Source organism: Sorangium sp. So ce362 (assembly GCF_051519845.1).
In the GTDB taxonomy this organism is placed as follows: domain Bacteria; phylum Myxococcota_A; class Polyangia; order Polyangiales; family Polyangiaceae; genus Sorangium.
Window position 1 is genome coordinate 11,556,837 of sequence record NZ_CP150332.1, and the last position, 113,361, is coordinate 11,670,197.

The window sequence follows — 113,361 nt, forward strand, 5'->3', positions numbered from 1 at the left end:
GCGCGCTCCGCCGCTCGATTCAGCTGACCGATGAGTGACTCGACAAGCGAGCGCTCATGCGCCACCACCTCGGAGCCCCCGAGCCTCCGGACGCCGCGCTGAAGCCAGAGTTCTTTGAGGGTCGCAAAAAAAGTGCTGGACAAGTACATGCCATGCCCTCGTGGTGCGAGTTCCACCATAGATATCAGAGGGCTGGACGGTGAGCGACCCCGCTGTTCCAGGAGGGAGCGGATCGCGTAACGAATCTCGTGTCGCTTCGGGTTTGGGGCGGCGGCGCACCGAGGACGACCCGGCGTTTGGCGCGCGGCTCTTCGCCTTGCAGCACCCCAAGCTGCGCCGTCGCCCTCGGGAATGACGTGGCGGGCCGGCCGGATCGCTCACGATGCGATCGGTCGGCCTCCAGCCACGCTACTGGGCGGGTTTGACCTGCGGATCCGAGCCGCGCACCAGGCGGAAAGCGTCGTCGGTCGCCTGCGTGTTCTGCGTCGTCACGATCTGGAGCTTGTCCCCCTCGCGCCGCGCGACGTGCACAAGGATGCCTTGCATGTCGGGCGCCGGTTGGCCGTCGGGCCGGAGGGCGCCTGTCAGCACCCATGCCCAGCGGACCACCGCGACGTCCGGCGCGACGAAGCGCGTCTCGACACGCACGCTCTCGAGGCGGCTCTGCCGGAAGACGGTCTTGTGAATGCCAACATGGCTGTCCCGGATGGCCGCGCGCCCGTGCCACCACATCCCGAAGATGTTCACGAAGTCCGCGTCCTCGGCATTCAGGGCAGCGAACGCATCCATGTCGTGCCGGTTCCAGGCGTCGTTGAACGCAGCCACGAGCTGCTCCCCCAGCGCCTGCTGCGCGCGCGCATCGGGCGCCGCCGCGGCGGCCGGCGTCGCGGGCGTCACCGGCGCGGGAGTCACAGGCGCGGCAGGCGGCGGCGAGGCCGGGGCGCAGGCGAGCAAGAGGAGCGGCAGCGCAGCGGTGGCGAGGAAGCGATGCATCGGGTGCCATTACCTCCAGGCGGCGCGGGACTCAATCAGCGCTGCGTCTCGCTGACCGGGTGCTCGGGGCCGGGCCGCCCTTCCGCCAGCGTGTCCCCGAGGCGCTCCTGCGTCAGCCCCGGGCTGCTCGACAGCCGGGTCTCCGCGTGCGGGTCGTCCGATCGGGCGACCGACTCGGTGTGCGCCGTCGCGGGGCGCGCCTCGCTCAGGGGGTGATGGCTGCCGGGCCTTCCTGAAGCGAGCGTCGAGCCCTGACCGACGTCGGGCGGCGGCGCTGCGTGCAGCGGCCGCGGCGGGGGCGCTCCGGCCGCGCGCGGCGTGAAGAGGTCCGCCAGGTCCGGCAGGTGCCGCTGGAGCCGCAGGCGCTCGGCCTCGGGCAGCGCCTCGCCGATCACCTGGCACACGGCCTGGGCGTGCTCCATGCCGAAGCTGCGTGGCGCGCCCTCGCGACGGGCAACGCGGTCGTAGAGCTCATCGCGATCGAAGTCGCCCTGGTACGCCACGCCGCGCACCGCGGCCGCGACCGGCCCCGGCAGCCCGCCCGCGACCGCGGCCGCCTCGTGCTCCAGCAGCCTCTCGCCCAGCGTCCGTGCGGTCGCCACGATCGCGCGCTCGACCTCGTCACGGCCCTCCAAACCGGCGCGGCGCTGCACCTCCTCGACGAAGCGCTCGTATTCCATGATGCACCTCCTTGCTGAGCGCGATCTTGCGACGCCCGGGCCACGGCGGAACCCGGCGAGCCGTCGAACACGCGACGCAAGCCGCCGTCGTGATGAGCCCCTGGGCGTTCCGCCGACCTGCAGGTCGCGCCTGCCGGGTCCGGACCCCCCGCGCGCGAGCCTCTATGCGGCGCGCCGCACGAGGGCGCGGCGGCCGCGGCCGGTCAGGGCGAAGTGGCCGTCGACGAGGCCCTCGGCGACGAGCTCGCGCGCCCAGCGCCAGGGCGGCTCGCTGCCCGGGCGCTCGAACCAGGCGCGCAGGGCGTCGAGCGCCTCGGCGGGCAGCTCGAAGTGCTCGCGGAAGGGCGGGAGCGTGCCGACCCGGAGCACCGTGCCCTCCGGATCGGCCGCGAGATCGAGGCCGAGGCGCCGATCGTAGACGGCGCCGTCGACCTCGATGTGCACGTCGCCGGCCTTCTCGCGCGCGACGGCCTCGGATCCAATCTCGGATAGGCCGCGGAAGACCAGCGGTGACACCGGCGGCGGCTCGTTCGGCGCCGGGCCGCGCCAGTGCAGGTGATCGCGCCAGGCTTGCCGGAGCGCCTCGTCGGCGATCGCCTCGGTGAGCTCGCGCTCGAAGCGGCCCTCGATCTCGAGCATGCGCGCCTCGAGCTTGCGCCGGATGGACTCGGCGGTCGCCCGCTGGTGCTCGTTGTGAACGTGGTTGTGCTCGTGGACGATCGCCAGCAGCTCGTCGCGGCTGGGCGGTGGCTTGATCATGGGTGCCTCCGCTCCCTCCCTGGGGCCGGCGATCGCCCTCCGCGAGGGATGGATGCGTGAGGGCAGGGATGAAGGCTTCAGCCTCCATCGAAGGGAGCGACCCGACCGAGGTTGGGGTAGCCCCCCCCGTACAGCGAGCTCGGCCCCGCACAGGAAGCAGGGCCTGCCGCTCGCCGAGTCGATCATGGATCTTCGGGGGCTCGGGAAAGATGAGCTCTGTCACGACGTCGAAGTCGATCGCGGCGTCTTCCTGGTTGAGCTCACCGCCCCTTACGAGACAATTGCGTTTGTCAATGATGGGCGTGGGCGCCAGGCCGCAGAGGAACGGCACGCAATCCTTCTCGTGGTAATCCTCGTGGTAATCGATGTCGCCAGGTCGGGTCGCGGCTCGCCGCCGGTGCCCGCGAGCGCGCTCCGCGTCGCGCGCCGTCATGAAGCGGCTTCGCGCTTGACGATCGAACGCGGCTTCGGTGAGATTGTGCAATCTTCGCCACAGGAGCCCTCATGCGCCACCGTTTCTCAATCGTCGCCGCTTTGATCGTTGCTTCGCTCTCGCTCGGTGCGAGCGCCCGCGCCGATGACGGGCAGGACGAAGTCACGCTCAAGAGCGGCGGCACGATCCGGGGCACCGTCGTCTCGTCCGAACCTGGGGCGAGCGTGAAGATCATCGAGCTGGGCGACAAGGAGGTGCGCGTCATCCCGTGGTCCCAGGTGTCGGACGTCGAGCGCGGGAAGTTCGCGCCGAAGAGCGCCACGCAGCCGGGGTCCGCGGGGCCGGGCTACGGCGCCGCACCGCCGCCGCAGCCGCTCCCGGCCCCGGCACCGACGCTCGGCGCGCCCGGCGTGGTGAGGCTGCATGTCGAGAGCCCGAAGCCCGTGCGGGTGATCGAGGAACGCTCCACGACGGTCGGCGCTTACGGCGGCTACGGCTTTGCCGTCAAGCAGTTCCGGCCCGTCTGCGCCTCGCCGTGCGACAAGGTGATCGACGGCAGCGACGGGCGCCGGTTCTCGCTCTCGCCGGAGGATATGCCGCCGCCGGACCCGTTCACGGTCTCGCAGATGACGGGCGACGTCACGCTCCACGTCGCGCCCGGCAGCTACGGGCGCCACAGCGCGGGGTTCTGGCTGACGATCCTGGGTACCACCGCTGCGGTCTTGGGAGGCACCTTCCTTCTCGTGGACGCCACGAGCCCATCGTACGAGTACGACGACGCGGGCAACGAGATCCCCGACGAGGGTGGGGTCTCGACCCCGGGCCTCGTCACGCTCATCGGCGGCGGCGTGGCGCTCGTCGGCGGCATCGTGCTGCTCGCGACCTCGGGCACGTCGGTCACGCTCGAGCAGCGCGATGGGAAGCCGCCTGCCAAGGCGGCGCAGGTCAAGCCGCGCTACTGGCTGGGCGAGTTCTGATGCGTCCGCGCCGGCTCCACGGGCTCCTCGCGCTCTCGCTCGGCGCGGGCTGCGGCCCCGGCGCGGCGCCCGCCGGCCCTCCGCGCAGCCCCGAACAGTCTGCTGCGCCGGCGCCGCAGGCGAGGTTCACGCTCGGCGATCGCGCCATCGAGGAGGTCGTGCGCGCGGTGAGCACAGCGCGGCAGCTGTCGCCGAGGAGACCGGTCGTCGTCGAGCGGCTCGACCACGAGCGCTTCGTGGAGCGCCTGTTCGCCGGCCGCGACGCGGAGCCTTCGCCCGAGGGGGCGCTCAGCGCCGAGGCCGCGTTTCTGCTCGGCTTCAACTTCCTCCCGCAGCCCGGAGAGCGCGGCGGGCTCTCCACCGTCGACGAGGTGCTGAAAGAGCAGGTCGTCGGCTTCTACAGCCGCGCGACAGACAAGGTAGTCATCCCCGACGTGGCGCTCGCGTCCGAGGACGAGCTGCTCGAGCAACGGGCGGTGCTCGCGCACGAGGTGCAGCACGCGCTCCAGGCGCAGGTCTTTCCGCGCCCGCCCGAGGCGAGGAGCGCGGACGAGGCCATCGCGCAGCTCGCGCTCATCGAGGGCGACGCGATGGTGGCGATGGGCGCGTGGCTCGGCGCCGAGGCCGGCGCGCCGGTGGGGCGCACGCTGCGGCGGATCGTGGAGGTGACGAAGCGCGTCCCGCTCGCGAGCGTCACGCGCGGCGAGGCGGACACAAAGCTCGACAAGGCGCTCGACCTGACGAGGAAGCGCCTCGAGTTCCCCTACCGCAGCGGGATGCTCCTGGTCACCGACGTGTATCGCGCGGGCGGCTTCCCGCTCGTCGACAGGATGTACACGCGCTTCCCGCGCAGCACCGAGCAGGTGTTGCACCCCGAGAAGTACCTCGCGGGCGAGCCCCCGCGACCGTTCGCCGATCCCCGGCCGCCGCCGGGTTACGCGCTGTCCGCCGCCGACACGCTCGGCGAGCTCGACACGCGCATCCTCCTCGAGCGCTGCGTCGACGCCGAGATCGCCGAGCGCGCGGCCGCGGGCTGGGCGGGCGATCGCTTCGGCGTGTTCGCCGGGCCGGAGCGGCGCCTCGCGACGGCGTGGATCAGCGGGTGGGACACCGAGAAGGACGCGGAGGAGCTCGAGGCGACGCTCGGCCAGAGCGCGGCCTGCTGGCAGAAGAACGCGCTCGGGCTCGAGCAGGGCGACTACACGATCGCCGCCAGCATCGCCGTCCGCCGGCAGGGCAAGCTCGTCGCGTTCGTGCGCGGCTTTCCCGAGGGCGCCGGCGCCGCGCTCGCGTCGCAGCTCTTCACGCTCGCCGGCCCGGAGCCGAAGCCCACGCCGCTCACCGATCTCCCGATCCCGCCGCGCGTCCGCCTCCCCGAGCCCGAGCCGGGCCGCATCGAAGGCGACGTGTACCGCAACGGCTGGCTCGATGTCGTCGGCCGCGTGCCGCCGGGCATGCTTGGCCATGTGGGCGGCGACGTCGACTTCGTTGTCGAGCGGCCCGGCACGCTCGTGCGCGGCGGCATGTCGGTGTCCACGCGCATCACCAGCGATGCCGAGAACGAGAAGACGTTCGGCGAGGTGCAGGAGTCGTTCGTCCGCGATATCGCCGCGCTCTCCATGCGCGTCGAGGCGCTCGGCGGCGGCCCGGTGACGACGGCGCTCGGCGCGGGCGTCGCGCGGACGTGGCGGGTCGCCGGCACGCCGGTGGAGCTCCGGCTCGTGCTCGTCCCGATCTGCGCCGGTACCGGGTCGATCGTGTTCGTCCAGGCCTATGGCGATCCCTATGCGCGCGGCGTGCTCGACGGATGGATGGACAGCTTCCGCTGGACCGACGGGCGCAACCTCACCGCGTGTGACTTTCTCGATCCGAAGTAGCCTCCGCGTGACCGCGGCGACCCCGTGAGGCGCCGCGATCCAGCGCGGATCCGGGCGCCTCAGTCGTTCGGAACGGGTGGATGGCTTCAGCTCACGGGCGTCGAGCCCGGCGTCACGTCGAGGAACGAGCAGCCGGGGCAGGTCACATGGCAGCCTTCAGGCGATTGGAATCCTTCCAATAGATTGGCGTGAAATCCAGCCTACGGGCGGCGCTGCTGCACGTTCCTCTCCGGATGCGCCGGGCCGGAGGCGCCGAGCGCGGCGGAGCAGGGTTCAACGAGCGGCTGGAGCGCCACGTGAAAGCGTTCCAGCAGGGCGCGGCGGCAGCGCGCGAGGGAGGAGAGAGCATGGCATCGAGACCGAAGAGGATCCTGGTCATCGGCAAGAGGGCCGATATTCTCGAGCGGGGCGTGGCAGTGCTGAAAAAGCAGGGGCACGCGGCGGCCGGCACGGTGAGCGAGTCACCGGACACGGAGTTCCACGCCGGCGACTTCGACCTCATCACCCTCGGCGGCGGCGTGGACGCCGCCACCCGGGAGCGCCTCCACGCGCGCTTCAAGGAGCAGAACAAGGACGTGATGGTGCTCGACGTGTACGCCCCGATCGCCGCCCAGCAGATCGCCTGGGCGCTCGGGAGATCTTCCGTCGAGGGAGAGCTCGGGAGCGCCTTCTCGGTGGCGGAGGGGGATGACGCGATCGTCGCGCGGGCGACGATCGAGCGCGCCTGTACGCTGCGCCTCGACATCTACAGCTACCCCGGCTCCGCCCTGGAGCCGGAGGTCGCGCGCATCGTCGACACCTCCGTCACCCCGGGAACACACGAGTTCAGGTTCGAGAGCGAGCGGGCGCGTGACGGGTTCATGGCGGTGCTGACGTTGAACGGCGAGGAGCACCACCTGCACCGCCTGCGATAGCGCCCGGGATGAGCGGGGCCCGCCGAGTACGACGTCCTCGAGCTTCAGCGGCACCCACCGCCCGCCCTCGAGTCGGACCCTCTCGAGCGTCCTCCGCAAAGCATGGCGGGCGAGCTCTGCTTGCGGCCTGTGGTTCCTCGCGATGTGCCAGATGGCCCCCCGACATCACCCCCGAGGCGCCGCTCGCGGCGCAGGCCGATCCGGTCAGGCCGTGCTTCCGCCGTGCTCCGTGGCCGCGTCCGGCTCGGCGTAGGCGGCCCGCCACGCGTCCCGCAGCTGCCGGAGGAGGGTCGGGTACACGAAGAAGCGGCGGAACGGCTCGATCAGCGCCATGTACGCGGAGGTCCACCGCGATACCGGCTTGACGTAGACAGCCCAGTACAGACGGTGCCCCTCGGCCGTCGGCCTGATCGCCATGCAGGAGAACGCGTGGACGGTCGCGTTGCGGATCTCGCTCACGGCCTCGCCCTGGAGCACGTACAGCGCGCGGAACGGCCCCTCGCGCGTGCCGGGCTGCACGGACGACCGTCTCGCCAGCTCGGACGGAACCTGGTGCACATAGGACTCGGGGGGCAGGCCCTCCTCGACGGGATCCCAGCCAAAGAGCTTGCCGAGCGCGCCGCGGAGCCAGAACAGCGCGCGGACCAGCGCGCTCGAGGAGCTGCTCTCCGGAGGCCGCAAGCGCGCGCGGACGTCCTCGATCGTCCGCGCCGCGCCGCCGCCCGGCAGGTCGACCACGGACACGTCGTTCAGCGGAACGCCGCGAAGGACCTTGTGCACCTCGAGGTCGAGATCGATGAACTCCTGTGGTGAGAGCCGCATGGAAGCCTCCGTTGAGCGGCGCCTCACGCCGCCGGTCATCGCCCGGCGGCATCGCCCGGCAGCGCCGCGCTGGCGACGGAGCGGACGTAGGGCCGGGGTGCACGCGAATCCAGGGCCGCGCCGCCCAGCATCAACCACAATCTGCAAGGTCCACGGGGGGATTGTACCGCGTGGCTCGGAGGCTGCCCAGGCGCGCTTTTCCATCGGCATCGGCGAGGAGATGCGGCGATGACGGACGGTCGCGCGGCCGGCGTAGAGGCCGTCGTCGACGCCGCGGGCGAGCAGGCGTGTCTCGCGGACGCGGCTGTGGCTGTCGAGCGCGGCGATCCAGAGCTCCTCGTGGACGAGGAGGGAGGCGAGCCTCGGGCCGAAGTAACGCGCCACACGCGGGCGGCGCCGGTGAGGAGCGCTCCTCGGCGCGCGCGGGCGGCGTGGTAGCGGCGGCCGAGCTCGAAGGCGGCGGCGAGCCGGGTGGCGTCGAAGAGCGCGATCTGGGTGCGCTCGGCGAGGGCCGCGGGAGAGAGGCGACCGAGGGAGGGGAGGGCGGCCGTGCCGAGGATGCGGGGGCCGACGCCGGGGAGGCCGAGCACCATCTCGAGGAGGGCGGCCTCGGTCGCGGTCGGAAGCTCGGCCGCCGTCTCGGTGGGGGGCGTCGACGGGGGCGCGGCTCATCGGGGCCACCTCTGAGGACGGGTGACGGAGCGGGCGAAGAGGGGGCGAGGCGCTCCTCCCGAGCCGGGGCTGAGAACGCCGCGAGGCGGTGAGGATAGACCGGGGGTGCCTCATGCTGGCGGTACGCCTCATCCTGGTCGTATGCGGGACGGCCGGTTTCGCTATGGCGAGCTCCTCGCCGATGCGGACAACAGCCTCCATCAGGTTATCATCGCCGCCATGGCGCGCACCGCACCGGTCCCGAACATCCCCGCGATTCCTGGCATGAACCCCGGTGTGTGGATCATGGGCGGCGGCGGCGCGGGCGGAGGAGGGAACGGACGGGGAGGCAACGGACAGGCCGGTGGACAAGGGGCCAACGGGCAGAGCGGCGGCAACGAGGCCAATGGCGGAGGCAAGAACGCCAGCGGCTGTGGCCAAGGCAAAGGTGCCGGTTGCTCCAACCCCGTGCATGGCGGGGGCGGCGGCGCTGCCGCGGGCGACCCCGTCGACATCGTTACCGGGCGCGTCTACACCGAGCCCGTCGTCGATCTCGCGCTGCCTGGCCCTCTGCCGCTGATCATCTCCCGCGCGTACTCGTCGACAGCACGTAGCCGCGATGTCGGCCTCGGCTTCGGGTGGACACATTCACTCGCGTGGGAGGTCGAGGTGCGGCGCCTCTCGGTTCGTGTGTGGCGACCCGAAGGAACTTTCCTCTCTTCTCGTCGCCTCGAGGTCGGAGACGCCGCCGTGCTCGAGGAAGGGGCCCTGCTTCTCCACCACGCAACGGGCTACGCCCTCATCACCTCGGACGGCCGACGACATGAATTCCTCGGCACTCCGAGCCCGGGCCAGCGCCTGCTACTGAGCCGCATCATCGATCGCAACGGAAACACGATCAAGCTCAACTACCGGGATAGTATACTCGAGTCCGTCATCGATAGTGTGCAGCGCGTCGTCCGTGTACGCCGTCATCAGGACGGCCACATCGCGGCATTCGAGGTGAAGAACAGCCCGTCGCAGGGCCGGTGGATCGCCTACCGGACGTACACCTTCGATGCAGCTGGGGACCTCACCTGTGCGACGGACGCAGAGGGGCATGCATCGAGATTTTCATATTCCGAGCACCTCATGACGTCTCACACGTATCCGGCGGGCCTGCGCGTGGTGTATCGTTACGATGCACAGGGGCGGTGCGTCGAGACGTGGGGGGAGTACCCGGGCGCGCGCGATCCGAGCCTCGCAGAGGACGTACCGGCATTCCTGGCAGACAGGACGACGGAGGCGAGGGGAGTCTACCATTGTAAGCTCGACTACGGCGACGACGGGTACACCGAGGTCATTGACTCACGACAGGTGCGCCGCTACTTCGGGAATAGATTTGGCAAAATCGATAAGGCTGCCTGGGGCGTGGGTGTACACACGTCTTCCTACGATCAGGCCGGCAACCTGACTTCCTATACGGATGCGCTTGGCTCAACCTGGCGCTGGGAACGAGACGAGCACGGAAACATCGTCCGCGCCGTCGACCCCATGGGCGCCACGACCGAGTATCGTTACGACGAGGCCAGGAACCTGGTCGAGATCATCGACCCGCACGGCGTCTGGACGCGCTACGAGCACGACGCACGCGGGAATCTCCTCGCGGTCCGAGACGCGTCAGGCGACGTGATCCGGTACGCGTACGATGATCGCGGTCTGCTCGTGGAGGCCATGCTCCCCAACGGCGGTGTGACGAGGATCCGCCGGGATGTGCACGGCAATCCAGCCGAGATCGTCGAGCCTGGCGGGGAGATCAAGCGCATACGCTACGATTACCTGGGGTGCGTGCACGCCATGACGGACGAGCGCGGGTATGAGCGCCGGTATGTCTACAGCGCCCGGCGCGAGGTCGTCGCCGTCCACCTTCCGGACGGTGGCCAGTACTCGTTCGCCTACGATGCTGATGGCCGGGTCGAGCGCATCATGGACCCCGTCGGGCGCGTCCACGAGCTCCGCTGGGCCGGCCTCGGCGCGGTGCATGAGCTCCGAAAGCCGGATGGATCGCGCATCCGCTACCGCTATGATCGCGAGGGGGCGCTCACGCTCGTCATCAATGAGACAGGGGAGAGCCACCGGATCGTCCGCAACCCGGCGGGCTGGATCACCGAGGAGCATACCTTCGATGGTCGACACGTTCGCTACCAGATGGACGTCGCCGGGAGAATCACCCTGATCGGGAGCGACAGCCATGACAAGACAGAGTTCGTCTACGACGCCTGCGGACGCATCGTCGAGCGTATCTACGCGGATGCAACGAAGGACCACTTCGCATACGATGCCTGTGGCCGGCTGATCTCCGCCGCGAACACGGCCGTCGAGTGCGAGTTCGCTTACGATGACCGCGGACGGATGACGCGCGAGACGCAGATTTTCGAAGGAGCAAAGAACGTCATCAGCAGCGCCTACGACGCGCTCGGCAAGCGCCGGATGAAGCACACGTCCCTCGGGTACCTCGAGGCGGTCGAGCACGACGTCATGGGTCAGCCGGCGCGCCTGCTCCTCGGCGGAGTCGATCCCATCGAATTCCGCTGGGACGCGCAGGGATTCGAGATCGAGCGCGTGCTTCCGGGCGGCGGTGCGGTCCAGACGAAAGTGGACCCTCTCGGACGCGTCGAGCGGCGCCGCGTGGTCAAGCCGTCCGCCGGTCCCGTGGTCGGCCCCGGGCAGCCCGAATGGGTCGGCCCGGTTCCGCTGAACGTCACGAGTGAACGTGCCTATCGGTACTCGCCAGCTGGCGACCTCCTCGAGGAGTGGGATCGCTCCAAGGGGCGCGTCGTCTACACGTACGATCCAGCCGGGCAGATCCTCTCCAAGCTCCCCGAGCAGGCGCGCGCCGAGGTCTATGCTTACGATGAGGCAGGAAACCTTTTCGAGCAGGGGGCGAGCGCTCAGCCGAGAGCTTACGAACTCGGAGGAAAACTCGTGCGGCGCGGGCGCTCGGAGCTCCTCTACGACCGTGATGGACGCCTCGTCGAGAGGCGCGTCACCGAGCCTGACGGCCAGCGACGCGTGTGGAGATATCACTGGGACGCGCGCGGGCTTCTCTCGACTGTCGTGACCCCGGACGCCCAGAGCATCGCGTTCGTGTACGATCCATTCGCACGCCGGGTCGCCAAGCGCATAGTCGCCAGCGGCCGCGTCGCGTCGCAGACCCGCTTCGTCTGGGATGCCGACGTGCTCGTGCACGAGATCCGCGAATCGGCCAGGGCGACCGGCGCTCCCCTCGTGGAGCAACGGACCTACTGCTTCCGGCCGGGGACGGTCTTCCCGTTGGCCCATGTTGACGCCGTGCCTGATGGCTCGCGCAGCCTGGCGACCGAATGGGTTCATTACGTCAACGATCGCACGGAACGGCCCTCCGCCCTCGTCCGCGGCGACGGCGAAATCCTCGCGCGGCTCGAGACCCGGGTGTGGGGCGGCGTCGAGCCGCAGGAGGGCGCCCTGGCCACCACGCCGCTGCGCTACCCGGGCCAGTACGAGGACGAGGAAACGGGGCTGTCTTATAACCGCTTTCGGTACTACGACTCCGAGAGCGGGCGGTACATCAGCGCCGATCCGATCGGCCTCCAAGGCGGCCTGCGGCCCTTCGGCTACGCGAACAACCAGCCGTTGCTCGTGATCGACCCCGATGGGCTCGACCCGGTGCTCTCGACGGTGAGCGGCAGCTCCGGCTCCTTCACGAGAGGTAGCCAGGAGTCTCCGGCAGAGATCGGGGGCGGGAGGAACCCGGAACTACACGATATTGTCAAGCAGTCGCTCCCGCCTACCGTGAACGGCAAATATCCCGGCGGTCCAGACCCGACGTCGTGCGCGGAGCCCCGTGCGCTCACGGCTTACATCAAGCAGTGGGAAAAGGACAACCGAGACGGCAAGCCGCTCGATCCGAAGAACCCGGAAGACCACGCAGAGATCCGGAAGTGCCTCGGCTCAGTCACAAGCGTCAGCGCCCGGAACCCGCCGAACGGGAGCCAGGAGGCCGTCCCGCGTGCCCCCTGCCCCAATTGCAGTCAGCTCCTCGCCAATCTGCACTCGAAGTGGGGTGGGCCTGCACCAGAGACGATCCAGGAGGGCTATCCTGCGCTGACCGGGAAGAAGGGAGCGAAGACGGGGATCGGCGCGCCCTCAAACTTTTCGAGCCCGAAGGATCCGGGCTGGCTCCAGGGCCCGGTCGACTCGGGCGCGAGCTACCAGCGTCACGAAAACTACGGAAGACCGGTGTGATATGAGCATGCAGCCAGCGGAGGCGCTGAACGCAATCCTGGAGAAGCTGTCCGAGCACGCGCGTCGTACGCTGATTGCCGGGGGCGCGCGTATCGAAGAGGCCGGCCGCGTGGACGAAGCGGCGCTCCGGGCCGTCCTGCGCGGCAAGGGGCTCCCGGAGCTCGACTCCGCGCTCCAGTTCCACCGCGATGTCGGCGGCCTCTCCGTGCTCGCGCTCTCGCTCACCTTCTCGTCAGCGCGCCAGATAGCGCACTGGCCGGCCAGGCGGACGCCCGACGGAGAAGTTGCCGTCCCCATCGGCCGCAGCGTGGGAGCCGTGTACTTCATCGATGCCCGCGGCGTGCTCTACCGGATGCGCGATGCGCCGCGAGACAAGGAGCTCACCCCGGTCGCCACGAGCCCCTGGACGCTGCTCGAGAAGCTCGCCCTCCTCGCCGGCGTCGAGCCGCTCGCGAAAGGGGCGCTGCGCTTGCGACTCCGGCCGTACGTGGGCGCGGCGCTCGCGGGAGCGCTCGGAGCGGAGCCTGTCGTCGAGGCCACGGACGCCTTTCACCGCTTCTTCCGCCGCGGCTCGGTCGTCATCGCAGACGGACACCCGCTCCGGGACGAGGGCGAGAGCGACACGCTCGTGTGGACTCCGGTCCTGGAGGACGCGGTCGCCGCGCTGCGCGCCGCGGGCTCGGCGTGCAAAGCGATCGGCACGGAGCTCACGACAGCCGCCCCCGAGCTGCAGATCGACCCGCCGAGGTGCGCGCCGGTGGCGCCGTCACCCGAGGCGCTCCGCGAAGGCGGCGCGCTCGCGCTCCTCGCGGGCGCTGGGGAGGAGGGCACCTCCGGCCATGTGTGGGCGCCGCCAGGGCCTCCGCGTCTGGAGCAGACGCGGTTCTTCGCGGGCACGCTGCTGTCTTGGGAGACGGTCGACGACCGGGGTGCACGCATCCGTGATTTCACCGGCGCCGAGGACACGCTGCGCCTGCTGCTCACGCCCCGCGCCGTCCGCGGGCTCCTGCGGCTCGGCGCGCGCGTCGACCCTCGGCGCAAAGGCGCGCGCGCGTCGCTCGAGCACCTGCTCTCCTGCTGGGAGCTCCCGGCGCACGAGGCGGCTCTCGACTTCGAAGCGCGCCTGGGCGGCCTCCGCTTCGCCAACATGCAGTGGGGGCCGTTTGGCATCATCGGCGCGTGGCCGGACCGGCCAGCGGCGAGGGAGGCCGCGAGCGTGAACGAGAGCCAGCTCGTCCCGATCGGCGCCGAGATCCTGGGTAGTGTGAGCTACGCCGTCGACGCCGAGGGCACGGTGCACCTGGAGGACGAGCACCTTGAGCCCACGCCGATGGCCGTGTCCTGGCCGGTGTGCCTCGAGCGCCTCGGCGCTGCCAGCTCAGACGAGGGCGAGCTCCCGTGCTCCTGCCGGATCCAGGCGCGTGTCGGCCTGGCTGTTGCGGCTGCGCTGGGCGCCGTGGCGGTGCCGGAGGGCACGGACCAGCACGCCTCGATGTGGTACCGCGATGGCGTCTCGGTGCTCGACGTCGCGGCGGACCCCTATGACGGCAAACCGCGAACGAAGGTGGCCGCGCGCGCTGAGGGGGACCTGGTGCTCGCCATCCAGGTGGCGCTCCAGGCTGCACCCGATACCGCAGTCTCGGTGTCCGGTGTGAAGGGAGATCCGTCACCGCCCGCGCCGGAGGAGCCCGTCGTGGTGCGTGCGCGGCTCTGGGGCGACACGTGGGACAAGACGGAGCGCGAGCTGTGCATCTGCGGTGGGCCCGAGCGCTACCGCTTCGTTTCACGCTGAAGCTCAAGATCCGCAGCGCTGGGGACCCAGATGTCTTAACATCTCGGCGAGCCAGTCCATGGCGCCGATGCGGTGAAGGTAGAGCAAGGGCGAGCTGTTGTTGATCGCCTCAGCCAACGGCGGCCTCCAGCGAACGGAGCTCGGCGTCGAGAGGGAGGACCTTGTAGCGGCCCAGGCTCAACAGAGATTCTACCCGCACCATGCCGGCGAGCTCCGCGGCGCGGCCGGACGAGAGGCGCCCCAGATCGTACAGCTTGACCGCAGCGAGCATGCGGAGCTCCCGGGCGAACTCAGCTTCGTCCATCTTCTCCGTGAGGAGCACCTTCTCGGGCACATCAATCACAATCTGTCGAGTTGCCATCGTTCCGTCCTCGGGTGCTGGGGTCGGTCGGGAAGTCTGCTGTTAGCACGAAACAGGATCCGTACGCGGTCGCGTGAAATCGCATCACCCTGGTAAGGGCTGCCGGACGTTCCGGAACACGGTGTCGGGCCTGCCGGAGCCCGAGATGGTCCTGAGAGCGTCCGACATGGCCTCACTTCGTCCAGATCGCCGCCCTCTCGAGGAGGGCGCCCTCGGTCGCGGTCGGAAGCTCGGCCGCCGTCTTGGCGGGGGGCGTTGACGGGGGCGCGGCTCATCGGGGCCACCTCCGAAAGCGAGTGAGGTGTTCTCGATATGCCTCCGGAGCACCCGACATCGCCTCGGAGGCCGCTCCAGGCACCGCCTTGGCGAGCGTGGGAGAGATCGGCGACGCCGAGCCGCCGCTGGCCGTCCGAGGTGCCCGCGATCCGAGCGCGACGATCAGCTTCGTCTCCGTTCGTCGAGCGTCGCGCGAAGCACCAGGAGCATCACCTGATCCTTGGGACGGGTGAGCTTCTCCTTGATCGCGATGAGCCGTTCGAGCGTGATGACGCGTATCGGAATCCCGCCGAGATCCAGCTCCTCGCTATCGGTCAAGAGCTCCTCATACGACGTCTCTTCCTCGATCGTCCCCAGGAGATCGAGCGTTCCCCTGTTGGTCGCCAGCAATTGATGCCCAGAGGAGACGAGATGAGACGCGGTTGGCGGAAGCCGCCTCTCGAGGTCTGTCCGGTAGAACGCATCGAGCTCACGTTACGCACCGAGCAGCCGTTCGATGTTGTCCGGCGTGCGAGCGTGCACCACGTCCATATCGAACGTATTGACCGGCGCTCCGTGAATCACGGCGGCGACGCCACCGACGACAATGAAGTCGACTCGATGCCGGGCGAGCACCCCGAGCAGATCAACGATCTTCGTCGACGCGGGCATGCGGCTCTCGCGCTCGCCTGCTCTCTCGGGCGAGCGTGACGAAGTCGATGTGGGCCTGGAGGGTGGCGATCCGTTCTGCTGGAGTGAGGCTCAGCATCCAGCGGATGAGCGTGAGGTCGACACCGTCCTCGTTGTAGACCGGAGGTGTCGCTTCAGGATCGACCATGATGGATGGATCGTACCATGCTTTGCTGCGATGGACGAGCCCCGGCCTCGCGGCGAACCGCTGCGCACCAACTCGTCATCTCGGCCAGATCGCCGCCAGGTCGAGCTCCACCGCGTTGAAGAGCTCGGCCCTCACCTTCCCTTGTCGGGCCGCGGGCCGACGTGGAGCTCCGGCTGATCCATGAGCACCGAGCACGAGCACCGAGCTGCCGGGCCGCCGTCGCCGACGGTCGTGCGTCGGGCTCACGCTACCGGGCGCTCGGTGAGAGGGCGCCGGCGCGCCGGAGGTCGCTGGAGGCGGCGCGCGGGGGGCGGGTCGACCGGGGGCGCGGTGCCCTGGGTCGGGGCACGCGGTGGGGCTCCACGTGCTTCGGAGCCCGTGCCGCGCCGGAGGGGTCGGAGCTGCCGGCCGGGGCGGTGCGCTGGAGGCTGGCGGCTGGATGCGCAGGGGCGCAGCGCCCCGTCGCAAAAGCGCTGCGCCCCGCGATGGGCTACTCGTGGACGGCGGCGTAGCGGCCGCTGGGGGTGACGATGACGTGGGCGGTGAGCGGGACGTGCAGCTCCGCGGAGAGGTGGCGCAGCTCCAGGGTCATCGCTTCGTCCTCGCGGGTGGGCGTGGGGTCGCCGCTGGGGTGGTTATGGGCGAGGACGAAGCTGAGGGCGGCCATGTCCAGCGCGGTGCGCAGGACGGTCGCGGTGTCGATGGTGAGGACGTCGGCGCCGCCGCGGGCGAGCAGGCGCGTCTCGCGGACGCGGCCGTGGCTGTCGAGCGCGGCGATCCAGAGCTCCTCGTGGACGAGGGAAGCGAGCCTCGGGCCGAAGTAACGCGCCACGCGGGCGGCGTCGGTGAGGAGCGCTCCTCGGCGCGCGCGGGCGGCGTGGTAGCGGCGGCCGAGCTCGAAGGCGGCGGCGAGCCGGGTGGCGTCGAAGAGCGCGATCTGGGTGCGCTCGGCGAGGGCCGCGGGAGAGAGGCGACCGAGGGAGGGGAGGGCGGCGGTGCCGAGGATGCGCGGGCCGACGCCGGGCAGGCCGAGCACCATCTCGAGGAGGGCGGCCTCGGTCGCGGTCGGCAGCTCGGCCGCCGTCTCGGCGGGGGCGTCGACGGGGGCGCGGCTCATCGGGGCCACCTCCGAAAGCGGGTGAGGGCGCGGGCGAAGAGGCGGCGCGCGAGGCGGAGGCGGGTGGCGACCGTGGGGCGCGGCAGCGAGAGGGAGGCGGCGATCTCGTGCAGGGAGAGGCCGGTGGCGGCGAGCGACAGGATCTCGCGAAGCTCAGGGCGGAGACGGTGGAAGGCGCGGAGGAGGCCGCGCGCGACGAGGCGGGCCTCTGGAGAGGGGGCGGTGAAGGCGGAGAGGCGGTCAGGGTCGATCGCGGGGAGTTCGTGGCGGCGGTGGGCCTTGTCGCGGTAGTGCAAGGCCTGCCGCGAGGCGATGCCGGCGAGCCAGGGGCGGAGGGCGTCGGCGGGAGGAAGAGCGGGGGACGGGCGGAAGCGGCCGGCGCGCATGCTGCGCCAGGCGCCGAGGACGGTGTCCTGCGTGAGGTCGTCGAGATCGGCGGGGAGAACGCTGCGGGCGCGGAGGGTGCGGCGGATCAAGGGGGTTTGATCGACGATCGCGCTGATGTCCAAGTAGACGGCGGGATGCGTGGCGGGAGACCCGCGCTTGCCAAGCCATTGCCCGAGCGGGCGTGGAACGCCGGAGCGGGCGCGGCGGCGAGAGGGCGGATCGAACTCTTGGCCCTGTTCAGGCCGTGAACGTACTGTTCCCATGTCGGACCTCGTGTCTGCGGGGTTCGGCCACGCCGCCCGGGGTGTCACCAGCACCCGCGGGCGGCACTATTCGTGGTCCTGCAACCCTACGGGCTGCCTGCAGGAAGCGTCAAGAAAAAGCACGGTCGGGCCGCGTTATTCTGGACCAGGCAACGGTGTACGGCGACCTGGTGCGAACGCTCGCCCTGGACACCGTTCTGGTCTACATCGCCGCGAACCTTCGGCGTCTGCGCCAGAAGCGCGGCATGACCCAGGAGAGCCTCGCGGAGGCTGCCGAGCTCGATCTCCGGACGTTGCAGGACATCGAAGGCATGCGGCAGAGCGTGAGCCTGGGCGCGCTCGTTCGGCTCGCGAACGCGCTCGACGTGTCGCCTGGGGTTCTCCTCCGGCCTGCAGAGATGCCGGAGATCAAGCGCGGCCGACCGCGCAAGCGTCCCGCCGGCGCTTGAGAGTCATTCCGCAGTCTCCGCATCTCGACAGCCCGCGGCCATCCGCGCGCTTGGCTCGGACTTGACGGTCCGGCGTGTCGCCCGCACGCCCCTGCGCTGGTCTCCTTGACAAGGCGGGGTAGCCGTCGGCTACGCTACCTTTTCACGATGAGTGCGGGCGGCACGACGGGGTGGGGTCGGAGTTCAAGGCGCGCCACGCGGAGCCGGCGGTCAGCGGCCCTCGGGGCTGACGACGCCGAGATGCCCGCGGTCGATGATGTGGGTGCAGATCATCGTGGTGCGCACATCCTTGTGGCCGAGCATTGTCAGAATCGTCCGGATAGCGGTGCCCGCCTCGAGCAGGTGAAGCGCGAAGCTGTGACGGACGGTAGGACATGTCGCGCGTTTGGTGATCCAGGTTACGCATCCGGCATCGTGCACGGCCCTTTGGGCTGGGGATTCATGCAGGTGGTGGGGGACCTGTTGACCAACCGCTGGATCGATGCAAGGACGAGAGGCGGGGAAGAGGTACTGCCACGCGAGGCTGGTGACTGCTCCTGGCATCTTCCCTCGCAGAGCGTAGGGCAGGTCGACCTCGCCGCGGCCAGTCGCGAGTTGCTTCTTGTGCCGCCGCGCCACCGAGTCGAGCTGGGCGTGCAGCTCGTCGCGCGCTCGAGCAGGGATCAAAGCCGGCCGATCATGCTGTCCTTTCTCGCGGGGAGCCATATTTTTTCGTCGATCGCGGTCGATATCCTTGACGCGAATCGAAAGTTCTTTGAAGAGGCGGAGTCCGCTTCCGCAGAGGAACTCTCCAATGAGTCGAAAAGACGGGACGAGGTGTCGAGCAAGGTGAGCGTGCCCTGCCGCGAGAGGACCGTGGGGAGATGCGCTGGCCGGCGAGCGCGTTCAAGCGCTTCGAGCCGGGATATCTGCAGGTCCAGGACCCGCTTGCAAAGGAAGCGGAGCGCGCACAGCGCCTGGTTCTGCGTGGACGTCGCGATAGCACACGCCGAAGCGGAGATCGCAGCGCTCAGGCGCGACGAATCAGATGCGCATCGCATCCCGCAACTCACGTCCGAGGGCAATCATGAAGAGGCTGGCTAACAATCGGGCGGATCCGACGGCACATCGCGCTACGGCTCATTCGTGCGTTAGGCGGATGTTTGGGACGTTCGGATCGCGAGGCACACGCGATTGCACGTAGGGCTCCCACCCCACAACTCGGAAAAGAAGAAGATTGCGCGCGGCCCAGCATTTCTAGGCTGAGAAATCGAGGACGACGATGGCCGAGGTTTCCCCCACAGAAGCAATAAATAGTCTCATTCGACGCGCGGCCTCGCTGTCCGGGCAGCCGCTCAATGAGGCTGCTACGCGCCTCCTCTTCATTAACGAGGTGCTTGCCTACGTCCTAGACTGGCCGATCGAAGAGTTTAACCCTGAAGAGTACGTGAAGGCCTGGGCCCCCACTGACACCAAATCCCGCGAATGGCTAGACTACCATGTTCACAAGGGTGAAACAATCCGGATGGTCGTCGAAGCCAAGCGTGCAGGCAAGACGTTTCAGCTTCCGTCGTCAAAGAAGGTGCGGAAGTTACCGTTAAAGCAGCTTCGAGAGCACCACGGGAAAATACTGAGCGACGCCATCTCGCAAGCGCAGAAGTACTGCGTCGGCGTTGGCACCCAGGCATTTGTAGTTACCAATGGAACTCAGTGGATCGCCTCTCTAGCATGGGCGCACAACATAAACGCCGAAGACCTTCAAGCTATCGTCTACTACGACCTCGACGACATCAGCACAAATCTTCAAGAATTCGTCGACTATCTATCACCTGGCGGCATAGCAGATCAGAATCTAATGTCGACTGCGATTAGCGGGAGAAGCCTAGTACCGGCGTTTGCGAAGCGCCTAAACGAGTCTTTGAGTCCTGGCGCACCCACGGGGAAGAACTATCTGGTCGCGCCGCTCACGGTGCTGATGGGGATCTGCTTCGGCGACTTGACAAGCGCAGACCACGCCGAGATGCTTGAGCGGTGCTATGTTTCAAGCGAGGCGACCGATGAACACTTGAAACGACTGGAGTCCTTCGTCGGGTACACACTTCCCCACGACTTGGAGCCGACCGCGACAAAGCTTAGACGAACCGATGACTCGTCAGCGCCATTCGGTGACTCGGAACGACGTGGTCTTGGTGCGTCGCTGCTCGTGATTGGTCGGGCTGGCAGCGGAAAGTCGACCTTCCTAGCGATTACCCGAAGGCGCTTGTCAGCGCATCACAAGGACAACAGTCGCGTATTGCTTCACGTTGATTTGGAACCAAGGACTCAGACGCACGCAGAGGCATTCAATCACGATCGACTTGTTGATGAGGTATGCGCCGACATCCTCGTTCAGGCCGATGAAACATATGTCGAGCTGAGTCCGTTTGAGCACAACTTGCTCCGAGAGATATTTGCGGGGGAAATTCGGCGGATGCGAGCATCCCTGCCAGTAAGTCTTCGCGACACAGCTGAAGAGGATGTTCGCGCTGACTCATTGATTCAAGATCATCTCAAGAAACCGGCGAACCATCTTAAAGCATATCTAGGATACCTTGACAAGCGCGACCTGACAGCAACGGTACTTCTCGATAATGTTGATCGCGGCACGCCAGAATTTGAGAAGGTCGTTTTTCAACTCGCGCAAACGCTTGCCCGAAACACTAACGCCACCATTGTGACCTCTCTTCGTGAGACCACATATGAAAGCGGCAAAACTGGTGGATTTCTAGATGTTGGGCGCCACACCGTGCTCACAATTAGTCCGCCTCCTTTCGTTGAGGTTGCGAGGCGTCGCTTTGAGTACGCGAAAAAGCAACTGAGGACGGATGGGCGCCTAGCAAGAAGATTTGAACGAGCGCTAGCGGGGGCGCCTTCAGATCGCGTCCTGGATTTTGCTGACATTCTTTCGGAAATGGTTCTCGGGGAGGGGCGGGGCATTCAGGAGTGTATACAAGCGCTTGCTGGCACGAATGTGCGCCGTGCGCTGGAGTTTCTCGAGGATTTTGCCGTCAGCCCTAACACCGAACTAGACCGCCTATTTAGGGAATTTCGTCATGGCGAGAAGCACCAGCGAGCAGACGTTGGGGCGCCGCTAGAGGCATTCCTTCGGTCGGTTATGCGCATGGGTTCTTTGCGGTACAGCGAAGGTCTGTCCAAGATCATCAACATCTTCCAGGTGGCGACAATGGTAGTCGTAAGCCACTTTACGGCGCTACGGATCTTGCAGTTGCTATCGTGGCAGGCGCGTCAACCCGGAGGCACCGCCGACATGGCTGTAAAATCCGTTACAGAGCGACTCGGCGCCATTGGTCATGCTTCGGGCCACGTCGCAAGCACGTTGGACCGCCTTGGGAGGTATGGCCTCATCAACTCTCTTTCAAAGCCAGAGCCCCCCTGGCGAGCGACGGACACTGTGCGACTTGGAGCTGCCGGTCGATATTACCTCGACGTCCTAATCTTCAATCGTGAGTACATTCGCGGACTAACCGACGATACAATCGTGTACGACGTCGATGTGTTTTCTTCGCTTGAGCTCATGCATCGAGATCAAAATCGAACGTGGCTTGAACGCTACGAGGAGAAGACACGCACGCTCCTGATTTATCTCGCGCGACGCGAAAGAAACGAGCTGAATCGGCTCGGAGCACCAGGTAAGCGTCCGGCGTGGCTAAGTCCGCTCGTAGAGGCAATTGGACAGCGATTTTTCGGAGGAGCGTTTCTACAGGGCCTTTCTCGGAAATAGGCAGATGCCCTCCAATTCACGTCAAAATTCAAAGTTCTACTGACGGTCGGGCTCCGCGGCTCCTCGAATGACGACGAAGGAGAAGCGCTCCAAGCCCACCAGGAAGCCGAGCAGCGGCAGGCCGGCCGGGTCGCCGAGCAGCCGTGAGGTGGCCGACACGCTGGACATGGCGCTCTCGCCGCCGCTCAAGCCGGAGCAGGCCGCGCGGCTGCGCAAGGCGCTGCCCGGCTATGCGGGTATCCTGGACGACGCGGCGTTGCTCGCGGAGGACGCGGGCGCGCGCAACCTGCCGAACGTTACGCTCGCGGCGCAGGCCGAGCAGAAGTACCTTGCCGTGCGCGAGGCGGTCGCGCACGCCGTTTACCAGAGCCTGACAAAACCCGCAACCGAGGGCGGGGAGTCTCGTTCCTCCGGAGCTGTATCGACCCGTCGAGGTTGTCGTGAACAGGCAGTTTGCGCAGATGGTGAGCGGGCGGGTGCCACGCCTCCTTCCGGGGCGGTCGGTCATCGCACACGAATTTTGGATGCTAGTCCCACGTGGAATGGACAGTGAGCAAGGGCAGTTCACGATCCAGTGACCGTGTACTTCGACAACGTACGGCCGCGCAGTGGGAAAATTAATCTCGTGGTTCCTGATGAAGAGCGCTGACATCTCGACCACGTCGTTCAGCTCGATACCTCGAAGAGGGCGCTCGCATTACGTGTGGCGTCGGTTGCCGAGATGGCCAACGAACTGAGCTGGGTTGCCTCGCGCGTCGCAAGCTGGGGCGGCCCAGCAAGCGACTGCATCCAACGGAGCGCCCAGCCTCGCTTCGCTCGGCAGGGTGCCCCGCAGCTGACCCGTGGATCATTAGACGGAAGATGCGACGCAGGAAGAATCCGAGGAAACATATGGCAAGAACCGATGCGGAACTCCCCGAGGTAATGGCCTTCTACGATGACGTGCTGAAGAACATCAGCTCCTACAGGCTTTTTCCGCAAGAAAACTTCACTCACTACATATTGGGGGTTCTCGCGACATCCTCAGTGGATGCGCATGGCGACGTGATGGCCGAAGAAGCGCTCACAGATATGGTCCTTCGTGTTCAAGATGGCCCCCTCTGGTCTCTTGCCGAGCACAACCCCATCGTCCAACCGATCGGACGAGTAATCGCCGCCAAGAAGTTCTACTCTCCTGCCGACGCAAAACATGTTGTTGTGGGCGTGGTCGGCACCTATGATCTGAGCCAACTTCCCACCTTCGCCGATGTGGGCCTGACGGACGACGGTCCCTCTGATCATTTACCAACCGATTCGGATCCTTCTGACACAGATCATTTCTTCCAACTCGGCCTCACGCGTCACGATCTATCACCCGATATGGTCGCTGATTTGCTTGCATCCGCTCCTTCGCTTGTGAGCCGCGACGTAGACCGTCGTGTGCGCAAGACTCTAAATGTCGAAACCGTCATAAGTATTCTTCTTCCCTCGTATCTTCTCCTCAAGACCCCGTTTTTGCAGAAATTCGGAGAACGGCTCGGGGACAAGGCCGCTGATTCCGTGCTGGAATCTCTCACTTGGGTCAAGACAAAGCTAGCGAGAGCTGTCGACGCGCACTCGAAGCGTGAAGTTCTTTACGAGCTGACCATACGAAATCAGGATTGTACTATACAGTTCCTGATTGATACGAAGGATCTCGTGATCGTCGAAGAGGCGATTGAGAAGCTGCCCGAGGCCGTCCAGCGTGCAGGCCGACTCCTGGTAAACGGTGCGCACTTGGAAATGGACAAGCTCGTGTACCTCTACGATCGGCGCGAAGGAAAGCGGTGGATTCCACTCCACGCAGCATCCAGGAAGCGCGGGGTTATTTCGGATCGCCCATACCTTGTTTCCCTCGACAGTTTCAAGGGTTTCAGTGTTGAAGGCAGCGTCGTGGAGCAACTGCTCCCCCCAAAGGGAGAGGCCGAAGAATAATTGCGCTTCGCCAGGCCGGAAGACAATCGATTGCACGTGCGGCGCGTCACCCCCACGGAACTGCGGCCAAGACGGCAGATCGGGGCGGTTCGGATCCCCCGTGCGCGCGAACTGGGACCAGGTCGCGATCATCTGCTGCGACAGCCGCTGCTGCTCGGGCGCGAGCCCGGACGCCTCCCCGACGAAATCCAGCAGGTACACGACGTCCGAGGCGTGAAGCGCTCCGAGGGAAAGCCCGGCGGCGCGCCGACGGCCGCAGAAGCATCACGGTCGGCGAATTCAAAGGCGAACACCGGCGTGTGCGCTGCCAGTGATCGGTTCTGCTCCTGCGTGGCGCGCCACCAGACGCGATCGGTGATCACGGCCGCCCACGCGAGGGCCGGCGAGTCGTACGCCTCGACCGGGTAGCGCGCCTCGACCTGCTCAGCCGCCTCGCCGAACGCCTCGACCAGCAGCTCACCGTAACGCTGCGGCGTCACCGGCGCGCCCGCGAACTCGTAGAACAGCGGGACGAACAGCCGGCCCTCGTCCTGCGTGGCGCCCGAGAGCACCGGCACGCGATGGAATCGACCCGCCCGCAGCGCATCGGCCGGGCTCTCGGGCTGCACGGGGTCACCGAACGCCGGCATGACGAAGCGCGCCGTGTGCGGCAGCAGCTCGTCCATCGGCACGCGGCGCACACCGGCAGGCGGCGCAAGCGCTCGAGCGCGACGGCCGTCTCGCTCGCCGGTTCGACCCACCCCTGCTCGGCCGCGAGCGCCTCCCCCGTCGCTTGCAGGTCGGCGAGCGGCGACCAGAACGGCGGGAGCGCGGGCAGGCCCGGATAGAACGTGCCCGCCGGATAGTCCGCCAGCGCGAACCGCTCTGCAGCGCGACGCGATGGAATAACTCAGCCGCCGCCGCTGAGGTGAGCTGCGCGCTCGCGGCGAAGGCACCCCACGACTCGCCGAAAAGGGTGACGTTGCCCGGATCGCCGCCGAACGCCGCGATATTGCGCTGCACCCATTGCAGCGCCGCCTGCTGATCCTGCAGACCGAAGGTCCCTGAGCCGTCGAGTCCGGGGTATCCGAAGAACCCGAAGATGCCGAGTCGGAAGTTGATCGTCACGACGACGACGTCGCCGCCGACGGCGAGCCGACAGGCATCGAAGACGCTGCCCGCGCCGGTGGCTCAGGAGCCGGTCGTCGCGAGCAGCTCCCTGGCGTCGCTGACGGCGGCAGCGCGGCGGATCCAGCGGTCCAGCTCGGCCACGTCAGTGCTCGCGAGGACGCGCTCCCGGACCTCGGCAGGGACCTCTAGCCCGCGGGCATCGAGGACGGCGAGCACGGCCTGCGCCTTGGCTTCGAGGCGCCCCTTCTCCACGCCCTTGGCCACGTAGCTGCGCGCGAAGTCACTCTGAAACTCGTATCCGCTCTTCATCATCGCCTCCAACATCCGCCTCGCCGCACCGTTCAGCGAGGATAGCACCAGGTCCCCGTACACGGCGCGGCGCTCCTCATCGAGCCCGGCTGCCGCCGCCAGGAACGCCACGCCGATCGCCTCCGCCGCCTCCCCCCGCCCGTGCGCCATGGCCGAGAGCACGACGACCTCGGGCGCCGCCTTCGCCAGCTCGGCATCGGTGACGATCGGGACGCCCGCGGGCCCGAGCACCAGCGGCGTCAGCGTCAAGCCGGGGTGGCCCGTCTCGATCGGCCGCGAGCACCACCGCGCGATACCGGCGTCGATCGTCACGACCAGCAGCCGGGTCGGCAGCGGTGCCGGGCCCTGGTCTGGGTGACGTAAACCGGCCAGACGTACGGCTTGTCCGGGTCCACGCCGAGCTGGACCTCGACGACGATGGCCATCGCGGGCCGCTGCTGCTCGCCGACCAGCAGCACGACGATGACGTCCGCTCGGCGGTCGGGGGGCATGATCTCCGTCAGGTAGGAGCACTCGACGCGCGCCTCCGTGAAGGCCGGCACCGGCTGGCCGAGCGCGTCCTGGAGCATCTCGGCGGCCAGCGTCGGCCGGTTCTTGGCGTGTCGTTCGTGGCTATCCGCCCGACAGGGCCCCCGCCAGCCGCTCCGCCAGGTCGCCCCTCGGCTCCACCCGCACGCGCTCCAGCCCCAGCCACGCGGCCATGGTCCGCAGCTCGCCCGCCAGCCGTTCCGGCGTCTGCGCGCCGGCCCAGGGCTCGGCGTGGCTCGCCTGCACGACCAGCACGCCCGCCTTGCGATCGGCCTTCAGGTCCACCCGCGCGGTGATCGCATCGCCCTCGAGGAACGGCAGCACGTAGTAGCCGTGGGTCCGCTTCTCCGCGGGGGTGTAGATCTCGAGCCGCACCCGCACGCCGAACATCCGCTCGGTGCGCTCGCGGAACCAGATCAGGTTGTCGAAGGGCGAGAGGAGGGCGCAGGCCTCGATCCGCCGCGGCCGCCGGGCGGCGGGATCGAGGAAGGCCGGCTCCCGCCAGCCCTTCACGCCCACCGGGATCAGCTCACCGGCTTCGACGAGCTCGGTGACCCGCGCCTTCGTCTCGGCGACCCCCATGCGGAAATAGTCCCGCAGATCCCGCTCGGTCGCCACGCCCAGGGCCCGGGCGGCCATGCGGATCAGCGCGCGCTGGGCGTCCTCGCGCGCGGGCGTCGGCGCCTCGATCACCGCCCTGGGCAGCACCCTCTCCGGCAGGCCATACACCCTCTCGAAGGTCCCCCGCCGGGTGGCGGTCGTCAGCTCGCCGATCCAGAACAGGCACTCGGCCGCCCGCTTGGCGTCGCTCCAGCCCCACCAGCCGCCCGGCCCCTTCATGCCGATCTCGAGCTCGGAGGCGGCCAGCAACCCGCGCTCGCGGATCTGTTCCAGCGCCCGGTCCACCACCGGCCGGTGCTCGCGCAGGAAGCGCGCCACACCCTTCCAGACGCCCACCCCGTCGTGCGCGTCGGCCATCCGCCAGCGCAGCAGCGGCTGGGTGGTGAGCGGCAGCAGCGAGGCCTCGTGCGCCCAGTACTCGAACAGCGGTCGCTTCCTCGCCCACGCGAGCTCCTCCAGCATCGGCCGCGGATAGGCCCCCAGCCGCGAGAAGGCCGGCAGGTAATGGGTGCGCGAGACGACGTTGACGCTGTCGATCTGCACCACGCCCAGCCGCTCGATCAGCCGGGTCAGCTGCTGCTTCGTCGTCGCCGTCCCGGGTCGCTCCGCCCGGAAGCCCTGCGCCGCCAGCGCGATGCGCCGGGCCTCCGCCGCCGACAGGGTGTCCTTCATCCGCGCCTTCTGTCCGTTGGGGCCCGCACCCTAGAACCTGGAGCCCGAACAAAGAAAGAACAATATTGCGGCGCCACCTCACCACGCCCCGTCGCGATGATGCTGAATCCGTGCGGGAGGATGAATACCCCAGCGCCCGAACCCCATCGGCAGATCCGCGACGCGAACAGGCGGCGCGCGAGGCGGAGCCGCGTGGCGTCCAGGTCGCGAACAGCTCAAGATGCCACACAAGGTGCGACCGACGGAGCGTTGGTGCTGACCCCGCCTGCGGCGCGGCAGCGGCTTGGATCGAAGCCGAGGGATCGTGTGAGGGCGACGTGTGGAGCCGCATCGAGCTCGTCGGAGCGACCCGACCGAGGTTGGGGTAGTCAACCCCGAGCGAGCGCGGGCAGGCCCGATGAGCCGACAGGCATCGACGACGCTGCCCGCGCCGGTGGCTCAGGAGCCCGTCGTCGCGAGCAGCTCCCTGGCGTCGCCGACGGATGCAGCGTGGCGGATCCAGCGGTCCAGCTCGGCGAGGTCGGTGCTCGCGAGGACGCGCTCCCGGACCTCGGCAGGGACCTCCTGCCCGCGGGCCTCGAGGAAGGCGAGCACGGCCTGCGCCTTGGCTTCGAGGAGCCCCTGCTGCCGGCCCTCCTTCCGGCCCTTCTCCACGCCCTCTTCCACGCCCTTCGCCACGTAGCTGCGCGCGAAGTCACTCTGAAACTCGTATCCGCTCTTCATCATCGCCTCCAACGTCCGCCTCGCCGCACCGTTCAACGAGGATAGCACCAGGTCCCCGTACACGGCGCGGCGCTCCTCATCGAGCCCGGCTGCCGCCGCCAGGAACGCCACGCCGATCGCCTCCGCCGCCTCCCCCCGCCCGTGCGCCATGGCCGAGAGCACGACCACCTCGGGCGCCGCCTTCGCCTGCTCGGCGTCGGTGACGACCGGGACGCCCTCGGGCCCGAGCACCAGCGGCGTCAGCGTCAAGCCGGGGTGGCCCGCGTCGATCGGCCGCGCGCGAGCGCCTGGAGCATGAACGTCATGAAGTCCGTCGACAGGAGCTTCGCCGCGCAGTGCCCCTTCAGCCCCGACGCGAGGACCAGCACCGCCATGGCAAGCCCGAGATCCTCGGAGGGCTCTCCGGGTGGGAACACGAACGTTCGCGCCGAGCTCTCGGGCGACCAGACGAGGAAATCTGCCTCCTCAGAAAAATTTGTGGGTGAGCCATTCGGGCTCCGGCAGGTTCCCGAGCGCGTGGTAGAGGGCGATCTCCGCGTGTTCGTAGGTCCGAAACCCATACGCTTTTCTGGTCGTGATCCTCGCTTTATTGTTCTCCGGTCGAACGCCGGGTCAATATGCCACTTTGGCCGCGGGGCGAGGGGGCTGGAGCGCGCCGGATGAGGGGCGGCGGTTCATTGCCTGCTGGCCGCCCTGCGTGGATTCGGACATACGGATCGCGAGCTCGACACACGCCGGACGATGAGCGCGCCGGCCGCCGTCGACGAGGCGAGAGCCGTCACCGCCAGCCAGCCCCACTGGGCGAAGAGCACGCCGCCCAGCGCGGCACCGAACGCCATGCCGACGAACATGCCGACGAAGAGCCGGTTTGTTGTGAACCGCTCCCGACCACCTGACCCGGGGTGAGCCATCACGGCCGCGCCCCGCGGTCAAAAACAAGGTTCCTTACCCGCCTCGATCCTGGGAAAGTGACGCTGTGGGCGCCTGGGGTCGATCAGGTACTCGCGCTCGCGATACTCGAAGTAGTCGAAATCGGCTGGGCGCGCGGTGCCCGACATGTCCTGGCACGCCATGCCGACGAACGCACCGGTGAAGTTCGGAAGGCCGGGCGCGGAGGCCTCATCCGAGAGGATGCTGGCGTCCAGGTGCTCGGGGAACCAGCTCCAGTCCGTACCGTTGAGGCTGTAGGCGAAGTAGAGCCGGTCGTGGTCGAGCTCGGCGCGCAGGTGCACGGGCGCGGTGTCCGGGATGGGGACGGGTGCGCTGAAGGCGTCCGCCATGACCCCATCCGGAATCGCCGACATGATCCGGATATAGCGCCCGACCGTCTCATCGTGCGAGATGTGCAGGTAATGGAACTTGCTCGCGTTGTAATAGCAGATGAGACCGGCCATCTGCTGATAATGCTCGGGCGCGAAGTCGACCGATGTGACCGCGGTGTAGCAGTGCGCCTGCTGGCGGCGTGCGACGAGCGACTGGCGGAACAGGCTGCCGAGCGTCTCGCGGCCGTAGAGCCGGAGATGACCGGGACGTGCGGTGAGGCTGAACAACTCGTCGGGGTAGGGCGAGCGCAGCCATTGGAGGTCGATCGGCAACCGCGGTGAATCGAAGTCCTCGCGCGCGGCTGGGGCGGGGAAGGGATGCGCGGGCAGGCCGGGGGCTGGGACCTCGACGCGCGGAATGTTTTCACCATCGGCCGTGCGAAGCCAGCCGTCGTCCGACCAGACCATCTTTTGGATCGCGGTCTCGCGGCCGAGCGTCGAGCGCCCGCGGTTCGGGATGGGACGGCTGCACAGGTGGACCATGTACACGTCGCCCGACTGCGTATCGCAAAGGTCAGCGTGGCCCGCGCGCTGCAGCTCTACGTCGGCGCGAGTGCGCGAGGTCAGGATGTACGTCTCGGGGTGCAGCTCGTACGGGCCGGTGAGGTCACGGGAGCGCGCCATGGTGACGGCGTGGCCCTGGTACGTGCCGCCCTCGGCGGTGATCAGGTAGTAGTAGCCGCCGCGCTTGTAGATGTGCGAACCTTCGGTGTAGCCGATCGGCGTGCCTTTGAAGATGTTCGTGACAGGCCCGATGAGCTTGCGCTCGGCGTGCGAGTACTCCTGGAGCACGATGCCGGCAAAGCGATTGTGGCCGGGCCGGTGGTCCCACAGCATGTTGCTCAGATACTTGCGGCCGTCGTCATCGTGGAACAGCGAGGGGTCGAAGCCACTCGAGTTGAGATAAACAGGATCCGACCACTCGCCGTCGATGGTGGGGCTGGTCACCAGGTAGTTGTGGAAGTCGCGCATCGACGCGCCGGATGCGCCGCCGACGCTGGTCCGGCCGTAGCGCTTCACGTCGGTGTAGATCAACCAGAACAGGCCATCCGCATACGTCAGGCACGGCGCCCAGACGCCGCACGAATCGCCGTCGCCAAGCAGGTTCAACTGGCTCGCGCGGTCGAGCGGACGCGAGAGCAGACGCCAGTGCACGAGGTCGCGCGAGTGGTGGATCTGCACGCCGGGGTACCACTCGAAGGTCGAGGTCGCGACGTAGTAGTCATCGCCGACGCGGACGATGGATGGATCGGGGTTGAAGCCCGGCAGGATCGGATTACGGATGACGGTATCAGGCATGGATGACTGGCTCACCGACGATGGTCCAGAGGACGTTCGCGCCGAGGATATCGAGAAACGGGGGGAAGGAAAAGTGAAACGATTCGAGGATGTCACGGGCGAATCGGCGCGCCCACTCCAGGTGACAGCGGGGTCCTTGCGCGATCCGCCTCCGTGCTGGAAAAGCGACGCTGCGAGCGGCTCGCTGCCGACGAGCGCGGTCTTCACGCCGGCGAGGTCGTCGGCCCTGGGCGCCTGCACCCTCGAGCGGCGCCGCCGGCTCGCCGGGACACCAACGGGAGCGGCGTGTGTACCTGATAGAGATCGATGCTGTTGCGGCCGAGGCGCGCAAGACTCGCGTCGAGCGAGGTGAGCAGGTTCCCGCTCCGCACTCCGCACCGTGAGAGGGCTGGGCGACCACCTCGTCGCGAAGACGACGTTGAGGGCAGCCGCAGTTCTCGATGGGTCATTGGTTGAGTTGGACATCGGGTCACCTGTCGCTGTTACAGGTGCGGTTGAAGCTGCTCGGCCGAGGGGCGGGAAGGCGCCTCCCTCGACTTGAGGTCTCGCCACCAAGGTGTCGGGGCATCGAGCTGCGAGGGTTCGATGACCTGGCCAAGGCTCGGTGTGACGACCCGTAGGCTCTGTTCGGCAGCGAGCCGCACGAGCGTCTCCGCAGGCTCATCCCATGCGTGGAGCGCAAGATCGAAGGTGCCCCAGTGCACCGGCAGCAAGGTCCCGCCGCCCAGCAGTTGGAACACCTTGAGCGCGTTCTCGGGGCCCAAGTGGATGGCCTCGAAGCCGGGGTGGAACGCGCCGATCTCGAGCATGACGAGGTCAAACGGCCCGTACGTCTCACCCGTCTCGCGGAACTGTTCGGTCAGCCCCGTGTCGCCCGAGAAGAAGACCTTGTGCCGATCTGACTGGATGATCCACGACGACCAGAGGGTCGTGTCCCGATCGTTCAGGCTGCGACCTGAGTAGTGCTGGCTCGGGGTCGCGATGAGGCGCAACCCGCGAACGTCGCATGATTCATCCCAGTCGAGCTCGTGAATGCGCTCTGGCGCAATTCCCAGCCGCTCGAGGTGCGCGCCCACCCCGAGCGACGTGACGATCGGGATCGCCGGCATGCGCGCGAGACCGGCGATCGTGGTCGCGCACAGGTGGTCGTAGTGGTCATGGGAGAGCACCACCGCATCGAGCGGCGGTACCTCCCCGAGCCCTGCCGGCACGGGGTGAAAGCGCCTCGGGCCCGCGAAGGAGACCGGGGATGCCCGCTCGCCGAAGACGGGATCGGTCAGGACTCGATAGCCGTCGATCTCGATGAGCACGGTGCTGTGGCCGAGCCACGTCGTGCGGAGCCCGGAGCTGACCGGACGCCCCCATGCTTCGTGGGGGCGCGTCGTCGGCAAGGAGGCCTTGGGCCGACGCTTGGCACCACCGGAGAGAAGCTCGGGAAGCACACGAAGGACGTCGCCTGTCCCCGCCCTCCACCGCCCCGCCGGATTGCGGAAACGGTCTCCATCGAACTGCTTCGAGGCGCGGACTCGTTCCAGCCGGAGACCACGAAAGTTCATGCCCCGTCTCCCGCTAGTCGAGCTGGGAATTGCGTCCGCACCATGCCCGGTCGGAGCAGTTGGCGAGCGCCGTCGTGCCCTCCAGCCGTCGCTGGAGTTCCTTCGTGAAGAGGATGTTCGCGAGTTTGGAGGTCGGACGACCTCGGCGCCTCGCCGCGCCGAGGGAGCGCGATCTCGGCGCCGATGCTGCGGGCCGCGCCGGTGACGAGCGCGGACTTACCGGCGAGCGGCAGCGGAGTCGTGGCGCTCATTTGCTCTGCTCGGGCAAGTGGGGACGCAGAGCAGCGGCAAAGAGGAGGTCGAGTATCCAGTCAGGCAGGATGCGCACCAAAGGGAGCAGCGCGGCCTCGCGGCCGATGGTGTAGCGAGTGCGCGGCTTGCGCGCCGTCACTGCCTTGGCGATCACCTTGGCCGCGGCGTCAGCGGGCAGGCCCGACTTGGTGTAAAACGCGGTCTGCGCGGTGATGGCTTGCACCAGCCCGCCGTAGCGCTGGCTTTGCTCGGGCGTCATGGCCGACGCGATCTCATTGGCGGTGGCGATCGCCCGGCCGGGCATCTCCGTGCGCACCGCGCCCGGTTCGACCACGACCACCTGGACGCCGAGCGGGGCGACTTCGCGTCGCAAGGAGTCACTGACGGCTTCGAGCGCGAACTTTGTACTTGCGTAAGGACCATAGGTGGCCCCGGCGATCTTGCCGCCCACGGAGCTGATGTTGACCACGCGACCCTTGCTGCGGATCAGGGCCGGCAGGAGTGTCTGGGTCACGACGATGTGGCCGAAGAGGTTCACCTCGAACAGGCGTCGCCACTCGTCGATCGCGAAGACCTCGACCGGCGCGTTGACGCCGATGGCGGCGTTGTTCACGAGCGCCCGCACTGCCCGGCGCTGCGGGTCTTCGCGCACCCGAGCAGCGAGCGCCTGGATGTGGTCCGGGCTGGTGATGTCGAGGATCAGCGGCTCGATACCCGGCCCCCGGATTGCGTCGGCATCGCGGTCGCGCCGGACACCCGCGAGGACGTGGAACCCCCGCCGGGCCAGTTCGCGTGCCGTGGCCGCGCCGATGCCGGTAGACGCACCGGTTATTATGGCGATCTCCTGGATTTCAGGTGACGCTGTCATGACCGCGCTCCTTTCTTCGACGAGCGAGGCGCGAAGCGCGCTGCGAGGAGCTGCGTCCGCTGCTCCAGCACCTCCACCGACGGTCGGCCCGCGAACAACCCGTCGAGCGCGAGGAGGAAGACCTCGGCGCTCGCCTCATCGCCCAGGATGGCGGCCACGCACTCGAGCGCGACCTTGCGATAAAGCGCCTCGCTCTCGGGATCGATTCGCTCGCACGCCTCGAGGAACTCGCTCCCCATCGGCGCCCCGACCATCTCGGCCCAGGGCTCGAGCGCCATCAGACGGCAGACGCTGAGCAAGCGCTCATAGGCGCTGCCCGGGCCGTTCGCCGCCTCCTTCGCGGCGGGGTGCCGAGAGACCAGCCAGTCCACGAAGACGGCCCGGTAGATGTCTTCTTTGTCCTTGAAGATCCGGTAGAGCAGCGTGCGCGAGAGGCCGGCGCGCCTGGCGATGTCCTCGAAGGCCGTCTTCGCGAAGCCGAAGTTGAGGAAGCACCAGCGCGCGGCGGTCAGGATCCTCGCGCGGCGGGCGGCTGCCTCGTCGTCTGTCATCGTCGCTGTCATGAAGACATTGTGACAATGAGAGCATATTTTGTCAAGATGTTCCAGGTGGCCCCAAGACTGGGCGGTCGGGGAGGTCTGTGTGCCGGCTGCCGGCCTCGCCTGTGCCTCGACGAGGGCGGCGTGCGCTCGCCATGACGGGGGCGGGTGGTGTGCCCAGCTACGCGGCGTCGACGCCGAACGCCATCGGTTCGCACGTTGGGTCGCGTGCGGGTGCTGCCGTTCGCGGGTGCGTGGGGAGGTTGAAATGATCGAGGATGCGGCGCACCGCCTCTGGGGACGGGCTCCGCCACCGCTTCAGCGACCAAGGCCCTGAGATCGTGGGCAGAGTTCGTGATCGGGGTCCGCAAAGAGATGTTCGAGGCGGATTCATGCGCCGTCGACCCGAGCGGGGACGCTATTCCGGATCGCGATCGGTGATACGATGATCGAGGTCGTCACCGGCCGCTCTCGCGACCCGAACCGGGCCGGGTCGGGTCGCCCTGGAGGCCCCGGGGTGCCCCCTCACCGGCGCGCAGCGCACCGGCCGGGATAAGCCACCGACACGCCCGCCGCGCTCGCGGCGCACGCGTTGCCGTACGTCTTGCCGTCACAGCCGCAGACCGGGACGAACTCCTTCGTGCACGCCTTCGGGATGGGCGCGCAGATGCCCGTCTGATCGGCGGCGCCGCACATCGCCTTGGGCTCGTACTCACAGAACAGACCGTGCTCGCAGTCGAGGCCGGCAATGCCGCCGCAGGCGCTCCCCTCGCCCCCGCCGCCCACCTTGAGCTCCTCCGCCCCGGACTCTATCGACTCGGAGGCGCCGTCGGTCGCCTCCACCTGACAGCCGGCGCCGAGCGGGACCAGCGAGAGCGCGAGCCAGAGGACGGATGCCATACGATGGTTCTTGATACGATCCTGAGCGTTCATGATGTTCCTTCCAGAATGCCTCACCGATCCTGGCGAGGCGATAGTCATGCACGAGCCGCTCCACCGGAGCGGAAAACGGCGCCCCGCGGCGACGTCCGGCGCGGCGGAGGCGTGATCCCCTTGGCAGGAGTCGGACCATGCGAGCCCTTCGGCTCGCGCGCTCGGCCGCGGCGTCTGGGCTGTCCGGATCGAGCGAGGGCTCGCTCAGGTGAGCGAGCCCTCGCTCGATCTGCGCGGGGCCCCGCGCAGAGCACAGCGCGAGCGCGTCGGTGCCGAGCACGAGGTGCGCGGGTGGGTTCTCTTCGCCGAGGATCGCGAGCATCGCCCGGCCGGCCTTCGCGGGATCGCCGACCTGATTTCCGTGCCTCGCTCGTCGCGTCGCGCGGATCGGGTCCATCACCGCGTCGTAGTCCTTGATGCGACGCTCGGAGCGCACCAGCGAGCGCCCCGCCCAGTCGGTGCGGAAGCCGCCCGGCTCGATGCACGTGACGCCCGCGCCCTCGTGGCCGTAGCCCGCGTTGTTTACCAGCACGTCGATGCGTCCGAAGTCGCGCTGCACCTCGGAGACGAACGGGGTGATGGCCTCCGTGCTCGTCATCTCCAGGATGCGCCCGTGCGCGCGGCCTTTCGCCAGCGCCTCGAACGAAGCGCGCGCCTCCTCGGTGCGCACGGTGCCGATGACCTGATGCCCTTCCGCGAGCGCGGCCTCGGTGAAGGCGCGCCGGAGCCCGGTGCTGACGCCCGTGACGACGACTACCGCATCGCTCGACTTGCCCATGGTTCGTGCTCCTCGTGGTTGAAGACGCACCATCCATGCGACGCGAAGCAGGCAAAGAGAACAGCGAAGGCGCTACGAGGACTTTGAAGCTATAACTTCACAATCATGGGCGTCCCCGGACTTGACGGTGTCGAGCAGTTCCTCCTGGTCGCGGAGCTGGGCTCCTTCTCCGCCGCCGCGCGCAGGCTCGCCGTCTCGCCATCGGCGGTGAGCCTGGCCGTGCGGCACCCGGAACAGCGCCTCGGGACGGCGGCCGAGCCCCCGCGAGGTGGCCGGCAGCTGGGCGTGACGCTCTGTCAACCCAGGGCAGGTCCCGCAGTTGGGGCTTGACGCCTCCGAAGCGCTTTGACTTGCTCAGGCGCCAAACCCCGCAGCCGAAGGATTCCACCGTGTCGATCAAGGACCACCTCTCCCTCTCGCCCAAGGTCAGGAAAGCGCTCGCCGACGGCCGGCCGGTGGTGGCGCTGGAATCGACCATCATCACGCACGGCATGCCTTATCCGCAGAACCTCGAGATGGCGCAGCGCGTGGAGGCGGTGATCCGCTCGAACGGGGCCGTGCCGGCGACGATCGCCATCATGGACGGCAAGCTCAAGGTGGGCGTGAAGGCCGAAGATCTCGAGCGGCTGGCCAAGGCGGGCGGCAAGGCGGCGAAGGCCTCGCGGCGCGACGTGGCGGCGCTCCTGGTCTCGGGCGCGATGGCCGGAACGACGGTGGCGACCACGATGATGACGGCGGCCTGGGCCGGTATCCGGGTGTTCGCCACGGGCGGCATCGGCGGCGTGCATCGCGGGGCGGAGACGACCTTCGACATCTCCGCCGACCTCGAGGAGCTGCGTCAGACGCAGGTGGCGGTGGTCTGCGCGGGGGCCAAGTCGATCCTCGACATCCCCAAGACGCTGGAGACGCTGGAGACCCATGGCGTGCCGGTCCTGGGCTACAAGACCGAGGATTTCCCGGCCTTCTGGGCGCGGCAGAGCGGGCAGAAGGTGGACCACAGGGTCGAGAGCGCCAAGGAAGCGGCCAGGGTCATCGCGCTGCAGTTCGAGCTCGGCATGGGTGGGGTCCTGGTGGCCAACCCGATCCCCGAAAGCCATGCCATGGACGCCAGGGCGATGGAGGCGCGGATCGAGGAGGCGATCAAGGGCGCCGAGGCAGAGGGCGTGAGCCGCAAGGACCTGACGCCGTTCCTCTTGAAGCGCATCTTCGAGCTCACCGAGGGCAAGAGCCTCATCGCCAATATCGCTCTGGTCGAGAACAACGCGGCAGCGGCGGCGGACATCGCGGTGGCGATGAGCAAGCTCGGGGCCAAGCCGAGGGCAAAGCCGAAGGCCACGGCATGAGCGAGGCCGACCGCGTGCTCCAGCCATTCATCGCAGGTTAGCTCTCGCTGACGGTCTGACGGATCGTTCGCCGACCTGGGTTCTCGGTGACGCGGGCCGAACGTCCTCGTGGTAACGTCGCCGGAGGGCGCCCTGAGACTACCCGAGCGCCTGAACCTCACCGGCCGATCCGCGACGCGAAAGTCCGGCGATGATCCAGGCGCGGAGAGGATCCGGCCGGCCCGGACGGGGTTGACTCCTGCCCCGGCCCGGCGACGATGCTGGCATTGCGCTCCACCTGGTCACCACCTGATTCGAGAGGAATGATGAAGCAACATGAACGCCTGGGCCCCCGCTTTGCTGCTATGGCGTGCTTGGCCACGGCTCCGGTGCTGGCTTGCTCCAGCACGACAGAAGGCGGAATGGCCCACGTCGCCAGTCCGCCGGCCGCCTCCCCGGCTCAAGTCGCCTCATCGACGGCCGATAGATCCGTCTGTGCTGCGCCGCTTCGAGTGCTTCTCTTCCCCTACGTCCCTTCATGCAAACCCAACGATTCGTTTGTTCACATGCGACTCCGCATGGAGCGCGAGTTCTTCGAGACGACGAAGCGCTGCGTGAGCATCACGGTGGCCGACCCGAACGACGCCCTCTACTCGCCGGATGTCCTGGCCAAGTACATGGGGACCAGCGAACCGCGCTTCGACGTCGTTGAGCTGGACACCCTTGTCCTTGGTGAAGTCAAGGACCGCGACGTCATCAAAGCCTGGCCCGCGGATGTCGATACAGGGGACTGGCTCGCGCCGGCGAGGGAAGCTTCTACCGTTGATTCGCAGATGTACGGGGTGCCCCACCTGATGTGCAGCGAGTTCATCCTCTCTCGAAGCAGGCAAGTCCTCGAGGCAAAGACGGCGGGCGATCTCGTGAAGGCCCTCAAGGCCTCTGGCGGCGCAGCGCCTTCATTGGTCGGCGATGCGGCTGGAAGCTGGACGTTGCCCAGCCTCTACCTCGACGCATGGCGGGACACATATCCCCAGAGAGATGTGGCGAACGCGATCTCCGCAACTCTGGACATGTCTGTCATCGGGTCCCTGAAGAGCACGCTCGGTCAATGCGAGGCCACCGGCTCCAACGTGTGCATCACCGCGGACGGCAAGTACGACGACACCACCAAAGCTGCCGAGGAATTCGGCCAAGGCCAGGTCGCGGCGACCTTCGGTTACTCGGAGCGTCTTCACGCTGCGCTCCGAGTCGCCAAGGACCCGGAGCGCATCGGCATCGCGCCGGCGCCCTTCGGCGATGGTCGTAATCTTCTGCTGTTCACGGACGCATTCGTGGTTCGAAAGGGTTGCGACGACGAGTGCATGGCCGCCGCGCGAAATTTCGTGAAATACATCAATAGTCCTTCTACCATGAAATGGTATTTGTTCGCGGAGGAGTGTCCCGACAAGGTCCCTCCGCGGTACCTCATTCCTGCGACGAGGTCGGCCTTCGAGCTGCCGGAGGTGAAGGGTGACAGGCACTACGCTTCGATTCGAGGTGCTATCGAGGCCGGTGCGCCCTTTCCAAACCGTGGTCTCTACGCGGTCAGGAAGAAGATGCGAGACGACATCCTGAAGCAACTGAACGTCTCATCACCGCCCTGATGAGAAAGACCATGGGATGGCTCTCCTCCTCGGGTCGGGAGGACTGCGCGAGAAGCCGAGCCGCGCCGGGCCGGCCAGGCCGCCGCGCACCCGCGGGGTGGCCGACCTGCTACGATGGCAACCCGATGTGGAGTGCTGGACGAGGAGGCATGAGCGCGGCGCCGCGATCGCGCTCCGTTCACTGGCTCGATCACGCGGCCGCCGTCCTGTCGCGCCGCCGCCGGCTGTTCGCGGGCGGCTGGGGAGACGAGGGGGTGCTCGGCCGGCTGCCGGCCGTCGCGCGGTTCGCGGCGCCGCCGCGCGCGGCGGACGTCACCTGGGGTAGGGGGCGGCGGGCAGGGCCCCTCGAGGTGACCGACGGCTGGTTCGCGGCTGCGTGCCCCGGGCTGCCGCCCTGCGCGAGCACGGCGTTCGTGCGCCGCATCGCGCCGGCGGCGCCCGCGAAAGGTCGCCGGCGGCCGGTCTACGTGGCGCTGGCGGCGTCCGGCGAGGAGGGCTTCGCGGCCCGGACGCGGCTGTGGCGGCCGCTCGCCGCGCGCGAGGGCATCGAGGTGATCCTGCTGGAGAACGCCATGTACGGGCTGCGCCGGCCCGCGGGGCAGCGCGGCACGGCCATCCGCACGGTGGCCGAGCATCTGCTGATGAACCTCGCGACGGTGGAGGAGACGCGGGCGCTCGTGGAGCATCTCGCCTGCGAGGGGTACGAGCGCATCGGCGTCGTCGGCTTCAGCATGGGCGGGGTCTCGGCCGCGCTGGCGGCGGCGGTGACGGCGCGGCCGCTCGCGGTGGCGGTCCTCGGCGCGGGGCGCAGCGTCGTGCCGGTGTTCACCGAGGGGATGCTGTCGGTCAGCGTCGAGTTCGAGGCGCTGGGCGGGGCGTCGGCGGCGCGGGCTCGGCTCGGAGCGCTGTTCGGCGCCGCGGATCTCGACCGCCACCCGGCGCCGCGGCGGTCCGATGCCGTGGTCATCGTGGGCGGGCGCCACGACGGGTACGTGTTCCCCGAGCAGGTCGAGGAGCTCCACGCGCTCTGGAGGGCGAGCGAGCTCCGGTGGCTCGACACCGGGCACGCGGGCGCGGTCGTCTATCAAGGGGAGGCGCTCCGGCGCGCGGCGGTCGACGCGATGGAGCGGCTGGGGCCGTAGCGACAGCGCGACAGCGCGAGCCGACCCAGGTTGGGCCGCGCCGCCCCGTCGCGCAGCCCACGCCGGCCGCCGCTCAGCGCCGGTAGACGCGCACGTAGTCGACGAGCATCCGCTGCGGGAAGGACGTGGACCCGTTCGGCGATCCCGGCCAGTTGCCGCCGGCCGCCACGGGAATACCCGGGACCGTGCAGGCTGCCGTGGAGCGTCGACGGCTCGTGGCCGACGTTCTCCATGATATCGATCTCGCCGCAGCTCGGCCTATTGATCGGCGCCCTGCGGCGTCGCGGAAATCACCATCGCCCCGCTCTCCTGGCGAACGTTCTCGAGCCGGTTCGTGTAGTGCTGCAGCTCGCTGTTGCCCCAGCCGTGGCCGCCGGTCTCGGCCGACCACTTCGAGCCGTCGATCGCCGACCCGCTCGGCCCGTTGAACTCGTCCGAGAAGACGAGGCGCCAGCCACGGAGATCACCCCCGAGGGATCGCGGGCGGCGCGTGCCCGGAGGCCACGCCGCGGCCGCTACGCCTAGGCGCGGCGGGGCGAGCGATCGCCTCGAGCGCCCTCCGGGCCTGCGCGGAGCGGACCCGCGCCGTGAAGAGCACGGACAGGGGCTCCGGGCTATGCTGCCGCGCCGCCAGCACGAGAGCGCATGACCCACCCCACGACAGCCTCAGCACCGATGGGCCCCGGCGCGCCCGCCCTGCGCCCGTACCAGCGCGCCGCCGTCGACGCCGTGCTCGCGGCCCGCAGACGCGGCGTCCGGCGCATGGTCGTGTGCCTCCCCACCGGCGCTGGCAAGACGGTCATCTTCTCCCATCTCGCCCGCCTCGCCAGGCGGCAGGTCCTCGTCCTCGCCCACCGCGAAGAGCTGCTCTTCCAGGCCAAGGACAAGATCGAGCGCGCCCTCGGCGGACAGGCCACGGTCGCCGTCGAGCAGGGCGATCTCCGCGCCTCGTCGGACGCGCGCGTCATCGTCTGTTCCATCCGCTCCCTCCACGAGAAGCGGCTGGAGCAGGTCACCGGCGGCCGCGATATCGGCCTCGTGATCTACGACGAATGCCACCACGCCCCCGCCGAGGACAACCGCCGCGTCCTCCGCCAGCTCGGCGCCTTCGACCCCGCGTGGACAGGCACCCTCCTCGGGTTCACCGCCACGACGGCCCGCGGCGACGGCAAGGGCCTCGACGAGGTCTTCGAGGCGATCGTCTACAGCCGCACCCTCCCCGAGATGATCGCGGACGGCTACCTCGCCCCCCTCACCGGCTACCGCGTCGCCACCGCCACCGACCTCTCCCGCCTCGACGCCGGCGGCCTCGACTTCGCCACGGACGAGCTCGAGGACGCCGTCGACATGGAGGAGCGCAACGCGCTCGTCGCCCGCTCCATTCAAGAGCTCGCCCGCGATCGCCGCACCATCGCCTTCTGCGTCACGGTCGCGCACGCCAGGAACCTCTCGAAGGCGCTCAACCACCTCGGCGTCCGAGCCGCCTATGTCCACGGCGACATGCCTTCCGACCTCCGCGGCCGGGTCCTCGCCGATTTCCGGGAAGAGCGCGTCCAGGTCCTCACCAACGTCGCTGTCCTCACCGAGGGCTTCGACGACCCTGGCGTCTCCTGCATCGCGATGGCCCGCCCCACCCGCTCGGATGGGCTCTACGCCCAGTGCGTCGGGCGCGGCACCCGCCTCCATCCAGGCAAGAAGGATTGCCTCATCCTCGATTTCGTCGACCTCTCCTCGCTCCAGCTGTGCACGCTCCCCTCGCTCTTCGGTATGCCCCGCGACCTCGATCTCGAGGGCAGGGACGCCGCGGAGGCGGGCCGCTTCTATCGGCAGGTGGCCTTCGACTACCCCGGGTTCGAGGTCGAGGCGGGCCGCATCACGCTGCGCGAGATCCAGGAGCGCGCCGCGCACTTCGATCCCGTGAGCCTCCGCGTCGACCCCGAGGTGCTGGCCATCTCGCGCAATGCGTGGGCCTCTCTCGGCCGCTTCGGCCTCACGCTTCATTTCGAGAGGAAGCCTGGAGCGATCAGCGAGGTCGTCGTCCTTGCCCGCGGGGGTCGCGGGAAGCGGTGGCACGTCCTGCTGGATGGCAAGCTGGTCGAGCGCTTCTCCACCCTCGAGGAGGCGGTGGCCGCCGTCGATTACGAGGTCGCGCGCCGCGGCCCCGCGGCCGGCGCTTCGGCGCGCCACGAAGCGCCGTGGCGCAGGGGAAAGCCCCCCGTGACCCTGCCGGCCGAGCCCCCGAGGGGCCATGCCCCGCCGAGCACCCTGGAACAGGCCATGATCCTCGCGGTGTGGGCGAGGGTCACCGCGCCGCGCGAGGAGCGATGAGCCGGACACCCCGGCGGCGCTCGATCTGCCCGCGGAAATGCGCCTGCCGGGTCGCTCCGCGGCGAGCGCCCGTGTAGGCTGCAGCGCCCGGTGGGCCGCGTGGCCCGCAGGCCGCGGAGGACCGCCATGATCACCCTCTACCAGGGCCCCGCCGCGTGGGGCATCCCGAACATCAGCCCGTTCTGCGTCAAGCTCGAGACCTGGCTGCGCATGGCCGGCCTCCCGTACGAGGTGCGCGCCGGCGAGGTGCGCGGCGCGCCGAAGGGCAAGATCCCGCACGTCGAGATCGACGGCCGCAGGATGGGCGACTCGCAGCTCATCATCGAGCACCTGGAGCGCGTCCACGGCGACAGGCTCGACGCCCACCTTGCCCCCGAGGCGCGCGCGCGCGGCCACGTGATCCGGCGCATGCTCGACGAGGCGTTCTACTGGGTGGTGGTGTACGCGCGCTGGGTCGAGCCCGACGCGTGGGCGGTCTACCGCCCCATCATCCTGTCGCTCATGCCCCCGGTCATCGGCGGTCCGATCGTCGAGCTCATCCGCAGGAGGATAAAGAGCATGCTCCGCGCGCAGGGCACCGGGCTCCACAGCCGCGAGGAGGTTTACGAGATGGGCAAGGCGGACCTCACCGCGCTCGCCGCCCTGCTCGGCGACCAGCCCTTCATGCTCGGGGCCGAGCCGAGCTCCGTGGACGCGACCGTGTACGCGTTCCTCGTCAGCGTGCTGCGCTTCCCCGCCGACTCGCCGGTGAAGCGCCACGCCGAGGCCCAGCCGCACCTCGTCGCCTACTGCGAGCGTATGCGGCAGCGCTACTATGCCGACTGGAAGCCGGGCGCTTCGCGCGGAGAGTAGAGTAAGAGATAGGAGCTCATCCTCCGTGGAACATTGGACTGCTTTGATCCCGGGCGCGAGCATCGCCGGTCCCGCCCTCGTCTTGAGGCTCGCGCGCTACGGATTCCGGCCCGTCGTCGTGGAACGTGCCGACGCGCTCCGGCTTGGCGGGCAGAACATCGACGTCCGGGGCGCGGCGCGGAAGGTCGTCCGTGACAGCAGATCTCTGCTGAAACGAGAGGACCGGATCATGCGTCGTCTCGGTGATGGTCGGGGGCGCTCCGCGGCTTCTGTCTCGTCGTCGCTCTCGGCGCGGGGTTCTGGCTCCTGCGCCGTGGCGATCGCATAGACGTCGCCGGCATTCGCCTCGTGCGGCAAGGCACGAAGGTGGTCTGCCATCTCTTGCTTGCTGCGCCAGCGCTCGAACGTCAGCTGCTGGCTCTCGCCCAGCGCGATGTCGAAGCGGTGCGCGCCGAGGGTCGCGAGGTAGTCCAGACAGCGGTAGCTCACGTCACGCTGAATCGTGGTGAACTCGAAGGAGAGCGCCGGCAGCTGCCGGGTCAGGCCGGCGAGCACTTGGTCTTCGAAGCCCTCGACGTCGATCTTGATGAAGACCGGCGCGCCGTGCGTCGCGATCAGCTCGTCGAGCGTCGTCACGAGAACGTCGATCTGCCGGTCCCACACCTGTCCCTCCCAGCCGGGCTGACCGGCGGCCGCTGCGATGAAGGCGGGCGAGGCGGTGGTCACCGTGGGGTTCGCCGTGTTGACGTGCATGACGAGGCGGCCGGGCGCGGCGCCGCAGGCGGCTTCGACCAGGGTGACGTCGGGATCCGCGCCGTAGAGCGCGCGAAGGGCGCGCGCGCAGAGGGGCTGCGGCTCCAGCGCGACGACGCGCGCGCCGAGGCGGCGGAACGACGCGACGCGGTCGCCGACGTGCGCGCCGATGTCGAACGCGAGGTCGCCGGGCTTGAGAAAGCGCGCGTAGAGGCGATCCATCGCGGCGTCGCGGGCCGGGTCGCCGTAACCGATCGCGAGCGAGCGGCCGAGCGGGAGGAAGGCCGGATCTGTGCGGAGATCGGCAGGGCTGGGCACGGCTGGGCCTCCGGGGGGTGATTGTAGGGTTTGGGCCCGCGCCCGCAAGCGGGCCACGCGGGTTGTGTCGAGAGCCGCGGCGGCGGCGCACCCTGCGCTCCGGCTCGTCGACCGCCGCCTCAGCGCGACTTCCCGGAGGTCCCGGGGAAATCCTTGCGCTTGATCTTGGCGCGCCGGCCGTCGGGGTGGTGGAACACGATCCCCTCGGCGAGGTGGCCCGGGGAGAAGCGGCTCTCCAGGTGCGAGAACAGGCTGTGGAGGCCCTCATAGGTCCTCGCGACCTCGTCGTAGACGGGGATCTCGAGGTTGAACGGCACGCAGAGGTGCCTTGTCAGCCCGAGCGGGTTGCCCTGAATGCTCGGTCCGAGCGCCTCGGCCGAGTGCTCGCCGTCCGGCCAGCGCTGGAAGTCGGTCTCGCGGACCGCCTCGAAGATCCACTTGTCTTCCGGTCCGTGCTCGTCCGCGTCGACGTACCAGCCGTCGATGATTCCCTGCTGCTTCTGGAGCTTGCTCGGGTTCCTGCGCTTCTCGACCCGGACCACATGGCCCGAGCGAAGGGTCAGCCGCACGTTCGTGCCGTCGAGCTTCTCGGTGGGGCGGCCCTCGCCCGCAAAGACCCACTCGCAGCCCTGGCGCGGCCGCGGGAGCACCTTGAAGTCGTCGCCACGATCGAAGATCGTCGGAATCTTTTCCATGACCTGAATGCCCTTTCTCACGTGGCCGAGTAGCTCTTCCGGTGTGATGACGCCCCCGGCGAGGCCGCTCGCCAGGGCGCGCACGAGATCCGCGACAGAGGTGCTCGCCTCGAGCGCCACGCGCTTCAGCGCTTTCCGCTCCTCCGGCGAGACCCACGCAACCAGGCGTGACCAGCCGTCGGGCGGGACCCATGTCGAGAGCCGCTCTGGATCTTTCCTCGGTCTGCCGCGCGGACGGCCTGGTGCTGCTGTCACGGAGGGCAGGATGAGGCGGAATTTCTGTTGTGTCAATTGGCAAAACAGAAAATGGACGCGGCGCTCAGGTGCTTGCGGCGATGGGGGAGCCCCGCCTAGATTCGCGCTCGCCTGCGCGCTTCTCCGTCACTGGGCCTCATCACGCGAAGCGCTCGTCGCGGTCGCTCTCCATCACCCGCATCACCCGCTTCTCCGGACGGGCATCACAGGTCAGTTGAGGATCCCTTGATTTCGTTCATCGCCGCCTTCGACCTGCCGGACGCGAACGACCGCGACCCTGCCGCGTTTCTTCGCCGTACGGCGCTGCTCATCGGCGAGCGGATGCCGTCGGTGGGGCCGGAGCCCCGGATCACGCTGACGGTCCTGCCGGAGGTGGGCGGCGGGTGGGCGCTCCTCGTGCCGGAGCCGCGGCCGCGGCTCACCCTGATCGAGCAGGTGGTCACCGACACGCACGCTGTGCTGTTGTTCGGCGACCTCCAGGGCGAATCCAGGGCGTCGCCCGCGAGCGCCGTCCTCCGCGCCTGGACGTCGGGCGGCGGGGCCTCCGTGGCTGCGCTCGACGGCAACTTCTCCGCCATCATCGTCGACCGCGCGGAGCGCACGGTCGCGGTGATCTCGGATCTGCTCGGCCGCCGGGCGCTGCGCACCCTGCACGCGGGCGGGGTCCTCTACGTCTCTCCGCACGACGTCGCGCTCGCGGCGACCGGGGCGTGCCCTGTCGAGATCGATCGCGCCTCGGCGTGCTCGATCCTCGCGGCCGACTGGTCCATCGGCGGGCGGCCGCTGCTCGCGGGCGTCGAGCCGTGCGATCCTGCGCACTGGCTGCGCTTCCGGGGCGGCCGCCTGGAGCGGCTCGCCGCGCCGCTCGGGCTGTTCGAGCGCCGCGTCGATGCGCGTGACGCGGCCGCGGTCAGGGAGCGGACCGACCAGATCGTCGACACCATGCGCGAGAACACGCGCTTCGCCGCGGCGGGCTGCGACACGGTCCAGGCCGACCTGACCGCGGGCATCGACAGCCGCGCGGCCTTCGCGCTGCTCGCGTCGGTCGTGCCGGCGGAGCGCATCGTCGCCAGGACCACCGGCGCGGCCGACAGCCTCGACGTGCGCGTGGCCAGGCGCATCGCCGCCCTCTCGGGCGTGCGCCACGCGCACCGCGAGCTGGACATGCCCATCCACGATGATTTCAGCCGTCACGCGGATCTCATCGCGTTTCACATGAACGGCGACTCCAGCGCCAAGCGCGCCATCGACAGCTATCCGAGCTGGGACGACGAGCGCCCCCTGAACTTCGAGGGGGGCGGAGGCGAGGTCTTCCGTGGCTATTACTACGCTCGCCCCGGCCAGTACCGGCGGGTGGCCAGCGCCAGCGCCGGCGACGTCGCGGCGTTCTTCGTCCGGAAGTGGCGCCGCCTGACCGCGCTGGGCTATCGCTCACCCGATATTCCGGCCGCCGTCCGCGAGCGCACGCTGGCGGTGGTCGAGGCGATGTTCCGGCGCTCGCCCGACCTGCACGACGTGCTCGATCAATTCTACCTCTTCGAGCGGTATGGCCGCTGGGGCGCGCTCACGTCGCGCTTCCTCTGGTGGAGGACCTTCACCCCGTACGCGAGCCCATCCGTCGTGCGGCTGGCGTTCAGCTTGCCCTCCCCGATAAGCACGCACGCGGCCCTCCACGACGCCATCGTGCGTCGCTTCTTGCCGTCCGCGCGCAGCATCCTCGTGAACAGCAACTCCCTGCTTCCGCTCCAGGGGGCCGGGCTCACGCGCCGGCTCGCGCGGGATCTGCTCTATGTCACCGGCGAGATCTGGCGAGCGGCGGCGGCGTGGCGCGGCCGCTCGGTCAAGGAGCGCCGCTCGGCGGACGCCACGCGCGCCGACGCGATCGCGGGGCCGCTCCACGCCTACGCGCGCGACGTGCTCCTCTCGCGAGACAGCATCGCCGTGGATCTGCTCGGGCACGGGCCCGTCGCGCGCTTGCTGGACGAGCACAGGGCGCGCCGGCAGCACCTGGAGAGCCTGTGCAACCTCCTCGGCATCGAGCATTTCCGGCGCCTCGTCGTGTCCACCGCCGCGGCCGCATCCAGGCGCTGACGCCGGGGCCTCCGTCGGCGGCGTCTCCCACCCGCTGCCGGACGCGAGCACCGACCCGTACCCATGTGCGCGATCTCTCGGCGCCGGATGCCCTCGTGTCGCTCGCGCCCTCAGCGAGCCCCGCGGCAGGGCCGCGTGCTAGAGCTCCGCCATGGAAGCGCTGGATCTCCGCGCGGACCAGCTCGCCTCGGCGGTCGGCGCGCGGCCTCTTCTGCTGCTCGCGCTGCTCCTGGCCGGGACGGTGGGGGTGCTCCTCGGGCTCGTCGCGGTCGCCCGCCTCTCCGAGCGCCACGCGCGGGTGCTGTGGGCGCGGGCCGCCCGGGCCTACAGCGCGGCGGCCGAGCACCCGGTCACGCAGCGGCTCTCGATCCGGTTCCCTGCGGTCGCGCGCGTGCTGCGCGAGCTCTCCGCGGCCGAGTACCTCGTGATCCACCTCGCCCTCGGCCTCGTGCTCACCCTGGCCGCGCTCGTGTTCGTCGCGCTCGCGGAGGCGGTGAGCGGCGGCGCGTCGATCGTTCAGGTCGATCTCGCGCTGGCGCGCGCGCTCCACGCGTCGTCGAGCAGCGCCGGCGTGACGGCGCTCCGCGCCTTCACGTACCTCGGCAGCGGCTGGGCGCTCACGGTGCTGGCGATCGTCGTGGCCGCGGTGCTGCTGAAGCGGCGGCAGCGCGTCCTCGCGGTCGGCTGGCTGATCGCCCTCGCCGGGAGCGGGCTCCTCAACCGGGCGCTCAAGGCCCTGTTCGCGCGGCCGCGGCCGCTGTTCGACGAGCCGCTCGCGGTCGCCATGGGGTGGAGCTTCCCGAGCGGACACTCCATGGGCACGTTCGTGACGTTCGGCATGCTCTCGTACCTCGCGATCCTGTTCCTCCGGACGCTCCGCGCTCGCGTGGCGTTCGTCGCGTTCGCGCTCGGCTGGACCGTGGCGATGGGCTTCAGCCGGATATACCTCGGCGTGCACTACCTGAGCGACGTGCTCGCGGGGTTCGCCGCGGGCGGCGTGTGGCTGGCCGTCTGCGTCTCGGGGATCGAGGTCGCGCGGCGCCGGCCGAGCAGGATCGACGGCCGACCGCCCGCCGGCTGAACGGCCGCGGCGCCCGCCGCCGCGGCTCACCGCTCCACAAGCACGAACCGCGTCTTCCCCTCCCGCCACGCCAGGAGCAGCACCGGCTGCTTCCCCGTCGCGTCGACCTCCTGCTTCAGCTGCTCGGGGCTCGTCACCGGCTTCCGGTTCGCCTCCAGGACGATGTCCCCCGGCATCAGCCCGGCCCGCGCGGCAGGGCTGCCCGGGCTCAGCCCCAGGACGAGCGCGCCCTTCACGTCGGCCGGGATCTCGAACCGCCGCCGCAGCTCGTCCGAGGGCGCGGCGATCTCGATCCCGAGCGCGCCCGTCGACGTCGGCGCCGGCGTGGGCGCCTCCGGCTTCGGCTCCGGCAGCTCGTCGAGGGTCGCGGTGAGCTCGAGGTTCCGCCCGTCGCGGAGCACGCGCATCTCCACCGGGGTGCCCGGCTTCGTCTCGGCGATGCGCATCCGCAGCTCGCGGCCGTCGGTCAGGTGCTCTCCGCGCAGCGCGACGATCACGTCGCCGCGCCGGAGGCCGGCCTTGTCGGCGGCGCTCCCGCCGGACACGTCGCTGACCACCGCGCCGCGCGTGTCCGGCGGGAGCCCGAGCGCCTCGGCGAGCGAGGGCGACACGTCCTGGATCGCGACGCCGAGCGCGCCGCGGATCACGCGGCCGTGCTCCACGATCTGCTCCATCACCGCGCGGGCGAGCTTCGAGGGTACGGCGAACCCGATCCCCTGGTTGCCCTGCGCGCCGCGCGCGAGGATGGCCGTGTTGATCCCGATCAGCTCGCCCGCCATGTTGATGAGCGCGCCCCCCGAGTTGCCCGGGTTGATGGCCGCGTCGGTCTGGAGGAAGTCCTCGTAATCGACGATCCCCATGTTGCCGCGGCCGACGGCGCTGATGATCCCCTGGGTGACGGTCTGGCCGATGCCGAACGGGTTGCCGATCGCGAGCGCGAAGTCCCCCACGCGCACCGCGTCCGAGTCGCCGAACGGCGCGAACGCGAACTCGCCCCCGTCGAGCTTCAGCACCGCGACGTCGGTCTTCGCGTCCACGCCGACGACCGTCGCCTTCATCTCCGGCCTGCCCGGCAGGGCGACGCGCACCTGACTGGCGTCCTGGACCACGTGCGCGTTGGTGATCACGTGGCCCTCGCGCGACACGATCACGCCCGACCCGACGCTCTGCTCGCGCTGCACGCGAGGGCTCGGCGGCTGGCCCTCCGGTCCGCGCTGGGCGTCTCCGTCCATCCCGAAGAACTCGCGGAAGTACGGGTTCGAGAAGAACGGGATGCGCTCGGGGACCGGCGGGCGCACGAACCGCACCGAGGAGACGTTCACGACCGCGGGGCTCACGCGCGACACGATCGGGGCGAACCCCTCCTGGAGCGAGACCGCCTCGCGGGCGGAGGGCGGCACGTCGAGCGGCCCCGGCGCAGGCGGGGTCGCCTCGGCCATCTGCTCGACCCGGCGCTCCCCCCGGTCCAGGCAGCCGAGCGGAAGCGCGGTGATCACGGCGAGAGAAAGAGCCCAGCGTGCATGCATGCCGGCGCCGCATTCATCTCCCGTGCCCCCGCCCGCCGCGTCCGGCCGCCGTCACGGCGCCTCCGGCCTTCGCGGCCGCACCGTGGTCTCCCCCGGCGGCTTCTCCAGGAGGGGCGGCCCGCCGACCGGCAGCCAGACCTCGAAGACCGCGCCCCCCTTCTGGGCCTTGCGGTAGCTGATCTCCCCGCCGTGCTCGAACACGATCCGCTGCGCGATCGCGAGCCCCAGCCCCGTCCCCTTCTCCTTGCTTGTCGCGTACGGCTCGAACAGGCGCGGCACCATGTCCTCGGCCACGCCCGGCCCGTTGTCGCGCACCACGATCCGTACGCGGTCGTTCGGCAGCGGGCCGATCGTCACCGAGACGCGCGGATCGCGCCGGATCGCGCCCGCCGCGTCCAGCCCGTTCTGGACCAGGTTCGTGAGCACCTGGATCATCTGGTCCCGGTCCGCGGACACCCTCGGGATCGGGTCGGCCACGAGCTCCACGCGCGCCGCCGCCGCGCCGCCCGTCCCGCGCGTCTCGGTGACCATCGCCTCGCCCGCCGGCGCGGCGTGCAGCGTGACCACCCCGCGCGCGACCGCCACGAGGTCGACCGGCTCCAGGTGGGGCGCGGGCAGCCGGGCGAACCGGGTGAACTCGGTCACGATGTTCGCGATCCGGTGCACCTCGTTCAGCACCGTCGACGTCGCCTCCTCGAAGTAGTCGTCGAACGCCGGATCCTCGCGCTGCCGCAGCCGCCGCAGCGTCTCCACCGCCGCGCGGATGGGCGCCAGCGGGTTCTTGATCTCGTGGGCGATCTGGCGCGCGACCTCGCGCCGCGCCGCGATCCGCTCGGTCGCCGCCAGGCGCTTGCGCATCGCGGCGAGCTCGTCGATCGTCGCGTTGAACGCCGCCGCGAGATCCGCGATCTCCCGCCCCCCGCGCCCCTCCACCCGCCGCGGCGCGCCGCTCATCACCTCGCGCGTCTCGTGGGCCAGCGCCGCGATCGGCCGCGACAGGCTGCGCGCCAGCACCACCGCGATCCCGAGCGCGATCGCCAGCACCGTGGCGCCGGTCAGGGCGATCGCGCGATCGAGCCGGGCCAGCGCCTGCTTCAGCGGCTCGCGCGACACCGAGGCGACCACGTCGAGGCCCGGGATCTCCGTGAAGTCGAGGACGCGCACCACCTCGGCCTCGCTGCTCCGGGGGGCGGGCCGCCCCTCGGTCGCCGCCGTGAGCCGCACGTGGTACGCGTCGCCGATCCGCGCGAGCACGGGGCCGATCCGCCGCGCCCCCACGAGGCCGATCGTCACCCCGTGGCGCGACAGGGCGCAGTGGACCTCCAGCGACGGCTCGCCCCCCGCCTTCGCCGGCCGGAGCCGCGGCGCGCCCCCGGGGGCCTTGATCAGCTCCGCGAGCCGCGGGTCGCGGGCGCCGATGCGCGAGGCGTCCTCGGCCGCGAGGACGCTCCCGTTGCTCGCCACGAGCGACAGCTCGTCGAGGCGCAGCGCCTTGGCCTGGCTCGGGACCTGCCGGCGCAGCGCGATGCGGCTGCCCGGGTCCATCGCGTCCGGGTCGCCCTTGCCCCGCTCCAGCTCGACGTGGGCCTTGTCGACGAACGTGTCGTGCTGGCAGAGCGGCGGCAAGAGATCGCGCAGCGCCTCGGCCTCCCACGCGAGCTGCTGCCGGACGCCGGCGTGCGCCGCGGCGATCCGATCGGCGAAGCCGCTCTCGATGATCTCGCGCGACGCCTCGCGCAGGGTCAGGCCGACGAAGGCGGTCGCGATGATCGCGACGAGCCCGAAGGCGAGCAGGAGGCGAGCGGCGAGGGGCATGGCGGGGCGGCCGCGGCCGCATGGCCACCCCGGCGGCCAGGACGGCCGGGCGGCCGCCGCGGTCTGCGGCGGTGTTCAGGGGTCGGGCGTGGGGGGGACGGCGCCCGTGCCGAGCCCCCGCGGCGCGAACCTTCTCCGCCGCATCTCCGTGCATACGCGATCGGGTCGAGATCGTCCAAGTTCATCGCGACTTCCCCACACGCCGGGGCCTTACAGTGCGGCCCGACCCTGCGCCTCTGCCCAGGAGCGCTCGGTCCGCTGCTCGCCCGCCGCCGGCGGCTCGCCGCGCTTCTGCCGCGCGCTCTCCTTGCACCGGGGGGCACTCGCCTCTTACGCTCGGTCGTCCTCGGGGTCGTCGGGTGCACGTTGGGCCACGCAAGCGCCGCTGCTCGATCGCGCTGGAACGCACGAAATGAACTCCAAGCTCGCCATCGCCATCGCCGTAATCCTCGCGTTTGCCGGCATCGGGTTGAGTCTCGCGTCGAAGTGGCTGACGGAGATCTCGAGCCAGCTGTTCATGCTGTTCGGCATCTTCGCGGGGGGAGCGGTGATCTACGCGAGCTTCGCGGGCAAGGGCGGCGTCCCCCTCGGGGGCCTGCGCGAAGCGCTCCGCGCGGCCGCGCGGGGCAAGCGCCCCAAGCTGCCCGAGGGCGCCCCCGCCGACGTCGCCGAGACCTACGAGCAGATCGCCGAGATCGCCGGCCGGCAGGTCGAGCTCGCGGAGGAGCGCCACGCGCTCGCGGAGGAGCGCGACAAGCTCGCGCGCGAGCGCGACGGCCTGAGCCGCGAGCGCGACGGGGTCGAGCGGCAGCGCGACGTCCTCGAGCGGGAGCGGGACACCCTGAGCCGCGAGCGCGACGGGCTCGTGAAGGAGCGCGACACCCTCGAGCGGGAGTGCGCGACGCTCACCCGCAAGGTGAACGACCTCGCGCAGCGGGGCCCCGACATCGACGTCGACGCGCTCGTCGACGCCGTGCTGCGCGCCACCGCCGGCGAGCGGGTGCGCGTCCCTCCGGGCGCGCCGCCCGAGCTCTCGCGCCTCTACACGGAGCTCACCGGCATCGCGGAGCGGATCACCCAGGCCGAGCTGCGCGACAAGCAGCGCCGGACGGAGCTGGCCCAGGCCACCGTGCTCCTCGACGAGCTCCTGCCCAAGCTCAGCGACGGCGTGAGCAGCGTCATGCACGCGAGCGAGCAGGCCACCGTCTACATCCGCGAGATGACGACCGCCCTCGCCAACATCGCCCAGTCGGTCGAGTCGCTCGCGTCGAGCGCCGAGGAGTCGAGCTCGAGCATCCTCGAGATGACGGCCACGAACGAGGAGGTCGCCGAGAACGTCGGCGAGCTCGGGTCGAGCGTGCGCGAGACGGTCTCGTCGATCGAGGAGATGGCGTACTCGATCCGCGAGGTCGCGAAGAACGTCGACGCCCTGGCGCTGACGGCCGAGGAGACGAGCTCCTCGATGAACCAGATGGACGTCTCGATCGACCAGGTCCAGTCGAACGCGAACGAGACGGCCCGGCTCTCGGAGGAGGTGGCGACCGACGCCGAGAAGGGCGCCGAGGCCATCCTGAAGACGATCGGCGAGATCTACCGCATCAAGGAGTCGAGCCAGGAGGCCGTGGCCGTCATCTCGAACCTCGGCTTCCGCATCGAGGCGATCGGGCAGATCCTGGCCGTCATCGACGACGTCGCCGAGCAGACGAACCTGCTCGCGCTGAACGCCGCGATCATCGCCGCCCAGGCCGGCGAGCACGGCAAGGGCTTCGCCGTCGTCGCCGACGAGATCAAGGACCTCGCCGAGCGCGCCGGCGGCAGCACGAAGGAGATCGCGGAGCTCATCAAGACGATCCAGTCCGAGTCGAAGAACGCGATCGCCGCCGTGGAGCGCGGCGCGCACAACGTCGACCGCGGCGTCGAGGTGTCGAACGAGGCCGAGCGGGCCCTGAAGAAGATCCTCGAGAGCTCGCAGAAGTCGACCAACATGGTGCGCGCCATCGCCCGCGCCACGGTCGAGCAGGCCAAGGGGTCGAAGCAGGTCACGGACGCGATCGGCCGCATCGCCGAGACGGTGCAGCAGATCGCCGCGGCCACGGCGGAGCAGGCGCGCGGCTCGGAGCTCATCATGAAGAGCGCGGAGAAGATGCGGACCATCACGCAGCACGTGGAGCGGTCGAGCCAGGAGCAGGCGCGCGGCGGGCGCCAGATCACGAGCGCGATCGAGCAGATCTCGAACATGGTCCACAGCCTCAACGCCTCGCACCGGAGCCAGACGCGCGGCGGCGAGCAGCTGGTCGAGGCCGGCAAGCGCATCGAGGAGGCGGCGCGGCAGCAGGATCAGGCGGTGCGGCAGCTCGTCAGCGCCGCCGAGCGGATGCGTCGCACGGCGGCGATTTGACCCCTCGCCGCCCTTCCGCGCAGAGGCAGCGTCGATGGCGTTGACGATCGTGGTGCTGGCGCCCGCCGGAGCGGGGAGGGAGGGCGGGGGCGAGCTCTCCCTGACCCTGGACGCGCCCCGCATCATCCTCGGCCGCGCGGAGGGCTGCGAGGTCCGCCTCCCCGACGCGACCGTGAGCCCCCGGCACGCGTCGATCCGGCAGCGCGGCGCCACCTACCTGCTCCTCGACGAGGGCAGCGACAACGGCACCTACCTCGGCAAGACGCGCATCGCCCCGCGCACGGCCATGCCGCTGCGCACCGGCGACCGCATCCGCATCGGGCGCGTGTGGCTCGCGCTCCGGATCGAGGCGGCGGTCCCGCAGGGAGCCCCGGCCGCGGCCGCCAGGGAGCTCGCCCTCGAGCTCGTCGCCCGCGGCCTGGCGGCTCAGGACGAGGATCCCACGCCGCGCGTCCTCGTCGTCGACGGCCCGGACCAGGGCCGCGTCCTGCGCCTTCCGGAGTCGGCGCGACCCTACTTCGTCGGGCGCGCCAAGGACACCGATCTTGGGCTCGACGACCCGGACGTATCCCGCCGTCATGTGGCCATTACGCGCAGGGGCGATCAATTCTCAGTTCAGGATCTCGGATCGCGCTCCGGCGCCTTGCTCGACGGCGTTCCGGTGCCTCAGTTCGATACGATCTGGCGTCCTGGACAGGTGCTCGCGATCTCGGCCGATCGGCTCGTATTCGAGCATCCGGCCGCCGAGGCGCTCGCGGAAATCGAGCGCAGCCCGTGCGAGCCGCTCCGTCCAGACGCGGTGTTCGACCCCCCTTTGACGGAAGAGCCCGCTGCGCCTTCCACGCCGACGCCTCCGCCTGCCTCCGCGAGCACGTTATCGCCGAACTCGCAGCCTGCAGCGGTGGCTCCTCGCCTCGCCCAGGGCGGCGGGTGGGGGTTCACGGAGGCGCTCATTGCGTTGCTCGCGCTGGGTGTGCTGGGTCTCAGCATTGCAGGACTCATGTGGATGCTTGGACGCGGTTAGCGTCTTGACGTCGCGCGCGCGCAGAGGTCGAAGAGCGCAGTCCCGGAGGGTGCGCATGCGTGCGATCCGAATGAGCGCTGAAGGCGAGATCGAGTACACCGAGGCGGAGCTGCAGGCGGAAGGGATCGGGTGCGGCGCGTTCGACCCGGGCGCAGCCGCGCTGGCCTTGCAGCGCATCCATGCGGAGCGTGGATGGACGGATCACGAGGAGGTCCGCCGCGACACGAGCAATCCTCGCGACGAGGCGGAGAGCGCGCGGGAGGCGGACGAGCATTGTCATCTCGGCGACGAGGTGCGGCTGTTCGTCGAGGGGCACGGCCTTTACGACATCCGCTGCACGGACGACGAGTGGCTGCGGATCTGGGTCGGCGCGGGAGATCTCGTGGTCGTGCCGGCGCGGCGTTACCACCGCTTCGTGGCGAGCAAGGCCGCGGCGCTCCGCTACCTGCAGCCGTTCGGCGGCCGTCACCTGCTCATGCAGCTCTACCGCGTGTCCGACGATCGGACGCGCGCCTTCTGATCTGGAGGCCCCGATGGCGCACCCTTACCGTCTCGTCACGTCCGCGACTCGGATCCCTGTCCCCGGCGGCAAGCTGATCGAGGAGCTCTTCGGCCGGGTGAACACCCGCACGGACGGCTTCAGCCTGGCGCACATGGTGGCCCCGCCGGGGTGGAGCGAGCCGGCGCAGACGCCCTCGTTCGGCGAGCTGACGCTCATGATCCGCGGCCGCATGCGGGTCGAGATCGCGGGCGAGACGGTCGACCTCGCTGCCGGCCAGGCCATCTGGACGGAGCCCGAACAGCGCGTCCGCTACAGCAACCCGTTCGACGAGGAGAGCGAGTACTTCGCCCTCTGCATACCGGCCTTCGCGCCGGACCTCGCGCGGCGCGACGCCGGATGAGCTCCGCCCCGCGGCGCGAGGGCGCGAGCGGCGCAGATCCTGGATCCCCGGTGCGCGCCGAGCGCGTACTATGTCCTATGCTCTTCGATCCCGCCGAGTTCCGGAAGGTGCTGGGCCAGTTTGCGACCGGGGTCACGCTCGTGACCACGGTGCAGGACGGCACGCCGCAGGCGATGACGGTGAACTCGTTCAGCGCCGTCTCGCTCGACCCGCCGCTCGTGCTGTTCTGCGCGGACCGGCGGTCGCGCACGAGCGCGGCCATCGAGGCGTCGGGCGTCTTCGCGGTGAACATCCTGCGGGAGCAGCAGCGGGACATCTCGGACCTGTTCGCCGGCAAGGGCACGGACATCGATCGGCAGGCGGTGCTCACCGAGGCGCACGTGGCCGACTCCGGCTGCCCGATCCTCAAGGACGTGCTCGCCTTCATCGACTGCAAGGTGGAGCACGCGTACGACGGGGGCGATCACATCATCTATGTCGGCCGCGCGCTCTCGTCAGGGCGGGGCGAGGCGGGCGCGCCGCTCCTGTATTACCGGGGCACGTACCAGGCGCTCGACGACGTCTGGCGGTGGCGTGACCGGTATGCCGCGAAGGAGCAGGCGACCCCGTTCCACGAGCTTGTCGACTTCTTCGATCGCATGCAGGCGGAGGGCCCTTATGCGACGCTCGTCGACGAGCTCGTCACGCTGCTCGACCCGGGCGTGGAGGATCGGTGTCTCGACCTCGGCTGCGGCACGGGCCGCCTGACGCGCGAGATGGGGCGCCGGTGCCACGAGGCGGTCGGGATCGACGCGACGGCGGCGATGGTGGAGCGCGCTGCGCAGCGGGCGAAGGCGCTCGGCCTGGACAACGTGACCTTTCGGGAGGCGCTCGCGACGCGGCTCCCGTTCCCCGACGCCTCGTTCGACGCGGTGACCTCGTCGAACCTGCTCCTGCACGTGCCCGAGCCCGGCCCGGTGCTGGCCGAGGCGGCGCGCGTGCTCCGCCCGGGCGGCCGCGTCGCGCTCCTGGAGCCTGCGCCGGGGATGAGCCGCGTCGCGATGGCCGGCTACCTGCGCAGCCACCGGTACAACCCGTCGACGGCCCACGCGATGCTCGCGTGGGCCGACGCGGCGGAGGCCACCTACCGCCACACCGAGGACCGGCTCAGCGCCGATCTGAGCGGCGCGGGCTTCGAGGTCGATCGCCGCGAGCGCAGGATGAACGGCCTCGCGCTGCTCTGGATCGCGCACAAGGCGTGAGCCAACGCCCGCAGGGGCTCACGCCGCCCGCCGGAGCCCCGCGTCCTCGACCAGCCGGGGCACCCAGTCCTCCGCGCCGATGGAGCGCATGTGGATGCCCGAGAGCCCCGGGATGTCGCGGAGCCCCCGGACGAGCTCCAGCGTGATCCGGTAGCTCTCCCCCTCGGCGTCGCCGCTCTGGCGCACGCGCTCGATCAGGTGCTCCGGGACCACGAGGCCCGGCACCTTCTGCAGGAAGCTCAGCCGATCCACGCCGGCGAACGGGAAGATCGCCGCGATGAAGTGCGCGCGCTCGTGGAGCCCGCGCTCGACCACCGCCGCCATCCAGCGGCGCATCGGCGCGAGCTCGAACACCGCCTGCACCTGGATGAAGCTCGCGCCCGCGTCGATCTTCGCGCTGAGCCGGTCCATCGCCCCGGCGATCGCCTGCTCCGCGCACGGGAAATCGATGGTCCCCACGTGGAAGTAAGGCGCCGGCGAGATGACGTCTCCGTTGAAGAGCTTCCCCTCGCGCGTCAGCCGGCGGGTCAGCTCGATCGCCGCGAAGCTGTCGACATCGCTCACCTCCTTGGCGTCGGGATCCGAGCCGATGGCGCACGGATAGCCGCCCAGGACGATGATGTTCGAGAGCCCGAGCGCCGCCATCCCGAGGAGGTCGCCCTGGAGGGCGATCTTGTTCTTGTGGCGGAGCGAGAACTGGAGCACCGGCTCGAGCCCCTCCTGCTTGACGAAATGGCCGACGGCCATGTTGGCGCAGCGCGCCTGGGAGAGCAGGTGATCATTGATCTGTACCACGTCGACATGCCCGGCCATGTTTCGGGCGTGCTTCAGCAGTTTTTCCAGGTCGTGGTGACGCGGTGGCGTCAGCTCGGCGGACACGAGGAACTGGCGCTCGCTGAGGAGGCGCTCCATCTTCGATTTCGACACCATAGGCTGCTCCTTCCGTCACTCGACGAACCTGAGGACCCGGACCTTGGCCCCGCTCTGGCCGCGGAATCGCGCGGCCGCGCTCGCGATGCGCGCCGCCTCCGCCCGCGCCAGGCTGCAGGGGAACCCGTACTTCTTGAAGACCCGCTCGCTCGCGAGTTCGAGCGCCTTCCGGCAACGCGACACGAAATCGTCGATTGTGTAGCTCTCCCCGACGTCGATGTGCTCTTTCACGACGAGCGACGGAGAGTAACAGACCTGGTGCTCGCCGCTCGGCCACTCGATCACGAAGCGCATCTCCGGCATACGTCGCTCTAGCTCCGGCGGGATCCCAGGAACTCGCGGTAGACGCCGGCCGCGATGCGCGCCGAGCGTTCCCACGTGTACCGCGCCGCGGCCTCGATGGCCGCGGCGCGCAGGCGCCGCCTCACGCCTTCCTCCAGGATAGCCTCCATGGCGCGCGCGAGATCCTCTGTTCTCGAGGGATCGACGAGCAGCGCGCTCTCGCCGTCTCGGAGGAACTCGGTGAAGGGAGGTTGAGCAGAGCTCACCACCGGCGCGCCCGAGGCCATCGCCTCGAGCAGGACGAGCCCGAACCCCTCGCGGACGGACGGGAAGACGAACGCGTCGGCCAGGCGGTAGAGCGGCGGGATCAGCGCGTCGGGGAGCACGCCCGCGAGGACGAGCGGCGGCGGCGGCGCGCCCGCCGGCGACGCGCCCGCCGGCCACACGCCGTGCTCCCGCGCGAGCGCCTCGAACTCGCGCTGGTAGGGCGCGTAATCGAACAGCGTCTCTCCGCCCGCGATGATCAGCTGGGCTCCGGGCAGCCGCCTCCGCACCGACAGGAACGCCTTGAGCAGGCCGATCGAGTTCTTGCGCGGCTCGACGCCGCCCACGGTCACGTAGAGCGGCGACCCCGTGGCGTTGAGCCGCGCCCGGAGCTCCGCGTCCCGTCCGTCCGGCGCCGGCGAGTAGCGCCGCAGGCTCACGCCGTTCGGGAGGATCGCCGCGTCGACGCCGAGATCGGCCCGGAGCGTCCTCCGCCACGCCTCGCTGACGACGAGGCACGCGTCCGCCTCGAGCACGGAGCGCTCCTGGCAGGCGCGCAGGTAGGGGCTGTCGTAGTCGTCGAGGTGGTGCACCGTCCGGAGGAAGTGGGGGACGCGCCCCTCGGCGCGCAGCGCCGCGAGCGCGTTCGCGCTGATGCAGTCCTGGGAGTGCCAGATGTCGTGCCGCGCCCCGAGGCGGCGCAGCCCGACCTCGAGCTCCGCGATGCGCTGCCTCACGACCGCGTCGATCCCCGTCGGCGGGGGCGCGGCGGGCACGAGGACGGCGGGGCAGCGCGGCGGCCTGTAGAAGCCGCCCTGGTCCTTGTTCAGCGCGTAGATGCAGACCTTGACGCCGAGGTCGTGGAGCGCCTCGGCGAGCTCCACCGTGTGCACGACGCCGCCGCGCGGCTTCGTCGAGTAGGTGAGGAGCGCGACCGAGAGCGGCGCGCCGGTGGCGGCGCCGGCGCTCGTCGCGCCGTCTGTCGCGCCGGCGCTCATCGCGCGCCCTCGCCCGCGAACCCGGTGAGCGGCTCGGCGGCGAGGTCCCAGAGCGTCTGCCGCTCGCCGGCGGCCTCCAGGGTGAGCCGCCGCGAGCCGTCGACGGCGCCGACCGCCGCGCTCGCGATGCCCCGCCGCGCGAACGCCGAGAGCACGTCGCCGGCGGCGTCGGGGCGCACGCTGAGCAGGAAGCCGTAGCTCGGGAACGCGAGCAGCCAGCTCGACAGATCGCGCACGTCGCGCGGCCGCGGGACGGCGGCGAGGTCGAGCACCGCGCCGGCGCCGGACGTCTCCAGGAGCATGAGCAGCGTCCCCGCGACGCCGCCCATGCTGATGTCCTTGCCCGCGTCGCACAGGCCCGCCTCGGCGAGGGCGGGCAGGACCTCGAGATCGCCGCGGAGCCGCGCCGGGTCCGTTCCCGTCGAGGCGTCCCAGAAGGGGTGCTCCGCGTGCATCTCGCCGCGCAGGTCGATCGCCGCGACGAGCACGTCGCCGGGGCGCGCCGCGAAGCTCGTGATGAGCCGCCGCGCGCGCCCCGCGATGGCCACGGCGAGGGCGTTGTAGGGGCTGCGCGCGCTCGTATGGCCTCCGACGATCGGCACCCCGTAGGCGCGCGACGCGGCGACCATGCCTTCCCAGACCGGCTCCAGCGCGCCGGCCGAGGTCCCCCAGACGACGTCGACCACGGCGATGGGGCGGCCGCCCATCGCGTAGATGTCGCTGATGTTGACCATCACGGCGCTGTAGCCCGCGAACCGCGGATCGCCTTCGAGGAACGCCGGCCAGATCCCCTCGGCGGCGAGGAGCAGGTAGCCGTCTCCGTCGGGGATGGCCGCGCAGTCGTCGCCGAGCGCCGCGGGCCGGTCGGCCGCGCTGCCCGCGCCCGGCTCGCCGGACAGGTACCGCGCCGGGATCTGCACGTCCCGCTTCGCGAGGATGCCGAGCGCGCCCCGCAGCTGGGCCGCGATGCCGGCGAGCGTCAGCGGAACCTCTGCCCGGGCAGCGGGCGGGGCTCGTCGCCCGGCGGGTAGCTCGCGAGGTCGGCCTCCATCAGGTGGTGCGGGCGTTCGCGGTACGCCCGCTCCTCGAGCGAGCGCCAGCTCTGGCTCTCGAAGAACGGGACGTTGGCCGCCTGGACGAGCGCGAGGAACCGGTGGCACCCCCAGCCGTGGGCGGTGGTGACCGCCTTCTGCACGAGGCCGCGGCCGACCACGCCCTGCTTGCGGTGGGCGCGCTCGACGGCCAGCCGGCCGCCGTACCACAGGCCGGGCTCCGCCTCGTAGATGCGCACCGTGCCGACGACCGCCTCGCCGCCCGGCGCCCCGTGCTGCACGGCGGCGATGGGGAACGCGGAGGCGTCCCAGTCGTCCTCGTCGGTCGTCTTAAACAGCCCTTGCTCGTCGCAGAAGATGGCCCGGCGCAAGCGGAGGTACGCCAGATACGTGTCCCTGCTCTGCACAAGCTCGAAGCTGTAATGTGGCGTCATCGGAGCTCTCCGAGGTTGATGTCCATGCCGCGCCGGCCGCCGGCGGCGCCGCGGCCGGGCCTTCTGCCTCGAAGCCCGAGAGCCCCGAGCAGGCGCCGCAGCGGGCGCAGCCCGCCTTCACGTCGGTCGAGCGCAACCCCGACCGCGCCAGCAGCGGGCCGATGTGCGCGTAGAGCGCCCGCATGAAGTCCCCCGAGGGCGGCGCGCGATCGGCCGCGGGCGTCCCCGGGATGGACACGAGCGGGACGAGGAACGGATAGACCCCCATCGCGATGAGCCGCTCGCTCGCGTCGAGCAGCGAAGACAGCGAGTCGCCGAGCCCCGCGATGAGGTAGGTCGACACCTGCCCGCGCCCGAACACGCGCACGGCCGCCTCGAACGCCTCGAAGTACCGGGCCACGCTCACCTCGGCCTTGCCCGGCATCGCGGCCGCGCGCACCGCGTCCTCGACCGCCTCGAGGTGCATGCCCAGGCTGTCGACGCCGGCCGCGCGCATCCGGCCGAACCAGGCGAAATCGTCGGGCGGCTCGCACTGCGCCTGCACCGGCAGGTCGACGCGCGCCTTGATGCCGCGCGCGCAGTCGGCGAGGTGCGCCGCCCCGCGATCGGCCGACCGCGGCGTGCCCGTGGTCAGCGTCACGTGCCGCACCCCGTCGAGCCGCGCCGCCGCCTCGGCGACCTCGCCGAGCTGCTCCGGCGTCTTCTTCGCGGTGGTGCGCCCGGCCGCGAGCGACTGCCCGATCGCGCAGAACGCGCAGGCCGTCTCGCGCTCCGTGTACCGGATGCACGTCTGGAGCACCGTCGAGGCGAGCACGTCCGCCCCGTGCAACAGCGCGATCTTGGGGTAGGGGATGCCGTCCTCGGTCGAGAGGGCATAGAAGCGCGGCGCCTTCACGAGGGCGATCGGCGCGAGCTCCCTGCCGTCCCGCTCGACGGTCCCTGCCCCGTCGCGCCCGATCCGCGCCACGAACGGCGACGCCGCAGCCTGGTCGGTGTGGATCGGGATCATCACCGTGGCGCCGCGGAGCGTCGCCGCCACGTGCTGGGTCGGCCCCGCCCCGCCGCGGCGCGAGGTCCACGCCGCGCGGCGGCTTTCGCCCTCGCCGGACGCGGGCTCCTGCTGTGTCGCGGCGCCCGCGCCGGGGGCGCCCTCGGGGGCTTCAGCCAGCCTCAGGCCGAACGACTGGAGCTCGGTGATCAGCGTCTGGGTATCCATGGTCCACCGCCGCAGGATCGAGGGAGGAGGCCTTGGGGCTGCCCGGGCCGAGCGTTATCGAGCGCTCCGCCGTATCCATCCAAAGCCGCAGCAAGTCGGGTCGGGCGTAATGCCCTGCCGCATCCATCATCCGCTTTCGCTTCGTGATCAGGGCGAAGTCGAGGTCCGCGACGGCCATCCCCTCGCCGTCGGTCACCGGCGGGCACGCGTGCGCGCCCTCCGGCGTCACGATCGCCGTCATGCACCCGCCGCGCAGCGCGCCCTGCATCTGCTCGTTCGGCGCGACCTCCCCGACCTGCTCCGGCGTCAGGAAGGCCGTGGCGTTCACCACGAAGCAGCCCGACTCCAGCGCGTGGTGCCGGAGGGTCACTTCCATCTGCTCGGCGAAGATGGGCCCGACAAGGGAGCCGGGGAACTGGCTGCAATGGATCTGCTCGTGCTGCGCGATGAGCGCGAACCGCGCGAGCGGGTTGTAGTGCTCCCAGCAGGCGAGCGCGCCGAGCCGCCCGACCGCGGTGTCCACGGTCCTGAGCCCCGAGCCGTCGCCTTGCCCCCAGATCATCCGCTCGTGGTAGGTCGGCGTGATCTTGCGCCGGTGGAGCACCAGGGCGCCGTCCCTGTCGAAGACGAGCTGCGCGTTGTACAGCGTCCCGTGATCGCGCTCGTTCACGCCGAGCACCACGACCACCCCGTGCGCGCGCGCGGCGGCCGCCACGGCCCGCGTCACCGGGCCGGGGACGGTGACCGCCTCGTCGTAAAGGCGCATGTGCTCCTTCCCCATGGCGGGCGGCGGGAGCACGAAGGAGAAGTAGGGATAATACGGGACGACCGCCTCGGGGAAGACGCAGAGCTCGGCGCCCTCCTTCGCTGCCCTGGCGATCGCGGCGACGACTCGCTCGGTCGTCCCGTCCCGGCTGCCGAGGACGGGACTGAGCTGCACCGCGGCCGCCCGGACTTTGCGGTTGTACTCCATGGACGGCGCTCGGGTCAGAGCGTCCAGGAGTGGACAACGAACGCGTTGTCCCGGCGGTGGATCAGCTGGATGTCGAGCACGTCGAGCGGGCTGATGGGCTTGATGCCCGGGATCAGCGCGTGCTCGCCGTGGCCGTAGAGCGCCTGCAGCGCGAACCGGCACGCGTAGACCTTGCCGCCCTCCTCCATGAACCGGCCGATCTGCTGGTTCACGGCGAGGTGCCCGGAGAACGCCTCGCTGCCGAGCTTGGGAAAGCCGCGCTGCAGCCCCAGCGTGACGCCCGGCCCATACAGCAAGATGGATGTCTCAAACCCCTTACGCTGAAGGCGGATCGCCGTCAGCACGTTGACGAGGCCGATCGAGCCCTCGAAGGCCACGGTGTGAAAGGTAACCAGCGCCTTCTCTCCCGGCTTCGCCTTGACGTCTTCGAAGACCTTCTCCTCGTAATCGACCAGGAAGTCACCAGCGTTGTAGGCGGGATACGTCGGCTTCGGCATTGGTTACCTCTCTCCTAGAATGAGATAGTTGAGACCATAGCGGTTTTCTGGACGCAAGAAAAATGCAGGCGCCTTCCCCCTTTTTGAGCGGGTGTCCGCCGCGGAAGAGGTGCGATTGTGGGACATCGCGTCGATGCGAGCCTCGATTGTTTCGAGGGCTCGTCTCGGCGATTTCGAGGAGGTTTCGCGCGCGTGAACGTGGCTTGAGAGGTGTTTGGCGCTCGTGTGTCCGAGCGGCAAAGGCCGGCGGGGAATGCCGGTGGAGAGTCGCGCCCTCGGGCGCCCTGCTACCGCTGCTTCTTTCGCACCTTGGCGCTCTTGCCGCCCTTGGCGCTCTTGCTGCCCTTGGCGCTCTTGCTGCCCTTGGCGCTCTTGCTGCCCTTGGCGCTCTTGCTGGTCGTCATGCCCTTGGCGGGCATCGTGCGCTTGCTGGTCTTGACACGACGAGTTGGCCGTGCGTCCGCCGCCTCGCGCCGCGCGCGGCGCGGCTTCGCCTCGTCCGACGCCGCGCCTCCGGCGAGCCGCCGCCCGTAGATGGTGCGCCGGAGGATGGCCACGTCCTCGATCTGCACGAGCATCGCGTCGCCGATGGCGATCCGGTCCCCCGACCGGCGGCCGAGGACGCGCAGCCCCTCGTCGTCGATCTCGTACTGATCCGGGCCGAGCGACTCCATGCGAACGAGCACGTCGACGAACGGATCCTCGATGTTGACGTAGACGCCCGTCCCCACGATGGCCGTGACGGTGCCCTCGAAGGTGTCCCCGAGCCGGGAGCGCATGAGGAGCGCGCGGTGCAGGTCGACCACCTCGCGCTCCACCTCCATCGCCTTGCGCTCGCGCTCCGACGACGTGATGGCCGCCTCGCGCAGCCGCTCGATGGCCTCATCGCTCCTGTCGACGCTCTCGCCGCGCAGCACCGCGCGGATCGCCCGGTGCGCCGTGATGTCCGGGTATCGCCGGATGGGCGAGGTGAAGTGCAGGTAAGCGCTCGAGGCCAGACCGAAGTGGCCCACGTTGGCCACGTCGTACACCGCCTGCTTCATCGCGCGGAGCAGGAGCATGTGCAGCACCTGCTTCTGCGGGTGCGCGTCGAGCTTCTTCAGGAACACCGACAGCCGCTTCGGGTCGGTCGCGTCCTCCGGGTCGAACGCGAGCCCGAGCTCCCCGCACATCGTCGCGAAGCGCTCGAGCTTCGCCTGGTCCGGGGGCGCGTGGTACCGGAAGACGGTGGGGATGCGCTGGTCGACCACGAACTGCGCGCAGGTCTCGTTCGCCAGGAGCATCATCTCCTCGATGAGCTGATAGGCCTTCGCCACCCCGGGGTCGTGGCTGCGCTTCTGCACGTCGACGGGCGCGCCCGTCTCCGGGTCGAGCACCACCTTCGCCTCGGGCAGGTCGAGATCGAGCGCGCCGCGCCGCATCCGCTTGCCGCGGAGCAGCCGGGCGAGGTCCCACATCACCTGGAGGTCGGTCCTGAGCGCCTCGGCCTCCGGGCTGCGCGGCGGCTCGGGCGTGAAGCCGAGCGCGCGCGCCACGCCGGGGTAGGTGAGCTTCGCGATCGAGCGGATGTACCCCTCGATGACGCGGGCGCTCCGCACCGTCGCCGCCGCGTCGAGCTCGACCTCCACGCACAGGCAGAGCCGGATCACGCCCGGCAGCAGGGAGCACAGGTTCGACGACAGCGCCCGCGGCAGCATCGGGATCGCGCGATCGGGCAGGTAGATCGAGTTGCCCCGCCCGAGCGCCGTCTGGTCGAGCGCGCTGCCCGGCTGCACGTAGTGCGACACGTCGGCGATCGCGATCCAGACCCGGTAATAGCCGTTCTCCTCGCGGATCACCCAGACCGCGTCGTCGTGGTCGCGGGCGTCCTCCGGGTCGATCGTCGGCATGGGCAGGTGGGTGAGGTCCGTGCGCCCCTCGAGCGCCTCGGCCGGCACCTCGCCCCCGAACGCCTCGGCCTCGGCGATCGCCTCCGGCGCGTGCTCCTCCTCGATCCCCTCGCGCATCAGGATCTTGGCGACCTCCACGTTCGGGTCGCCCGGCGCCCCGAGCACGGCCTCGATCACGCCCTCCGGGTTCTCGTCGGGCAGGTCCGGGAAGCGGACGATCGACGCGACCGCCGCCGCGCCGTCCTCGGCGTCGGGCGGCAGGAGCGGCCCGCCCGGCTCGCGGGGCACGATCACGATCGGCCCGCGGACGCGCCCGTCATCCGGCTCGATCCAGGCGCTCCTGCCTCGCCGCCGCAGCACGCCCGCCACGCGCGCGTGACGCCGCTTGATGACGCGGACGATCTCCCCCTCCACGCCCCGGCGCGAGCGCGTCGCGATGCGCACCGCGACGGTGTCGCCGTGGAGCGCGCCGCCCATCGCCTCGGGCGAGATGTAGATGTCCTCGGCCGCCCCGCCGAGCGCCACGAAGCCGAAGCCGCGCGGGTTCACGGTCAGCGTCCCCTCCTGCTCGGCGCCGCGGGCCTCGACCTGCTGGCGGCTCGTGCGGAACCGCTGGCCGGGGAGGGCGACGATGCTGCCCTCCAGCGACAGCTCCTCGAGCAGCCGCTGCAGCTTCGTGTACCGGCTCGGATCGACCCCGAGGCGCTCGGCGATCTCGTTCGCGTGCAGGGCGCGCTTGAAGGAGGACAAGAGGTCGACCACGGCGACAACAGCCTCCCGGCGACGCGCGCCGGAGCCGGTGGTCGCGGAATCTCCGCGAGATGAGGAACCCATGAAACTCGACTAGCACGAGTCTCCTCTCGCTGGCTGTCTCCGCCCGGGTCCGGTATGCCTCGAGCCCACTTCTCTCGATCCGCCACGACCGATGCTGCTGAACTCGATCGCCCTGCTCCTCGCGCTGATGGTCCTCGTCTTCCTCGCCGGGAGGGGCAACGTCTTCGCGGTGCGTCCGGCCCGCGACAGACAGGCCGCGAGTGAATCCTTGGACGCTCCTCGGGCGGGCCCCGAGGCGCCTGCGCCCTCGGCCGAGCAGCGGCAGGCCGGATGCGTCCGGTTCTTCGTCACGCTCTTCCGCCTCGCGCTGTTCGTCGCCATCGCGGCGAGCGCGGCGCTCGTGGTCGAGTACCAGAACGCTGGCGACCCTGCGTTCTGCGGCGTCAGCTCGGGCTGCTTCGCCGTCCGGATCTCGCCGTACAGCCGGCTGTTCGGGGTCCCGCTGCCGAACCTCGGGCTCGCCGCCTACACCACGCTGCTCGCCGCCTCGCTGCTCGCGCGCGAGCGCTGGCACCACGTCGCGCTCGCGGCCGCGTCGGCCGCCGGGGGCCTCGGCGCCACGGTGCTCCTCGGGCTGCAGGCCTTCGCGCTCGGCGCGTTCTGCGCGTGGTGCGTCGCGGTCGATCTCGCCGCCGTCGCGGCCGCGGTCACGTCCGCCCTCGTCGCCTGGCAGGCGTGGCGCATGCCGCGCGCGGCGTTCGAGCGCGCCGCGCAGGGCGGGCTGCGGCGCACCACGGCGTGGGGCGCGGCCGCCGTGGCGGCGATCGGCCTGCCGTTCCTCTGGGGCAACCACCCGGTCATCCCGCCGCTCCCGCCGGAGCTCGCGGCGCTGCAGGAGCCCGGCAAGATCACGGTCGTCGCGTTCACCGACTTCGAGTGCCCCTTCTGTCGCAGGCTGCACCCCGAGATGACCAAGATGGAGGAGCCCTACGGCGACCGCCTGCGCCACGTGCGCAAGATGGTGCCGCTCCCCAGCCACCCCGGCGCGCTCCCCGCGGCGAAGGCCTACGTCTGCACGCCCGCGGAGAAGCGCGAGCAGGCCGCGGCGCTGCTCTACAGCGCGTCGTCCGGCAGGCTCACCGACGCGCGCGTCGCGTCCGTCCTCGCGCCGCTCGGGCTCTCCGTCACCGAGCTCCAGGCCTGCCTCGCCGCGCCGGAGACGCAGGCCGCCATCGACGCGGACGTCGCGCTCTATGGGCGGATGGAGGCGCGTGGTCTCCCCGCGACCTACGTCGGTCGGCGGCTCGTGGTGGGTTACAACCCCGATCGCCTCCGCGATGCGCTGCGCCGTGAGGCCGCCGGGGATCCGCTCAGCCTGCCGCTCCCGTGGCTCTTCGTCGCGCTCTTCGGGGTCTCCGCGGTCGCCGTGGTCGTCGGCGGCAGGGATCGCTCGGCGGGCCAGGGCAGCGCGCCGCCCTCGCCGCCCGAGCGATCGTGAGCCGCGCCGTGCCCGCTGCTGCCTTTCGCGGCTGGTCGGCGGGTGACAGAATAGCTCATGAGTGATCATCCAGAGCTAACCGCCAGGCTGCCGCTGGAGTTCTTCCGCCAGCTACCCAAGACCGATCTGCACGTCCACCTCGACGGCTCCCTGCGCCTCGAGACGATCATCGAGCTCGCCCGCAGCCACCGCGTCGAGCTCCCGACGTACGAGCCGCCCGAGCTGCGCAAGGTGATGAACCTGGGCCAGAACTGCGGCTCGCTCGTCGAGTACCTCAAGGCGTTCGACATCACGCTGCGCGTCCTGCAGACCGAGGAGGCGCTCTACCGCGTCGCCTACGAGCTCGCGGAGGACGCCGCGCGCGAGAACGTCCGTTACATGGAGGTCCGCTACTCGCCGATGCTGCACACCCGCCTCGGCCTGCGCCTCACGAGCGTGGTCGAGGCGGTGCTCTCCGGGCTCAGGGCGGCGCGCGACGCGCTGGGCATCGAGAGCAACGTCATCGTCTGCGGCATCCGCAACATCTCGCCGGAGTCGTCGCTCGAGATGGCGGAGCTCGCGGTGGCCTACAAGAGCCGCGGCGTGGTCGGGTTCGACCTCGCCGGGGCCGAGTACGACCACCCGGCGAAGCACCACAAGGCGGCGTTCCAGCTCGTGCGCCAGAACAACATCAACTGCACCATCCACGCCGGCGAGGCCTACGGCCCCGAGTCGATCGCGCAGGCGCTGCACGTCTGCGGCGCGCACCGGATCGGCCACGGCTGCCGCCTGCGCGAGGACGGCGGCCTGCTCCACTACATCAACGATCACCGGATCCCGCTCGAGTGCTGCCCGTCCTCGAACGTGCAGACCGGCGCGGTGCGCGACCTCGCCTCGCACCCGCTGAAGCTCTACCAGAGCCTCGGGTTGCGCGTGACGGTCAACACCGACAACCGGCTCGTCACCGACACGACGGTGTCGCACGAGCTCTGGCACTGCCACACGAAGATGGGATTCGGCCTGAAGGAGATCAAGTCGACCATCGTGGCCGGCTTCAAGAGCGCCTTCTTGCCGTTCCACATCAAGCAGGCGTACCTCCGCCGCGTCACCGACGAGCTCGAGCGCTTCTCCGCCGACGGCTCGATCCGCGCCGCCCCGCCCCAGGCGGCCCCTGGCTACGAGGTCCACGAGGTCCACGAGGTCGCCTCGCCCGACGGGAAGGACGGCAGGCAGGGGGCCCATGCGTCCGTGGAGAAGGCCGCCAACTGACGCGCCGCCGCCGCGCGGGCGGGGCTCAGCCGCCCTTCCACTCGGTCCGCTGCACCACGGGCAGCTGCAGCGCGCGCTCCCGGTCGAGATCGAGCGATCCGAGGTGAATCGCGATCGGGGACTGCACCCACTTGAAGATCGATCTCGAGAACAGGGTCGCGAACTTCTCGGCCCACGCCCCCAGCGCGGCGGGGTCCTTGTCGGGGAACAGGCTGGGGAGCGCGGTCGCCAGCTCGTCGGCGGCGAGCTTCTCCGCGCCGTAGAGGTAGAGGCACGCGTCGAGGACCTCGAACGGCATGAGCTCGGCTTCCCCGGACTGGTTCTCGGCGAGCTCGGGCCCCGCGGTCGTGGCGAGCGTCTGCTGGATGCCCTTGAAGCCGAAGCGCTGCGAGAGCCGCTCGAGCAGCGCGACGACCACGGTCTTCGGGACGTTGGCGATGACGCTGAACGCCCCCTCGAGATCGCCGCCCACCGTGGTGTAGCCGAGCGCCTTCTCGCTCATGTTGCCCGTCTGCAGGAACAGCGCGCCGCTCGTGTTCGCCCAGTTCCACATGCGCCCGCCGCGGATGCGCGCCTGCACGTTCTGCCTCGTGAGCTCGGTGAGCTGCCGGCCCTCGCCGACCATCGCCTGGGCGGCCTCGAGCTCCCGGGGGAACGCGTCCTCGATCGGGATCACCGCGAACGACGCCCCGAGCTCGTCGGCGATCTGCGCGGCGGCCCGGTGCGTCGCGTCGCTGGAGTAGCGCGAGGGCATGAAGAACGCGTGGAGCGACGTCTTCATCCGCTCGCGCAGCGCCTCCCCCTCGAGGTCCGGGTGGAGCAGCTGCACCGCGCGCCAGGCGACGAGCAGCGTGAGGAGCGAGTCGCGGCCGCCCGAGAGCGCGAGGCCGATGCTCTTGAAGGCGCCGATCTTGCGGTAGTAATCGGCGACGCCGAGCGCGAGCACGTCGTAGAAGTCGTCGAGCAGCTCGTCGCGCGCCGAGATCGCCGGCCGCGTCGCCGAGGGCAGGAACGGGGTCGTGCCCGGGGGCGGGGCGGGGTAGGCGAGGCGCGAGCGGTCCGCGGTCTCCCCGCCGATCCGGAGGACGTCCACCATGTGCGGGGAGGCGCGGCGGAACTCCTCGAGGTCGCTGCGCCAGGTGCTCGCCTCGCGGCGGCAGCGCGTCGTCCGGTCGAGGTCGACGACGGCCGTCGAGAACCCCTCGCGGAACCGCGGCGCGTCCAGCATCGGGCGGCCGTTCTGGTTGACGAACCCGCCGCCGTCGAAGACGAGCCCGTCGTTGCCGCCGACCAGGTTCGCGTAGGCGATCGTGCACTGGTTGTCCGCCGCGCGGGTCGCGATCATCTCGCGCCGCGTGCCGGTCACCCCGGCGCGGAACGGCGACGCCGAGATGTTGCAGACGATCTCGGCGCCCGCGTAGCAGCGGCGCCGCATCGGCCCGTCGGGCGACCAGATGTCCTCGCACACCTCGACGGCGATCGTCCCGAAATCGAAGGCGAAGATGCGGTCGCCGCAGAACACGCCGTCGGCGTCGAGCTCCATGAACGGCATGCCGCGCGAGAACGTCCGCGCCTCGTAGAAGATGTTGTACGTCGGCAGCTTCTCCTTCGGGGAGAAGGCGAGCACCTCGCCGGCGTGGACGATGGCGCCGGCGTTGAAGAGGTCTCCGCCCACGCCGACGGTCACCCCGATGACGAACACGGTGCGGAGCGACGCGGTCTCCTCGGCGAACCGGCGGAGCTCGCGCTGCTGGCTCGCGACGAACGCCGGCCACTGCACGAGGTCCTCGGGCGCGTAGCCGCCGATCACCTGCTCCGGGAAGACCGCCAGGGTGACGTCGTCGCGCGCCATCGAGCGGGCGAGCGCGAGGCATCGGTCCGTGTTCGAGCGGACGGCGCCGACGGTCGCGTTGACGCTGGCGATTCCGATCTTGACGAGTCGCATCGGGCGGCAGCCTAGCGCGGCAGCACGGCGCTGAGCAGGGTGAAGAGCTTGTCGAGCTCTCCGGGCGTCACGCGCCGGTTCGCCTTCACCCGGTCTCCCTCGGCGAAGAACCCGATCGGATCGACGACCCGGACCGTCACGACGGCGATGCGGAACGAGGTCGTTCGGTCGAACTCCTCGTTGAGGAAGGCCGCGTCGCGCGCGGCGTGCTCGCGGCTCTCGCTCGCGCCGTCGAGCGCGACAAGGGCGCCGCCGTCCTCTGTCAGCGTCACGGTGGCCTCGAGCGACCTCAGGGTGGGCGGCACGCGGGGCGCCTGGCGCGGGCCCTTCAGCGTCCGCGCCGGGTCGATCGCCGCGGCGATCGCGGCCTCCTCGCCGGTCGGGTCGGGGAAGCCGCCCGTGCCGATGAAGCGCCGCGCCTCGCGCGCCCGCGTCACCGGCAGCACCACGAGGAAGCTCGGCTCCACGGTCGCCACGACGCGCGTGTGCCCCTTGATGGTCACGCGCACGGCTGGCACGCCGAGCCCGCTCTCCTCGGTGCCCGGCGGCTGGCTGCGCGAGAGGAGCGTGTCGATCCCCGACTGAAGCCTCTCCGGCGGCACGTTGTGCTCGAGGACGATCACCGCCTCATGGGCCGCGTCCGCTCGCGGCGCGGTGATGAAGGCGCGCTCGAGGTCCCGCTCCGGATCGAGGCCCGTGCCGGCGAGCACGGGGCCCCACAGATCGAGCGCCGCGAGCCGCGGCATGATGGGGTGGCCCCGGGTCCTGTCGGCGTAGACGAGCACCGAGACCTTCCCCCCGGCGATCGACTGCGCGATGGCGGCCGCGTTGCGCGGCCTCGGCGGCGGCGCCGTCTCCGCGCTGACCGGCGTCGTCGACGACGCGGAGCCGCACGCGACGACGGCGAGGGCGAGGCCGACGACGATGAGCCGCAGCGGCGGGAGGCGCATCGCGGCGAGGAGCCCTTGACGAACGGACGGCATCACCCGGGCGACGTTACCGGCACCTACTCCATCCTGCCAGCGGGGCAAGCCCTCCCCGCGGCGTGTCGACGCGCGTCCGCGCGGCGTCGCGTGCCCCTGCGTCGAGCCACCGATGTGGGGCGCGCCGCGGCGCGGCGACCCGGCGGCGATGCGAGAACGTGCGCGGGATCGCGGTCCGCCTCGCGCCTCGCGGCGGGTCGGCCATCCCTCTTCCTCGCGTCGGAACCTGGAGTAGGATGCCGCTCCCGCGGTTCACGCCGAGCCGTGCGCGCCGCAAGGATCCGTGTCTCGCGACGCTGCGGACGCGGAGCCCGACCCACGTTGAAGAGGAGTATCACCCCATGGCGGTCCGTCCTTCCGACCTGCACGCGATCCCCCTGTTCGAGAGAATCACGGAGGACCACCTCGACGAGCTGATGATGGCGTTCCAGCGCCAGGAGGTCCCATCCGGCCAGGTGCTCTTCGAGGCCGGGAGCGCGCCGACGCACTTGCTCCTCCTGGTCCAGGGCGAGGTCGCGCTGCTCGAGGGGGGCGAGACGCGCTTCCGGCTGAGCCCCATCTCGCCCATCGGCGAGCTCGGCGCGCTGACCGGCTTCCGGCGGACGACGACCGCGGTGACGACGCAGCCCTCGGAGATCTGGCGCATCGGCGTCGCCGAGCTGCGGGACTTCTTCGAGGAGCACGGGGACGTCGCGTACCCGTTCTACAACAACCTGCTCAACGTCGTGGCCGGCAAGATCCGGCGCGACGCGCGGCGGCTCGAGGAGGTGCGCGCGAACCTCATCCGCACGCAGAAGGCGATGAAGCGGCTGCTCGAGCTCGTGCTCGACAGCGAAGAGACGCCGCTGAGCAAGGTCATCTGCGCGACGCTCGAGGAGCTCATCGAGAAGAACCGGCGCTCTCACTACATGGTCGAGCCGGCGCACACGCTGAAGAGCTCCGTCCGGCTCGACAGCGGCGCGCTCGTCCCCGTCATCGAGCTCTCCGACGGCTGGCTGCGCCTCGCCGGGCTCCGCGACGCCGCGAAGGGCGCCCACTGGAGCGGCGTGCTCGTCCTGCCCGCGCGCGAGATCCCGGTGAGCGGGACCATCGATTCTGTCGACAACCACGGCGCGCTGGTGCAGCTCGATCTCCTGATCGACGAGTACGCCGCCGTGCTCCAGGACTACCTGACGCGCCTCCAGATGCTGGATTTCGTGGTGTGAGCTCGCGCCTCGCGGCCCGGCGCCGCTGCCGCCGCGCGGCCCGGCGCCGGGCCGCCTCGCTCTCCTCGCTGCTCCCGGACCGTTCCAGACCGTTGCGTCAGACCGTTGCCAGGGTCGTGCCCGGTGATCTACGGTTCGCGGAGCGCACGAACATCGGAGCGCTGAGCCGAAGTGGCGGAATGGCAGACGCGGCGGATTCAAAATCCGCTGTCCGCAAGGGCTTGTGGGTTCGAGTCCCACCTTCGGTACTGATGCGGAATCCTTGGACGAGGCGCACGAGCGCGGATCTCGTCCGCTGTTGATGAAATCGCTTGCAGTTCCGGGCCCTTCAGGCGGGGTGAGGGCGCCGGCGGTTGACCGTTGGGCGTCGTGCTCGCACGACGGCGCGGCGGGGGCCGGCCGTCCGTGACGCTGCGCGAGCTGGACGCCGCGCTCCGTCGGAACAGGGAGCCGTGAGGCTGCTACGCTCGGCGCGCATGGCGCGTCGGAGCGGAGGTATCGAGCGGCTGGGCGCGATGATCCAGCGGCAGTCCGCGCTCGCGGCGCCGGCGGAGGTCGACACCGCGCCGATGCCGTTCCGCGATTGGGAGGCCGCCGTGGGGTCCCGGATCGCCGCGCGCGCGCGGCCGCTCAAGCTGGAGCGCGGCGTCCTTCACGTCCGTGCGGCGAGCTCGACGTGGGCGCAGGAGCTCTCGATGCTCGGCGACGTCATCACCGCGCAGCTCCGAGCGCGCGGTCTCCCGGTGCAGTCGCTCCGTTTCCGCGTCGGCAAGGTGGAGGCGGTCGCGCGGCCGCCGTGGCGCGAGGAGGTCCGCTCGGCGCCGAAGGAGGCGCCGCTTCCGTTCGAGGTGCGGCGGGAACTCGGGAAGGTCGCGGACCCCGACCTGCGCGACGCGATCGCGAAGGCCGCCGCGACCAACCTCGGCTGGCAGCAAGCGGAGGCGAGCGCGCGCCCTCGCAACGCGCCGCCGCCGGCCCCCTCTGCGGCCTCGCCGCCCCCGCCCTCGCGTGCGACCGCGGCGCCGCCCTCGCGTGCGACCGCGGCGCCGGCCCCGCGCGTGCCCTCGCGTGCGACCGCGGCGCCGGACGACGCGGCGGAGGCCGCTACTTCGCCGCGACGAGCCGCTCGAGACCCTCGATCCGCTGCATCAGGAACCGCTCGGTCGGACCGAACGAAGGAGCCATCCGGCGCAGGTCGTCGAGGTAGATCCTGAGCGGCTGGATATCGAGCGTCTTGACGCGGCGGACCACGGTGTAGAGCTCGTCGACGACGGGGCCGGGCAGCGGGCGGCGCGCGATCGTGAAGAGCTCGAACGCGTAGTTGACCCAGGTCCCCTTGGTCGTGGCGCCGGCGAGCCGGGCCGCGTAGCGCGCGGCGAGCTCCGCGGCGGGCATCTCCAGCGGCACGTTCGTCCGCGCGCGGCTCAGGATGTCGATCAGCACGGTCTGCAGGATGCGCTCGGCCTCCTCGCTCCGCCCCATCGCGAGCGCCTTGTCGGCGAGGCTCGCGAGCAGGCGCAGCGACTGGAAGCCCTTCGATCCGCCGTCGCCCGTCGGGCTCGTGAGCTCCGTCGGGTCGTCCGACATCTTGCGCATCTCGGTCAGCGCCATCGCGCCGAGCGTCGCCGTCGCGCGCCGGAACTCGACCCCGTAGGCGTCGTGGGGCCGCGACTCCTCGCCGCCGTAGAGCAGCATCTCCTGGCTGCCGATGATGATGCGGTCGCCGTCGGTCAGCTCGCGCTGGCCGGAGATGCGCGAGCCGTTGACGTACACGCCGTTCCTGCTCTCGAGATCGAGCACGGCCACGCCGTCGTTGCGCACCTGCAGCGTGGCGTGGCGGCGCGACACAAGCGGATCGTCGAGCGAGAGCTGGCAGTCGCCGCTCCGGCCAATCACGAAGGGCCCTTCGGGGAGCTCGAAATCGTGCGCCAAGTACCGGAGGCGGAAAGGCATGGTCTATTTCAGTGCGCCGAGGCGCTCGAGCCCTTCGATTCGCTGGAGGATGAACCGCTCCGCCGGGGTACGTTCTCCTGCACGCTCGCGGAGCCGCTTCGCATAGCCACGGAGAATCGACATGTCGACGGCCTTCACCTTGCGCAGGACACTATACAGCTCATCGACGAGGTAGGCGGGAAGCAGGAGCTCGAGCCGCGTATTCAGCTCGAAGATGTAGTTGATCCACGCGCCCCGGCCGGTGGCCGCCGCGAGCCGGGTGGCGTACGTGCTGGCCTTCTCGACCAGCTCGGGCTGGACGGCGCCGACGCCCCCCTCCCGCGCCTTGGTGAGGATGTCGGCCAGCGAGCGCTGGAGGATGCGCTCGGCCTCGTCGACCCGCCCCAGGGCGAGCGCCTTGTCGGCGACGCTGCCGATGAGGCTGAGCGCGTGCACGCGCTTGTCCGGGTGCTGCGGGATGAGCCCGGGCAGCGACCTGCGCGAGGCGATGGCCGTCGCGCCGTCGTCCTCGCCCGAGGACAGCTCGCTCATGTCGACCGTGCGCGCGTTCTGCTGCCTCGTCCAGAGCGGCGCGCTCCGCGGAGAGTGGGTCGAGCTCGGCTCGATCGCCCCGAGCAGGAACATCTCCTGCCCCCCGATCGCGATCTTGTCGCCGTCCGACAGGAGCTGGCGCCCCGTGATCCGGGTCCCGTTGATGAGCACGCCGTTGCGGCTGCCGAGATCCTCGATCGCGACGCCGCCCTCGCCCACGGTCAAGAGCGCGTGCTTGCGCGACACAAGCGGGTCGTCGAGCGACAGCTGGCAGTCGGCGCTCCGTCCGATGAAGAACTCGCCGAGCGGCACCTCGAGATCGTGGGCGAGGTAGCGCAATCGGATGCCCATGATCGAGCCATACCAACAGCCCAACAGGCCGTCAAAAGCCAGCTTCCGGGCTGCGTAGCAAAGGTTTGCAAGCCCACAAGACCGGTCTTGGACCGCGGACGGCGACGTCCGTTGCCGTCTTACAGTGTCGCACTGGTCGACGCCCCGCGCGGGCGGCCTGGTCGGAGGCGGGTCGGAGGCGGGTCGGAGCTCAGGGGTGGCTCGAGAGGACCCGGAGCAACGTGAGGATGAGCCGCGGATGCGCGAGGAGGCCGTAGATCTTGAGCTCCCCGCTGGCCACGAGCCGCGCGAGCTCGCGCAGGGGGCCGCTCTGGCGGCGGTGCAAGAGGCCCACCTTCGGGAGCCTGAGCCAGCGGTGGAACGCGATGTCGGGGAGCCGGCGCAGCGCCGCCTCGTCGCCGCAGAACGTGACGGTGGGGATCCCGATGGCGCCGTCATGGACGGTGAGGCGCCCGTGATCGAAGCGCATCGTCATCGACGTGCCGGTGTCCTGCGCGACGACGAGCACCGCGCCGCGCAGCGCCCGGAAATCGGACACGCGCCGCGGGTCACGGCCGAGGTGCTCGCGGATGAGCCGGCCGAAGTGGGCGGCGAGCGCGTTCTCCTCCGCGCCCGGGGCAAGATCGATGATGGGCTCCATGGTGTCGCGCTCTCGCCTCTGGAACGACGCCGCGCCGCCCCCCTCTCTCTGTGGCAGATGCGCTCCCCGGCAAGCCGCGTCGCCGCGCACCTCGGCGGACGGTCTGGGCGGCGATCGCGCGCCCTCGTGAGACGACGATAGGCACGACAGGCGGCCGAGGGTCAAGCGCCGCGCCGGCGCGCGCGGGCGCCGCGCCTCACCCGGCGGCGCGCGTTCCGTCCACCCCGATATCGCGGCGGAGCACCTTGCCGTCGAAGTCGATCGCGCTCGCGGCGCGGAACGCGCGCTCCCGCGCCTCCGCGAGCGAGCCGCCCGCCGCGGTGACGGCGAGCACGCGGCCTCCCGCGGTCACGATCGCGCCGTCCCGCTCCGCCGTGCCCGCGTGGTTCACGAAGGCGCCCTCGACCGCCGCCGCGGCGTCGAGGCCGCGGATGGCGTCGCCGGTCACGGGCGCCGTGGGGTAGCCGCGCGCCGCGAGGACGACGGTGAGCGCGTGGCGGCCGGGGACGACGCGCGCCGCCCCGGGATCCAGCGCGCCCGCCGCGGCCGACGCGCAGAGCTCGGCGACGTCGCCCTCGAGGAGCTCCATCAGCGCCTCGCACTCGGGATCGCCGAAGCGGACGTTGTGCTCGAGCAGGATCGGATCCCCCGCGGGCGTGATCATCAGCCCCGCGAACAGCACCCCGCGGAAGGGCCTCCCTTCCGCCCGCATGCCGTCGATCGTCGGCCGGAGGATCTCGCGCTCGACGCGCGCGGCCAGGGCGGGGGTGACGCTGGCGCTCGGCGCGAACGCGCCCATGCCGCCGGTGTTCGGCCCGGTGTCGCCCTCGCCGACGCGCTTGTGATCGCGCGCCGCCGGCAGGACGAAGATCGCCTCGCCGTCGCTGAGGGCGTGCAGGCTGGCCTCCTCGCCCTGGATGGCGTCCTCCAGGATCACGGTCGCGCCGGCGTCGCCGAAGCGGCGATCCACGAGCATGTCCTTCGCCGCCGCGAGCGCCTCGTCGACGGTCGTCGCGACGACGACGCCCTTGCCGGCGCAGAGCCCGTCGGCCTTCACGACGATGGGCGCGCCGCGCTCGCGGATGATGCGGGTGGCCTCCTCGAAGGAGCGCGCGATCTGGAACGGCGCGGTCGGGATCCCGTGGCGCGCGGCGAACTCCTTCAGGAACGCCTTCGACCCCTCGAGGCGCGCCGCCTCGAGGCTCGGCCCGAAGACGGCGATGCCGGCGGCGGTGAGCGCGTCGGCGACGCCGGCGCAGAGGGGCGCCTCGGGGCCGATGACGACCAGGTCGGCGCGCTCGCGGACGGCGAGCCGGGTCGCCTCGTCGGGCGACAGGGCGGCGAGGTCGGCGCGGCGGATCGGCGCGCGGCCGGCGCCGCCTTGCGCCTGGGTGCCGGCGTTCCCGGGCGCCACGACGACCTCGGCGACCGAGGGCGATCGGGCGAACGCGCGGGCGAGGGCGTGCTCGCGCCCCCCCGAGCCGAGCACGAGGATGCGGCGATCTGACCGGGGTGGTTTCGCAGTGGAGCTCACGCACGCGCGCTACCACGCGGCGGCCCTCGCTGTCGAGGCGCCTCGCGCGGTCGCCCGTCCGCGAGAGGCGCCGCGGCGCCCGACATCGTGATAGAAGCGCCCGCAGGGCGCGCGGCGCGGCTCAGCCAGGGCCGCGGGCGCGCATCGCCGGGCCTCCTCGCGGGGTGACCGGAGGGCGGATCCCTGAACATTCTGGAGGGGACAGCGGGCGCGGATCCCTGGGCATCGAGGGGGCAGCGGGCGCGGATCCCCGTCGTGGAGACGAGCGATGACTCACCGAGCTTCGTGGGATGAATACTTCATGCGCATCGCCGAGGTCGTCGCGTCGCGGGCGACGTGCGACCGGAAGCACGTCGGCGCGGTGATCGTGCGCGACAAGAGCATCCTCGCGACCGGGTACAACGGCTCGATCCGGGGGCTGCCCCACTGCGACGAGGAGGGGCACCTCATCGAGGACGGCCACTGCGTGCGCACGATCCACGCGGAGGCCAACGCGATCATCCAGGCCGCGCGGAACGGGGTGCGGATCGATGGCGCGACGGTCTACGTCACGGCCTCGCCTTGCTGGGGGTGCTTCAAGATGATGGCGAACGCGGGGATCTCGCGCGTCGTCTTCGGCGAGTTCTACCGCGACGAGCGCATCTTCCGGTTCGCCACCGAGCTCGGGATCGAGCTCGCCCCGCTTTCGCCGCGCGAGACGCCCGCCTGAGGCGTTGCGCGCGCGGGCGCTCGGTTGAGCGAGCCCTCGCGCAACGCGCGCGGCGTCTTGCGCAACGCTCGGGCAACGCTCAGGCCTTGCGCGGCCGCGGCAGCCCGTACACGCGGATGCGCTCCACCAGCGTACGCCGCGAGATCCCGAGCAGCGCCGCGGCGCGCGTCTGGTTCCCCATGCACTGCTCGAGCGCCTGGACGATGCGCTCGCGCTCGTGGGCCTCCATGGTGTCGCGCAGCCGTGTGGGGCTCGCGCCCGCGCCGTCGATCACGCCCCTCGCGCCGTCGGGCACGCCCCTCGCATTCACCTTCGCGTTCGGGGACGCGGCCGCCGAGGCGGGCGCCTGCGACGGGTGCACCGGAAGGCTAGGCTCATGCGATGGACGGGTGGGATCGGCGAGGGGGGAGAGGAGCAGGTGCTCCGGCCCGATGGGTGCCCCGTTGGCGAGGATCACCGCGCGCTCGACCACGTTGCGCAGCTCCCGGATGTTGCCTGGCCAGCTGTGGCGCTGGAGCGCGGCCAGGGCCGCCGGGGAGAGCGGAACGGCCGCGGCGCTCGCCTCGCTTGGGAAGAGCTCCTTCGTCGTGCGCTCCGCGAAGAGCTGCGCCAGCGCCGCGACCTCCCCGGGCCGCTCGCGCAGCGGCGGGATGGTGAGGGTCACGCCGTTCAGCCGGAAGTACAGGTCCTGCCGGAACGCGCCGCGGCTCACCTCGACCTCGAGGTTGCGGTGCGTCGCCGAGATGAAGCGGACGTCGATCTTCGTGGGGGTCAGGCCGCCGACCCGCATCACCTTCCGCTCCTCGATGACCCGGAGCAGCTTGGCCTGGATCGAGGGCGGCAGCTCGCCGATCTCGTCGAGGAACACCGTGCCCCCCTCGGCCGTCTCGAGCAGCCCCGGCTTCGCCCGGACGGCGCCGGTGAAGGCACCGCGCTCGTGGCCGAACAGCTCGCTCTCGAGCAGCGACTCGGAGAGCGCCACGCAGCTCAGGCGCAGGAGGGGCCGGCCCGCGCGCGGCGAGGCCCTGTGGATCGACTCGGCCAGCACCTCTTTGCCGGCGCCCGTCTCGCCGAGGAGCAGGATGTTGATGGGGCCCTTCGCGACGCGCTCGGCCAGCTCGTAGACGGCGCGCATCGCGTCGTCCTTGACGATGACGTCCTTGCGCGCGCCCCGCTCGCCGTCCTTCTGCCGGAGGATGACGCGCGCGGCGCCCAGGTAGATCACGTCGCCGGCCGAGAGCTCGACGGCGCCGTCCCGCGCGGGCTCGCCCTTGCCGACGTCGATGAGGCGCTCGGTCGCCGCGCTGCTGTGGCGGGTGCGCACGCGGGTCCCGTTGCTGCTGCCGAGGTCCTCGATCCGGAGCGGCGGGCCGAGGTGCAGCACCGCGTGCCGGCGCGACACCGAGGAGTCCGGGACGCAGAGGCCGGCGTCCTCGTCCCTGCCCAGGACGACGCTCCCGGAGCCTGGCAGCGGCCGCGTGCTCATCGAGCTCTGGGTGATGATCAGGACCTCGAGCGGGCCACCATCGCGGGAAAGAACTTCCGGCTCAGCCACATCGCACCCCAGAGTCGCGCCCGACGCCCGAGGACGCCCTTCCACTGCACGCGTGCGATCCGTCCCGGGGACCGCTGCGGCAGCTCGCGCAGGACGGTAGCCAGGACCGAGGGCGCGCCCTGCAGGCGGCTGCGTAGCACGGACGCGCGCGCAGGGCGACTGCTGTCGCGCTCGCTTTGCTCCCCCGGCTTCCGGCGGTGGCGCGGGGCGGCGATCGTCGCCTTGCGGAGGCGGCGCGCTCCCGGGGCCGCGGCCCGGGCGGTAGAATTTCCGCGGATGATCGCGGGAGACCCATTCGGCTGGGTGGGCAGCACCCTGGGCGGCAAGCTGCTGGTGGACGCCGTGGCCGGGGAGGGGGCGTTCGGCGTGGTCTACCGGGCGACGCACCTCGGCTTCCAGGAGCAGGTCGCGGTCAAGTGTTTGAAATTGCCAGCGAATTTCTCTACGGAAGAGCAGGCGTCGCTGCTCGACATGTTCGAGCGGGAGGCCCGGCTGCTGCACCGGCTCTCGCGCCGGACGACGGGCATCGTCCAGGCGCTCGACGTCTCCGCCGCGACCTCGCCGGAGGGCCACTGGACGCCGTACATCGTCATGGAGTGGCTCGAGGGGGAGACGCTCGCGCAGCACATCGACGCGCGTCGCGCCGCCGGGCGCGGGCCGCACCCCGTCGACGAGGCGATCGAGCTCCTCGCGCCGGCGGTGTCGGCGCTCGCGATGGCGCACGACGAGCGCGTCTCGCACCGCGACATCAAGCCGGCGAACCTGTTCCTCGTCGGTCCTCCGGGCGCGAGGACGATCAAGATCGTCGATTTCGGCATCGCCAAGGTGATCGACGCGTCGATGCCGCTGTCGAGGGCGCTCGTCGAGACGAGGCGATCGGCGGCGTCGGCGCCTGGCGGGGCCGCCTCCGACACGACGCAGGAGCTCGCGGTATCGCGGACGCTGCACGCGTTCACGCCGCTCTACGGCGCTCCGGAGCAGTTCAATCCGAGGCTGGGCGCGACCGGGCCCTGGACAGACGTGTTCGCGCTGGGGCTCATCCTGCTGCAGCTGGCCTCGGGGAAGCAGCCGATCGACGGGAGCGACTGGGCCGATCTCTACGTCGCCTGCGTCGACCCGCGCAGGCGGCCGTCCTTCGCGGGGCTGGGCGTCGAGGCGAGCGCTGAGCTCGAGGCGGTCATCGGGCGGGCCGTCGCGGTCGAGCCCGCTGCGCGCTTCCGGGACGCGCGGGAGCTCGGCGAGGCGCTCGCCGCCGCGCGCCGCGGCGCCGCGCCGAGGCCGGTCGATCCGATAGCGGTCACGCTGGCGAACGCCCATCGCGCGCCCGCGCCGGGCTGGAGCGCGCCGCGCCCCGCCCTCGCGGCGCCCGCGCGCGCCGCGAAGATCGCGCAGTCTGCGGGCGAGTACCGCGTCTGCACCGTGCTCTCGGCGGAGATCGTGGCCGGCGGCGACGGGCAAGCGCCGCTCGATCCGGAGCAGGAGATGGAGCTCCGCGAGGCCTGCCTCGAGCTCGTCCGCGAGCGCGTCGAGGGCCTCGGCGGCGTCGTGAACGGCCGGAGCGAGGGCGCCGTCACCGCGCTGTTCGGCGCGCCGCGCGCGAGCGACAACGACGCCGAGCGGGCCGTCCGCGCCGGGCTGGAGCTCGCCGCGATCGACGCCACGTCGCTCCGCGTCCAGCTGCCGCCGGGGTGCCGGCCGGGGCTGCGCGTGGGCATCAGCACGGGGAGGCTGTTCGTGAGCGGCGCGGCCGGGCCGGGCGCCCCGGTCGACGCCTCCGGCGAGGCCATGAAGGCGGCCGCGCAGCTCCAGCAGGCCGCCGCGCCGGGCGCGGTGCTGATCGCGCAGCCCACGTTCCGGCAGGTGGCCGGGCTCTTCCAGGTCGAGCCGCAGGGTGGGGGAGTGCCGAGCTTCCGCGTCCTCAGGCCCGCGAGCGGATCGATCGCCGGGTCCGATTTCCTCGGCCAGGGCACCCGCTTCGTCGGGCGGGCGGCGGAGGTGCAGCGGCTCTCGGAGGCGCTGGAGACGGTCGTCGCGGAGCGGCGCGCGATGTTCGTCTCGGTGGTCGGCGCGGGCGGCATCGGGCGCAGCCGCCTCCTCTCGGAGATCCGGGCGACGGCCCTGTCGCAGGCGGACCCGTGCGTCGTGCTCGGCGCGGCGTGCTCCTCGCTGTCGATGGACGCGAGCTACCACCTCGCCGCGTCGCTCCTGCGCTCCCATTTCCGCATGCAGGACGACGACGCGCGCGACGTCGTCCTGCGCAAGCTCAGGACGGGCGCCTCCGGGGCAGGCGCGGGCGGCGAGGCCGGCGGCGCGCCCCATCCGCTCGCCCTGGAGGACGCGCTGGCCGAGGTCGCGGCCGTGCTCTGCCCGCCCCGCCCGGCGCCCGTCGTGTCCGCGACGGCGATCGTCCCGGACGAGGGCGGCGCGGAGGTCAAGAAGCGGGTGGCCGCGGCCGTCGCGGTGCTCCTGCGGGCGATGGGCGCGCGCGGGGCCGTGGTCGTCCTGCTCGACGACATCCACTGGGCGGACGACGCCAGCCTCGATCTCTTCGACGACTTGGCCGTGCGCGTCTCGGACGCGCCGCTCCTCTTCGTCGGCGCAGCGCGGCCCGAGCTCTACGATCGGCGGCCGCACTGGGGCGAGGGGAAGGCGAGCCACGCGCGCCTCGATCTCGGCCCGCTGTCGCGGCGGCACGTCGAGGACATGGCCCGCGATCGCCTGCGCCTCGTCGCGCGCTGCTCTGCGGAGGCCATCCGCGCCCTGGCGGAGCGCGCCGAGGGCAACCCGCTCACGCTGACCGAGACGCTGTACCTGCTCATCGACGTCGGCGCGCTCGAGCGGCGCGCCGGCGAGCCGTGGATCCTGCACGAGGAGAAGCTCGCCCGGCTCTCCCTGCCGGCGACGATCCAGGGCATCGTCCAGGCGCGGCTCGATCGGCTCGACGGCGAGGCGCGGGCCGCCCTGGCGCAGGCGGCCGTGGTCGGCAGGACGTTCTGGAAGGGCGCGATCGATCACCTCCGCGGCGTCGCGCCGCTCGACGGCGGCGCCTCGAGCACCTCGGACGTGCTGCGCCGGCTCCGGGATCAGCAGCTCATCCGCGCGCGCGACGCGTCGATCTTCCCCGAGGACTGCGAGTACGTCTTCGCCGAGGCGGCGACCCAGGAGATCGCCTACGACACGCTGAGCCTCAAGGTGCGCCGCGCGATGCACCGCGCGGTCGCCTCGTGGCTCGACGGCCTGTCGGCGGCGCCGCGGGGGCCCGGGGAGGTCGGGGCGGCGCTCGCGGCGCTCCACCACGATCGCGGCGGCGACGCACGGAGCGCGGCGCTCGCCCACGCGCGCGCCGCGGCGGGCGCGTCGTCGCTCGGGCAGAACGCCGAGGCGCTGCGCCATTTCGAGCGGGCCCGGGAGATCCACGCGAGCGCCGGGGGCGGCGCCGCGGCGGTCGGCGCCGCGGCGCGCGCCCCGTCGGCGGCCGCGCCGGGGGGCGGCGAGCGCCGGCTGTTCGCCTGGCACGAGCGCGCGGGGCTCCTGCTCGACGTCGGCGACGCGCTCCGGCGGGCGGGCCGCCTCGACGAGGCGGAGCGCGCCTACCACGAGGCGCGGGCGCGGATCCTCCGCGTGGAGCGGCGCGCCGCCGCGCCGTCCTCGCACGACCCGAACGCGGCGCTGCTCTGGGATGCGCGCGCGGATTTCCGCCTCGCCCTCGCGCTCAAGGTGCGCGGCGCGACGGCCGAGGCGCGCGCGCTCGTCGAGGGGGCGATCGCGCTCGCGGAGCGCGGTGGGGTCGCCCCGGAGGCGCTCCCCATGGTCGGCCTGCTCGCGGCGCTCCACCGGCGCGACGGCGATCTCGACGCCTGCCGCGCTGTCGCGCTCCGGAGCCTGCGCGTCTGCTCGACGCTGCCGCCCGGCGACGGCCGCCGACGCGAGGCCGCGTCGCAGCTGCTCCTCGCGCTCGGGACGGTGTTCTACTCGCGCGGCCGGCTCGTGCAGGCCGAGCGCTGTTACCGCCAGGCCGCGCGCGCCGTCGACGAGCGCGCGTGCCCGCAGGCGCTGAGCTTCGCCCTGAACGGCGTCGCGGCGGTGCTGTTCGCGAGGGGCGATCTCGGCGGCGCCCGGGAGGTGTTCGCCCGCGCGCTCGTGCTGAAGGAGCGGCTCGGCGATCTCCAGGCGATCGCCTCGGGGCACAACAACCTCGCGGAGGTCGAGCTCCGGCTCTCGCGCCCGCACGCCGCGCTGGAGCACGCGCGGCGCGCGGTGATGCTGGGCGAGCAGTCCGGCGCCGGCGCCGACCTCCCGGACGCCTACCGCAACCTCGCCGCGGCGCTGCTCACGGCCGGCCACGTGGGCGAGGCGCTCGAGTCCGGCTGCACGGCGCTGCGCCTCGCCGAGGTGGGCGGCGGGCGCGTGTACCTCGCCGACGTGGCGCTCGGCCTCGCGAGGATCTGCCGCGCGGGCCTGCGCGACGCCTCGACACGCCCTCGCGCAGAGGCCGCCGCGGCGCAGCTCTCCGCCTCGCTTGTGGCGCATTTCGGCGAAGGCGAGCTCGCGGCGCGGGCGGACGAGTGCCGCGCGGTGCTCGCGCGGCCCTGAGGGGCGACCCTTTTCTGGTCAGGTAGCGCGGCGTGCCGCGTGGGAGACGTTCGTCATGATCAAGGCTTGGAATCAGGCAGCCCTCGTTTTGACCGCCGCGGCCGTGCTCGGCCCGGCGGCGCTCGGGTGCGCGTCGGACCCTGAACCGACGGGCGCGTGCCCGGGCGCGCGCGCCGCCTCCGGCGCGTGCATCGGCGTCCCCGCCGGAGCGCTCTGCGACGGCGACTTCTGCGCCGCTTCCGTCGACTGCGCCGAGGTGATCGAGATCGCGGGCGACGCGGCGCTCTCGCCGGCCGCCGACGCGGCTCGACCCGGGGCGTGCATCGCGCTCGGCCCCGGCGTCTATGGCCCGGTCGCTCTGCCTCCCGGCGTGAGCCTGCTGGGCCGGGGCGCCGGCTCCGTGTCGGTGGCGGCGGTCTCGCTCGCGGCCGGCGACGGCGCGGTCCTCCGCGGGCTCACGGTGCGAGAGGGCGGCGTGGCGCTCGCGGCCGGCGCGCGGGTGCGGATCGAGGCGGTGCGCGTCACCGGGAGCGCGTCCGACGGCGTGACGCTCGGCCTCGGCGCGTGGCTCGACGTCGTCGAGTCGGCGATCGAGGGCTCGGCGCGCTACGGCCTGAGCGCGTTCGACGCCGACCGCGTCTCCGTTGTGCGGTCCATCGTCTCCGGCTCGCGGGGTCCGGGTCTCTGGGCGCAGTGCACCGGCGGATGCGACTGCGAGGCGCAGGTGGAGCTCGAGGTCGAGGACGCGATCCTCCGCGACAACAAGGTGATCGGCGTGTCGCTCGTCGGGGTGCGCGCCGCGATGTCCCGCGTCGAGGTGAGCGGCAATGGCCTGAGCGGGTTCGACCCGAGCGGCGGCGTCTCGGTGTCCGGCTGCTCGATCCTCGACGCGGCGGCCCTCAGGGTCGCCGACAACAGCGGGTTCGGTCTCCTGATCGATCGCGCGAGCGCGTCCCTTGGCCTCGACGGCGAGGGCTTCGAGGTGAGCGGCAACCAGCCCGGGATCTGGATCCAGAACACGACGCCGGAGCAGGCCGTCGCGCTCCGGGGGGGCGTCCTCGAGAAGAACAGGGCCATCGGCCTGGGGATGAGCGGCGACGCGCGCGGCATCATCATCGACGGCATGCGCATCGCCGGGACCTTCGCCGACTCCGCCGTGGTGAGCGCGGGCGGCGAGCACTCCCAGGAGGTCGTGGGCGACGGCGTGAGCTGGCAGGAGCGGGCGCAGGCGTCGATCTCCGGGCTCGTCCTGAGCGGCAACGGGCTCGAGTCCAGCAATCCATCCGTCAGCCCGTCGCGCCGAGCGAGCGTGCTCATCGACGGCGACGTCGGCCCGGACAGCCGCATCGCGGCCGTCACGCTGGAGGGCGGCGACGAGGTGGCGGGCATCGTGCAGCAGCGCCTGCCCGCCGGCGGCGTCAGCCCGCTGCATGCCACGGATGTCCCGCGCATCACGACGAGCCCGGACGCGCTCTTCTCCGTGCCCGTCGCGCCCCTCGCGCCGGCGGCGCTCGAAGCCCCCTGATCGGCAGGCAGCGCCACGGCGTCGGGCTCCGGGACCGCGCCCCAGGTGGGTGCGGGAGAGTATCGAGCCCACAAAAAGCAAGTGGGCCCGCCACACTCGCTTTCCGCTACCGTTGCTCCCTTCCGGGCCTGGCGGGGTTCACGGCGCGCTGTCGGCGGACCCATGAAGTCCAGGCGCTGTCGCCTGACGCACGGACTTCGTAGTCGAACCTCCGCGCCGTGTCGAGCCCCATGGAGCGCGCGGCGGTGTTTCGTGGCTGCGGGCGTCGCGGCTCCGTGGCGAACTCCGCGCCTCCTCCCCGGGGGCTCCTCCAGGTGCCATCGGACTGCAGTCGGAGTGCAATTCAGAGAGCGGGAACGACGTACGACGGCGCCGGAGCGGGCGTCGCACGGGACTTGCCTCGTACGGGAAGCCCCGTACGCTTGGAAGTGTCGTGGATCCGTTCGATTCCAAGGACGAGGGACGGGGCAGCCGGCTGATTTCGGTGCTGCTCTTCACCGGCTCTGCAGCGCTGGCGGCGGCCGCGCTCCAGTTCACCTGGCAGCAGCCGGTGATCATGATGGCGGTGCTGAGCGTGGTCCTCGCGTTCGCTGCGGCCCGCTGGCTCGCTCGCCGCAAGCTGCGCAGGCTGCTCCGCTCGGGCGATGTGCGCTCGGTGCTGCAGCGCTGGTCGCCGACGCTGCACCGCATCCCGCACCCCGCCACGATGGCTCCGCTCATGACGGCGACGGCGTTCGCTGCCTACGGCTGGGTCGAGAAGGCGCGGGCGGCCATGGCGGCTGCCGAGCGGGGGCCGGCGTGGGAGGCGGCCCTGGAGCACCGGCTCTTCGTGGACACGCTCCTCTGCACGTTCGAAGGCGATCTCGACACGGCCCTCGATCGGGCCGGTCGTCTGGAGCGCCTCCCGCTCCCGAAGGTCAGCGCTCCGTTCCGCGACCGGGTGGTCACCTTGCGGGTGGCCGCCGGCGCGCTCGCCCGCGCCTTCGCGCACACGAGCGTGCCAGGCGATCGCGCGCTGCTGGAGCGCGCGAGCGAGGTCAGCCCGCTCGTCTTCTGGGCCATGCGCTACGCCGCCGCCGTCATCGCCATCGACGAGGGCGAGCTCACCCGCGTCGGAGAGCTCCTCGCCGACGCGCCCTCGTGGCCGCAGGAGTCGACGTTCCGCGCCTTCCACGACGAGATCGCCGACCGCGCCGGCCTCCCCCGCCCGGTAAGCGCGTAGCGCGCCCGGTCGCCGCGCGCGGGCCGCGCGCGCAGCGCCGACCCGGGCCGCCGCTCTCTCGAGGCGGCGGCGCGCTCGCCCGAGGGCCCGCTCAGCCCTGGAACAGCGTGCGGAGGGTGCAGTAGGCGCGCGCGTCGGGGGCTGCGCTCGCGGCGTCTTCCGGCGGAGCCGGCACGAACGCGCCGAGCGCGCCGAGCGCGCCGTCGATCGCGAACGTGCGCAGCACGATCCTCGCCCGCGCGCCCGCGAAGCACGGCTTGCGGTAGGCGACCTCGACCCTTCGGGCGAGCACCGCCGTGCTGTGCCCGTGCGCCGCGAGGCGTCGGAGCGCGGCCTCCGCGAAGAGCCGCGGGTACACGAGCGAGTTCACGTGCTGGTTCGCGTCCGTGTGATCCAGGCCGAACGCGACGGAGACCGGATCCAGGGTCGGCTCCGCGTCGAACGGCTCCGCGCCCGCCGGCAGGCCCATCAGCGCCTCCGGCGAGCGCCACGCGTAGCGCTCCGCCGGCACCGGCGGCAGGTCCGGCGAGTCGAAGCGCAGCACCTTGCGCGCCCCGGGCTCGGCGAAGGGCCGCGTGAAGACGTGCTCCGCGAACACGCGGCCGACCTGGATCGGCTCGCCGGCGCCGGGCGGCGGTGGGCCGTAGGTCCGGCTGCGGCGCGCGGTGGCCGAGAGCCACATGGCCAGGATCAGCCGGTTCACCTCGGACGCGGCGTCCTCCGTGTGCGCGAGCTGGTAGCGGCCTTCGAGCTGCAGCGGCTCCCGCGCCGCGATCGGGCCGTCGCCGCCCTCGATGATGAGGCGGCTGAGGATCGGGATGATCCCCTGCGTGGTCATCAGCGCCTCGATGGGGCTCGCTCGCATGAGCTTCCAGACCGCGGGTCCGAGGCCGTGCGGCAGCGCGTCCAGCATCACCCGTCCGCTCTGGCTGACGTCTTCGAAGCGGAGGTGCATGACGGCGTTCGCCTGCTGCTGCGCGGGGACGTGCGGCTCGTCGGGGAAGTCGTGCATGGCCCCCTCTCCATAGCCGACGCTGCCGCGCGCCGCATGGTCGGGCGCGTGAACGGAAGCCGTGGCAGGCCGGGTCGCCGGCGCGCGCGTATGGTACGATCGCGGCGTGACGCTCCTGAAAATCGCCCACATCGGCAACCCCGTCCTCAGGCAGCGAGCGCGCGACGTCACGCTGGAAGAGCTCTCCTCTCCTGCCATGCAGGCGTTCATCGACGACCTTGTCGAGACGATGCGCGACGCGAACGGCGCGGGCATCGCCGCCACGCAGGTCCACGCGTCGGTGCGGATCTTCGCGGTCGAGGTGCAGAACAACCCGCGGTATCCGTACAAGCCGAACATCCCGCTCACGATCGTGGTCAATCCGGCGATCGAGCCGCTCACGCAGGAGACGTTCGAGAACTACGAAGGCTGCCTGAGCGTCCCGAACCTGAGGGGCGTTGTCGAGCGCGCCACCGAGATCCGGCTGACCGGCCTGGATCGCGACGGGAAGCCGATCGATCGCGTCGTGCGCGGGCTGTCGGCGGGCACCTTCCAGCACGAGAAGGACCACGTCGACGGCGTGCTCTTCGTCGATCGCGTGAAGGATCCCCGCACGCTCTGCACCTGGGCGGAGTTCGATCGTTACCACAAGCAGCCCTTCATCGAGCGCATCGTCCCGTTCATCCAGCGGATGGGCGGCTGAGGTGCTTCGCCGCGCTGAGCCTGGTCGATGCCCGTGAGCGCTGCGCCGGCGGCGCGACGATCCCGCGCAGCGCGCGGGATCGTCGCGCTCTCGCTCGGCGCGTACGTCCTCCTGTCCCTGGCCGCGTGCGACCCCAGGGAGGCGACCACGTCCGCCGCGAAGGCGCCGGCTCCGGCCGAGCGCGCTCCGGCGGCGATCACCCTTCTCTACACGACCGACGAGCACGGGTGGCTCCTGCCCACCACCGAGAAGGACACGGTGCTCGGCGGCGCGGCCGAGATGCTGGCCGTGTGGATCTCGCGCGAGGGCCATTGCGCTGGCCCGGCGCCCGGGGCTTCGCCTCGTCTCCCTCCGTTGTCCGCCTGCCAGGACCCGTCGACGCTCGCGCTCTCCGGCGGCGACAACTGGACCGGCCCCGCGATCTCTTCCTATTTCATGGGGGCGCCGATGGCCGATGCGATGGCGCGCATGGGCTACGCCGCGTCGGCCTTCGGGAATCATGAGTTCGATTTCGGCAGGGGCGCCTTCCTCCACAACAGGACACGGTCCCGGGCCACCTACCTGGCGGCGAACCTGCGCGTGACGGATCCAGCGCTCTCCGCCTTCGCGCTGCCTTCCTTCGCCGTGTTCGAGCGGCGCGGCCTGCGCATCGGCGTCGTCGGCCTGGCGACGGCGCGCACCCGCGAGGCCGCGACGGCGAGCCGCTTCGAAGGCCTCGATTTCGAGGGCGAGGAAGCGGCGCTCGCGCGCGCCATCCCCGAGGCGTGGCGCGCCGAGCCGGACGCGCTCGTGCTCGTCGCCCACGAGTGCCAGGACGTGCTCGAGCCGATCCTCGCGCGTCACCCCGAGTGGCGCCTGTCGTTCGTCGGCGCCGGGCATTGCCACAGGAAGACCGAGCTGCGCGTGGGCGGCGTCCCGCTCGTCAACCCCGGCTGGCGGATGCGCAGCTACGCCCGTGTCTCGCTCGAGATCGATCCGCGTCGTCCGCTGCAGCAGCGCGTGGTGTCGGCCTCCACGGAGGTGGTCGACGTGGCCCACCCGGAGGGCGCGCCCGCGGTCCCGCCCGACGAGGCGCTCGTCAAGGCCACCGCAGGCTGGCAGCGCGCGCTGGACGCCGCGCTCGGCGAGCAGATCGGGTATTCGAGCGACGGAATGGAGCGCGACTCCGCCGAGATCCAGCGCTGGATCGCAGGGGCGTGGCGCGATCAGCTCGGGGTCGATCTCGCGATCCTGAACAAGGACGGTATCCGGCAGGCCGTCCCCAGGGGACCGATCACGAAAGCAACGGTGTTCTCCGTCCTCCCGTTCGACAACAAGCTGGTCATCTGCTCGCTCCGGGGCAGCGACATCCTCGAGACGCTCCGCCACCGCGATGCGGTGCTCGTCGGCCTATCGCCATCGGCCGGCGGTCGCTATGCCCTGTACGATGGGCGCTTGCTGGACGAGGACCGCCGCTACACCGTCGCGACGATCGATTTCCTCTACTACGGTGGGGACGGCTTTCGCTTCCAGGCCCAGGATCCTTCGCCGCGCTGGACGGGTCTTGACTGGCGTGCGCCGGTGATCGCGTGGACCCAGGCGCTCGGCACGAGCTCGAGCGCTCCGCTGGACGCGCGCTTCCGCTAGCTAGCGTCTAGCTGGCGTCCTGCCGCACGTCCCTCGACCAGCGCTGACGCGGGCGCGGGACGTGCGCTGGCAGGGTGGGCTCAGGAGCCGCCGCCGGTCCGCTCCTCGCGCTCGATCTGCTCCTGGTAGGCGACGCTGTAGCGCGCCCACGGGCGCAGCTTGAGGCGGCGATAGCCGATGGGCTCGCCGGTGCCCTCGCACATCCCGTACGTCCCTTCCTTCATCTTGACGAGCGCGCGGTCGATCTCGGCGAGCACCCGGACATCGCGCTCCAGGAGCTTCGATGTCAGCGAGGTCGCGCCCTCGGCGTTGGCCTCGTCCATCTCGTCACCCACCTCTCGCGAGACGTCGCGCTCCGCGTGCTGTCGCTCATCGATGTTGGCGACGAGGCTCGCCCGGCGCTCCTCGAGCGCCTGCTTGAGCTCGCTGAGCTGCTCCGGCGCCAGCTCGGGCAGATCGGAGTCGTCCGTATCGGGCGCCGCGCGGCGCACGGGCGGCCTCGGCATGGGGGCTGCCGTCGTGGCGTTTCCGGACATCTCCGGCCGCTCCGGGCTCGTTCCGTCGCGATTCGCACCTTCACGGTTGTTCATTTGTTTCCTCTCATCTCTCAAAGCAGCTGGGCAATTCGCGTACCGGTCTTGAACGTGGGCGGACGACGCACGCGCTGCGCGCGTCGTCCGGAGGACACGACCGAGCAGGAGCGGCCGTACCGGGCTGGGCTCCTGCCTGTGATAGCGCATCCGGGGGCTTATGGCTTCGTGATGCCGGCCATCTGGAGCCCCGTCGCGAGGAGCGCGCCGATGTCCTCGAGCACGGGCTTCGACACGTTGATCGAGAGCTCGGCGCGCGGCGCGGCGCCCCCCCGGCCCTGCGTCGTGAGGAACATCAGCCCTTCCCCTTTATGGGGGAGCTTTGCCAGCGCTTCGCCGAAGCGCCGGGCTTCCGGGGGCAGCGCGACCGGCGCCGCGCCGGAACTGTCCAGCGTCGTGAGCACGCTCTGGAGCGTGCGGGTGATCGGGGCGAGCGTCGAGAATCCACCCGAGACGAACTTTCCAGTCTTCAGCTTCTCGAGCCCTGGGCGCGACGCGAGCGTCTCGGTGTCGGGGGCGCCCGCTTTCACCGTGGCGAGCCGCCGCAGCAGCTCGCGCTTGTCGGGCCCGAACGCGATCCACGTCGTCTTCTCTTCACCCATGAGGAAGAGGTGCAGCGTCACCGTCATCTTGGGCTTCGGCTTGGCCTTGCCGGAGGGCGCCGGCTCTGCGTCGCCGTCGAGCGACGGCAGCTCCTTGGTGATCTGGATCTCGACGGCGAGCGACTTCGTCCCGAGCTCCTTCGGCGCCTGCACCGTCTTGACCGTCGGCAGCTCCTTCGGATCGATGTCGAGCTCCGGGAGCCGCTTGCGCAGCGCGGGCGTGTTGTAGGCGGTGACGACGTTCTTCAGGTACTTGATGTACGTGTCGGGCGCCTCCTCGAACCCGAACAGGTTCCAGCCGACGAAGCCGCCCATCATGCTGTCGAACACCTGGTTCGGCGACGGCTTCCCGGCCTTCGCGGCGGCAGGCAGCGCGTCGAAGTACCCGTGGGCGGACACGCTGGGCGCCTGGTTGATCGGCAGCGAGAGGACGTCGGCGAGCGCCTTGCGATCGGCGGGCTTTCCGATCTTCTCCTTCTCGAGCCACCCCTCGAGCATCGCGCCCAGCGTCTTCAGGATGCCGCCGTAGTGCGCCGGGTCGTAGCCGTGGTCGAAGAAGGCGCCGTGGCTGTCCTTCGGCGCGCGCCAGTAGAGCGCCGGCGCGGGCCCGGCGCGGTCCGCGCTGTCGGCCATCGTCTTCGCCAGCCACGACGACTGGCCCCGCAGCTCCAGGGCCGCGGTGAGGTTCACGCAGGACTGGTTGTCGACCTGGAGATCGACGACCGCCCTGCTCGCGTCGTTGATCAGCGCCTCGAGCTCTCCCTGGACGGCGGTGGTCGCGTCGGTGAGCGCCCGGTCGAACTGGGGCTGCCCGATCGAGAGCTGGCTCTGCGCGAGGATCGGGAGCCCGCCGAGCTGCTGCTTGGCCATGTCGCCGTACTTCGCGCTGAGCGGGACGAAGCGGACCTCGCCGTGGATGTCGCGCGCCTCGGGCGCGAGCGTCGGCAGCGTGCGCGCGAGGTAAGGCCCGAGGGTCGTCACATCCCGGTCCCGATCGCCGCAGAGGAGCCGCGCCGGCGTCGAGCCCGCGGACGCGGCGAGGAAGCAGCTCGACGACGCGCGCTCCTTGCCGCCGATCTTCCACATGCCCGGCTTCACCTCGGTGAGGGTGGCGCCGGTCTCGAGCGCGCCCCTGGCCCGCTCCAGCGACGTGAGCCCGAGCGACACGGCCGCGACCGGGTTGCCCCGCTTCGAGCTGTCGTCGAGCGCGACGATGAGGTGCACCGGCGCGTCGAGCGCGAGCACCGCGGCGAGCTGGTTCGTGTCGATGGAGGGGCTCACGAGCTCGCTCAGGACGCCCGCGGAGAGCCCCTGCGCGCCCGCCTCGGCGAGCGCCGGCGGCAGCCCGGCGCAGGTGGCGACGCTCGACAGCGTGGCCGCCGGGTTGCTCCAGCGGAGCACGCCCACGATGTCGGCGGGCTCGGCGACGGGGGATAAATCGAACGCGGGGCTCGCGGCCTGGGGAGGTCCGACCTTGACCTCTCCCTGTCCTCCTGTCGGCGCGGCAGGCGTGGGGGACGGCCCACAGGCGACGGGACCGGCCATCAGGACCAGGGTGGCGAGCGGCAGGAGGGTTCGCATGGGCGCCGGTTATACGGCTCCCGGACATCCGAGTCGACGCCCAAGGAGAGCGCGGTGGGGGGGAGTACGGCGGTCCGCGCCGACCTCCGGCTCCGGGGCTCGAGGCGCGCCACGCAAATGCAAACGAGCGCGGACGAAGCCGCGCTCGTTTCTCGTTGCGTCAGTTACGCCCGTCGAGGAGAGGAGCGCTCACCTCGCGGCGATCAGTTCGACTCTTCGAACTCCGCGTCGATGACCGAATCCTTCCCCTTGCCGCCGGCGGGCGGGGGCGGCTGGCCTCCCGGAGCGCCGGGCGCGGCGCCCCCGCCGTCCTGCGGCGGGCCGGCCTTCTCGTACATGACGCTCGCGATCCGGTGCGCCTCCTTCTCGAGCCGCTCCAGCGCCGTGGTCACGGCCGCGTCGTCCTGCTTCTCGATGGCCGACCGGCCCTCGGCGATGATCCCGTTCAGCGCCGAGACGTCGCCCTCCGGCAGCTTGTCCTTGTTCTCGCTGATCGTCTTCTCCAGCGTGTAACAGAGGTTGTCGAGCTTGTTGCGCCGCTCGATCTCCTCGCGGCGCCGCTTGTCCTCGGCCTCGTGCGACGCCGCCTCGCTGACCATCCGGTTGATCTCGTCTTCCTTCAGGCCGCCCGACGCCGTGATCGTGATGCGCTGATCCTTGCCGGTGGCGGTGTCCTTGGCGTGCACCGAGAGGATGCCGTTCGCGTCGATGTCGAACGTCACCTCGATCTTCGGGACGCCGCGGGGCGCCGGCATGATCCCTTCCAGGTGGAAGCGGCCCAGGGTCCGGTTGTAGCGGGCCTCGGTGCGCTCGCCCTGGAGGACGTGGACCTCGACGCTCGGCTGGCTGTCGGTCGCGGTCGAGAAGATCTCCTTCTTCTGCGTCGGGATCGTGGTGTTCCTCGAGATCATCACGGTCATCACGCCGCCGAGCGTCTCGACGCCGAGCGAGAGCGGCGTGACGTCGAGCAGCACGAGGTCCTTCACTTCGCCCGAGAGCACGCCCGCCTGGACCGCGGCGCCGACGGCCACGACCTCGTCCGGGTTCACGCCCTTGTGCGGCTCCTTGCCGAAGAACTTCTTGACCGTCTCCTGGACGAGCGGGGTGCGGGTCGAGCCGCCGACGAGGACGATCTCGTCGATCTGCTGCGGCGTCTTCTTCGCGTCGGCGAGCGCCTTGCGGGTCGGCTCGAGCGTGCGGTCGATGAGCGGCCGGATCATCTGCTCGAGCTTCGCCCGGGTGAGCTGCTTCTGGAGGTGCTTCGGCCCCGAGGCGTCCGCGGTCAAGAACGGCAGGTTGATCGTCGTCTCCTGCACGTTCGACAGCTCGATCTTCGCCTGCTCCGCGGCGTCCTTGAGCCGCTGCACGACCATCTTGTCGTTCGAGACGTCGATGCCCGTGTCCTTCTTGAACTCGGCCGCGAGCCAGTCCATCACGAGGTGGTCGACGTCGTCGCCGCCGAGGTGGGTGTCGCCGTTGGTCGAGATGACCTGCACGACGTTGTCGCCGACCTCGAGGATCGAGATGTCGAACGTGCCGCCGCCGAAGTCGTAGACGGCGATGACCTGCTCGTTCTTCTTGTCGAGCCCGTACGCGAGCGCGGCCGCCGTGGGCTCGTTGACGATGCGCTTCACCTCGAGCCCGGCGATGCGGCCGGCGTCCTTGGTGGCCTGCCGCTGCGCGTCGTTGAAGTAGGCCGGCACGGTGATGACGGCCTCGGTCACCTTCTCGCCGAGATAGTCCTCCGCGGCCTTCTTCAGCTTCTGCAGGACCTTCGCCGAGACCTCGGGCGGCGAGACCTGCTTGCCGCGCACCTCGATCGAGGCGTCGCCGTTCTTGCCCTTGCTGACCTTGTACGGGATGCGCTTCGACTCTTCCTGCACCTCCTCGAACCGGCGCCCCATGAAGCGCTTGACCGAGTAGATGGTGTTGGTGGGGTTCGTGACCGCCTGGCGCTTGGCGATCTGTCCAACGAGCACCTCGCCCTTGTCGTCCCAGGCCACGACGGACGGCGTGAGGCGTGAGCCTTCCTCATTCACGATGACCTTGGGCTCTTTGCCCTCCATCACCGCGACGACGCTGTTGGTCGTGCCGAGATCGATGCCGATGATCTTGCCCATGACGTTGAACCCTCCGAGAAGTGTTTGCGCGACGGCCTGGTAGCCGCGGGGGCGAGAAGACCCGACCGGCCAGCAGGGCTCGGCTGACAGCTGCCGCGAGCCCCTGCTCCAGAGCCGTCAAAAACCGCTGGGAATCCGGATACTTTCGCCGAATTTCGCGAGCTCGCTGGCCCGCGACCGCGAAACTAACCATGTGCACCCGAGCGTCAACGCCGCCTCTAGCAATTGCCGTGCGCGCGGCCCGGCCCGGCCCCCGGCCCTTGACCGGAGCGACCCCGAGCCGCAGGTAGGTCGTCCACCCCTCCGTGCTGCCCAGCGCTTCGTGCCGGTGTCCCGGTCCGATGTGCTGGTACGGAGCGGCGGGCTCCGCCGGCTACGCCAGGATCTCTCCGGCCGCTCTTTTCTCATGCATCTCGCCGCGCATCCCGCGCCGGACGCCCGGTCCGGGAGACACCGGCCGGGGAGATGGAAGCGCGGCGCGCCGGAGGGGTTTCTTGCGGTCCGAGACGCGCTGAGCTATAGGCGCCCTCCCTCGCAACACCCGAAGGACTCACCATGAAGCCCGGCATCCACCCCGAGTACAAGGACTCCACGATCACCTGCGCGTGCGGCGCCATCGTCGAGACCCGCTCCACCCGCGGCAGCTTTACCACCGACGTGTGCTCCGCCTGCCACCCGTTCTACACGGGCAAGCACAAGATCATGGACGTCGCCGGCCGCGTCGATCGCTTCCGCAGGAAGTACGGGACCGCTGCCAAGCCGGCGGGCTGATCGTCCGCCCGACCCGACATCCCCGACATCCCTCCTTTTCAGGCACGTCCGTCACGCCGCGCCCGCCCGGGGCGTGGCGGACGGCTCGGCGCGCCTCGAGCGCGCCGCGTCTCGCGAGCGGCCGAGCCGCGCAGGCGGGCGGCCGAGACGTCGCGCGGCGGACGACGTCGCCCATCCACATTCGCGGCGCTGGTCGGCCGGGCGCGGTGCGCCAGCCGCGTTATGCGCTAGATTGGAACGCGTATGAGCGATCAGCCTGCACGTCCGTATATCGGCGGCCAAGCGGTGATTGAAGGGGTCATGATGCGATCGCCGAGCTCGGTCGCCATCGTCTGCCGGCGCCGCTCGGGGGAGCTCGTCGTGCGCGAGCAGCCGATGACCGCGGTCTCGAAGGGGCCACGCACCTGGCCCTTCGTGCGGGGGGTCGCGACGCTCGTGGAGTCGCTGCGCCTCGGGTCCCAGGCGCTCCGGTGGTCTGCGGACCTCTACGAGCAGGATCTCTCGGCCGAAGAGGCGGCCGCGGCCAAGGGCCCGGCGTCCAAGCGAGCGAGCGCCGGACAGGCGAGCGGAGCGACCCTCACCTCGCTGGCGCTCAGCATGGCCGCGATCGCGACGCAGGACGCGGAGCCCGCGCAGATCTCGGGCAGCCCGGGCGCAGGCGGCGCGGACGGGAAGAAGCGGGGAGGGGGGATGGGCGTGATCCCGATCCTCTTCGCGGTCCTGCTCTTCGTGGCGGCGCCTCAGGCCGGCGCCGAGCTGGTCAACAAGCTCCTGGGCCTCGGGCTGGAGGTCACGTCGCCGGGGTTCCAGGCGATCACGGGCGTGGCGAAGCTGGCCATCGTCGTCACCTACCTCCTCCTGATCCGCCAGATCTCGGAGGTTCGGCGCGTTTTCCAGTACCACGGGGCGGAGCACAAGGCGATCTCCACCTACGAGGCGCTCGAGGCGCTCGAGGTCGAGAACGCGCGCCGGAAGACGGCCATGCACCCTCGTTGCGGGACGACGTTCCTGGTCATGGTGGCGCTCGTGTCGATCGTGGTGTTCTCGGTGGCCGGGGCGTCCCTCGGGGCGTTCCTGCCCAAGCTGCCCGGCGGCCGGTTCGTCGAGAGCGTCGGCTTCTTCCTGATGAAGCTGCCGTTCCTCCCGCTCATCGCCGCGGTGACCTTCGAGATCCAGCGGATCTTCGCGCGCTACTGCACCACCGGTCCGCTCCGTGCGCTGCTCTGGCCGGGGTTCCTGGTCCAGAAGATCACGACGGCGGAGCCCGACGATGCGCAGCTGGAGGTCGCCCTCGCCTCGCTCCGCGCGACGCTCTGGCGGGAGGAGTCGGTGGCCGCGCCGGCCCAGCCGGATCGGGTGTTCGAGGACTACTCCAAGCTGCTCGCCGACCCCGGCTACGCTGGCGCCCCCGGCTAGCGCGCACCGCCGCCGCCGCACGCCTCGCCGCCGCACGCCTCGTCGCCGCCGTCCAACTCCGCGCCGTCTTCGGATTGCAGATGCTACCTATCGCGAAACTCGAGGCGGTCCAGCGCCGCTTCCAGGAACTCGATCACCTCATGTGCAGCCCTGCGGTGCTCTCCGCGCCCGCCGAGCTCCAGCGCCTCAACCGCGAGCGGACCGAGCTCGAGCCGGTGGTCGCCGCCTTCGCTCGGTTGCGGGACGTCGAGCGCCGCATCGCCGAGGACCGGGAGGCGCTCAACGATCCCGACCTGGCCGAGCTCGTCCAGGCGGAGCTGCCCGAGCTCGAGCTCGAGCGGGAGCGGCTCGCCGGTGAGCTCGAGGTGCTCCTCCTGCCGAAGGACCCGAACGAGACGCGAAACACCGTGATCGAGATCCGGAGCGGCGAGGGCGGCGAGGAGGCGGCGCTGTTCGCCGCCGACCTCTTCCGCATGCTCTGCCGCTACGCGGAGACGAAGCGTTGGAAGGTCGAGGTGCTCAACCTGAGCGAGGCCTCGGCCGGTGGCTACAAGGAGGTCGCGGCGCTGATCACGGGGCAGGACGTCTTCTCCCACCTCCGTTACGAGGGCGGCGTTCACCGCGTGCAGCGCGTCCCCTCGACGGAGACGCAGGGGCGCATCCACACCTCGACCGCGACCGTCGCCGTCCTGCCCGAGGCGGACGAGGTCGACGTGCACATCGACGACAAGGACCTGGAGATCTCGATCGCCGCGTCGGGGGGCCCCGGCGGCCAGGGGGTCAACACGACGAACAGCGCCGTGCAGATCAAGCACTTGCCGACCGGCATGATCGTGAAGTGCCAGGACGAGCGCTCCCAGCTGAAGAACAAGGCGAAGGCGCTCAAGGTGCTCCGGAGCCGGCTGCTCGAGCTGGAGCAGCGCCGGCAGGAGGAGGCCCAGAGCGCCGAGCGAAGGACCATGGTCGGCACGGGGGAGCGCGCGCAGAAGGTGCGGACCTACAACTTCCCGCAGAACCGGGTGACGGATCACCGGATCGGCCTGACGCTGCACAAGCTCGACAAGATCATCGAAGGGGATCTCGACGAGCTCATCGGCGCGCTGCGCACGCACCGTCAGGCCGAGCTCCTGCGGCGCGGCGGGCTCTCGGAGGCCGCGGGCGCGGTGGGACCCGCGACGTGAGGGCGTCGCCGCCCATCGATCTGGAGGCGCTGTTCGTCGCGCTCGTGCTGGCGCCGTCCACATTCTCGCGAAACCGCTTCTTCTCGCTTTACGCCGACCCGGCAGCGCGCAGGGTGCGGCGGCGGGCGGCGCTGCTCAGGAGCATCGTGCGGCAGCTGGTCGCCGGCGCGGTCCGCGCCGGGCTCGCGCCCGAGGCGAGCGGCGGCGCGCTGCTCACCTACGACGTGCCATCGCTCGGGCTGAAGCGCACCGCCGCGCTCGACGGCCTCGAGCTCGCAGTGCTCCGCATCGCGGTCGCGCGCGGGGCGGTCCCGCGAGCCGGGCAGCAGGACGGCGGGGGCGCTGCGCCGAGCCCGGCGGCGGGCGCCGCGTTGCCCGACGACCTGCTCCCGGAGCCAGCGGATACCTCTCGGATCGAGCGCGCGCTCGCCCGGCTGCTGCCCAGCGACGGGCACGGCGGAGCCGTGGAAAGTCCTCGGCAGGGAGAGCCGGGAGAGCCGGAGCCTGCGACCAGGACGATGCCTCGCGACCGGGAGCGGCGCGATACGCAAGCGCCCTAGCTCCGCTCGTCACGCGTGCCGCGGCGAGGTGGCGGTCAGAAATCCTGATAGGGATTTCTGACGCGCGGTACGACGCGGTACTAGGAGACGACCATGTGCATCTTCTGCAAGATCGTGAACAAGGAGATCCCGTCGAAGGTCGTGCTCGAGGACGAGCACGTCTTCGCCTTCCACGACGTGAACCCGCAGGCGCCGACGCACGTGCTCGTCGTTCCGAAGCGCCACATCGCGGGGATGGCCGAGGCCGCGCCCGAGGACGAGGCCGTCCTCGGGCGGCTGCTGCTCGCCGCGCGGCGGGTGGCAGAGCTGACCGGCATCGCGGAGAGCGGCTTCAGGACCGTGGTGAACAGCGGCGCGAACGCCGGTCAGACGGTCTTCCACCTCCACGTCCACGTCATGGGCGGACGGCCCATGGCATGGCCCCCGGGCTGAATCCGGCCAGCACCGGGCGCGATCAGCGAACGTCGCGGGCGGCGCTCACCACCGCGTCGAGCCACGCTGCCTCGGCGTGGCCGAGCGGCGGCTGCCGCGGCAGTGAGGTCGGCAGCGCGCGGGGCCGCGACGCGCCGTGGGCGCGCAGGTGCACGGACGTGATGGCGCCGATGCGCCCGCCGACGCCGAGGAACAGCGCGAAGAGATCCGGGCCCACCGCGCGCCGCGGGGCGGGCCGCACCGCGAGCTCGCCGCCGGACGCGAGCCGCGCGGTGAAGCCGGCGACGAGGTGATCGACCGGGTCGCTCCACGGATCGGGCGCGCCGTGGGCGCCCGCCGCGATCCACGCGTCGAGCGTGAGCTCGCGCGAGGCCGCGTCGACGTCGAGCGCCAGGGTGAGGCCGCGCTGCGCGAGGGCGCGCTCGACCTCGCCGATGCGAGCGTCGCCGGCGGCGTGTACGAGCAGGGAGTCGCCGTCGATCACGGGCGCCGCGGGCGGCGGCGGGAGCGGGCGTCGCGCGGCGGGGGCGGCGTCGCGCGGGAGCAGGTTGCCAGGGTTCATGATGCCGGCAGGGTCGAAGACGCCCCGGAGCGCATGGATGACGTCAACGCCGAGGCCGAGCTCGGCGCCGAGCCGCGGCGCCTTGCTGCGGCCGACGCCGTGGTGATGCGAGAGCGTGCCGCCGGCGTCGATCGCGGCGTCCAGGGCCGCCCGCCAGGCTGCGTCGTACTTCGCCTCGGCCGCCGCGACGGTCGGCGCGCTGCCGGCGAAGGTGAAGTAGATGCTGCAGCCGTCCGGATAGGCGTGGGACAGGTGGGCCATCACGAAGACGTGGCGCCCGAGCGCCTTGCGCACCGACCGGTAGAGGGCGTCGAGGCGCGACCAGGGCGCGGCGACCTCCATCGTGTCGCTGAACGCGCCGGCCATGAAGACGGGCGCCTGGCGGTAGCTCACGCTGTAGCGGTGCGCGAGCCAGTGGCGCGCCGGCTCCTCGCCGAGCGGCCTGGCCCCGCCGCGCTCGGCGATCGCCGCGGCGCGGGCGAGATCGTCCGCGCTCGCGCGCGCCGTGCCCTCGAAGATGAGGATGAGCGTCGCGCCGCGGAGCGCGCGTGACCCGAGGGTGTCGACGACCTGGTTGAGGATCCCCGGCGCGCGCAGCAGGCCGCGCAGCACGGCGGCGCCGGCCCCGGGGCCTCGCCCGGCGCGCGCCCGCGTGGCAGCCCCTTCGGACGGCGCATCGCCGGCGCCGGCGTGGGCGCGCTGCCGGCGCACCGCGCCGAGTCGGGCCATGAAGGAGTCGAACGGGTCGTAGAGGCGCGAGACTGCCGGGCGAAGGCCGGCCTGGAACATCTCCCGCATCGCGTTCCATCCGGCCTCCAGGGTGGGAAAGGAGAAGGCGGCGAACGCGCGCGCCGGCGGGGCCGGATGCAGCCTGAGCGTCGCGGCGGTGACCACGCCGAGCACGCCCTCGCTGCCGATGAGGAGCGGCGTCAGATCCGGGCCGTGCGCGCGCCGATCGAGGCGGACGACCTCGCCGCGGCCGACGACGCACTCGAGCGACGCCACCATGTCCTCGATCTTGCCGTAGAGCCCGGAGCACTGGCCGGCGCTGCGCGCAGCGACCCAGCCGCCCACGGTCGAGCAGAGGATCGACGACGGGAAATGGCCGAGCGTGAAGCCCTCGGCGTTGAGCTCCTCCTCGAAGCGGATGCCGAGGGCGCCGGCCTCGATCTCGACCGAGGAGGCCTGCCGATCGAGCGAGCGGCGGCGGGAGAGCCGCTTCAGGTCGAGCACGACGGTGCGGTCGTCCGGCAGGACGCCGCCGCACACGCCCGAGCCCGCGCCGAACGGCACGAGCGGGAGCCCCTCGTCCGCGCAGAAGCGGACCACCTGGGCGACCTCCTCGGTGGACGCCGGCCAGACGATCATCCCGGGCCGGTGCTCGGCGATGCGGCCCTCCGTCACGGCGAGGTGGTGCCGCGGCCAGAGATCGCGGGCATAGGCGATCTGATCGACGGGGGACGTGCTGCGCGGGATCCCCGGCAGCGCGCGCGAGATCGCGGCCTCGAAGCTCATGCGTCAGGAGGCCCTAGCGCCTCAGCTCCGCTCGGCAAGGATGATGAGCCGCGGCGACTCGGAGCCGAAGAAGACGCCCGGGTGCGAGGGATGGCCGGTCACCTCGGTGACCTTGAAGCCAGCTTCGTGGAGCATCTTGCCGAGCTCGTGCAGCCCGTAGAGGCGGATCGAGTAGTCGATCTCCCGCGAGCGGCCGTCCTCGAACATGACGGTGCGCTTCACCCTGAGCCGGCTCGTGAAGAAATCCACCTGCATCTCATCCATGCAGACGCAGCCGTCCCCCTCGAACCAGACCAGGCTCGGCTGGCGGGACGCCACGTAGTCGCGGTTGACGATGTCGAGCAGGAGCATGCCGCCCGCGCGGAGGGCGCGGCGGATGCGGGCGAGGACGTCCAGGTTCTTCTCGTCGTCGAAGTAGCCGAAGCTCGTCGACCAGCAGTAGACGCCGTCGAAGGTCTCCTCGAACGTCATCTCGCGCATGTCGCCCTGGAGGAAGTTCAGCTTCTGGCCGCGGTCCTGCGCGTCGTCGGCGGCGCGGGCGAGCATGGCGAGCGACAGGTCGTAGCCGACCACGCTGTAGCCGCGGCTCGCGATCTCGATCGCGTGGCTGCCCGCGCCGCACGCGAGGTCGAGGATCACCGCGCCCTTCTCGACGCCGAGCCGCTCCTCGATGAAATTGACCTCGCGGCGAACCACCTTGCTGTCGATCTTGTCGAGCGTGCGCAGGAAGTCGTCGCCGAAGAGCTCTTCCCACCACGGGCGCTTCCGGCGCGCGGCGGGCTCGGTCGAGGGACCGGAGTTCGGCTCATGCTCGATCGGCTTCGCGGCGGGCGGGGCGGGGGGAGCGGAGGGGCGCGCGGGCGCCGGCGCCTCGCCGTGCGGCGGCGGCACGGACATGGGCGGCGGCACCGAGCTCGTGAACGTCGCGAGATCAGGCGAGGCCAGCGCATGCGCGCGCGGGCGCCGCGGCGGGGGCGGAGGCGGAGGCGGAGGCGGTGGCTTCTTGGGCTGCGCCGCCTGCGCGTCGGCCCGGGCGGCCCGGGCTTCGTCGGTCATCTCGGCGTCGCGCTCGGGCTCGACCTCCTCGAGATCGACGTCGCTGCTCTTCGGCGGCAAGGTGCTGCGCGTCGCGTCGGCCTGCTCCGGCTCGCCTTCGCCTCCCGCGGGCGAGGCGCTCGAGGGCTCGGCCTTCGTGTCGTCGACCAGCTCGGGCTCCGGCTCGAGCTCCGCGAGCTCGTCCGCGGCCGACCCCGGCGGCCAGTCGAGCGGGCGCGCCTCGATCTCCGGCCCCGAGGGCTGCGGCCGTCGGGGCTCGGGCTGGAGGGAGTCGGAGGCGGCGTCGCGCGCCGTCGGCGGGCCCTCCTGGTACGGCTCGAGGCCCAGCGCGGTCTGGCGCTCCTGCGGCCGGATCCTGAACTGAAGCGGCGGCCACTCGTTCTCGGTCGGCTCGGTCAGCAGCGGCGGCTTGGCGGGCTCGGCCAGCGAGGTGACCGGCGGCAGGTTCGACTCGATGCTGAGGATCTGGAGCGGCCGGATCACCGCGACCGAATCCGGATCGATGAGGAGCCCCGGCGTCGGCATCGGCGGCACGCTGGAGGATTTCGGCGACGGGCGCGGGACCGCCCGCGGCGCGACCAGCTCCGCCAGGTTCGGCGGCGGCGCCGGCTTGCTGGCGGGCCTCGGCACCTCGAGCGCCGGGTCGCTGGGAGACCTGGCGGCGGCGTTCAGCCACCCGTCGTCCTCCACGTCGTCGAGCGCCGGCGATCGCGGCGTCGCCGTGTCCGCGGCGCCCTGGTCGTGCGCGGCGCCCTGGTCGTCGCCCTGTTGCGCCGCGTCTCCGGGCACGTTCACGAGCCGCCGCGAGCGGCGCCGCGCGGCCTTCGTGCTGTCGCCGCGCTCCACCTCCGCGGCCCGCTCCACCTCCGCGGCCAGCGATTGCCAGGCCCGCCTGGAGGTGGGCGTGGCCGGCAGGGGGGTGCCGTGCCGCGAGCGCTCCGTGGGCGGCCCGGCGATGCGCGGGTCGAGATCGAGATCCGGGATCTCCGAGAGCTGCCCGCCGGAGCTCCCGTCTGTCATGCCCGGGATGACGTCGAGGCGCGGCAGCGGCGTGGTCGTCGCGAGCTGCGGGCGCACGCTGGGCGTGCGATCGGGCCGTGGAGCGGACGAGCGCGCGGGGAGCGAGCCCTCTCCCTGCGGCGCGAGCGAGGCCGCGTTCCCTGCCTCGCCCGGCAGGGGCGCGCCGGGCTCTCCGGAGGCGCCGCCTTCCTGGGCGGGCGCAGCCAGGGGGTTGCGCGGCCGCTCGCTCGTCATTGCTCGCCCCCTCCGTCGAGCGGCTCACCGTAGAGGATCGGCCCCGGAGCCCTGCTCCAGGGGGGCGCCGCCCCGCGCTCCACGAACATGACCGCGGTGGAGCCGAGGTGGAACTTGCCGATCTCCTCGCCGCACTGGACCGGAAGGGCCGGCGAGAGCGTGTGCACGCCGAGCGGCACGTCGCGCGCGTCGACCGCGCTCACCGTGATCCGTCCGACGATCATCGCGCCCACCATCACGACCGTCACGCGCCCCTGGCGCTCGGTGTCGATCACGATCGCGACACGCCGGTTGCGCGCGAACAGCCCCGGGATGTGGCGCTCGCCGATCGCGTTCACGGGGAACAGCTCCCCCGGCATCGAGCGGATGAGGCTCACCTGGCCGGCGACGGGCGAATGGACCCGGTGGTAGTCGCGCGGTGAGAGGTAGACGACCGCGAACTGCCCGCCGTCGTAGCGCGAGGCCTCCGCGGGGTCGCCCACGAGGTCCTCGACGCGGTAAGGCTGCCCCTTGATGAGCAGGCGCCCGCCCTCGGTCACGGGGCCGAGCGCTGCGACGCGTCCGTCGGCGGGGCTGGTGATGGCTCCGGGATCGGAGCAGACAGGGCGCATCCCGTCGCGGAGCTTGCGCGTGAAGAACGCGTCGAAGCTCTCGTAGGGGCTCGTCAGCACCTCGGCAGCGTCCATGTCGACGCGGTACGCGCGCGCGTAGAGCTTGACCACCGCGTTCAAGACGGCGGCGGGTGCTCTGGCGTCGCAGAGGCGGCCAACGGCCCGGGTAATGCGCTCTCGCGGAAGCACCCGCAACAGCTGTGCGGCGGCGTAGGTGGCAACGGTCATTGTGCGGAGCGGTAACAATGCGGGGAAAAGAGCGGTGCAGGAATGCTAGGCCTCGGGAAGGACGTCGGTCAACGCTCGGGTCAGGCGAACCTCCACGCGCCGGCGCGATCCTCCCATCCAGCGAAGGAGCTCAGCCTTGACGCGACGCGCGACGCTCAGCGCGATCCGTGGCGCGACGCCAGGCCCGTCCCCCGCGCCCCACGTTTCTCCACGTCGTTGCGAGCGCGTCAACCGCGAAGCGCCGCTCCGCGCAAATGGAGGCGCGAGCGCGGGCAGACCGCGCCGCCCGTGCGCTCCATTCTGAAGCGCCGATCCGGAGACCGCGCTGCAGCTTGGAGCGACCCCTGCGAGGGCAGCAGAAAAGCGGAGCGGTTTCAAGTGCCTGCGTCCTGGCACGCCGCTCGCTGGAGATCGCTGAAGAGCGCTGGAGAGCGCCGAAGAGCGCCGAAGAGCGCCCAGGAGGCACGCGAGAACGATGGAGATCAGGTTCTGGGGAGTTCGCGGGAGCATCGCTTCGCCTGGGCCGGAGACGGCGGCGGTGGGCGGAAACACAAGCTGCGTGGAGGTCCGCTGCGGCTCGTCGCGGATCATCCTCGATGCAGGGACAGGCGTACGCAAGCTCGGAGACGCCCTGCTCCGGGAAGGGTCGGTCGAGGCCACGGTGCTGCTCTCCCACCTGCACTGGGACCACATCCAGGGCTTGCCGTTCTTCGTGCCGGCGTACCTGCCGAGCTCGAAGCTGTCGATCGTGGGCAGCACGCACGGGGTCGGGACCCTCCGCGAGGCGCTCTCGGCGCAGATGGCAGCGCCGAGCTTCCCGGTCCGGCTGGACGAGCTGGGCGCGCAGCTCGCCCTGCGGGAGGCGCGGCCGGGGGAGGCGCTCGATGCCGGGGAGGTCCACGTGCGCATCGCCAAGCTCAACCACCCGGGCGGCGTCCTCGCCTACCGCCTCGAGCACGCGGGCCGCAGCCTCGTCTACGCGACCGACACCGAGCACTACGCCTGCGTCGATCCGGCGCTGCGCGCGCTCGCGGACGGCGCCGACGTGCTCATCTACGACGCGCAGTACACCCCGGAGGAGTACCGCGGCGACGCAGGGCGATCGAGGGCCGGATGGGGGCACTCGACGTACATCGCGGGCGCCGAGATCGCGCGGGCGTGCGGCGCGCGGCAGCTCGTGCTCTTCCACCACGACCCGCAGCGGACGGACGCTGGCGTCGCCGAGATCGAGCGCCTCGCGCGCGAGCTCTTCCCTGCCTCGGTCGCCGCGCGCGAGGGGCTCTGCATCAACGTCGAGGCCCTCGCGCGGGCCGCGTGATGACGCGGATGACGACAGGGGCGGCGCCCTCTATGCTGGATCTTGCTCCGTTATCCATGTCGCGCCTCTCGCTGCTCGTCGATCTCGCCTCCCTCCTCGCCCGGGAGGTCGACTTCGACGCCCTCCTCGGCACGGCGTGCGAGCGGCTCGCGAAGGCGCTCCGCGCCGACCGCGCGACGATCTGGCTCGTCGACGCGGAGCGCGGCGATCTCGTGACGCGCGTCGCCCTGCTGCCCGAGCTCCCCGCGCTCAGGCAGCCGCTCGAGCGCGGCATCGCGGGGCACGTCGCCAGGACCGGCGAGGTCGTGCGCGTCGACGACGCCGCGCGCGATCCGCGCTTCGATCCGTCGGCCGACCGGGCGACGGGCTACACGACGCGCTCGATGCTCGTCGCGCCCATCCGCGAGGACGGCGCCGCGCCCATCCGCGGCGTCGTCCAGCTGCTGAACCGCGCGGGAGCGCCGTTCGATGAGGAGGACGAGCGCTACCTCGTCGCGCTCGCGACGCAGCTCGCCCGCGCGCTCATGCTGACGACGCTCCGCGCGGCCGAGGGCGGCGGGCCGGGGGTCGTGCTGCAGGGGCCGTTCAACCGGATCGTCGGCCGCAGCGAGCGGCTGGCCGCCGTGTACGAGAAGGTCCAGCTCGCGGCGCAGACCGACGCGACCGTGCTGCTCCGCGGGGAGACCGGCACCGGCAAGAGCCTGTTCGCGCGGGCGATCCACGTCAACTCGCGGCGACAGACGCGGCCCTTCGTCACCGTCGACTGCACGACGCTGCCGGCGCAGCTCGTCGAGAGCGAGCTCTTCGGCCACGAGCGCGGGGCGTTCACCGGCGCGGATCGGCGCGTGCCGGGCAAGGTGGAGCTCGCGGAGGGCGGCACGCTGTTCCTGGACGAGCTCGGGGACCTGCCGCTCGACATCCAGGGCAAGCTCCTCCGCTTCCTGCAGGATCGCTCCTTCGAGCGCGTCGGCGGTCGCCAGACGCTCCGCGCCGACGTGCGGGTCGTGTGCGCCACGCACTGCGACCTCGAGCGCTTCGTCGCCGAGGGCCGCTTCCGGAAGGATCTCTACTACCGCGCGCGCGTCGTCGAGATCGACCTGCCGGCCCTGCGCGAGCGCGGCCCCGAGGACGTCGAGACGCTGGCCCGCCACTTCGCGGACGTCTACGCGACGAGGTACGGAAGGCCCGCGCCGCGCTTCGATCTGGACGCGCTCCGCCACATCCGCGCCCATACCTGGCCGGGCAACGTGCGCGAGCTCGAGCACTGGGTCGAGAGCGCGATCGCCCTCGCGCCGGACGGCCGCATCTCCGCGGGGCACCTCCCGGCGCGCCGGCGCGAGGGCGCCCCGCCGCACACCGACGCGGTCCGCGAGGGCGACGAGCAGGTCGCGCTGCCGCTCGGCCTCACCCTCGACGAGGTGACGCGGCGCTACGTCGAGGCGATGGTCCGCGCGTGCGAGGGGAACAAGACCGAAGCGGCGAAGCGGCTCGGCGTCGGCAGGAACACCCTGGCGCGCGCGCTCCGCACGAAGAACTGAGGCCGCGGCGCGCCTCCGGCCGCGCGCTCGCGCCGCGCGGTGGCCGCCGCGGGCGCGCGGCTCGGAGCGCCGTGTACCCCGCGTCACTCCGGGGTCACACGGAATGCCACGCCGATGCCGGCGACCGCCGCGACGTCGGAGGCTTGCCACCTCTGGACGGAGCCGACCTTCAGATGAGGGCGCGCCAGGGCGACATGCAGCTCGAGGAAGCTGCGCAGCTCCACGGTTCGCCAGAGGCCCCACTCGGCGCCCCCGCGCACGCCGGAGGTGAGTATCCAGGGGAGGTTGCTGTCGTCTGTCGGCTTCAGGTTCCCCGCGAGCGCCGCGTTGGCGACGCCGGACTGCAAGAAGTTGCACAAGAAAACGGCATCCCTGTGCCTGCAGAGCGACAGGAGGCCGACGCAGACGCTGCTCTCCGGCCCCATGATCGGGGTGTCGCTCGGATCGCTGCCCAGCGCCCAGAGCACGCGCGCCTCGACCGACATGGACACGTCGAGCCAGCGGAGGGTGGCTGCCAGCGAGGGGCCGAACGCCGTCGGGGGCATCAAGCCGAACGCCAGCACGGTCGACGTGCTGAGCTCGCCCACCGTGCGCGGCTCGCTTACCGTGCGCGGCTCCGAGACGCGTTGCGTGTCACCTGCGTACGCCCGAGCCGACAGAGCGAGGCTCAGCGCGACCATCAGGACGATGCGATCCGTGTTCGTCACCGCGCGACCGTAGGAGAGCGCTCCGGCGCGACGGAAGCCGAAGCGGGCGCGCTCGCGCAGAAACCGGCAAGCGTAGACCATTGCGCCGAGCGGCGGCGTTTGCCTCGTCTCGCTGTCTTTTCGACGCACGGGGCGCCGCCCGGTCGATCGAGGGAGCGCCGCGGGGGCGTCCCTTCGTCCTGACGGCCTCGGAGGTCGCCCGAGCTTCCGGCGCGCTAGCGCGCCCTGCGGCGCGCGGCCTCGCAGAGGGCCGACGAGATGGGGTCGCTGGGGAGCTCCGGCGGCAGCTTTTCCTCGCAGGCCACCTCGGGGCTCAGCGGGTCGAGCGCGGTGCCCGCCGAGAAGGCGCGCTCCGCGTCGGCGCCTCCGTGGAGCAGGCCGTGCAGCGACCACCACCGGCCATGGCGGCTGTTCACGTCCTCCACCTGCTCGACGAGCGGAGCGGCGCTCGCCCGCTCGCCCGAGGCCAGCAGGGCGGCGGCGAGGAAGCCGCGCACCGCCGGCTCACGCGGCGCGAGCGCCTGCGCGCGGGCGTGCTGGACCGCCGCGGCGGCGTGGTGGCCGCGATCGTGGAGCAGCTGGCCGAGGCGCACCCGCTTGGCGACCTCCTGCCGGTGCGGCATCTCCCCGCCCGGCGCCAGGTCGGGCGGCACGTCGGCCGGCACCGTGGCGAGGTAGGCGCGCCAGCGCTTGTCCCAGGCCGCGAGGTCCGCGCCGGAGATCTCGGCGATCGCTCGCTCCAGGTCCGCGTCGCTGCTCGCGTCCTTGAGCCGGCGCAGGAGCTGCGGCAGCGCCGTGTCGCCCGCCTCCCTCGTCCAGTAACGGATGAAGCTCGCGACCTCGGCGAACACGATCGCCGCCTCCTCCGCGCTCGGGAGCATCGCGATCGAGGGGCCGATCTTGTCGAGCGGGCGCCCGAGGCCCTTCCGGATGCCGAGGACGGCGATCGCGTCCGCGGACGGCACGTCGTCCAGCGGGTCGGGCTCGCGCCAGCGGACCTCCTCGCGCTTGGCCACGCCCTCCTGCAGCCACAGCGGGGCGTTGTCGCGCGTCCCGCGCGAGAGCGCGAGGTGCGTTATCTCGTGCGCGAGCGTGTCCAGCCAGGGGTAGCCGTTCGGCGTCGCGCGCGGGGAGAGCATCGTCACCCGCCCCCACTTGGCGATGGCGACGGTGCCCGTCGTCCGCGCCGCGTCTTCGGGCAGGCCCGTCATCGCGGAGAGCGTGAACTGATCCCGGACGAGATCGATCCGCAGCGGCCGGAGGAGCTCGACCCCGAGGTCCTTCGCGAGCACGTCGCGCGTCTTCGCGGCGACCTCGACGAGGAGCGGCACGAGCGCGCGATCCTCGTCGTCCTGGAGCCGCACCCAGACGCCGCGCTCCTCGTCGTTCACGACGACCGTCGCCGCGGTGGCGCGGGCGCAGCCGCGCGCGATGTCCCCGAGCGCCGCGCCTTCCGCCGTCGCCGCGAGATCGGGGCGCGCGAGGATCGCCGACGCGGCGTCGCAGTCGCCCTCGTAGATGGCGAGCCGGCCGCGCTCGATCGCGAGCGCGGGGTCGGCTGGATCCGCCCCCTTCAGGATGTCCCGCGCCGCCGGGGCGTCGATCTCCAGGATCGCGGCCCGCGCCCGCACCGCGCGATCGAGATCGCCGACCGTGATGCGGCCGGACGCCGCCGTCGACACGGTCGCGAGCGCGCCGAGGATCACCGCCTTGAGGCCGCGCCTCGCCATGGCCGTCGCCCTGCGCGGAGCCCTGGCCGGGACCGCTGCACCGTCGATGCGCCTCATTTCAGGAGCCCCTCCGCGTAGCGCTTGACCGCCTCTCTCAGCCGCGGATCCGAGGCGCCCCCGAGCCCCTCGAGGACGCGCCGCCGGAACTCCTCGGGGCCCTTGTGCTTGTCCTTGTCCGGGATGTCGGCCTTCCTCGCCATGTTCCTCTCCCCTTCCGACTCGGCGTCGCCCTCCTGACCCTGGTCCTCGCTGCGCGACATCTCGAGCAGCCGCTGCGCGTCGCGCTGGCGCTCGTTGCCCTGCTCGCCGTTCCCCTCGGAGAGGGCGCGCTGCGCGTCGCGCATCGCCTCCTCGGCCTCGTCGAGGCGCTCGAGCATCTCCTCCGGCATGCGGCCGTCGCCGCGCTCGCCCCGCTTGCGCAGCTCGCGCGCGCGATCGGCGAGCGAGCCCTCGCGCTGGCTCGACCTCGCGAGGCCCTCCCGCGCCCGCTCCGCCGCAGCCCGTCGCAGCCTGCGCAGCGCCTCCTCGGCCCAGGCGAGCTCCTCGGCGAGCGCCTGCTGCGCCTCGGCGGCCTCGCGGCCGGCCCGCTCCTCGGGGAAGAAGCCGCCGCCCTGCGCGCCGAGCCGCTTCGCCTCGCCCAGCGAGCGCATCGCGCCCTGGCCGCTCTGGACCGCCTCCTCGGGGCGGACCTGCTCCAGCGCGCCGGCCATCGCCTCGGCCTGCTCCCTGCCAGCCGCCGCGGCGGACTCGGCCGAGCCCGGCGCTCCGCCCGGCTGCGGCAGATCCCGCACCGCCTCGCGGATCGCCTCCGCGTGCCGCTTCGCCTCCTCGCGGAGCGCCGCGGCGTCCTCGGGCCGCGACGCGCGCGTGAGCTCCTCGGCGACCGCGTTCACCTCGGCGGCGTGATCGCGCGCGAGCTCCTCGAGGTCCCGCTCGCTCTGCGCGACGCTCTCGTCGGCGCTCGAGGCCTCGCCGGGCTCGGGTCCGCGCGGCGCCCCGGACTCCACCCCGCCGCGGCCGCCGCCGCCGAACGAGGGCTCCGGCCGCCTGAGCCGCGCCGCGAGGTCGCGCGCCGCGAGCTCGGCGTGCATCCAGTCGCCGGCGCCGCGGGCGCGCGCGATCCTGCGCAGGTCGTTCGCGACGATCTCGCCGAGGTCGAGGCCGAGCTCGCCGATCTTGCTCAGCTCGACCCCCCCGCCGCCCAGCACCGTGACGGCCGCCTCGAGGCGGACCTCGCCGCCCCCGCGATCGCCGCCGCCGAGGAGCCCGGCCGCGGCCGCGGCCTCGTCCGCGACGTCGGCGAGCCGCTGCGCGACGGCCCGGGCGTCCCGGAAGCCGAGGCCGCGCAGGCCGGCGTCGAACGCGAGCAGCACGCCCTCGGTCTCGTCGAGCAGCCCCTGGTGCGCCGCGCGCGTGGTCGATCTCCGCTCGGCGGCGAGCGCCTCGTCGAGCCTCGCCAGCTGACCGCGCGCGAGCGACGCGATGCGCCCCCGCACCCGGAGCCCGCCGTAGTCGGCGGCGAGCGCCCGCTCGACCTCCGCCTTCGCGGTCGCCTGCACCTCGGCCTCGCGCGCCGCGTGCGCCGCGGCGCCGACCGCGTCCGGCGTCCTCTGGCCGATGCGGTCCGCGAGCAGGTCGGTGAGCGCGTCGCGCGCCTTCGCGAGCGCGACGTAGCGCCGCGCCTCGGGCTCGCCCACCTGCGGCGGGATGACCAGGATCGCCTCGCTCCTGCCCCACTTCGGGCCCTCGATCGGGTCGTTGTCGCGCGCCTCGATCCGCACCTCGATGGGCACGTACGTCCTGCGGAAGAACGGATCGCGCGCCCTGAGCTCGTAGCCTCCGCGGTCGATCTTCGCGTCCCCCGCCGGCCGCGAGAGCACCCGGCGCTCCTCCTTCGCGCCGGCGCGCAGGACGAGATCGACCTCGCGCAGGCCGTGATCGTCGGTGATCTCGTAGCGGAGCGGGATGCTGGGCTCGTCGAGGAGCCTGACCGTGCGCGGCGCGCCCTCGAGCGTGACGCGCGGCGCGTCGTCGGCGATCGACACGACGCGCTGCGCGTCGGCCTGCCGGACGCGCACCTGCCCGAAGCGCGCGGCCACCTGGAGGGTCGTCGAATCGCCGAGCGTCCAGCGGGCGATCACGCCGTCCTTGCCGTCGTCGACGAACGGGACCTCGGCGCCGCCGTCGGTCAGCACGAGCGCGCGGCCTCCCCGGATCGGGCGGCCGCGCATCGTGATCACGGTCCCCCGCGGCTGCATCGTCGTCGCGAACGGCAGGAGCACCTCCGTGCCCTCGTGCAGGTACTCGGGCGGCGTGGCCGTCATCTCGACGTCCTCGATCCACGGCAGATCGAGCGGCGCCTCGCCGCCGCGGGCGGCGAGGACGTCGAGCCCCTCGACGACGCGCGACGGCTCGATCGCGGCGGCCGCGAGCGCCGTCACGCCGAGGGCGAGGCCCGCGCTCGCCCACCGCGCGGCCGCCTGCTGCGCGCGCGCGAGGATGCGCGTCCGCGAGGCGCGGCCGAGCAGGCGCCGGAGGTGCAGGCCGGCGAGCTCCGGCGACCCGACCCGATCGTCGGCCGCGGCGCGATCCACGAGCGAGAGCGCCCTCAGGGTGGCGGCGCCGAGCGCCTCGTCCGCGCGGCCGATGATCTCGCGCACGGTGCGCCGGGCGTCGCCGCGCCGCCGCCGCGCGAGGATCGCCCGCGCGACGATCGCCGCGAGCAGCGCCGCGAGGCCGGCGCCGGCGAGCCCGCGGGCGAGCGGGGAGCCCACGCGCGCCACGTGCGCCGCGCCGAACAGCCCCGCGAAGGCCGCCGCGGTGAGCGCGCGGCGCGCGGAGGGATCCACCTCGGTGTCCCAGAGGGAGCGCAGCCGCGCGATGGACAGGGCCGGCGCCTCGTTATCCATGGAGAGGCAAGGGTAACCGGCGGAAGGAGGTGGTCCAGCGGATCGGTGGGATCCCCGGGGGGGTGAGCGCCTGGGCGATCAGACGTCGAGCTCGCCGTCGGTCATGAACCAGCTGTCCG

92 protein-coding genes, 1 tRNA gene, 1 other RNA gene and 6 pseudogenes (2 of these 100 running past the window's edge) are annotated in these 113,361 nt (G+C 71.2%); 40 read left to right on the forward strand and 60 right to left on the reverse strand.

Features of this window, described 5'->3' with window-relative positions; all coding sequences use genetic code 11:
* From WMF17_RS44275 to WMF17_RS44290, 4 genes are all read right to left on the reverse strand, one after another.
* Positions 1-149, reverse strand: partial view of a hypothetical protein gene (locus tag WMF17_RS44275; protein ID WP_437646956.1) — the 5' end (the start) only. It extends 2,089 nt beyond the left edge of the window; the window shows 149 of its 2,238 coding nt (coding positions 1-149); it begins with the start codon at positions 147-149; the stop codon falls past the left edge of the window.
* A 259-nt stretch (positions 150-408) separates the two neighbouring features.
* Complete coding sequence (locus WMF17_RS44280; protein WP_437646958.1) at positions 409-993, reverse strand: YybH family protein; 585 nt, start codon at positions 991-993, stop codon at positions 409-411.
* Between the two features lie 35 nt (positions 994-1,028).
* Positions 1,029-1,673 carry a DUF2267 domain-containing protein gene (locus tag WMF17_RS44285; protein ID WP_437646959.1) on the reverse strand — a complete coding sequence of 215 codons (645 nt, stop codon included), beginning with the start codon at positions 1,671-1,673 and terminating at the stop codon, positions 1,029-1,031.
* A 162-nt stretch (positions 1,674-1,835) separates the two neighbouring features.
* Positions 1,836-2,432 (reverse strand): hypothetical protein, encoded by a 597-nt coding sequence (locus WMF17_RS44290; RefSeq protein WP_437646961.1) that lies wholly within the window; start codon positions 2,430-2,432, stop codon positions 1,836-1,838.
* 184 nt (positions 2,433-2,616) lie between these two features.
* On the opposite strand from WMF17_RS44290, the gene WMF17_RS44295 reads away from it, so the two are divergent.
* The 4 genes from WMF17_RS44295 to WMF17_RS44310 all read left to right on the forward strand — a co-directional run bounded on the left by WMF17_RS44295 (position 2,617) and on the right by WMF17_RS44310 (position 6,633).
* Positions 2,617-2,970, forward strand: a complete 354-nt coding sequence (locus WMF17_RS44295) for a hypothetical protein (RefSeq protein WP_437599584.1) — start codon at positions 2,617-2,619, stop codon at positions 2,968-2,970.
* A complete protein-coding gene (locus WMF17_RS44300) occupies positions 2,967-3,842 on the forward strand; it encodes a hypothetical protein (protein ID WP_437599585.1) in 876 nt (291 codons plus the stop codon). The genes WMF17_RS44295 and WMF17_RS44300 overlap by 4 nt, the downstream gene beginning before the upstream one ends.
* On the forward strand, positions 3,842-5,719 hold the full coding sequence (locus tag WMF17_RS44305) for a hypothetical protein (protein ID WP_437646963.1): 1,878 nt from the start codon (positions 3,842-3,844) through the stop codon (positions 5,717-5,719). The genes WMF17_RS44300 and WMF17_RS44305 overlap by 1 nt, the downstream gene beginning before the upstream one ends.
* A 188-nt stretch (positions 5,720-5,907) precedes the next feature.
* A complete protein-coding gene (locus tag WMF17_RS44310; protein WP_437646965.1) occupies positions 5,908-6,633 on the forward strand; it encodes a hypothetical protein in 726 nt (241 codons plus the stop codon).
* Between the two features lie 204 nt (positions 6,634-6,837).
* Here the strand turns inward: WMF17_RS44310 and WMF17_RS44315 are convergent, their stop codons facing one another.
* Both WMF17_RS44315 and WMF17_RS44320 read right to left on the reverse strand, forming a co-directional pair.
* Positions 6,838-7,455: a DUF2867 domain-containing protein gene (locus WMF17_RS44315; protein WP_437651461.1), complete on the reverse strand. Its 618-nt coding sequence runs from the start codon at positions 7,453-7,455 to the stop codon at positions 6,838-6,840.
* 234 nt (positions 7,456-7,689) lie between these two features.
* Positions 7,690-8,127: pseudogene (locus WMF17_RS44320) on the reverse strand (JAB domain-containing protein); the annotation flags it as partial.
* 219 nt (positions 8,128-8,346) lie between these two features.
* Here WMF17_RS44320 and WMF17_RS44325 point away from each other — a divergent pair.
* Together WMF17_RS44325 and WMF17_RS44330 are read left to right on the forward strand one after the other, a co-directional pair.
* Positions 8,347-12,369 (forward strand): RHS repeat-associated core domain-containing protein, encoded by a 4,023-nt coding sequence (locus WMF17_RS44325; RefSeq protein ID WP_437646966.1) that lies wholly within the window; start codon positions 8,347-8,349, stop codon positions 12,367-12,369.
* A gap of 1 nt (position 12,370) precedes the next feature.
* Positions 12,371-14,161 (forward strand): hypothetical protein, encoded by a 1,791-nt coding sequence (locus tag WMF17_RS44330; protein ID WP_437646968.1) that lies wholly within the window; start codon positions 12,371-12,373, stop codon positions 14,159-14,161.
* Between the two features lie 109 nt (positions 14,162-14,270).
* Here the strand turns inward: WMF17_RS44330 and WMF17_RS44335 are convergent, their stop codons facing one another.
* The 6 genes from WMF17_RS44335 to WMF17_RS44360 form a co-directional block, all read right to left on the reverse strand.
* A complete protein-coding gene (locus WMF17_RS44335; protein ID WP_437646970.1) occupies positions 14,271-14,522 on the reverse strand; it encodes a UPF0175 family protein in 252 nt (83 codons plus the stop codon).
* 438 nt (positions 14,523-14,960) lie between these two features.
* Positions 14,961-15,116: a hypothetical protein gene (locus tag WMF17_RS44340; protein WP_437646972.1), complete on the reverse strand. Its 156-nt coding sequence runs from the start codon at positions 15,114-15,116 to the stop codon at positions 14,961-14,963.
* Between the two features lie 156 nt (positions 15,117-15,272).
* Positions 15,273-15,449: a hypothetical protein gene (locus WMF17_RS44345; protein WP_437646974.1), complete on the reverse strand. Its 177-nt coding sequence runs from the start codon at positions 15,447-15,449 to the stop codon at positions 15,273-15,275.
* Positions 15,424-15,615, reverse strand: a complete 192-nt coding sequence (locus tag WMF17_RS44350; RefSeq protein WP_437482659.1) for a hypothetical protein — start codon at positions 15,613-15,615, stop codon at positions 15,424-15,426. Before WMF17_RS44350 ends, WMF17_RS44345 begins: the two co-directional genes overlap by 26 nt.
* Positions 15,616-16,105: 490 nt before the next feature.
* Positions 16,106-16,732 (reverse strand): JAB domain-containing protein, encoded by a 627-nt coding sequence (locus tag WMF17_RS44355; RefSeq protein ID WP_437646975.1) that lies wholly within the window; start codon positions 16,730-16,732, stop codon positions 16,106-16,108.
* Complete coding sequence (locus WMF17_RS44360; protein WP_437646977.1) at positions 16,729-17,208, reverse strand: RNA polymerase sigma factor; 480 nt, start codon at positions 17,206-17,208, stop codon at positions 16,729-16,731. The genes WMF17_RS44355 and WMF17_RS44360 overlap by 4 nt, the downstream gene beginning before the upstream one ends.
* Positions 17,209-17,537: 329 nt before the next feature.
* On the opposite strand from WMF17_RS44360, the gene WMF17_RS44365 reads away from it, so the two are divergent.
* Positions 17,538-17,831, forward strand: a complete 294-nt coding sequence (locus tag WMF17_RS44365) for a helix-turn-helix domain-containing protein (RefSeq protein WP_437646979.1) — start codon at positions 17,538-17,540, stop codon at positions 17,829-17,831.
* A 210-nt stretch (positions 17,832-18,041) separates the two neighbouring features.
* On the opposite strand, the gene WMF17_RS44370 is transcribed toward WMF17_RS44365, so the two are convergent.
* On the reverse strand, positions 18,042-18,626 hold the full coding sequence (locus WMF17_RS44370; RefSeq protein WP_437651463.1) for a tyrosine-type recombinase/integrase: 585 nt from the start codon (positions 18,624-18,626) through the stop codon (positions 18,042-18,044).
* A 466-nt stretch (positions 18,627-19,092) separates the two neighbouring features.
* Between WMF17_RS44370 and WMF17_RS44375 the strand changes: the two genes are divergently transcribed.
* Positions 19,093-21,591 carry a hypothetical protein gene (locus tag WMF17_RS44375; protein WP_437646981.1) on the forward strand — a complete coding sequence of 833 codons (2,499 nt, stop codon included), beginning with the start codon at positions 19,093-19,095 and terminating at the stop codon, positions 21,589-21,591.
* A gap of 67 nt (positions 21,592-21,658) precedes the next feature.
* Complete coding sequence (locus WMF17_RS44380; RefSeq protein WP_437646983.1) at positions 21,659-22,144, forward strand: hypothetical protein; 486 nt, start codon at positions 21,659-21,661, stop codon at positions 22,142-22,144.
* Positions 22,145-23,163: 1,019 nt separating this feature from the next.
* Here WMF17_RS44380 and WMF17_RS44385 read toward each other — a convergent pair.
* From WMF17_RS44385 to WMF17_RS44450, 14 genes and pseudogenes are all read right to left on the reverse strand, one after another.
* The gene (locus WMF17_RS44385; RefSeq protein WP_437646985.1) at positions 23,164-23,745 is read right to left on the reverse strand and encodes a hypothetical protein; all 582 of its coding nucleotides are present in this window, start codon (positions 23,743-23,745) and stop codon (positions 23,164-23,166) included.
* The gene (locus tag WMF17_RS44390) at positions 23,673-24,215 is read right to left on the reverse strand and encodes a hypothetical protein (protein WP_437646986.1); all 543 of its coding nucleotides are present in this window, start codon (positions 24,213-24,215) and stop codon (positions 23,673-23,675) included. Before WMF17_RS44390 ends, WMF17_RS44385 begins: the two co-directional genes overlap by 73 nt.
* Positions 24,157-24,651 carry a carboxylesterase family protein gene (locus WMF17_RS44395; protein WP_437646988.1) on the reverse strand — a complete coding sequence of 165 codons (495 nt, stop codon included), beginning with the start codon at positions 24,649-24,651 and terminating at the stop codon, positions 24,157-24,159. The genes WMF17_RS44390 and WMF17_RS44395 overlap by 59 nt, the downstream gene beginning before the upstream one ends.
* 63 nt (positions 24,652-24,714) lie before the next feature.
* Positions 24,715-25,532 (reverse strand): annotated as a pseudogene (locus WMF17_RS44400) (hypothetical protein).
* Between the two features lie 43 nt (positions 25,533-25,575).
* Positions 25,576-26,784, reverse strand: coding sequence for a winged helix-turn-helix domain-containing protein (locus WMF17_RS44405; RefSeq protein ID WP_437646990.1), 1,209 nt, complete (start codon positions 26,782-26,784; stop codon positions 25,576-25,578).
* Positions 26,785-27,222: 438 nt separating this feature from the next.
* Positions 27,223-27,786: pseudogene (locus WMF17_RS44410) on the reverse strand (hypothetical protein); the annotation flags it as partial.
* Positions 27,753-27,881 carry a hypothetical protein gene (locus WMF17_RS44415; protein ID WP_437599591.1) on the reverse strand — a complete coding sequence of 43 codons (129 nt, stop codon included), beginning with the start codon at positions 27,879-27,881 and terminating at the stop codon, positions 27,753-27,755. The gene WMF17_RS44415 and the pseudogene WMF17_RS44410, both read right to left, overlap by 34 nt.
* Positions 27,882-28,436: 555 nt before the next feature.
* Positions 28,437-30,128 carry a glycoside hydrolase family 43 protein gene (locus tag WMF17_RS44420; RefSeq protein WP_437599592.1) on the reverse strand — a complete coding sequence of 564 codons (1,692 nt, stop codon included), beginning with the start codon at positions 30,126-30,128 and terminating at the stop codon, positions 28,437-28,439.
* A gap of 482 nt (positions 30,129-30,610) precedes the next feature.
* Positions 30,611-31,684 (reverse strand): MBL fold metallo-hydrolase, encoded by a 1,074-nt coding sequence (locus tag WMF17_RS44425; RefSeq protein ID WP_437599593.1) that lies wholly within the window; start codon positions 31,682-31,684, stop codon positions 30,611-30,613.
* A gap of 20 nt (positions 31,685-31,704) precedes the next feature.
* A pseudogene (locus WMF17_RS44430) lies at positions 31,705-31,829 on the reverse strand (SDR family oxidoreductase); the annotation flags it as partial.
* Positions 31,830-31,931: 102 nt separating this feature from the next.
* Positions 31,932-32,804, reverse strand: coding sequence for an SDR family NAD(P)-dependent oxidoreductase (locus WMF17_RS44435; RefSeq protein ID WP_437646992.1), 873 nt, complete (start codon positions 32,802-32,804; stop codon positions 31,932-31,934).
* Entirely contained in the window at positions 32,801-33,355 is a 555-nt protein-coding gene (locus tag WMF17_RS44440) for a TetR/AcrR family transcriptional regulator (protein ID WP_437646994.1), read from the reverse strand. The genes WMF17_RS44435 and WMF17_RS44440 overlap by 4 nt, the downstream gene beginning before the upstream one ends.
* Before the next feature lie 513 nt (positions 33,356-33,868).
* On the reverse strand, positions 33,869-34,156 hold the full coding sequence (locus WMF17_RS44445) for a hypothetical protein (RefSeq protein ID WP_437604376.1): 288 nt from the start codon (positions 34,154-34,156) through the stop codon (positions 33,869-33,871).
* The gene (locus tag WMF17_RS44450; RefSeq protein ID WP_437646996.1) at positions 34,056-35,087 is read right to left on the reverse strand and encodes an SDR family NAD(P)-dependent oxidoreductase; all 1,032 of its coding nucleotides are present in this window, start codon (positions 35,085-35,087) and stop codon (positions 34,056-34,058) included. Before WMF17_RS44450 ends, WMF17_RS44445 begins: the two co-directional genes overlap by 101 nt.
* 72 nt (positions 35,088-35,159) lie before the next feature.
* On the opposite strand from WMF17_RS44450, the gene WMF17_RS44455 reads away from it, so the two are divergent.
* The 4 genes from WMF17_RS44455 (at position 35,160) to WMF17_RS44470 (ending at position 39,161) form a co-directional block, all read left to right on the forward strand.
* Entirely contained in the window at positions 35,160-35,384 is a 225-nt protein-coding gene (locus WMF17_RS44455; RefSeq protein WP_437646998.1) for a helix-turn-helix domain-containing protein, read from the forward strand.
* A gap of 59 nt (positions 35,385-35,443) precedes the next feature.
* Positions 35,444-36,397, forward strand: coding sequence for a pseudouridine-5'-phosphate glycosidase (locus tag WMF17_RS44460; RefSeq protein WP_437647000.1), 954 nt, complete (start codon positions 35,444-35,446; stop codon positions 36,395-36,397).
* Between the two features lie 557 nt (positions 36,398-36,954).
* Positions 36,955-38,019 carry an extracellular solute-binding protein gene (locus tag WMF17_RS44465; RefSeq protein ID WP_437647002.1) on the forward strand — a complete coding sequence of 355 codons (1,065 nt, stop codon included), beginning with the start codon at positions 36,955-36,957 and terminating at the stop codon, positions 38,017-38,019.
* A gap of 149 nt (positions 38,020-38,168) precedes the next feature.
* On the forward strand, positions 38,169-39,161 hold the full coding sequence (locus WMF17_RS44470) for an alpha/beta hydrolase family protein (RefSeq protein ID WP_437599600.1): 993 nt from the start codon (positions 38,169-38,171) through the stop codon (positions 39,159-39,161).
* Positions 39,162-39,240: 79 nt separating this feature from the next.
* Here the strand turns inward: WMF17_RS44470 and WMF17_RS44475 are convergent.
* Positions 39,241-39,327: pseudogene (locus WMF17_RS44475) on the reverse strand (glycoside hydrolase family 16 protein); the annotation flags it as partial.
* Positions 39,328-39,806: 479 nt separating this feature from the next.
* On the opposite strand from WMF17_RS44475, the gene WMF17_RS44480 reads away from it, so the two are divergent.
* Positions 39,807-41,489 (forward strand): DEAD/DEAH box helicase, encoded by a 1,683-nt coding sequence (locus WMF17_RS44480; protein ID WP_437647004.1) that lies wholly within the window; start codon positions 39,807-39,809, stop codon positions 41,487-41,489.
* A 126-nt stretch (positions 41,490-41,615) separates the two neighbouring features.
* Positions 41,616-42,341 carry a glutathione S-transferase family protein gene (locus WMF17_RS44485; protein ID WP_437647006.1) on the forward strand — a complete coding sequence of 242 codons (726 nt, stop codon included), beginning with the start codon at positions 41,616-41,618 and terminating at the stop codon, positions 42,339-42,341.
* Between the two features lie 324 nt (positions 42,342-42,665).
* Here the strand turns inward: WMF17_RS44485 and WMF17_RS44490 are convergent.
* Positions 42,666-43,412, reverse strand: a pseudogene (locus tag WMF17_RS44490) (FkbM family methyltransferase); the annotation flags it as partial.
* Between the two features lie 119 nt (positions 43,413-43,531).
* Entirely contained in the window at positions 43,532-44,107 is a 576-nt protein-coding gene (locus tag WMF17_RS44495; protein ID WP_437599603.1) for a hypothetical protein, read from the reverse strand.
* Positions 44,108-44,587: 480 nt separating this feature from the next.
* On the opposite strand from WMF17_RS44495, the gene WMF17_RS44500 reads away from it, so the two are divergent.
* Together WMF17_RS44500 and WMF17_RS44505 are read left to right on the forward strand one after the other, a co-directional pair.
* On the forward strand, positions 44,588-46,453 hold the full coding sequence (locus WMF17_RS44500) for a hypothetical protein (protein ID WP_437647008.1): 1,866 nt from the start codon (positions 44,588-44,590) through the stop codon (positions 46,451-46,453).
* A gap of 151 nt (positions 46,454-46,604) precedes the next feature.
* Complete coding sequence (locus WMF17_RS44505) at positions 46,605-47,534, forward strand: phosphatase PAP2 family protein (protein WP_437647010.1); 930 nt, start codon at positions 46,605-46,607, stop codon at positions 47,532-47,534.
* 26 nt (positions 47,535-47,560) lie between these two features.
* Here the strand turns inward: WMF17_RS44505 and WMF17_RS44510 are convergent, their stop codons facing one another.
* Together WMF17_RS44510 and WMF17_RS44515 are read right to left on the reverse strand one after the other, a co-directional pair.
* Positions 47,561-49,030 (reverse strand): DegQ family serine endoprotease, encoded by a 1,470-nt coding sequence (locus WMF17_RS44510; RefSeq protein WP_437599607.1) that lies wholly within the window; start codon positions 49,028-49,030, stop codon positions 47,561-47,563.
* Positions 49,031-49,111: 81 nt separating this feature from the next.
* Positions 49,112-50,875 (reverse strand): sensor histidine kinase, encoded by a 1,764-nt coding sequence (locus WMF17_RS44515; protein ID WP_437647012.1) that lies wholly within the window; start codon positions 50,873-50,875, stop codon positions 49,112-49,114.
* A 412-nt stretch (positions 50,876-51,287) separates the two neighbouring features.
* On the opposite strand from WMF17_RS44515, the gene WMF17_RS44520 reads away from it, so the two are divergent.
* The 5 genes from WMF17_RS44520 (at position 51,288) to WMF17_RS44540 (ending at position 56,440) form a co-directional block, all read left to right on the forward strand.
* Positions 51,288-53,273 carry a methyl-accepting chemotaxis protein gene (locus WMF17_RS44520; protein ID WP_437599609.1) on the forward strand — a complete coding sequence of 662 codons (1,986 nt, stop codon included), beginning with the start codon at positions 51,288-51,290 and terminating at the stop codon, positions 53,271-53,273.
* A 34-nt stretch (positions 53,274-53,307) separates the two neighbouring features.
* The gene (locus WMF17_RS44525) at positions 53,308-54,297 is read left to right on the forward strand and encodes an FHA domain-containing protein (protein ID WP_437599610.1); all 990 of its coding nucleotides are present in this window, start codon (positions 53,308-53,310) and stop codon (positions 54,295-54,297) included.
* 55 nt (positions 54,298-54,352) lie between these two features.
* Positions 54,353-54,817 carry a 1,2-dihydroxy-3-keto-5-methylthiopentene dioxygenase gene (locus tag WMF17_RS44530; protein WP_437647014.1) on the forward strand — a complete coding sequence of 155 codons (465 nt, stop codon included), beginning with the start codon at positions 54,353-54,355 and terminating at the stop codon, positions 54,815-54,817.
* A 13-nt stretch (positions 54,818-54,830) separates the two neighbouring features.
* Positions 54,831-55,199 carry a cupin domain-containing protein gene (locus WMF17_RS44535; RefSeq protein ID WP_437599612.1) on the forward strand — a complete coding sequence of 123 codons (369 nt, stop codon included), beginning with the start codon at positions 54,831-54,833 and terminating at the stop codon, positions 55,197-55,199.
* A 77-nt stretch (positions 55,200-55,276) separates the two neighbouring features.
* Positions 55,277-56,440, forward strand: coding sequence for a flavin reductase (locus tag WMF17_RS44540; RefSeq protein ID WP_437599613.1), 1,164 nt, complete (start codon positions 55,277-55,279; stop codon positions 56,438-56,440).
* Positions 56,441-56,458: 18 nt separating this feature from the next.
* Here WMF17_RS44540 and WMF17_RS44545 read toward each other — a convergent pair whose 3' ends face one another.
* The 9 genes from WMF17_RS44545 to rnr form a co-directional block, all read right to left on the reverse strand.
* On the reverse strand, positions 56,459-57,370 hold the full coding sequence (locus WMF17_RS44545) for a methylenetetrahydrofolate reductase (protein ID WP_437599614.1): 912 nt from the start codon (positions 57,368-57,370) through the stop codon (positions 56,459-56,461).
* Between the two features lie 15 nt (positions 57,371-57,385).
* Positions 57,386-57,673 carry an MSMEG_0570 family nitrogen starvation response protein gene (locus WMF17_RS44550; protein ID WP_437599615.1) on the reverse strand — a complete coding sequence of 96 codons (288 nt, stop codon included), beginning with the start codon at positions 57,671-57,673 and terminating at the stop codon, positions 57,386-57,388.
* Positions 57,674-57,681: 8 nt separating this feature from the next.
* Positions 57,682-58,914, reverse strand: coding sequence for an MSMEG_0565 family glycosyltransferase (locus WMF17_RS44555; RefSeq protein ID WP_437647016.1), 1,233 nt, complete (start codon positions 58,912-58,914; stop codon positions 57,682-57,684).
* Positions 58,911-59,897, reverse strand: a complete 987-nt coding sequence (locus WMF17_RS44560; protein ID WP_437651465.1) for a sll0787 family AIR synthase-like protein — start codon at positions 59,895-59,897, stop codon at positions 58,911-58,913. Before WMF17_RS44560 ends, WMF17_RS44555 begins: the two co-directional genes overlap by 4 nt.
* Positions 59,894-60,400, reverse strand: coding sequence for an MSMEG_0567/Sll0786 family nitrogen starvation N-acetyltransferase (locus tag WMF17_RS44565; protein WP_437599618.1), 507 nt, complete (start codon positions 60,398-60,400; stop codon positions 59,894-59,896). The genes WMF17_RS44560 and WMF17_RS44565 overlap by 4 nt, the downstream gene beginning before the upstream one ends.
* The gene (locus WMF17_RS44570) at positions 60,297-61,616 is read right to left on the reverse strand and encodes an MSMEG_0568 family radical SAM protein (protein WP_437599619.1); all 1,320 of its coding nucleotides are present in this window, start codon (positions 61,614-61,616) and stop codon (positions 60,297-60,299) included. The genes WMF17_RS44565 and WMF17_RS44570 overlap by 104 nt, the downstream gene beginning before the upstream one ends.
* A complete protein-coding gene (locus tag WMF17_RS44575; protein WP_437599620.1) occupies positions 61,561-62,589 on the reverse strand; it encodes a Nit6803 family nitrilase in 1,029 nt (342 codons plus the stop codon). The genes WMF17_RS44570 and WMF17_RS44575 overlap by 56 nt, the downstream gene beginning before the upstream one ends.
* A 14-nt stretch (positions 62,590-62,603) precedes the next feature.
* Positions 62,604-63,086, reverse strand: coding sequence for an MSMEG_0572/Sll0783 family nitrogen starvation response protein (locus WMF17_RS44580; protein ID WP_437599621.1), 483 nt, complete (start codon positions 63,084-63,086; stop codon positions 62,604-62,606).
* Between the two features lie 287 nt (positions 63,087-63,373).
* Positions 63,374-65,737 (reverse strand): ribonuclease R, encoded by a 2,364-nt coding sequence (gene rnr / locus WMF17_RS44585; RefSeq protein ID WP_437599622.1) that lies wholly within the window; start codon positions 65,735-65,737, stop codon positions 63,374-63,376.
* Between the two features lie 163 nt (positions 65,738-65,900).
* Between rnr and WMF17_RS44590 the strand changes: the two genes are divergently transcribed.
* Positions 65,901-67,247, forward strand: a complete 1,347-nt coding sequence (locus tag WMF17_RS44590; RefSeq protein WP_437599623.1) for a vitamin K epoxide reductase family protein — start codon at positions 65,901-65,903, stop codon at positions 67,245-67,247.
* A 57-nt stretch (positions 67,248-67,304) separates the two neighbouring features.
* Positions 67,305-68,495 (forward strand): adenosine deaminase, encoded by a 1,191-nt coding sequence (gene add / locus WMF17_RS44595; RefSeq protein ID WP_437599624.1) that lies wholly within the window; start codon positions 67,305-67,307, stop codon positions 68,493-68,495.
* A gap of 25 nt (positions 68,496-68,520) precedes the next feature.
* Here the strand turns inward: add and nadE are convergent, their stop codons facing one another.
* Entirely contained in the window at positions 68,521-70,440 is a 1,920-nt protein-coding gene (gene nadE, locus WMF17_RS44600; protein ID WP_437599625.1) for an NAD(+) synthase, read from the reverse strand.
* A gap of 11 nt (positions 70,441-70,451) precedes the next feature.
* Positions 70,452-71,390, reverse strand: a complete 939-nt coding sequence (locus WMF17_RS44605) for a hypothetical protein (RefSeq protein WP_437647018.1) — start codon at positions 71,388-71,390, stop codon at positions 70,452-70,454.
* A gap of 374 nt (positions 71,391-71,764) precedes the next feature.
* Between WMF17_RS44605 and WMF17_RS44610 the strand changes: the two genes are divergently transcribed.
* From WMF17_RS44610 to WMF17_RS44620, 3 genes are all read left to right on the forward strand, one after another.
* Positions 71,765-72,628 carry a Crp/Fnr family transcriptional regulator gene (locus WMF17_RS44610; protein ID WP_437599627.1) on the forward strand — a complete coding sequence of 288 codons (864 nt, stop codon included), beginning with the start codon at positions 71,765-71,767 and terminating at the stop codon, positions 72,626-72,628.
* A gap of 165 nt (positions 72,629-72,793) precedes the next feature.
* A tRNA-Leu gene (locus WMF17_RS44615) sits at positions 72,794-72,876 on the forward strand.
* A 321-nt stretch (positions 72,877-73,197) separates the two neighbouring features.
* Entirely contained in the window at positions 73,198-73,842 is a 645-nt protein-coding gene (locus WMF17_RS44620) for a DciA family protein (RefSeq protein WP_437651467.1), read from the forward strand.
* Here WMF17_RS44620 and WMF17_RS44625 read toward each other — a convergent pair.
* From WMF17_RS44625 to purD, 4 genes are all read right to left on the reverse strand, one after another.
* Complete coding sequence (locus WMF17_RS44625; RefSeq protein ID WP_437599629.1) at positions 73,733-74,581, reverse strand: FHA domain-containing protein; 849 nt, start codon at positions 74,579-74,581, stop codon at positions 73,733-73,735. The genes WMF17_RS44620 and WMF17_RS44625 overlap by 110 nt on opposite strands.
* Before the next feature lie 3 nt (positions 74,582-74,584).
* Positions 74,585-75,463, reverse strand: a complete 879-nt coding sequence (locus tag WMF17_RS44630; RefSeq protein ID WP_437484597.1) for an FHA domain-containing protein — start codon at positions 75,461-75,463, stop codon at positions 74,585-74,587.
* A gap of 190 nt (positions 75,464-75,653) precedes the next feature.
* The gene (locus tag WMF17_RS44635) at positions 75,654-76,103 is read right to left on the reverse strand and encodes a hypothetical protein (RefSeq protein WP_437599630.1); all 450 of its coding nucleotides are present in this window, start codon (positions 76,101-76,103) and stop codon (positions 75,654-75,656) included.
* Between the two features lie 196 nt (positions 76,104-76,299).
* Positions 76,300-77,637, reverse strand: a complete 1,338-nt coding sequence (purD, locus tag WMF17_RS44640) for a phosphoribosylamine--glycine ligase (protein ID WP_437599631.1) — start codon at positions 77,635-77,637, stop codon at positions 76,300-76,302.
* 268 nt (positions 77,638-77,905) lie between these two features.
* Here purD and WMF17_RS44645 point away from each other — a divergent pair, with 268 nt between their 5' ends.
* Positions 77,906-78,346: a deoxycytidylate deaminase gene (locus WMF17_RS44645; RefSeq protein WP_437599632.1), complete on the forward strand. Its 441-nt coding sequence runs from the start codon at positions 77,906-77,908 to the stop codon at positions 78,344-78,346.
* A 79-nt stretch (positions 78,347-78,425) separates the two neighbouring features.
* On the opposite strand, the gene WMF17_RS44650 is transcribed toward WMF17_RS44645, so the two are convergent.
* Positions 78,426-79,901 carry a sigma 54-interacting transcriptional regulator gene (locus WMF17_RS44650; RefSeq protein WP_437647020.1) on the reverse strand — a complete coding sequence of 492 codons (1,476 nt, stop codon included), beginning with the start codon at positions 79,899-79,901 and terminating at the stop codon, positions 78,426-78,428.
* A gap of 276 nt (positions 79,902-80,177) precedes the next feature.
* Between WMF17_RS44650 and WMF17_RS44655 the strand changes: the two genes are divergently transcribed.
* Together WMF17_RS44655 and WMF17_RS44660 are read left to right on the forward strand one after the other, a co-directional pair.
* On the forward strand, positions 80,178-84,494 hold the full coding sequence (locus WMF17_RS44655; protein WP_437647022.1) for a protein kinase domain-containing protein: 4,317 nt from the start codon (positions 80,178-80,180) through the stop codon (positions 84,492-84,494).
* 55 nt (positions 84,495-84,549) lie between these two features.
* A complete protein-coding gene (locus WMF17_RS44660) occupies positions 84,550-86,019 on the forward strand; it encodes a hypothetical protein (RefSeq protein WP_437599635.1) in 1,470 nt (489 codons plus the stop codon).
* A gap of 76 nt (positions 86,020-86,095) precedes the next feature.
* On the opposite strand, the gene ffs is transcribed toward WMF17_RS44660, so the two are convergent.
* Positions 86,096-86,185: signal recognition particle sRNA small type (gene ffs, locus WMF17_RS44665), an RNA gene on the reverse strand.
* 267 nt (positions 86,186-86,452) lie between these two features.
* Here ffs and WMF17_RS44670 point away from each other — a divergent pair.
* Complete coding sequence (locus tag WMF17_RS44670) at positions 86,453-87,241, forward strand: hypothetical protein (protein WP_437647024.1); 789 nt, start codon at positions 86,453-86,455, stop codon at positions 87,239-87,241.
* Between the two features lie 91 nt (positions 87,242-87,332).
* Here WMF17_RS44670 and WMF17_RS44675 read toward each other — a convergent pair whose 3' ends face one another.
* On the reverse strand, positions 87,333-88,253 hold the full coding sequence (locus tag WMF17_RS44675; protein WP_437599637.1) for a hypothetical protein: 921 nt from the start codon (positions 88,251-88,253) through the stop codon (positions 87,333-87,335).
* Between the two features lie 106 nt (positions 88,254-88,359).
* On the opposite strand from WMF17_RS44675, the gene def reads away from it, so the two are divergent.
* Together def and WMF17_RS44685 are read left to right on the forward strand one after the other, a co-directional pair.
* Positions 88,360-88,935 (forward strand): peptide deformylase, encoded by a 576-nt coding sequence (def, locus tag WMF17_RS44680; protein ID WP_437647025.1) that lies wholly within the window; start codon positions 88,360-88,362, stop codon positions 88,933-88,935.
* Between the two features lie 33 nt (positions 88,936-88,968).
* Positions 88,969-90,561, forward strand: a complete 1,593-nt coding sequence (locus tag WMF17_RS44685) for a bifunctional metallophosphatase/5'-nucleotidase (protein WP_437647027.1) — start codon at positions 88,969-88,971, stop codon at positions 90,559-90,561.
* Positions 90,562-90,641: 80 nt separating this feature from the next.
* On the opposite strand, the gene WMF17_RS44690 is transcribed toward WMF17_RS44685, so the two are convergent.
* From WMF17_RS44690 to dnaK, 3 genes are all read right to left on the reverse strand, one after another.
* The gene (locus WMF17_RS44690; RefSeq protein WP_437599640.1) at positions 90,642-91,151 is read right to left on the reverse strand and encodes a TraR/DksA family transcriptional regulator; all 510 of its coding nucleotides are present in this window, start codon (positions 91,149-91,151) and stop codon (positions 90,642-90,644) included.
* A gap of 158 nt (positions 91,152-91,309) precedes the next feature.
* Entirely contained in the window at positions 91,310-93,334 is a 2,025-nt protein-coding gene (locus WMF17_RS44695) for a hypothetical protein (RefSeq protein ID WP_437647029.1), read from the reverse strand.
* A gap of 203 nt (positions 93,335-93,537) precedes the next feature.
* Positions 93,538-95,454, reverse strand: a complete 1,917-nt coding sequence (gene dnaK / locus WMF17_RS44700; RefSeq protein ID WP_437599642.1) for a molecular chaperone DnaK — start codon at positions 95,452-95,454, stop codon at positions 93,538-93,540.
* 555 nt (positions 95,455-96,009) lie between these two features.
* Here dnaK and rpmE point away from each other — a divergent pair.
* From rpmE to WMF17_RS44725, 5 genes are all read left to right on the forward strand, one after another.
* On the forward strand, positions 96,010-96,225 hold the full coding sequence (rpmE, locus tag WMF17_RS44705; protein ID WP_437599643.1) for a 50S ribosomal protein L31: 216 nt from the start codon (positions 96,010-96,012) through the stop codon (positions 96,223-96,225).
* Between the two features lie 300 nt (positions 96,226-96,525).
* The gene (locus WMF17_RS44710; protein WP_437599644.1) at positions 96,526-97,641 is read left to right on the forward strand and encodes a DUF1385 domain-containing protein; all 1,116 of its coding nucleotides are present in this window, start codon (positions 96,526-96,528) and stop codon (positions 97,639-97,641) included.
* A gap of 80 nt (positions 97,642-97,721) precedes the next feature.
* Positions 97,722-98,822, forward strand: a complete 1,101-nt coding sequence (prfA, locus tag WMF17_RS44715; protein WP_437599645.1) for a peptide chain release factor 1 — start codon at positions 97,722-97,724, stop codon at positions 98,820-98,822.
* On the forward strand, positions 98,819-99,382 hold the full coding sequence (locus WMF17_RS44720; protein WP_437599646.1) for a hypothetical protein: 564 nt from the start codon (positions 98,819-98,821) through the stop codon (positions 99,380-99,382). The genes prfA and WMF17_RS44720 overlap by 4 nt, the downstream gene beginning before the upstream one ends.
* Positions 99,383-99,475: 93 nt before the next feature.
* A complete protein-coding gene (locus WMF17_RS44725) occupies positions 99,476-99,814 on the forward strand; it encodes a histidine triad nucleotide-binding protein (RefSeq protein ID WP_437599647.1) in 339 nt (112 codons plus the stop codon).
* A gap of 22 nt (positions 99,815-99,836) precedes the next feature.
* Here WMF17_RS44725 and WMF17_RS44730 read toward each other — a convergent pair whose 3' ends face one another.
* From WMF17_RS44730 to asd, 3 genes are read right to left on the reverse strand one after another with little or no spacing between them, the layout of a single operon-like run.
* Positions 99,837-101,891, reverse strand: coding sequence for an FAD-binding protein (locus tag WMF17_RS44730; protein ID WP_437647031.1), 2,055 nt, complete (start codon positions 101,889-101,891; stop codon positions 99,837-99,839).
* A gap of 21 nt (positions 101,892-101,912) precedes the next feature.
* Positions 101,913-104,201: a methyltransferase domain-containing protein gene (locus WMF17_RS44735; protein ID WP_437647033.1), complete on the reverse strand. Its 2,289-nt coding sequence runs from the start codon at positions 104,199-104,201 to the stop codon at positions 101,913-101,915.
* Positions 104,198-104,923, reverse strand: coding sequence for an archaetidylserine decarboxylase (gene asd, locus WMF17_RS44740; RefSeq protein WP_437647034.1), 726 nt, complete (start codon positions 104,921-104,923; stop codon positions 104,198-104,200). Before asd ends, WMF17_RS44735 begins: the two co-directional genes overlap by 4 nt.
* A 592-nt stretch (positions 104,924-105,515) precedes the next feature.
* Here asd and WMF17_RS44745 point away from each other — a divergent pair.
* Entirely contained in the window at positions 105,516-106,358 is an 843-nt protein-coding gene (locus tag WMF17_RS44745; protein WP_437599651.1) for an MBL fold metallo-hydrolase, read from the forward strand.
* 56 nt (positions 106,359-106,414) lie between these two features.
* The gene (locus WMF17_RS44750) at positions 106,415-107,896 is read left to right on the forward strand and encodes a sigma-54-dependent Fis family transcriptional regulator (RefSeq protein ID WP_437599652.1); all 1,482 of its coding nucleotides are present in this window, start codon (positions 106,415-106,417) and stop codon (positions 107,894-107,896) included.
* Positions 107,897-107,979: 83 nt separating this feature from the next.
* On the opposite strand, the gene WMF17_RS44755 is transcribed toward WMF17_RS44750, so the two are convergent.
* The 4 genes from WMF17_RS44755 to WMF17_RS44770 form a co-directional block, all read right to left on the reverse strand.
* Positions 107,980-108,603, reverse strand: a complete 624-nt coding sequence (locus WMF17_RS44755; protein WP_437647036.1) for a hypothetical protein — start codon at positions 108,601-108,603, stop codon at positions 107,980-107,982.
* 215 nt (positions 108,604-108,818) lie between these two features.
* The gene (locus WMF17_RS44760) at positions 108,819-110,390 is read right to left on the reverse strand and encodes a hypothetical protein (RefSeq protein WP_437599654.1); all 1,572 of its coding nucleotides are present in this window, start codon (positions 110,388-110,390) and stop codon (positions 108,819-108,821) included.
* Positions 110,387-113,242 (reverse strand): DUF4175 family protein, encoded by a 2,856-nt coding sequence (locus WMF17_RS44765; RefSeq protein ID WP_437647037.1) that lies wholly within the window; start codon positions 113,240-113,242, stop codon positions 110,387-110,389. Before WMF17_RS44765 ends, WMF17_RS44760 begins: the two co-directional genes overlap by 4 nt.
* Before the next feature lie 78 nt (positions 113,243-113,320).
* Positions 113,321-113,361, reverse strand: partial view of a GNAT family N-acetyltransferase gene (locus WMF17_RS44770; protein WP_437599656.1) — the 3' end only. 1,246 nt of this gene lie beyond the right edge of the window; the window shows 41 of its 1,287 coding nt (coding positions 1,247-1,287); its start codon lies beyond the right edge, outside the window; its stop codon occupies positions 113,321-113,323.

What these genes read in the sequence shown, in the direction of transcription:
- WMF17_RS44480 (WP_437647004.1), top strand. Translation starts at nt 39,807, where the DNA reads ATGACCCACCCCACGACAGCCTCAGCACCGATGGGCCCCGGCGCGCCC.
- WMF17_RS44345 (WP_437646974.1), bottom strand. Translation starts at nt 15,449, where the DNA reads ATGCCCGCGTCGACGAAGATCGTTGATCTGCTCGGGGTGCTCGCCCGG.
- WMF17_RS44575 (WP_437599620.1), bottom strand. Translation starts at nt 62,589, where the DNA reads ATGGAGTACAACCGCAAAGTCCGGGCGGCCGCGGTGCAGCTCAGTCCC.
- WMF17_RS44440 (WP_437646994.1), bottom strand. Translation starts at nt 33,355, where the DNA reads ATGACAGACGACGAGGCAGCCGCCCGCCGCGCGAGGATCCTGACCGCC.
- rpmE (WP_437599643.1), top strand. Translation starts at nt 96,010, where the DNA reads ATGAAGCCCGGCATCCACCCCGAGTACAAGGACTCCACGATCACCTGC.
- WMF17_RS44325 (WP_437646966.1), top strand. Translation starts at nt 8,347, where the DNA reads ATGGCGCGCACCGCACCGGTCCCGAACATCCCCGCGATTCCTGGCATG.
- WMF17_RS44635 (WP_437599630.1), bottom strand. Translation starts at nt 76,103, where the DNA reads ATGGAGCCCATCATCGATCTTGCCCCGGGCGCGGAGGAGAACGCGCTC.
- WMF17_RS44420 (WP_437599592.1), bottom strand. Translation starts at nt 30,128, where the DNA reads ATGCCTGATACCGTCATCCGTAATCCGATCCTGCCGGGCTTCAACCCC.
- WMF17_RS44605 (WP_437647018.1), bottom strand. Translation starts at nt 71,390, where the DNA reads ATGCGCCTCCCGCCGCTGCGGCTCATCGTCGTCGGCCTCGCCCTCGCC.
- WMF17_RS44375 (WP_437646981.1), top strand. Translation starts at nt 19,093, where the DNA reads ATGGCCGAGGTTTCCCCCACAGAAGCAATAAATAGTCTCATTCGACGC.
- add (WP_437599624.1), top strand. Translation starts at nt 67,305, where the DNA reads ATGAGTGATCATCCAGAGCTAACCGCCAGGCTGCCGCTGGAGTTCTTC.
- dnaK (WP_437599642.1), bottom strand. Translation starts at nt 95,454, where the DNA reads ATGGGCAAGATCATCGGCATCGATCTCGGCACGACCAACAGCGTCGTC.
- WMF17_RS44565 (WP_437599618.1), bottom strand. Translation starts at nt 60,400, where the DNA reads ATGACGCCACATTACAGCTTCGAGCTTGTGCAGAGCAGGGACACGTAT.
- WMF17_RS44425 (WP_437599593.1), bottom strand. Translation starts at nt 31,684, where the DNA reads ATGAACTTTCGTGGTCTCCGGCTGGAACGAGTCCGCGCCTCGAAGCAG.
- WMF17_RS44285 (WP_437646959.1), bottom strand. Translation starts at nt 1,673, where the DNA reads ATGGAATACGAGCGCTTCGTCGAGGAGGTGCAGCGCCGCGCCGGTTTG.
- WMF17_RS44725 (WP_437599647.1), top strand. Translation starts at nt 99,476, where the DNA reads ATGTGCATCTTCTGCAAGATCGTGAACAAGGAGATCCCGTCGAAGGTC.
- WMF17_RS44280 (WP_437646958.1), bottom strand. Translation starts at nt 993, where the DNA reads ATGCATCGCTTCCTCGCCACCGCTGCGCTGCCGCTCCTCTTGCTCGCC.
- WMF17_RS44745 (WP_437599651.1), top strand. Translation starts at nt 105,516, where the DNA reads ATGGAGATCAGGTTCTGGGGAGTTCGCGGGAGCATCGCTTCGCCTGGG.
- WMF17_RS44535 (WP_437599612.1), top strand. Translation starts at nt 54,831, where the DNA reads ATGGCGCACCCTTACCGTCTCGTCACGTCCGCGACTCGGATCCCTGTC.
- WMF17_RS44450 (WP_437646996.1), bottom strand. Translation starts at nt 35,087, where the DNA reads ATGGTGCGTCTTCAACCACGAGGAGCACGAACCATGGGCAAGTCGAGC.
- WMF17_RS44335 (WP_437646970.1), bottom strand. Translation starts at nt 14,522, where the DNA reads ATGGCAACTCGACAGATTGTGATTGATGTGCCCGAGAAGGTGCTCCTC.
- WMF17_RS44750 (WP_437599652.1), top strand. Translation starts at nt 106,415, where the DNA reads ATGTCGCGCCTCTCGCTGCTCGTCGATCTCGCCTCCCTCCTCGCCCGG.
- WMF17_RS44630 (WP_437484597.1), bottom strand. Translation starts at nt 75,463, where the DNA reads ATGGGCATCCGATTGCGCTACCTCGCCCACGATCTCGAGGTGCCGCTC.
- WMF17_RS44485 (WP_437647006.1), top strand. Translation starts at nt 41,616, where the DNA reads ATGATCACCCTCTACCAGGGCCCCGCCGCGTGGGGCATCCCGAACATC.
- WMF17_RS44580 (WP_437599621.1), bottom strand. Translation starts at nt 63,086, where the DNA reads ATGCCGAAGCCGACGTATCCCGCCTACAACGCTGGTGACTTCCTGGTC.
- WMF17_RS44570 (WP_437599619.1), bottom strand. Translation starts at nt 61,616, where the DNA reads ATGGATACCCAGACGCTGATCACCGAGCTCCAGTCGTTCGGCCTGAGG.
- WMF17_RS44530 (WP_437647014.1), top strand. Translation starts at nt 54,353, where the DNA reads ATGCGTGCGATCCGAATGAGCGCTGAAGGCGAGATCGAGTACACCGAG.
- WMF17_RS44710 (WP_437599644.1), top strand. Translation starts at nt 96,526, where the DNA reads ATGATGCGATCGCCGAGCTCGGTCGCCATCGTCTGCCGGCGCCGCTCG.
- WMF17_RS44540 (WP_437599613.1), top strand. Translation starts at nt 55,277, where the DNA reads ATGCTCTTCGATCCCGCCGAGTTCCGGAAGGTGCTGGGCCAGTTTGCG.
- WMF17_RS44625 (WP_437599629.1), bottom strand. Translation starts at nt 74,581, where the DNA reads ATGCCTTTCCGCCTCCGGTACTTGGCGCACGATTTCGAGCTCCCCGAA.
- WMF17_RS44760 (WP_437599654.1), bottom strand. Translation starts at nt 110,390, where the DNA reads ATGAGGCGCATCGACGGTGCAGCGGTCCCGGCCAGGGCTCCGCGCAGG.
- nadE (WP_437599625.1), bottom strand. Translation starts at nt 70,440, where the DNA reads ATGCGACTCGTCAAGATCGGAATCGCCAGCGTCAACGCGACCGTCGGC.
- WMF17_RS44435 (WP_437646992.1), bottom strand. Translation starts at nt 32,804, where the DNA reads ATGACAGCGTCACCTGAAATCCAGGAGATCGCCATAATAACCGGTGCG.
- WMF17_RS44290 (WP_437646961.1), bottom strand. Translation starts at nt 2,432, where the DNA reads ATGATCAAGCCACCGCCCAGCCGCGACGAGCTGCTGGCGATCGTCCAC.
- WMF17_RS44620 (WP_437651467.1), top strand. Translation starts at nt 73,198, where the DNA reads ATGCCGTTCCGCGATTGGGAGGCCGCCGTGGGGTCCCGGATCGCCGCG.
- WMF17_RS44590 (WP_437599623.1), top strand. Translation starts at nt 65,901, where the DNA reads ATGCTGCTGAACTCGATCGCCCTGCTCCTCGCGCTGATGGTCCTCGTC.
- WMF17_RS44735 (WP_437647033.1), bottom strand. Translation starts at nt 104,201, where the DNA reads ATGACGAGCGAGCGGCCGCGCAACCCCCTGGCTGCGCCCGCCCAGGAA.
- WMF17_RS44645 (WP_437599632.1), top strand. Translation starts at nt 77,906, where the DNA reads ATGACTCACCGAGCTTCGTGGGATGAATACTTCATGCGCATCGCCGAG.
- prfA (WP_437599645.1), top strand. Translation starts at nt 97,722, where the DNA reads ATGCTACCTATCGCGAAACTCGAGGCGGTCCAGCGCCGCTTCCAGGAA.
- WMF17_RS44465 (WP_437647002.1), top strand. Translation starts at nt 36,955, where the DNA reads ATGGAGCGCGAGTTCTTCGAGACGACGAAGCGCTGCGTGAGCATCACG.
- WMF17_RS44555 (WP_437647016.1), bottom strand. Translation starts at nt 58,914, where the DNA reads ATGAGCGCCGGCGCGACAGACGGCGCGACGAGCGCCGGCGCCGCCACC.
- WMF17_RS44525 (WP_437599610.1), top strand. Translation starts at nt 53,308, where the DNA reads ATGGCGTTGACGATCGTGGTGCTGGCGCCCGCCGGAGCGGGGAGGGAG.
- WMF17_RS44765 (WP_437647037.1), bottom strand. Translation starts at nt 113,242, where the DNA reads ATGGATAACGAGGCGCCGGCCCTGTCCATCGCGCGGCTGCGCTCCCTC.
- WMF17_RS44730 (WP_437647031.1), bottom strand. Translation starts at nt 101,891, where the DNA reads ATGAGCTTCGAGGCCGCGATCTCGCGCGCGCTGCCGGGGATCCCGCGC.
- WMF17_RS44350 (WP_437482659.1), bottom strand. Translation starts at nt 15,615, where the DNA reads ATGGTCGATCCTGAAGCGACACCTCCGGTCTACAACGAGGACGGTGTC.
- WMF17_RS44415 (WP_437599591.1), bottom strand. Translation starts at nt 27,881, where the DNA reads ATGGCGGTGCTGGTCCTCGCGTCGGGGCTGAAGGGGCACTGCGCGGCG.
- WMF17_RS44675 (WP_437599637.1), bottom strand. Translation starts at nt 88,253, where the DNA reads ATGCACGACTTCCCCGACGAGCCGCACGTCCCCGCGCAGCAGCAGGCG.
- WMF17_RS44295 (WP_437599584.1), top strand. Translation starts at nt 2,617, where the DNA reads ATGGATCTTCGGGGGCTCGGGAAAGATGAGCTCTGTCACGACGTCGAA.
- WMF17_RS44355 (WP_437646975.1), bottom strand. Translation starts at nt 16,732, where the DNA reads ATGAGCCGCGCCCCCGTCGACGCCCCCGCCGAGACGGCGGCCGAGCTG.
- WMF17_RS44660 (WP_437599635.1), top strand. Translation starts at nt 84,550, where the DNA reads ATGATCAAGGCTTGGAATCAGGCAGCCCTCGTTTTGACCGCCGCGGCC.
- WMF17_RS44690 (WP_437599640.1), bottom strand. Translation starts at nt 91,151, where the DNA reads ATGAACAACCGTGAAGGTGCGAATCGCGACGGAACGAGCCCGGAGCGG.
- WMF17_RS44315 (WP_437651461.1), bottom strand. Translation starts at nt 7,455, where the DNA reads ATGCGGCTCTCACCACAGGAGTTCATCGATCTCGACCTCGAGGTGCAC.
- WMF17_RS44655 (WP_437647022.1), top strand. Translation starts at nt 80,178, where the DNA reads ATGATCGCGGGAGACCCATTCGGCTGGGTGGGCAGCACCCTGGGCGGC.
- WMF17_RS44405 (WP_437646990.1), bottom strand. Translation starts at nt 26,784, where the DNA reads ATGAAGGACACCCTGTCGGCGGCGGAGGCCCGGCGCATCGCGCTGGCG.
- WMF17_RS44550 (WP_437599615.1), bottom strand. Translation starts at nt 57,673, where the DNA reads ATGCCGGAGATGCGCTTCGTGATCGAGTGGCCGAGCGGCGAGCACCAG.
- WMF17_RS44520 (WP_437599609.1), top strand. Translation starts at nt 51,288, where the DNA reads ATGAACTCCAAGCTCGCCATCGCCATCGCCGTAATCCTCGCGTTTGCC.
- WMF17_RS44505 (WP_437647010.1), top strand. Translation starts at nt 46,605, where the DNA reads ATGGAAGCGCTGGATCTCCGCGCGGACCAGCTCGCCTCGGCGGTCGGC.
- WMF17_RS44330 (WP_437646968.1), top strand. Translation starts at nt 12,371, where the DNA reads ATGAGCATGCAGCCAGCGGAGGCGCTGAACGCAATCCTGGAGAAGCTG.
- WMF17_RS44695 (WP_437647029.1), bottom strand. Translation starts at nt 93,334, where the DNA reads ATGCGAACCCTCCTGCCGCTCGCCACCCTGGTCCTGATGGCCGGTCCC.
- WMF17_RS44515 (WP_437647012.1), bottom strand. Translation starts at nt 50,875, where the DNA reads ATGCCCCTCGCCGCTCGCCTCCTGCTCGCCTTCGGGCTCGTCGCGATC.
- WMF17_RS44380 (WP_437646983.1), top strand. Translation starts at nt 21,659, where the DNA reads ATGACGACGAAGGAGAAGCGCTCCAAGCCCACCAGGAAGCCGAGCAGC.
- WMF17_RS44545 (WP_437599614.1), bottom strand. Translation starts at nt 57,370, where the DNA reads ATGGTGTCGAAATCGAAGATGGAGCGCCTCCTCAGCGAGCGCCAGTTC.
- WMF17_RS44495 (WP_437599603.1), bottom strand. Translation starts at nt 44,107, where the DNA reads ATGGAAAAGATTCCGACGATCTTCGATCGTGGCGACGACTTCAAGGTG.
- WMF17_RS44470 (WP_437599600.1), top strand. Translation starts at nt 38,169, where the DNA reads ATGAGCGCGGCGCCGCGATCGCGCTCCGTTCACTGGCTCGATCACGCG.
- WMF17_RS44455 (WP_437646998.1), top strand. Translation starts at nt 35,160, where the DNA reads ATGGGCGTCCCCGGACTTGACGGTGTCGAGCAGTTCCTCCTGGTCGCG.
- WMF17_RS44305 (WP_437646963.1), top strand. Translation starts at nt 3,842, where the DNA reads ATGCGTCCGCGCCGGCTCCACGGGCTCCTCGCGCTCTCGCTCGGCGCG.
- WMF17_RS44610 (WP_437599627.1), top strand. Translation starts at nt 71,765, where the DNA reads ATGGCGGTCCGTCCTTCCGACCTGCACGCGATCCCCCTGTTCGAGAGA.